Origin of the sequence: Gordonia sp. LUNF6 (assembly GCF_047041125.1) — a bacterium.
Classification (GTDB): domain Bacteria; phylum Actinomycetota; class Actinomycetes; order Mycobacteriales; family Mycobacteriaceae; genus Gordonia; species Gordonia sihwensis.
The window spans coordinates 1,480,700-1,596,042 of sequence record NZ_CP178181.1 but is presented as its reverse complement, the minus strand read 5'-3'; the positions used below and the strand labels follow the sequence as shown (position 1 = coordinate 1,596,042).

100 protein-coding genes, 4 tRNA genes and 5 pseudogenes (1 of these 109 cut by a window edge) are annotated in these 115,343 nt (G+C 68.4%); 44 read left to right on the top strand and 65 right to left on the bottom strand.

The window, feature by feature from the left end; all coding sequences use genetic code 11:
* Positions 1–19 precede the first annotated feature (19 nt).
* The 7 genes from ACK8HH_RS07440 to ACK8HH_RS07410 form a co-directional block, all read right to left on the bottom strand.
* Complete coding sequence (locus ACK8HH_RS07440; RefSeq protein WP_346075244.1) at positions 20–1,537, bottom strand: class I adenylate-forming enzyme family protein; 1,518 nt, start codon at positions 1,535–1,537, stop codon at positions 20–22.
* Positions 1,538–1,623: 86 nt separating this feature from the next.
* Positions 1,624–3,246: an acyl-CoA dehydrogenase family protein gene (locus tag ACK8HH_RS07435; protein WP_412475659.1), complete on the bottom strand. Its 1,623-nt coding sequence runs from the start codon at positions 3,244–3,246 to the stop codon at positions 1,624–1,626.
* A gap of 46 nt (positions 3,247–3,292) precedes the next feature.
* On the bottom strand, positions 3,293–3,919 hold the full coding sequence (locus ACK8HH_RS07430; protein ID WP_412475658.1) for a TetR/AcrR family transcriptional regulator: 627 nt from the start codon (positions 3,917–3,919) through the stop codon (positions 3,293–3,295).
* A gap of 242 nt (positions 3,920–4,161) precedes the next feature.
* Positions 4,162–5,559, bottom strand: a complete 1,398-nt coding sequence (ftsY, locus tag ACK8HH_RS07425) for a signal recognition particle-docking protein FtsY (protein ID WP_045539695.1) — start codon at positions 5,557–5,559, stop codon at positions 4,162–4,164.
* A 16-nt stretch (positions 5,560–5,575) separates the two neighbouring features.
* On the bottom strand, positions 5,576–9,214 hold the full coding sequence (smc, locus tag ACK8HH_RS07420; RefSeq protein ID WP_412475657.1) for a chromosome segregation protein SMC: 3,639 nt from the start codon (positions 9,212–9,214) through the stop codon (positions 5,576–5,578).
* 20 nt (positions 9,215–9,234) lie between these two features.
* A complete protein-coding gene (locus ACK8HH_RS07415) occupies positions 9,235–9,504 on the bottom strand; it encodes an acylphosphatase (protein WP_006896669.1) in 270 nt (89 codons plus the stop codon).
* Entirely contained in the window at positions 9,504–9,911 is a 408-nt protein-coding gene (locus ACK8HH_RS07410) for an OsmC family protein (RefSeq protein WP_045540633.1), read from the bottom strand. Before ACK8HH_RS07410 ends, ACK8HH_RS07415 begins: the two co-directional genes overlap by 1 nt.
* A 281-nt stretch (positions 9,912–10,192) precedes the next feature.
* On the opposite strand from ACK8HH_RS07410, the gene ACK8HH_RS07405 reads away from it, so the two are divergent.
* The 3 genes from ACK8HH_RS07405 to ACK8HH_RS07395 all read left to right on the top strand — a co-directional run bounded on the left by ACK8HH_RS07405 (position 10,193) and on the right by ACK8HH_RS07395 (position 13,474).
* Entirely contained in the window at positions 10,193–11,800 is a 1,608-nt protein-coding gene (locus ACK8HH_RS07405; protein WP_412475656.1) for a DUF222 domain-containing protein, read from the top strand.
* A gap of 145 nt (positions 11,801–11,945) precedes the next feature.
* The gene (locus ACK8HH_RS07400; RefSeq protein WP_412475723.1) at positions 11,946–12,509 is read left to right on the top strand and encodes a transposase; all 564 of its coding nucleotides are present in this window, start codon (positions 11,946–11,948) and stop codon (positions 12,507–12,509) included.
* Entirely contained in the window at positions 12,431–13,474 is a 1,044-nt protein-coding gene (locus ACK8HH_RS07395; protein ID WP_412475655.1) for an IS30 family transposase, read from the top strand. Before ACK8HH_RS07400 ends, ACK8HH_RS07395 begins: the two co-directional genes overlap by 79 nt.
* Positions 13,475–13,590: 116 nt before the next feature.
* Here the strand turns inward: ACK8HH_RS07395 and ACK8HH_RS07390 are convergent.
* The 7 genes and pseudogenes from ACK8HH_RS07390 to rsmD all read right to left on the bottom strand — a co-directional run.
* Positions 13,591–14,230: pseudogene (locus ACK8HH_RS07390) on the bottom strand (transposase); the annotation flags it as partial.
* 419 nt (positions 14,231–14,649) lie between these two features.
* A complete protein-coding gene (gene mutM, locus ACK8HH_RS07385; protein ID WP_412475654.1) occupies positions 14,650–15,525 on the bottom strand; it encodes a bifunctional DNA-formamidopyrimidine glycosylase/DNA-(apurinic or apyrimidinic site) lyase in 876 nt (291 codons plus the stop codon).
* A 12-nt stretch (positions 15,526–15,537) separates the two neighbouring features.
* Positions 15,538–16,242 (bottom strand): ribonuclease III, encoded by a 705-nt coding sequence (gene rnc, locus ACK8HH_RS07380; protein ID WP_006896661.1) that lies wholly within the window; start codon positions 16,240–16,242, stop codon positions 15,538–15,540.
* Positions 16,239–16,787, bottom strand: coding sequence for a YceD family protein (locus tag ACK8HH_RS07375; protein WP_006896660.1), 549 nt, complete (start codon positions 16,785–16,787; stop codon positions 16,239–16,241). Before ACK8HH_RS07375 ends, rnc begins: the two co-directional genes overlap by 4 nt.
* 88 nt (positions 16,788–16,875) lie before the next feature.
* Positions 16,876–17,664, bottom strand: coding sequence for a DivIVA domain-containing protein (locus ACK8HH_RS07370; protein ID WP_006896659.1), 789 nt, complete (start codon positions 17,662–17,664; stop codon positions 16,876–16,878).
* 146 nt (positions 17,665–17,810) lie between these two features.
* Positions 17,811–18,299 (bottom strand): pantetheine-phosphate adenylyltransferase, encoded by a 489-nt coding sequence (gene coaD, locus ACK8HH_RS07365; protein ID WP_006896658.1) that lies wholly within the window; start codon positions 18,297–18,299, stop codon positions 17,811–17,813.
* A 51-nt stretch (positions 18,300–18,350) separates the two neighbouring features.
* On the bottom strand, positions 18,351–18,896 hold the full coding sequence (gene rsmD / locus ACK8HH_RS07360; RefSeq protein WP_039867503.1) for a 16S rRNA (guanine(966)-N(2))-methyltransferase RsmD: 546 nt from the start codon (positions 18,894–18,896) through the stop codon (positions 18,351–18,353).
* 61 nt (positions 18,897–18,957) lie between these two features.
* On the opposite strand from rsmD, the gene ACK8HH_RS07355 reads away from it, so the two are divergent.
* From ACK8HH_RS07355 to ACK8HH_RS07340, 4 genes are all read left to right on the top strand, one after another.
* Positions 18,958–19,860: a Sir2 family NAD-dependent protein deacetylase gene (locus ACK8HH_RS07355; RefSeq protein ID WP_062367616.1), complete on the top strand. Its 903-nt coding sequence runs from the start codon at positions 18,958–18,960 to the stop codon at positions 19,858–19,860.
* A 106-nt stretch (positions 19,861–19,966) separates the two neighbouring features.
* Complete coding sequence (gene ectA, locus ACK8HH_RS07350; protein WP_006896655.1) at positions 19,967–20,491, top strand: diaminobutyrate acetyltransferase; 525 nt, start codon at positions 19,967–19,969, stop codon at positions 20,489–20,491.
* 37 nt (positions 20,492–20,528) lie between these two features.
* Entirely contained in the window at positions 20,529–21,827 is a 1,299-nt protein-coding gene (gene ectB, locus ACK8HH_RS07345; RefSeq protein WP_045539522.1) for a diaminobutyrate--2-oxoglutarate transaminase, read from the top strand.
* Complete coding sequence (locus ACK8HH_RS07340; protein ID WP_006896653.1) at positions 21,824–22,246, top strand: ectoine synthase; 423 nt, start codon at positions 21,824–21,826, stop codon at positions 22,244–22,246. The genes ectB and ACK8HH_RS07340 overlap by 4 nt, the downstream gene beginning before the upstream one ends.
* A 313-nt stretch (positions 22,247–22,559) precedes the next feature.
* Here the strand turns inward: ACK8HH_RS07340 and proB are convergent, their stop codons facing one another.
* From proB to ACK8HH_RS07285, 11 genes are all read right to left on the bottom strand, one after another.
* Positions 22,560–23,678, bottom strand: coding sequence for a glutamate 5-kinase (gene proB / locus ACK8HH_RS07335; RefSeq protein WP_045539523.1), 1,119 nt, complete (start codon positions 23,676–23,678; stop codon positions 22,560–22,562).
* Complete coding sequence (gene obgE / locus ACK8HH_RS07330) at positions 23,668–25,173, bottom strand: GTPase ObgE (RefSeq protein WP_045539525.1); 1,506 nt, start codon at positions 25,171–25,173, stop codon at positions 23,668–23,670. Before obgE ends, proB begins: the two co-directional genes overlap by 11 nt.
* Before the next feature lie 105 nt (positions 25,174–25,278).
* A complete protein-coding gene (rpmA, locus tag ACK8HH_RS07325; protein ID WP_006896650.1) occupies positions 25,279–25,542 on the bottom strand; it encodes a 50S ribosomal protein L27 in 264 nt (87 codons plus the stop codon).
* A gap of 34 nt (positions 25,543–25,576) precedes the next feature.
* Positions 25,577–25,888, bottom strand: a complete 312-nt coding sequence (gene rplU / locus ACK8HH_RS07320) for a 50S ribosomal protein L21 (RefSeq protein WP_006896649.1) — start codon at positions 25,886–25,888, stop codon at positions 25,577–25,579.
* A 224-nt stretch (positions 25,889–26,112) separates the two neighbouring features.
* The gene (locus tag ACK8HH_RS07315; RefSeq protein WP_412475653.1) at positions 26,113–29,274 is read right to left on the bottom strand and encodes a translation initiation factor IF-2 N-terminal domain-containing protein; all 3,162 of its coding nucleotides are present in this window, start codon (positions 29,272–29,274) and stop codon (positions 26,113–26,115) included.
* A gap of 323 nt (positions 29,275–29,597) precedes the next feature.
* Positions 29,598–30,014 (bottom strand): nucleoside-diphosphate kinase, encoded by a 417-nt coding sequence (gene ndk / locus ACK8HH_RS07310; RefSeq protein ID WP_039867500.1) that lies wholly within the window; start codon positions 30,012–30,014, stop codon positions 29,598–29,600.
* An 86-nt stretch (positions 30,015–30,100) separates the two neighbouring features.
* A complete protein-coding gene (locus tag ACK8HH_RS07305) occupies positions 30,101–30,517 on the bottom strand; it encodes a hypothetical protein (protein ID WP_157225324.1) in 417 nt (138 codons plus the stop codon).
* Positions 30,518–30,649: 132 nt separating this feature from the next.
* Complete coding sequence (locus ACK8HH_RS07300) at positions 30,650–31,063, bottom strand: DUF4233 domain-containing protein (RefSeq protein ID WP_006896645.1); 414 nt, start codon at positions 31,061–31,063, stop codon at positions 30,650–30,652.
* Entirely contained in the window at positions 31,060–32,466 is a 1,407-nt protein-coding gene (gene folC / locus ACK8HH_RS07295) for a bifunctional tetrahydrofolate synthase/dihydrofolate synthase (protein ID WP_375002141.1), read from the bottom strand. Before folC ends, ACK8HH_RS07300 begins: the two co-directional genes overlap by 4 nt.
* A complete protein-coding gene (locus tag ACK8HH_RS07290; protein ID WP_045537006.1) occupies positions 32,463–35,138 on the bottom strand; it encodes a valine--tRNA ligase in 2,676 nt (891 codons plus the stop codon). Before ACK8HH_RS07290 ends, folC begins: the two co-directional genes overlap by 4 nt.
* Before the next feature lie 89 nt (positions 35,139–35,227).
* Positions 35,228–35,704: a MarR family winged helix-turn-helix transcriptional regulator gene (locus ACK8HH_RS07285; protein ID WP_006896642.1), complete on the bottom strand. Its 477-nt coding sequence runs from the start codon at positions 35,702–35,704 to the stop codon at positions 35,228–35,230.
* 103 nt (positions 35,705–35,807) lie between these two features.
* On the opposite strand from ACK8HH_RS07285, the gene ACK8HH_RS07280 reads away from it, so the two are divergent.
* On the top strand, positions 35,808–36,197 hold the full coding sequence (locus tag ACK8HH_RS07280; protein ID WP_412475652.1) for a YidH family protein: 390 nt from the start codon (positions 35,808–35,810) through the stop codon (positions 36,195–36,197).
* The gene (locus tag ACK8HH_RS07275; protein WP_006896640.1) at positions 36,194–36,505 is read left to right on the top strand and encodes a DUF202 domain-containing protein; all 312 of its coding nucleotides are present in this window, start codon (positions 36,194–36,196) and stop codon (positions 36,503–36,505) included. Before ACK8HH_RS07280 ends, ACK8HH_RS07275 begins: the two co-directional genes overlap by 4 nt.
* 7 nt (positions 36,506–36,512) lie before the next feature.
* Here the strand turns inward: ACK8HH_RS07275 and ACK8HH_RS07270 are convergent, their stop codons facing one another.
* The 6 genes from ACK8HH_RS07270 to ACK8HH_RS07245 form a co-directional block, all read right to left on the bottom strand.
* The gene (locus tag ACK8HH_RS07270) at positions 36,513–37,124 is read right to left on the bottom strand and encodes a molybdenum cofactor guanylyltransferase (protein WP_006896639.1); all 612 of its coding nucleotides are present in this window, start codon (positions 37,122–37,124) and stop codon (positions 36,513–36,515) included.
* A gap of 149 nt (positions 37,125–37,273) precedes the next feature.
* Positions 37,274–38,563 (bottom strand): ATP-dependent Clp protease ATP-binding subunit ClpX, encoded by a 1,290-nt coding sequence (gene clpX, locus ACK8HH_RS07265; RefSeq protein ID WP_006896638.1) that lies wholly within the window; start codon positions 38,561–38,563, stop codon positions 37,274–37,276.
* 102 nt (positions 38,564–38,665) lie between these two features.
* A complete protein-coding gene (locus tag ACK8HH_RS07260; protein WP_006896637.1) occupies positions 38,666–39,346 on the bottom strand; it encodes an ATP-dependent Clp protease proteolytic subunit in 681 nt (226 codons plus the stop codon).
* Between the two features lie 48 nt (positions 39,347–39,394).
* On the bottom strand, positions 39,395–39,970 hold the full coding sequence (locus ACK8HH_RS07255) for an ATP-dependent Clp protease proteolytic subunit (protein WP_039867541.1): 576 nt from the start codon (positions 39,968–39,970) through the stop codon (positions 39,395–39,397).
* A gap of 289 nt (positions 39,971–40,259) precedes the next feature.
* On the bottom strand, positions 40,260–41,630 hold the full coding sequence (tig, locus tag ACK8HH_RS07250; protein ID WP_006896635.1) for a trigger factor: 1,371 nt from the start codon (positions 41,628–41,630) through the stop codon (positions 40,260–40,262).
* 87 nt (positions 41,631–41,717) lie between these two features.
* Positions 41,718–41,791: transfer RNA gene (locus tag ACK8HH_RS07245), tRNA-Pro, on the bottom strand.
* Positions 41,792–41,947: 156 nt separating this feature from the next.
* On the opposite strand from ACK8HH_RS07245, the gene ACK8HH_RS07240 reads away from it, so the two are divergent.
* Positions 41,948–42,021, top strand: a tRNA-Gly gene (locus ACK8HH_RS07240).
* Between the two features lie 40 nt (positions 42,022–42,061).
* Here the strand turns inward: ACK8HH_RS07240 and ACK8HH_RS07235 are convergent.
* The 3 genes from ACK8HH_RS07235 to ACK8HH_RS07225 form a co-directional block, all read right to left on the bottom strand.
* Entirely contained in the window at positions 42,062–43,234 is a 1,173-nt protein-coding gene (locus ACK8HH_RS07235; RefSeq protein WP_412475722.1) for an IS481 family transposase, read from the bottom strand.
* Between the two features lie 285 nt (positions 43,235–43,519).
* Positions 43,520–44,224, bottom strand: coding sequence for an adenosylcobinamide amidohydrolase (locus ACK8HH_RS07230; RefSeq protein ID WP_045537002.1), 705 nt, complete (start codon positions 44,222–44,224; stop codon positions 43,520–43,522).
* 35 nt (positions 44,225–44,259) lie between these two features.
* Positions 44,260–45,462 (bottom strand): benzoate/H(+) symporter BenE family transporter, encoded by a 1,203-nt coding sequence (locus tag ACK8HH_RS07225; RefSeq protein WP_062367610.1) that lies wholly within the window; start codon positions 45,460–45,462, stop codon positions 44,260–44,262.
* A gap of 77 nt (positions 45,463–45,539) precedes the next feature.
* On the opposite strand from ACK8HH_RS07225, the gene ACK8HH_RS07220 reads away from it, so the two are divergent.
* Together ACK8HH_RS07220 and ACK8HH_RS07215 are read left to right on the top strand one after the other, a co-directional pair.
* Positions 45,540–46,070 (top strand): helix-turn-helix domain-containing protein, encoded by a 531-nt coding sequence (locus ACK8HH_RS07220; RefSeq protein ID WP_045536998.1) that lies wholly within the window; start codon positions 45,540–45,542, stop codon positions 46,068–46,070.
* A 148-nt stretch (positions 46,071–46,218) separates the two neighbouring features.
* The gene (locus ACK8HH_RS07215; RefSeq protein WP_006896631.1) at positions 46,219–46,914 is read left to right on the top strand and encodes a L,D-transpeptidase; all 696 of its coding nucleotides are present in this window, start codon (positions 46,219–46,221) and stop codon (positions 46,912–46,914) included.
* Positions 46,915–47,001: 87 nt separating this feature from the next.
* On the opposite strand, the gene ACK8HH_RS07210 is transcribed toward ACK8HH_RS07215, so the two are convergent.
* From ACK8HH_RS07210 to ACK8HH_RS07200, 3 genes are all read right to left on the bottom strand, one after another.
* Positions 47,002–47,892 (bottom strand): PE-PPE domain-containing protein, encoded by an 891-nt coding sequence (locus tag ACK8HH_RS07210; protein WP_006896630.1) that lies wholly within the window; start codon positions 47,890–47,892, stop codon positions 47,002–47,004.
* 80 nt (positions 47,893–47,972) lie between these two features.
* Positions 47,973–48,791 (bottom strand): Fpg/Nei family DNA glycosylase, encoded by an 819-nt coding sequence (locus ACK8HH_RS07205; RefSeq protein WP_045536996.1) that lies wholly within the window; start codon positions 48,789–48,791, stop codon positions 47,973–47,975.
* 6 nt (positions 48,792–48,797) lie between these two features.
* Positions 48,798–49,271 (bottom strand): ribose-5-phosphate isomerase, encoded by a 474-nt coding sequence (locus ACK8HH_RS07200; RefSeq protein ID WP_006896628.1) that lies wholly within the window; start codon positions 49,269–49,271, stop codon positions 48,798–48,800.
* Between the two features lie 53 nt (positions 49,272–49,324).
* Here ACK8HH_RS07200 and ACK8HH_RS07195 point away from each other — a divergent pair, with 53 nt between their 5' ends.
* A complete protein-coding gene (locus tag ACK8HH_RS07195) occupies positions 49,325–50,347 on the top strand; it encodes a M48 family metallopeptidase (protein ID WP_006896627.1) in 1,023 nt (340 codons plus the stop codon).
* A 14-nt stretch (positions 50,348–50,361) separates the two neighbouring features.
* Here the strand turns inward: ACK8HH_RS07195 and ACK8HH_RS07190 are convergent, their stop codons facing one another.
* Positions 50,362–50,982 carry a DsbA family protein gene (locus ACK8HH_RS07190; RefSeq protein ID WP_045536994.1) on the bottom strand — a complete coding sequence of 207 codons (621 nt, stop codon included), beginning with the start codon at positions 50,980–50,982 and terminating at the stop codon, positions 50,362–50,364.
* Positions 50,983–51,052: 70 nt separating this feature from the next.
* Between ACK8HH_RS07190 and pepN the strand changes: the two genes are divergently transcribed.
* Positions 51,053–53,635: an aminopeptidase N gene (gene pepN, locus ACK8HH_RS07185; protein ID WP_375002154.1), complete on the top strand. Its 2,583-nt coding sequence runs from the start codon at positions 51,053–51,055 to the stop codon at positions 53,633–53,635.
* 75 nt (positions 53,636–53,710) lie between these two features.
* Here pepN and ACK8HH_RS07180 read toward each other — a convergent pair whose 3' ends face one another.
* Both ACK8HH_RS07180 and ACK8HH_RS07175 read right to left on the bottom strand, forming a co-directional pair.
* Entirely contained in the window at positions 53,711–54,193 is a 483-nt protein-coding gene (locus ACK8HH_RS07180) for a DUF5130 domain-containing protein (protein WP_372452526.1), read from the bottom strand.
* A complete protein-coding gene (locus ACK8HH_RS07175) occupies positions 54,180–54,401 on the bottom strand; it encodes a hypothetical protein (RefSeq protein WP_045536990.1) in 222 nt (73 codons plus the stop codon). The genes ACK8HH_RS07180 and ACK8HH_RS07175 overlap by 14 nt, the downstream gene beginning before the upstream one ends.
* 172 nt (positions 54,402–54,573) lie before the next feature.
* On the opposite strand from ACK8HH_RS07175, the gene ACK8HH_RS07170 reads away from it, so the two are divergent.
* Positions 54,574–54,966, top strand: a complete 393-nt coding sequence (locus tag ACK8HH_RS07170) for a globin (protein WP_006896622.1) — start codon at positions 54,574–54,576, stop codon at positions 54,964–54,966.
* Positions 54,967–55,035: 69 nt separating this feature from the next.
* Positions 55,036–56,655: a glycoside hydrolase family 13 protein gene (locus ACK8HH_RS07165; RefSeq protein ID WP_045537011.1), complete on the top strand. Its 1,620-nt coding sequence runs from the start codon at positions 55,036–55,038 to the stop codon at positions 56,653–56,655.
* A gap of 21 nt (positions 56,656–56,676) precedes the next feature.
* On the opposite strand, the gene ACK8HH_RS07160 is transcribed toward ACK8HH_RS07165, so the two are convergent.
* The 5 genes and pseudogenes from ACK8HH_RS07160 to ACK8HH_RS07140 all read right to left on the bottom strand — a co-directional run bounded on the left by ACK8HH_RS07160 (position 56,677) and on the right by ACK8HH_RS07140 (position 60,974).
* Entirely contained in the window at positions 56,677–58,023 is a 1,347-nt protein-coding gene (locus tag ACK8HH_RS07160) for an AMP-binding enzyme (RefSeq protein WP_045536988.1), read from the bottom strand.
* Positions 58,024–58,055: 32 nt separating this feature from the next.
* Positions 58,056–58,370, bottom strand: a complete 315-nt coding sequence (locus tag ACK8HH_RS07155; RefSeq protein ID WP_412475651.1) for a nuclear transport factor 2 family protein — start codon at positions 58,368–58,370, stop codon at positions 58,056–58,058.
* Between the two features lie 30 nt (positions 58,371–58,400).
* On the bottom strand, positions 58,401–59,045 hold the full coding sequence (locus ACK8HH_RS07150) for a hypothetical protein (protein ID WP_412475721.1): 645 nt from the start codon (positions 59,043–59,045) through the stop codon (positions 58,401–58,403).
* 60 nt (positions 59,046–59,105) lie between these two features.
* Positions 59,106–60,145 (bottom strand): annotated as a pseudogene (locus tag ACK8HH_RS07145) (FAD-dependent oxidoreductase); the annotation flags it as partial.
* Positions 60,146–60,162: 17 nt separating this feature from the next.
* A pseudogene (locus ACK8HH_RS07140) lies at positions 60,163–60,974 on the bottom strand (fumarylacetoacetate hydrolase family protein).
* A 129-nt stretch (positions 60,975–61,103) separates the two neighbouring features.
* Here ACK8HH_RS07140 and ACK8HH_RS07135 point away from each other — a divergent pair.
* Positions 61,104–61,820 carry a GntR family transcriptional regulator gene (locus ACK8HH_RS07135; RefSeq protein ID WP_062367605.1) on the top strand — a complete coding sequence of 239 codons (717 nt, stop codon included), beginning with the start codon at positions 61,104–61,106 and terminating at the stop codon, positions 61,818–61,820.
* Here ACK8HH_RS07135 and ACK8HH_RS07130 read toward each other — a convergent pair.
* From ACK8HH_RS07130 to ettA, 4 genes are all read right to left on the bottom strand, one after another.
* Positions 61,817–62,518, bottom strand: a complete 702-nt coding sequence (locus ACK8HH_RS07130; RefSeq protein ID WP_062367604.1) for a hypothetical protein — start codon at positions 62,516–62,518, stop codon at positions 61,817–61,819. The two genes, ACK8HH_RS07135 and ACK8HH_RS07130, sit on opposite strands and share 4 nt — an antisense overlap.
* Positions 62,515–63,021 carry an acyl-CoA thioesterase gene (locus ACK8HH_RS07125; protein ID WP_006896613.1) on the bottom strand — a complete coding sequence of 169 codons (507 nt, stop codon included), beginning with the start codon at positions 63,019–63,021 and terminating at the stop codon, positions 62,515–62,517. Before ACK8HH_RS07125 ends, ACK8HH_RS07130 begins: the two co-directional genes overlap by 4 nt.
* Before the next feature lie 14 nt (positions 63,022–63,035).
* A complete protein-coding gene (locus ACK8HH_RS07120) occupies positions 63,036–67,634 on the bottom strand; it encodes an NAD-glutamate dehydrogenase (RefSeq protein ID WP_412475650.1) in 4,599 nt (1,532 codons plus the stop codon).
* A gap of 205 nt (positions 67,635–67,839) precedes the next feature.
* Positions 67,840–69,516, bottom strand: coding sequence for an energy-dependent translational throttle protein EttA (gene ettA, locus ACK8HH_RS07115; RefSeq protein ID WP_006896611.1), 1,677 nt, complete (start codon positions 69,514–69,516; stop codon positions 67,840–67,842).
* A 321-nt stretch (positions 69,517–69,837) separates the two neighbouring features.
* Here ettA and ACK8HH_RS07110 point away from each other — a divergent pair, with 321 nt between their 5' ends.
* Complete coding sequence (locus tag ACK8HH_RS07110) at positions 69,838–70,239, top strand: TIGR02611 family protein (RefSeq protein ID WP_006896610.1); 402 nt, start codon at positions 69,838–69,840, stop codon at positions 70,237–70,239.
* A 30-nt stretch (positions 70,240–70,269) separates the two neighbouring features.
* On the opposite strand, the gene ACK8HH_RS07105 is transcribed toward ACK8HH_RS07110, so the two are convergent.
* Complete coding sequence (locus ACK8HH_RS07105) at positions 70,270–72,363, bottom strand: cytochrome c oxidase assembly protein (RefSeq protein WP_412475649.1); 2,094 nt, start codon at positions 72,361–72,363, stop codon at positions 70,270–70,272.
* 60 nt (positions 72,364–72,423) lie between these two features.
* Between ACK8HH_RS07105 and ACK8HH_RS07100 the strand changes: the two genes are divergently transcribed.
* A tRNA-Arg gene (locus ACK8HH_RS07100) sits at positions 72,424–72,497 on the top strand.
* A gap of 109 nt (positions 72,498–72,606) precedes the next feature.
* On the opposite strand, the gene ACK8HH_RS07095 is transcribed toward ACK8HH_RS07100, so the two are convergent.
* Positions 72,607–74,106 carry an HNH endonuclease signature motif containing protein gene (locus ACK8HH_RS07095; protein WP_052692365.1) on the bottom strand — a complete coding sequence of 500 codons (1,500 nt, stop codon included), beginning with the start codon at positions 74,104–74,106 and terminating at the stop codon, positions 72,607–72,609.
* A gap of 290 nt (positions 74,107–74,396) precedes the next feature.
* Between ACK8HH_RS07095 and ACK8HH_RS07090 the strand changes: the two genes are divergently transcribed.
* Positions 74,397–74,912, top strand: coding sequence for a hypothetical protein (locus ACK8HH_RS07090; protein ID WP_412475648.1), 516 nt, complete (start codon positions 74,397–74,399; stop codon positions 74,910–74,912).
* A 24-nt stretch (positions 74,913–74,936) separates the two neighbouring features.
* On the opposite strand, the gene ACK8HH_RS07085 is transcribed toward ACK8HH_RS07090, so the two are convergent.
* The 3 genes from ACK8HH_RS07085 to ACK8HH_RS07075 are packed head-to-tail and all read right to left on the bottom strand — an operon-like array spanning position 74,937 to position 78,036.
* On the bottom strand, positions 74,937–76,097 hold the full coding sequence (locus ACK8HH_RS07085; protein WP_412475647.1) for an FAD-dependent monooxygenase: 1,161 nt from the start codon (positions 76,095–76,097) through the stop codon (positions 74,937–74,939).
* 5 nt (positions 76,098–76,102) lie between these two features.
* On the bottom strand, positions 76,103–76,906 hold the full coding sequence (locus tag ACK8HH_RS07080; RefSeq protein WP_045536980.1) for a crotonase/enoyl-CoA hydratase family protein: 804 nt from the start codon (positions 76,904–76,906) through the stop codon (positions 76,103–76,105).
* On the bottom strand, positions 76,903–78,036 hold the full coding sequence (locus tag ACK8HH_RS07075; protein ID WP_045537008.1) for a thiolase family protein: 1,134 nt from the start codon (positions 78,034–78,036) through the stop codon (positions 76,903–76,905). The genes ACK8HH_RS07080 and ACK8HH_RS07075 overlap by 4 nt, the downstream gene beginning before the upstream one ends.
* A gap of 114 nt (positions 78,037–78,150) precedes the next feature.
* Here ACK8HH_RS07075 and ACK8HH_RS07070 point away from each other — a divergent pair, with 114 nt between their 5' ends.
* The 4 genes from ACK8HH_RS07070 (at position 78,151) to ACK8HH_RS07055 (ending at position 86,097) form a co-directional block, all read left to right on the top strand.
* Positions 78,151–82,218: a bifunctional nitrate reductase/sulfite reductase flavoprotein subunit alpha gene (locus tag ACK8HH_RS07070; protein WP_062367601.1), complete on the top strand. Its 4,068-nt coding sequence runs from the start codon at positions 78,151–78,153 to the stop codon at positions 82,216–82,218.
* Positions 82,219–82,383: 165 nt separating this feature from the next.
* Positions 82,384–84,903 (top strand): nitrite reductase large subunit NirB, encoded by a 2,520-nt coding sequence (nirB, locus tag ACK8HH_RS07065; RefSeq protein WP_006896601.1) that lies wholly within the window; start codon positions 82,384–82,386, stop codon positions 84,901–84,903.
* Positions 84,904–84,949: 46 nt separating this feature from the next.
* Positions 84,950–85,381 carry a nitrite reductase small subunit NirD gene (nirD, locus tag ACK8HH_RS07060; RefSeq protein ID WP_006896600.1) on the top strand — a complete coding sequence of 144 codons (432 nt, stop codon included), beginning with the start codon at positions 84,950–84,952 and terminating at the stop codon, positions 85,379–85,381.
* Entirely contained in the window at positions 85,378–86,097 is a 720-nt protein-coding gene (locus tag ACK8HH_RS07055; RefSeq protein WP_006896599.1) for a sirohydrochlorin chelatase, read from the top strand. Before nirD ends, ACK8HH_RS07055 begins: the two co-directional genes overlap by 4 nt.
* Here ACK8HH_RS07055 and ACK8HH_RS07050 read toward each other — a convergent pair.
* Both ACK8HH_RS07050 and ACK8HH_RS07045 read right to left on the bottom strand, forming a co-directional pair.
* Positions 86,060–87,202 carry a uroporphyrinogen-III synthase gene (locus ACK8HH_RS07050; protein WP_045540120.1) on the bottom strand — a complete coding sequence of 381 codons (1,143 nt, stop codon included), beginning with the start codon at positions 87,200–87,202 and terminating at the stop codon, positions 86,060–86,062. The two genes, ACK8HH_RS07055 and ACK8HH_RS07050, sit on opposite strands and share 38 nt — an antisense overlap.
* Positions 87,199–88,599, bottom strand: a complete 1,401-nt coding sequence (locus tag ACK8HH_RS07045) for an MFS transporter (protein WP_045540122.1) — start codon at positions 88,597–88,599, stop codon at positions 87,199–87,201. The genes ACK8HH_RS07050 and ACK8HH_RS07045 overlap by 4 nt, the downstream gene beginning before the upstream one ends.
* A gap of 310 nt (positions 88,600–88,909) precedes the next feature.
* Here ACK8HH_RS07045 and ACK8HH_RS07040 point away from each other — a divergent pair, with 310 nt between their 5' ends.
* Positions 88,910–89,047 (top strand): hypothetical protein, encoded by a 138-nt coding sequence (locus ACK8HH_RS07040; protein ID WP_156150514.1) that lies wholly within the window; start codon positions 88,910–88,912, stop codon positions 89,045–89,047.
* A gap of 129 nt (positions 89,048–89,176) precedes the next feature.
* On the top strand, positions 89,177–91,111 hold the full coding sequence (locus ACK8HH_RS07035; RefSeq protein WP_045540124.1) for an ABC transporter ATP-binding protein: 1,935 nt from the start codon (positions 89,177–89,179) through the stop codon (positions 91,109–91,111).
* A 9-nt stretch (positions 91,112–91,120) separates the two neighbouring features.
* Here the strand turns inward: ACK8HH_RS07035 and ACK8HH_RS07030 are convergent.
* Positions 91,121–91,765: pseudogene (locus ACK8HH_RS07030) on the bottom strand (SMP-30/gluconolactonase/LRE family protein); the annotation flags it as partial.
* 115 nt (positions 91,766–91,880) lie between these two features.
* Between ACK8HH_RS07030 and ACK8HH_RS07025 the strand changes: the two are divergent.
* From ACK8HH_RS07025 to ACK8HH_RS06995, 7 genes are all read left to right on the top strand, one after another.
* Positions 91,881–92,453, top strand: coding sequence for a PadR family transcriptional regulator (locus ACK8HH_RS07025; RefSeq protein WP_006896595.1), 573 nt, complete (start codon positions 91,881–91,883; stop codon positions 92,451–92,453).
* Positions 92,454–92,507: 54 nt separating this feature from the next.
* Entirely contained in the window at positions 92,508–94,568 is a 2,061-nt protein-coding gene (locus ACK8HH_RS07020) for an FAD-dependent oxidoreductase (RefSeq protein ID WP_412475646.1), read from the top strand.
* Positions 94,569–94,641: 73 nt separating this feature from the next.
* The gene (locus ACK8HH_RS07015; RefSeq protein ID WP_006896593.1) at positions 94,642–94,995 is read left to right on the top strand and encodes a putative quinol monooxygenase; all 354 of its coding nucleotides are present in this window, start codon (positions 94,642–94,644) and stop codon (positions 94,993–94,995) included.
* A 47-nt stretch (positions 94,996–95,042) separates the two neighbouring features.
* Positions 95,043–95,849: a mycolate reductase gene (cmrA, locus tag ACK8HH_RS07010; RefSeq protein ID WP_006896592.1), complete on the top strand. Its 807-nt coding sequence runs from the start codon at positions 95,043–95,045 to the stop codon at positions 95,847–95,849.
* Between the two features lie 56 nt (positions 95,850–95,905).
* Complete coding sequence (orn, locus tag ACK8HH_RS07005; protein WP_006896591.1) at positions 95,906–96,505, top strand: oligoribonuclease; 600 nt, start codon at positions 95,906–95,908, stop codon at positions 96,503–96,505.
* Positions 96,506–96,607: 102 nt separating this feature from the next.
* Positions 96,608–96,680, top strand: a tRNA-His gene (locus ACK8HH_RS07000).
* A gap of 159 nt (positions 96,681–96,839) precedes the next feature.
* Complete coding sequence (locus tag ACK8HH_RS06995; protein WP_278125867.1) at positions 96,840–98,006, top strand: IS1249 family transposase; 1,167 nt, start codon at positions 96,840–96,842, stop codon at positions 98,004–98,006.
* 143 nt (positions 98,007–98,149) lie between these two features.
* Here the strand turns inward: ACK8HH_RS06995 and ACK8HH_RS06990 are convergent, their stop codons facing one another.
* Positions 98,150–98,353: a cold-shock protein gene (locus ACK8HH_RS06990; protein ID WP_006896590.1), complete on the bottom strand. Its 204-nt coding sequence runs from the start codon at positions 98,351–98,353 to the stop codon at positions 98,150–98,152.
* Between the two features lie 131 nt (positions 98,354–98,484).
* Complete coding sequence (locus ACK8HH_RS06985) at positions 98,485–98,628, bottom strand: hypothetical protein (protein ID WP_156150521.1); 144 nt, start codon at positions 98,626–98,628, stop codon at positions 98,485–98,487.
* 254 nt (positions 98,629–98,882) lie between these two features.
* Between ACK8HH_RS06985 and ACK8HH_RS06980 the strand changes: the two genes are divergently transcribed.
* Entirely contained in the window at positions 98,883–99,266 is a 384-nt protein-coding gene (locus ACK8HH_RS06980; RefSeq protein ID WP_412475645.1) for a hypothetical protein, read from the top strand.
* A gap of 74 nt (positions 99,267–99,340) precedes the next feature.
* Here ACK8HH_RS06980 and ACK8HH_RS06975 read toward each other — a convergent pair whose 3' ends face one another.
* The 6 genes from ACK8HH_RS06975 to ACK8HH_RS06950 all read right to left on the bottom strand — a co-directional run bounded on the left by ACK8HH_RS06975 (position 99,341) and on the right by ACK8HH_RS06950 (position 104,716).
* Positions 99,341–101,575, bottom strand: coding sequence for an NADP-dependent isocitrate dehydrogenase (locus ACK8HH_RS06975; RefSeq protein ID WP_006896588.1), 2,235 nt, complete (start codon positions 101,573–101,575; stop codon positions 99,341–99,343).
* A gap of 192 nt (positions 101,576–101,767) precedes the next feature.
* Positions 101,768–102,388, bottom strand: a complete 621-nt coding sequence (locus ACK8HH_RS06970) for a DNA-3-methyladenine glycosylase I (RefSeq protein ID WP_006896587.1) — start codon at positions 102,386–102,388, stop codon at positions 101,768–101,770.
* Positions 102,389–102,438: 50 nt separating this feature from the next.
* Positions 102,439–103,116: an alpha-ketoglutarate-dependent dioxygenase AlkB family protein gene (locus tag ACK8HH_RS06965; RefSeq protein ID WP_372452528.1), complete on the bottom strand. Its 678-nt coding sequence runs from the start codon at positions 103,114–103,116 to the stop codon at positions 102,439–102,441.
* Entirely contained in the window at positions 103,113–103,697 is a 585-nt protein-coding gene (locus tag ACK8HH_RS06960; RefSeq protein WP_006896585.1) for a methylated-DNA--[protein]-cysteine S-methyltransferase, read from the bottom strand. The genes ACK8HH_RS06965 and ACK8HH_RS06960 overlap by 4 nt, the downstream gene beginning before the upstream one ends.
* Entirely contained in the window at positions 103,694–104,197 is a 504-nt protein-coding gene (locus ACK8HH_RS06955) for an RNA polymerase sigma factor (protein ID WP_006896584.1), read from the bottom strand. The genes ACK8HH_RS06960 and ACK8HH_RS06955 overlap by 4 nt, the downstream gene beginning before the upstream one ends.
* A 9-nt stretch (positions 104,198–104,206) precedes the next feature.
* Positions 104,207–104,716 carry a methylated-DNA--[protein]-cysteine S-methyltransferase gene (locus ACK8HH_RS06950; protein WP_039867493.1) on the bottom strand — a complete coding sequence of 170 codons (510 nt, stop codon included), beginning with the start codon at positions 104,714–104,716 and terminating at the stop codon, positions 104,207–104,209.
* A gap of 107 nt (positions 104,717–104,823) precedes the next feature.
* Here ACK8HH_RS06950 and ACK8HH_RS06945 point away from each other — a divergent pair, with 107 nt between their 5' ends.
* The 10 genes and pseudogenes from ACK8HH_RS06945 to nuoI all read left to right on the top strand — a co-directional run.
* On the top strand, positions 104,824–105,678 hold the full coding sequence (locus tag ACK8HH_RS06945) for a bifunctional hydroxymethylpyrimidine kinase/phosphomethylpyrimidine kinase (RefSeq protein WP_062367593.1): 855 nt from the start codon (positions 104,824–104,826) through the stop codon (positions 105,676–105,678).
* A gap of 60 nt (positions 105,679–105,738) precedes the next feature.
* Positions 105,739–106,149, top strand: coding sequence for a hypothetical protein (locus ACK8HH_RS06940; protein WP_006896581.1), 411 nt, complete (start codon positions 105,739–105,741; stop codon positions 106,147–106,149).
* Positions 106,150–106,286: 137 nt separating this feature from the next.
* Positions 106,287–106,649, top strand: a complete 363-nt coding sequence (locus ACK8HH_RS06935) for an NADH-quinone oxidoreductase subunit A (RefSeq protein WP_006896580.1) — start codon at positions 106,287–106,289, stop codon at positions 106,647–106,649.
* Between the two features lie 37 nt (positions 106,650–106,686).
* Positions 106,687–107,241: a NuoB/complex I 20 kDa subunit family protein gene (locus ACK8HH_RS06930; RefSeq protein ID WP_006896579.1), complete on the top strand. Its 555-nt coding sequence runs from the start codon at positions 106,687–106,689 to the stop codon at positions 107,239–107,241.
* Positions 107,238–107,930 carry an NADH-quinone oxidoreductase subunit C gene (locus tag ACK8HH_RS06925; protein WP_045539934.1) on the top strand — a complete coding sequence of 231 codons (693 nt, stop codon included), beginning with the start codon at positions 107,238–107,240 and terminating at the stop codon, positions 107,928–107,930. The genes ACK8HH_RS06930 and ACK8HH_RS06925 overlap by 4 nt, the downstream gene beginning before the upstream one ends.
* Entirely contained in the window at positions 107,930–109,237 is a 1,308-nt protein-coding gene (nuoD, locus tag ACK8HH_RS06920; RefSeq protein ID WP_045539936.1) for an NADH dehydrogenase (quinone) subunit D, read from the top strand. Before ACK8HH_RS06925 ends, nuoD begins: the two co-directional genes overlap by 1 nt.
* A pseudogene (gene nuoF / locus ACK8HH_RS06915) lies at positions 109,234–111,278 on the top strand (NADH-quinone oxidoreductase subunit NuoF). The gene nuoD and the pseudogene nuoF overlap by 4 nt, the downstream one beginning before the upstream one ends.
* Positions 111,275–113,674 (top strand): NADH-quinone oxidoreductase subunit G, encoded by a 2,400-nt coding sequence (locus ACK8HH_RS06910; RefSeq protein ID WP_006896574.1) that lies wholly within the window; start codon positions 111,275–111,277, stop codon positions 113,672–113,674. Before nuoF ends, ACK8HH_RS06910 begins: the two are co-directional and overlap by 4 nt.
* Positions 113,667–114,944, top strand: a complete 1,278-nt coding sequence (gene nuoH, locus ACK8HH_RS06905) for an NADH-quinone oxidoreductase subunit NuoH (RefSeq protein ID WP_006896573.1) — start codon at positions 113,667–113,669, stop codon at positions 114,942–114,944. The genes ACK8HH_RS06910 and nuoH overlap by 8 nt, the downstream gene beginning before the upstream one ends.
* On the top strand, positions 114,937–115,343 hold the 5' portion of the coding sequence (nuoI, locus tag ACK8HH_RS06900) for an NADH-quinone oxidoreductase subunit NuoI (protein WP_006896572.1). Its footprint extends 112 nt past the window's final position; 407 of the gene's 519 nt are visible here — the first part of the coding sequence; its start codon is at positions 114,937–114,939; the stop codon falls past the right edge of the window. Before nuoH ends, nuoI begins: the two co-directional genes overlap by 8 nt.

The window sequence follows — 115,343 nt, the reverse complement described above, 5'->3', positions numbered from 1 at the left end:
GTGTTGCGCGGCGGCCGGGTCACACTTGTCCGCGCAGTACGTGCTTGAGGATCTTTCCGCTGGGATTGCGCGGCAGTGTCTCGACCGTCACCACCTCGCGCGGCAGTTTGTAGCGAGCGAGCTTGTCGGCGAGGAACTCGCGCACCTCGTCGAGCGTCAGTTCGGTCCCGTCGACGGTGACGCACATCGCGACGACCGTCTCGCCCCATTCGGGGTGCGGACGGCCGATCACCGCGACGTCCGCCAGGCGGGGATGCGCGCGCAGCACCTCCTCCACCTCCTGCGAGTGGACGTTCTCGCCCCCGACGATGATCACGTCCTTCAGTCTGTCGACGATGTAGAGGTAGCCGTCCCGGTCCATCCGTGCGACGTCGCCGGTGCGGAACCAGTCGCCGACGAAGCAGTCGGCTGTGGCGGTCTCGTTGTTCAGGTAGCCGATCATCCGGGTGTCGCCGCGCAGCCAGATCTCGCCCGTGTCGCCGGGACCGACGTCGCGTCCGTCGGCGTCGACCAAGCGCAGGTCGACGCCGACCATCGGACCTCGGCCGATCGAGCCGGCCTTCGCCAGTTGCTCGTGGGGATACAGGGCCGTGCCCGCCGGCCCCATCTCGCTCATGCCGTACACCTGGAAGAAGCGGTCGCTGCGGTAGGCCGCCACCAGCCTGCGGGCCGTGGCCTCGCCGAGCGACGCGCCGCCGTACAGCCACTTCGACACGGTCGACAGGTCGTGGTCGGCGAAGTCGAGCGCGCCGGCGTCGGCCAGTTGCACCGGCAGGAGGTATGCGATCGGCGAGCCGAAGAAGGCGGTGATCCGGTAGCGCTCGACGGCGGGCAGCAGTTCGGCCGGATGGAACTCACGCATCAGAACAGTCGTCGCACCGAGGGCGATCATCGTCAGCAGCCAGTCGTTGAGCGGCGCGGCGTGCCAGATGGGCATCGCGAGCAGGAACCGCTCGTCCTGCGTGAACCCCAGGGTGGCCGCGAGCGCCGGCGCCAGGCCGGACAGGGTGCGATGCGTGTGCAGGCAGCCTTTGGGCGAACTGGTGGTCCCCGACGTGTAGAGCACCTGCGCCACCGAGTCGAGGTCCGAGTCGACGGCGCCCGGGACAGGAGCGGCGGCGCGGACCGACTCGTCGAAGTCGGGCAGGCCGTCGTGAGCGCTCTCGGTGGTGAACCACCGGAACCCCGGCGCGCCGGCCACCGCGGTCTCGGCGAGGGATCCGGAGACGACGCCGACGACCGCGCCGCTGTGCTCGAGCGCGTAGGCCACCTCCGGCGCGGCGAACTTGTGGTTGACCGGAACCAGCGCGGCACCCGCGAACCAGGCGCCGAACGCCGCCACGACGAACCCCGGCGTGTTGTACGTCATGACCGCCACCCGGTCGCCCGGCCCGACACCGGCGCCGATGAGCACCGACGCCGCACGTCGCGCCCGGTCGAGGAGCTCGCTGTACGTGATCTCCTCCTCGCCGTGGACGACGGCGGCTTTGGTCGGATTCAGGCGCGCGCTGCGCTCCAGAGTGGCGGTCAGATGCATCGAGACGCTCTTTCGAAAGACGACGGCCTCGGGAGGCCGGGGATGGAGGGTGCGGTGGTGTGGACCGTGGGCCGGTCGCGCCGGATTCAGGCGCGGGCGACGATTTCCGCGAGGTCGAGTGCCGAGTCGAGGACGCCGTACATGTGACCCGGATCGGCGATCCGTCCGGCGACGAATGCGTCGGTCACCGACTCGGGCGCCTGCCGGATGAGGATCGAGCCCTGCAGCGCGATCGCCATCGATTCGGTGAGCCGGCGGGCCACTGCGGGAGCGCCCGCGGGGTCGGCGGACGCCTGCGCGATGAGTTTGCGGGTCTTCTCGACGTGGAGGTCGTACTCGCGGTACACCCCGAGTGCGCGCTCGAACTCGTTGTCGACCGCCTCCACGGACATCGGGTCACGCATCATGGCACGCAGGACGTCGAGTGCGATGACATTGCCCGACCCCTCCCAGACCGCCATGACCGGCTGTTCCCGGTACCGGCGCGAGAGCGGGAAACCGTTCTCGCAGTAGCCGTTGCCGCCGAGACATTCGAGCGCCTCGTAGGCGTGGTTGGGGCCGCGCTTGCAGACCCAGTACTTGCCGACGGCGGTCGCGAGCCTGCGGAAGGCCGCGGACTCGTCGGCGTCGTCGTCATAGGCGGCAGCCAGTCGCATCGCGGTCCAGATCGCGGCCTCGGCCTCCACCTGCAGGTCGGCGACGACGGCCGTCATCGCCGGCTGGTCGACGAGCCTCGCGCCGAAGGCCGAGCGGTGGCGCACATGCCACGCCGCCTCGGCCACCGACTGGCGCATGCCCGCGGCGCTGCCGATCACGCAGTCGAGCCGGGTCTGGTTCACCATCTCGATGATGGTCCGTACGCCCGAGCCCTCGTCGCCGAGGCGCCAGCCGACGGTGCCGTCGAACTCCACCTCGCTCGAGGCGTTCGACTTGTTGCCGAGCTTGTTCTTGAGCCGCTGGACGTTGAAGACGTTGCGGGTGCCGTCGGGCAGCACGCGCGGCACCACGAAGCAGGTGACGCCCGGAGCGGTCTGGGCGAGCACCAGGAAGGCGTCCGACTGCGGTGCCGAGCAGAACCACTTGTGGCCGGTGATCGAGTACATGCCGTCCGACAGCTCCACCGCGCGGGTGGTGTTGGCGCGGACGTCGGAGCCGCCCTGCTTCTCGGTCATCGCCATACCGAAGATCGCCGAGGTCTTCTGTCCGGAACCGAGGTCGTGCCGGTACTCGCGCGAGAAGACACGCGGAAGCCACTGCTCGGCGAGCTTCTCGTCCACTCGCAGCGACGGGACGACGGCATGCGTCATGCTCACCGGGCAGGCGTGGCCCGGCTCGATCTGCCCGAACTGCATGAACATCGCGGCCCGCGCCACGTGGGCACCCGCGCGCGGCTCCGACCAGCAGCTGGTGTGGGCGCCGTGGGCGATCGCGTCGCCGATGATGCGGTGATAGGCCGGGTGGAACTCGATGTCGTCGATCCGGTTGCCCCAGCGATCGTGGGTGTGCAGTTCGGGGGTGATCGTGTTGGCGAGTTCGGCGTCGCGCTGGAAATCGGCCCGGCCCACCAGGGCGCCTGCCTCGGTGAGCGCATCGGCGGCCCATCCGGCGCCGTAGACGTTCACCGCCTCCACCAGCGCGGTGTGACTGGTGAACTCGTTGACGTCGACGCGGGCGGGCGCCTGATTGAAGACCTCGTGTGTGGCGGGCATGGCGGCGGGCTCCTTCGGTTGATCGATCGGGGTCTGTCGGTTCGGTTCAGACCGGCGCGGTGGCACCCAGCGCCAGAAAGCAGAATCGGCGGATGGTCGCCACCAGCTCGGCCGGGTCGGAGTGCGGAAGCGGTGCCGTGTCCGGGTCGAGCGCTCCGACGAGCGCTTCGGAGATCGCTCCCATCACGGCCGACGCCACGACCGGCGCGTCCTGGTCGACGAACACTCCGGCGGCGACGCCGTCGGCGATGATCCGCTCGCCGAGCTCGCGGTACGACTGCCGGAGATGCAGACGTTCGGCCTCCACCGTCGGTATCACCGGCTCGAAGAGCAGCGACCACGCCAGGCGGCGGCCGCGAAGAGCGCGGTCGGCGAAGACGTCGATGAGCGTGCCCAGCTCCCGGCCGGGATCGCCGCCGACCGCCTCGACCGCGCGACGCACCTGGTCGAACTCGTAGCCGGCGGCGTCCCGGAAGACCTCGGCCAGGAGCGCCTCTCGGTTGGCGAAGTACGAGTACACCGATCCGACGCTGACTCCGCTCCCCTCGGCGATCGCCGCGACGGTAGCGCCGGAGAAACCGGAGTCGGCCACGATCCGGCGCGCCGTCGCGAGAATCGAGGCACGTTTGGCCTCCGCACTCCGTCGGGTGGCCGCGGTCGGTCGGTACGCCATCGTCACCTCTCAGCCCGGGGGCAAACTTTGAATCGCGATTCAACGGTTAGAAGAATTGAATCACGATTCAACCGAAGTCACAAGGGGGTCGGAAAACAAGATCGTCCCTGTGACGGACCGGCGAGGGCGATATGTCCTCGACCGTCCGTCACAGGGACGATCCTGGCGACTCAGTTCGGTACAGACGCCGGTTCGGTACAGACGCCGGTTCGGTACAGACGTCGGTTCGAAAAAGCAGCGCGCTACAGCAGCGCGTCGACGAATGCCTCCGGCTCGAACGGAGCGAGGTCGTCGGCGCCTTCGCCGAGCCCGACCAGCTTCACGGGGACGCCGAGCTCCTCCTGGATGCGGAACACGATGCCGCCCTTGGCGGTGCCGTCGAGTTTGGTGAGCACCACGCCGGTCAGCGAGACCACTTCGGCGAACACCTTGGCCTGCATCAGACCGTTCTGGCCGACCGTGGCGTCCAGGACCAGCAGCACCTCGTCCACCACGGCCTTCTTCTCGACCACTCGCTTGACCTTGCCGAGCTCGTCCATCAGGCCCGCCTTGGTGTGCAGACGGCCCGCGGTGTCGATCAGCACCACGTCCACGCCTTCGGTGATTCCGGTGCTGACGGCGTCGAAGGCGACCGAGGCCGGGTCGGCACCCTCCTTGCCGCGGACGATTCCTGCGCCGACGCGCTCACCCCAGGTCTGCAGTTGGTCGGCCGCGGCGGCACGGAAGGTGTCGGCGGCGCCCAGCAGCACGCGGCGGCCGTCGGCCACCAGCACGCGCGCGAGCTTGCCGGTGGTGGTGGTCTTGCCGACGCCGTTGACCCCGGCCACCAGCACGACCGCCGGTCGGTCCGCATGGGGAAGGGCCCGAACGGAGCGATCGAGTTCGGGATGCAACTGCTCCACGAGGACCCGCTTGAGGGCGGCGCGCGCGTCCTCGGCCGAGCGGACCTTGCCCGTCGCCAGTTCCTCACGGAGCCGTTCGGTGACCGTCGACGTGGCGGCGGTGCCGAGATCGGCCATCACCAGCGTGTCCTCGATCTCCTCCCAGCTGTCCTCGTCCAGATCGCCCGCGCCGAGCAGCCCGAGCACGCTCGCGCCGATCGCACCCTGCGACCGCGACAGGCGCCCGCGCAGGCGGGAAAGCCGTCCCGCGGTCGGCGCGATCTCGTCGAGCGCTGGAGCGGTGTCGACGGGTGCCGGTTCGGCGACAGGTGCGGGTTCGGCCACGGGCTCGGGTTCTGCGACCGGCTCGGGCTCGACGACCTGCTCGGGCTCGACGACCGGTTCCGGTTCGGCCGCCGGCGGTTGTACGACGGTGGTTTCGTCGGTCTCCGGCTCGACCTGAGCGGCAGGCTCGGGCTCGGCGACGGGCTCCGGTGTGGGCGGCGTCGGCGGCTCCGGACGGTCGAGGGTCGCCGATCCCGCCCCGCCCTGGCTGAAGGAGAATCCGGAACCGGCCTTGTAGCCCCCGGAACGATCGACTTGCCGTTGCGATCCGTCGGTGACCTGATCGGTCCCGGCGGCGGGCTCGTCCCGGAGCGAGATCCGGCGGCGGCGATTCAACGCGTAGCCGGCGCCGGCGACCAGGGCGAGGATGACGACGATCGCGATGACGATGCCGACGATGAGTTGGGTGTCCACTGGAGAAGTTGTCCCTTCAGCTCGTGGGAGCGGAGTCGGTTGGTGAAGTCGAAGGATCGGGTGCGGCGGCGGCCGGGGTCACGTCCACCCCGCGCAGTCGTTGGGAGATCACCTGGGTGATCCCGTCGCCCCGCATGCTCACGCCGTAGAGCGCGTCCGCGATCTCCATGGTCGGTTTCTGGTGGGTGATGACGATCAGCTGGGACTTCTCCCGCAGCTGTTCGAACAGGGAGATGAGCCTGCGCAGATTCGCGTCGTCGAGGGCGGCCTCCACCTCGTCCATCACGTAGAAGGGCGAGGGCCGCGCCCGGAAGATCGCGACGAGCATGGCGACGGCGGTCAACGACTTCTCGCCGCCGGAGAGCAACGACAGTCGCTTCACCTTCTTGCCCGGCGGCCGCGCCTCCACGTCCACCCCGGTGGTGAGCATGTCGTCCGGATCGGTCAGGACCAGCCGGCCCTCGCCCCCGGGGAACAGCGTCGCGAAGACCTGGACGAACTCTCGCTCCACGTCGGCGTACGCATCGGTGAAGACTTGGAGGATCCGGGCGTCGACGTCGTCGATGACGTCCATCAGGTCTTTGCGCGCAGCCTTCACGTCCTCCAGCTGCGCCGACAGGAAGTTGTAGCGTTCCTCGAGGGCCGCGAACTCCTCCAGGGCGAGCGGGTTCACGCGGCCGAGTGTCTTGAGGTCCTTCTCCGCCTTGCGCGCACGCATCTCCTGGGTGGCGCGGTCGAAGGGCATCGGCGCGGGGGCCACCACTTGTTCGCCGCGAGCCTTGGCGTCCTCGTACTCGCGCATCTCCAGATCCGACGGCGGCATCGGGACATCCGGTCCGTACTCGGCCACCAGGTCGTCCGGCGCGATCGCGAACTGTTCGAGCACCTGTTCCTCGAGCTGTTCGATGCGCAAGGCGGCCTGCGCTCTGGCGAGTTCGTCGCGGTGGACGGCGTCGCGCAGTTTGTTCATCACCGTGCTGAGCTGGTCCACCTGCGCCCGCAGGGCGTCCACCTCGGCCGTGCGCTGGGAACGGATGGCTTCGAGTTCGTCGCGAGCCTGCGCCGCGTCGGTCACGGCCGCGGCCACCGCGTCCGCGAGTCGTTCTCCGGTGTCGGCCACCGCACTCGCCACGCCGGCCGCGTACTTGCGGAGAGCGTCCTGGCGCCGCTGGCGCTCCCGATTGGCCCGCTCGTTGGCCGCCGCGCGACGCAGACTCTCGGCCTTGCCGCGCACCGACGCCAGGCGTTCCTCGGCGGTCCGCAGTGTCAGACGCGTCTCGACCTCGGCGGACCGAGCGGACGCGACTTCCGCCGCGGCGGCATCGCGCATCGCTCTGTCGCCGTCGGCGACCGGCTCTTCGGCTGCACCGTCGACGGCGCGGGCCAGGCGCTCCTCCACCTCGGTGAGCTTCTCGAGATTCTCCGCGCGGCCCTGTTCGACGAAGTTGCGTTGCCGCACGAGCCGGTCGGCCTCATCCCGTGCAGCACGGATGTCCGAACCGAGACGCCCGAGCGACTCGTAGGCCGCCCCGAGGTTCGCGTCGGACTCGTGGAGGGCAGCGAGCGCCCCCTCGGCGTCCTCACGCGCCCGTTCCTGTTCGGCGATGGCCGCGGCCAGCTCCGATTCCAGACGCAGTGCCGTCTCCTCGGCGGCCGCGAGGTCGTGTGTCGCGGTATCGATCGCGGACTGCACCTCGATGGTCGACGGCCGTCGTGCGGATCCGCCCTCCACGCTGGCCGAGGAGATGCGGTCGCCGTCGCGCGTGACGCCGACCACTCCGAGCTCACGGGCCAGGTCCAGCCCGGTCTCGGGATCGTCGACGACGATCGTCTCGGCGAGCAGCACGTCGAGCGCGCCCGCCACCTCGTCGGGTGCGGTGACCAGGTCACGGGCCCACACCGCACCGTCGGGCAGCGACGGCCGACGGTCGGGGTCGACGCCGGGCAGTCCCCCGACGATGAGGGCCGCTCGCCCGCCGTCGCCGCTGCGCAGTTCGCGCAGGGCCCGCACCGCGGCGAGCGCGTCGACCGTCGTGATCGCATCGGCGGCCGGCCCCAGCGCTCCCGCCATGGCGGCTTCGTAGCCCGGCTTCACCGTCAGCAGCTCCGACAGCGGCACGAGGACGCCCTCGGTTCCGCGTTCGATCAGCCAGGCCCCGCCGTCACCGCGTTCCAGACCGACCGAGAGCGCTTCGATCCGCGCGCTGAGCGACGCGATCGATCTGGCGGTCTCGCGCTCACTCTGGCGGAGCCGTTCGACGGTCGCAGTGGCCTCGGCCAGCGCCGCCGCACATCGTTCGTGGTGCTCATCGAGGCCGCGTTCGGCGTCCTCGAGGATCCTGACCCGCGCCACCTCCTGATCGAGGGCCGCCTGCGCGGTGTCGGCCCGCTCGGCGGCCGCCTCGATCGACGCCGTCAGCCGGGCGGTCTCGGCGTCCACCGACTCCACCCTGGTTCGCAGGTTCGCGGCCTCGCCCTCCAACCGCGCCAGACCCTCGCGGCGGTCGGCGACGGCCTGCACCGCGGCCAGGTGCGCGCGCTCGGCCTCGTTGGCCACCTGCTCGGCGGCCTGCAGCGCGGCGGTCGCGTACTCCAGCCGCTCGGCGGCCTCCTCGACCGCCTCGGTGTGCTCGGCCTCGGTCATCGCAGCGCGTTCGGCCTGCCGTTCCAGTTCCTCGGGATCGGGACCGGAGTTGGCGACGCTCGGCGAGGCCAGGTTCGCCGCGCGTTCACCGGCGAGCCGCAACGTGCCGCCGACCCGCTCCGACAGTGCGCCGAGTTGGTAGAAGACGCGTCCGGCCTCACTCGCCGCGGGCGCCACCTGCGCCAGATGCTCCTGTGCTGCCGACAGCGCCTCCGTGGCGGCGTCCAGCGCGGCCGCCACCTCGTCCTGCTGTCGCCGGACGTCGGCCTCCACGGCGCTGTGCTGCGCCATCTCCTCGCGTCGCTTCACGAGGTCGTCGGCGGCCAGCCGCAAGCGGGCGTCGCGCAGGTCGGCCTGGACGGTCGCCGCGCGCCGCGCCACCTCGGCCTGCCGGCCGAGCGGCTTGAGCTGGCGGCGGAGTTCCGTCGTCAGATCGGTGAGACGGTCCAGGTTGGCGGCCATCGCGTCGAGTTTGCGGACCGCCTTCTCCTTGCGGCGACGATGCTTGAGGACCCCGGCGGCCTCCTCGATGAACGCGCGCCGTTCCTCCGGCCGGGCCTCCAGGATCGCCGCCAGCCGGCCCTGCCCCAGGATGACGTGCATCTCGCGGCCGATGCCCGAATCGGACAGCAGTTCCTGAACGTCCATCAGGCGGCACGAATTGCCGTTGATCTCGTACTCGCCCGCGCCGTCGCGGAACATGCGCCGCGTCACCGACACCTCGGAGTACTCGATCGGCAGCGCGCCGTCCGAGTTGTCGATGGTCAGGGTCACTTCCGCGCGGCCCAGCGGGGCGCGACCGGAGGTCCCGGCGAAAATGACGTCGGCCATCTTTCCGCCGCGCAGGGCCTTGGCCCCCTGCTCCCCCATCACCCAGGTCAGGGCGTCGACGACATTCGACTTGCCCGACCCGTTGGGCCCCACCACACACGTGATGCCGGGCTCGAACCGCAGCGTCGTCGACGACGCGAACGATTTGAACCCTTTCAGGGTGAGGCTCTTCAAGTGCACGACCTGACAGCCTACCCGGATCAGCGCTCGACGAAGCCCGTCAAACCACCGCGTGCCGCCTCGAAGGACTCCACCACCAGATCGACTCGGCCGGGGGTGTCGGACGAGCGCAGCGCGGCCAGCAGTGCCGTCAGCGATTCATGCGGACCTTCGGCGACCACGAGCACCCGACCGTCGGGCTGGTTCGAGGCGTATCCCACCAGACCGAGTTCCAGCGCTCGCGACCGGGTCCACCAGCGGAATCCGACGCCTTGGACTCGCCCGTGCACCCACGCGGTGAGGCGCTGCATCACTCGGTCTCCATGGTGAGCGAGACCTGAGTTCCCGCCTTCAGGGTGCGGCCGACCGTGCAGACCTTGTCGATGGCGCGCTCGACGACCACGAGCAGGCGCTCGGCGGCCTCCGGGTCGAGTTCGGAGAGGTCCACTTCCAGGACCTCGTCCAGCTGCGGGTACCGCTCGTTCTCCCGGTCGGCGTCGCCCGAGACCCGCACGGTGGCGTCGTAGTCGTCGCCCAGTCGGCGCGAGAGCGGCCGGTCCGACGACATCCCCGTGCACGCGGCGAGTGCGATCTTCATGAGTTCACCCGGGGTGAAGACGCCCTCGACGTCCTCCGAGCCGATGAGGACCTGCGCCCCGCGCGAGCTCTGCCCGGTGTACCTCCGGGTTCCGGTCCGCTGGACCCACAGTTCAGTCATGTCGTCGTGCCTTTCATCTGCCGTTCGTGGAGGTGTTCACGTCTCGGTGTTCACGCCTCCCCCGGTCGAACGCCGCCGGCCTCGCAGACCTTCCCGGCCGTCGGCGTTCCAAGACTGTTCAACCTACCGGGTGGCCGGCTCGCCCTGCGGATCGGCTTGAGGACGTCGACGAGAGCGCGTCGCCGAGAACGGTGCGCTGAATCCGCCTCGTTCCGTTCGAGTGATTTGTCAGACCCTGCCGATATCATCGAATGTAAGTTCGAGGCACTCGAAGGGGAGGCGTGAACATGCAGGTGAGGGAGCATTCCGGCTCGTCGGTGGTGGTCGACGACGGGTCGATCGTGATCCGGATCGGATGTCCGGCAGGTTCGACCGACGGGTCCGGTTCGGATGCGGCTGCGGTGTCGCGGGCTGATCGTGCCGCGTTGTTGACCTTCGCAGCGCGGGCTGACTGCTATCAGGGGTTGGTGATGTGGCATCGCTATCAGGCGGTGTACTCGCTGTATCGGGCGAAGCAAGCGGAATTAGAGGCCGACGCGTCGGTCGATGCGTACACGCGGTTGTTTGATCCGCAGTGCCAGATGGCGGCCTCGTATGCGACAGCGGCCGGGGTCCGGCAGTACGCGGGTGAGTTGTTCGTCGATCGGGCGATCGCGTGTTTCGAGCGGATTCCGTCGATCGGCCGACTGATGCGCTACGGGGTTCTCACTCCGGGGTGGTTCGTTCGAGCCGTGGAGCAGACCGCGTTGGTCGACGACGGCGACCTGCTCGCCTTCATTGATGCGGAGATCGCACATCGTCTGGCCGGAATGGGTGGACTGTCGGCGAACCGGGTGGAGTCGACCGTCGCCGCGATCGTGGCCGAGCACGACCCGGACGCCGCGACCCTGACTCGTGAGCAGGTCGCGTCGAGCAAGAAGGTGTCGGTGACGCCGGTCGCCGACGGCGTGTCGGAGATGGTGATCGTCGGCTCCACCGAGGACGCGGCGATCTCCCTCGGGGCGATCAACGCGCTCGCCGACGGCGTGTGCCCGTTCGACCCGCGAACCAAGCAGGCCCGCCGGTCCGACGCCGCTACCGCACTGCTGCAGCAGAGCCAGTTCACCTGCCTGTGCGAGCGGGACGACTGCGTCTCGGAGTTGGCGCCCGCGCAGATCGACGCGCGGCGCGCCCATGTGATGGTTCACGTCGTGGTGCGCAAGGAGGCGCTCGACGGCGTGTCGCAGCTACCGGCGTACGAGGATGGCGTCGGTCCGATCTCCGCCCACCACGCCCGGGAGTTGGTGCGTCGTCCCGACGCGGTGATTCGCGAGTTGGATCTGGACACGGTGATCGCCGACTGCATGCGACACGCCGGTCGGTACCGCCCCTCGGCGGCGGTCGACACAGCCGTCCGCGCCCTGTTCGGCACCTGCACCGTCGCCGGCTGCGACCGCCCGGCGTGGAAGTCCGACCTCGATCACGTCGTCGAATTCGACCACCGCGATCCGGGCAACGGCGGGCCGACGTGCGTGTGCAATCTGAATCCGAAGTGCCGTTTCCATCATGGCGTGAAAACCCACGCCGAAGGGTGGGTCGATGATCAGATCGTCGACGCCAACGGCGTCATCTGGACCGAAGTCACCACGCCGGACGGGATGACCGTCCGCCGACAGGCGATGAACCTGTGGCTGCTGCCCGAGCTCGGGCACATTCAGTGCCGGCACGGCGTGTCGTTCGGCATGTCGGACTCGCCCGCGACGCGCCCGGAGAACCGACACGCCGAGAATGAACCGGAACGGCGACTGACCCGCACTCAGGCCAAGCACCGCTACCGCACCCAGAGGCGCGCCGCCAACCGCCGACAGCGGGAAATCGCGACGGTCACCGACGGCGAGCCGCCGTTCTGAGTCCAGCGGCATCGGCGGAGCCGGTCGATCGCCACAGACTCAACCAGCCGTGACCGGCCGCGGGAGCCGTGTCCAGATGCAGACGCAGCACCTCGGTCAGCAACAGTTGCATGAGGTCAGTGACGATTGAATCGTCCCGGGTTTGATGGAGACAGGTTTGACCGGAAGGGACACTTGTTTCGTGCCTCGCCCACCGAAGTACTCACCCGAGTTGCGGGATCGTGCCACACGGATGGCCATCGATGCTCGGAAGGACCCCGAGACCGCGCCCGGAGCTCTGGCGCGGATCGCCAAGCAACTCGACGTCAACCCCGAGACCCTGCGGACCTGGGTCCGCCGCGTCGAAGACGGCCAAGCCGAAGCGCCTGGGGTCGAGACAGTTTCAGATATCGAGCGGATCCGCTTGTTGGAGAAGGAAGTTCGAGAGCTGCGTCGGGCGAACGAGAGGGCGGATTCAAGCGGTCAGTGCAACGAGTCCTGTGAGATGAGGCAGTCACTGATCACAGGAGGATCCGGATGCAGGGCAAGCACGGTCATCTCAGTCGGGAGCAGAAGCGGCTGGCACTCAGGCTGCATGCGAGGGGTTGGCGGCTGGTCGACATCGCCAAGGAGATCGGCTGCAGCGCGCCGATGGTCGGGATCATGGCCCGCACCGGCAGGCACGCCGACGCCAAGCCGTTCGGCTGGGAGCCACGCCAGGGCTGCCTGACGATTGACGAGCGCGAGCAGATCCTGGTGGGGATCAATCGTGGCGACACCTTCACCGCGATCGCCGAGCACCTGGGGCGCGCGGTGTCGACCATCAGCCGCGAGGTGAAGCGCGGCGGTGGTCGCTGCGGCTACTCGGCATGGCATGCGCACGAACGCGCTCGCGATCAAGCTCGTCGGCCGAAGTCTTTCAAGCTCGCGTCAGGCCGGTTGCTCGAGGAGGTCTCCAGCCGGCTGGAGCAGTTGTGGTCCCCCGAGGAGATCGCGGCGCGCCTACGGTTGGATCACGCCGATGATCCGGAGATGCGCGTGAGCCACGAGACGATCTACCAGTCCCTGTTTGTCCAGGGCCGAGGCGAGTTGCGCCGCGAGTTGGCGCGGTGTCTACGGTCCGGAAGAGCGGCCCGAAAGCCCCGCGGCACCACTGACGGCCGCGGCCGGATCCCCGGCATGGTGATGCTCAGCGAACGCCCCGCAGAAGCCGACGACCGCGCCGTGCCCGGACACTGGGAAGGCGACCTCATCCTTGGCGAGGGCAGCCGCAGCGCGGTCGGGACGCTCGTCGAGCGATCGACGCGGATGACGCTGCTGTTGCACCTCCCAGATGGCAAGACAGCCGAGCAGGTCGAGGCAGCGATGCGCGCCGCGATCAGCAAACTACCGTCCTCGTTGGCCAGAACGATCACCTGGGACCAGGGCGCGGAGATGTCGCAGCACGCGGCGTTCACCACTGCCACGGGTATCCCGATCTACTTCTGCGATCCCCACTCGCCCTGGCAGCGCGGGAGCAACGAGAACACCAACGGCCTGTTGCGTCAGTACCTGCCCAAGGGCACCGACCTGAGCGCCGTCACCCGCGAGGAGTTGGACGCGATCCAGGACAGCCTCAACAGCCGACCGCGCAAGACTCTGGGCTATCTGACACCATCAGAGAAGCTCGCAGAGCTTCTTGCGCCCACCGCTTGAATCCGCCGATCTTGAAGACCGCGTCGGCTTTCTTCGCGGCCGAGCTCGACCGGCCACACCGCTGATCGGTCAAGTCCCGGGTAGTGGTGTAACTGGTTGTGGTCCTTCGTAGGTGGTCAGGCGGGTAGTTGGATCAGTGGGTCGGTGTTCACCTCCGGCGTGTGGTCGGTGACGGTCAGGCGGCAACGGCTGAGCACCTCGAGGCCGAGGTAGCGGCGGCCTTCGGCCCATTCATCTGTCTGCTCGGCGAGCACTGCTCCGATGAGCCGGATGATGGCGTCGCGGTTGGGGAAGATGCCGACGACGTCGGTGCGGCGGCGGATCTCGCGGTTGAGCCGTTCGGTGGGGTTGTTGGACCAGATCTGGCGCCACACATCTTCCGGAAACGCGGTGAACGCCAGCAAGTCTTCACGGGCGTCGCCGAGGTGTTCGGCGACGTCGGGCAGCCGGTCTTCGGTGTATTCGAGCAGCCGGTCGAACTGGGCGTTCACCGCCTCTGGTGTGGGTTGGTCGTAGACGCTGTGCAGCATCGCTTTCACAGCCGGCCACATCGATTTCGGGCACACCGCCATCAGATTTGCGGCGTAGTGGGTGCGGCAGCGCTCCCAAGCGGCGCCGGGCAGGGTCGCGGCGATCGCCTCGACCAATCCCGGCATGGGCGTCAGAGGTCACCAGGCGGACTCCGCCGAGGCCGCGGGCGACCAGGTCGGCGAGGAAGGTGTTCCACGAGGCTTTGGTTTCGCTGGTGGCGACCTGCTGGAGTCGTTCATGCCGACGAGGCAGATGACGCTCGTATCTACCCTGACCTCACCGCTGTCTGTCGATTCGCAGCCAAGAAATTGCCATCGCCGGCTGCAGGCTCGAGGAAAGTCCTGTCGACAAAGTCAGTGCCGGTCTCCAGGTCCTCGCGCACCAGGTCAAGCATCCGCTCAACCATGTGGCGCGGCGTGAAGACCTCACCGTGGGCCTTCACACGGTGCCTGGACTTCATCAGTTACTCCCTCCTGTCGGCCCGCGACTGCTGGCCTCTACTCGATGGCTACACCCTATCGGCCGGTACCGACATCGAGTGACGCACACGAGAGCGGCAGGTTCCAAGGAAGGATTCTGAACGGACCGCCCGATAGAAGGCGACGTACACCGACAGCAGGCACCAATACATTGCGAGTAGTCGGTCAGGCAACCCTCCGGCGCCGCGGCACCCGCTGACACGTCGGGCAGAAGAACGAGCTCCGGTTCATGAATGCTTCGCGCACCATCGGCGTCTCGCAGCGACGGCACGGAAGTCCTTCGCACCCATAGGCGTTCAACGATCGTTCGAAATAACCCGACTGCCCGTTCACGTTCACGTACAGGTCGTCGAACGACGTGCCGCCGACCTTGACCGCCTCCCGCATCACCTGGGTTGCGTGATCGACGAGTTCTCCCAGCCGGGCGCGCGGAATGCCGCGCGTGCGTCGCCGGCCGTGCAGGCCGGCGCGCCAGAGCGACTCGTCGGCGTAGATGTTTCCGACACCGGAGATCACGGTCTGGTCGAGGATCGCGCGCTTGATCTCCGTGTCCCGACGCCGCAGCGCGGTGACCACGCCGTCGCGGTCGAAAGCCGGCTCGAAGGGATCCGGTGCGATGTGCGCCACCGACTCGGGTACGCGGCGCGGCCCGGCGTCGACGAGTTCGTCCAGATGCCAGCCGCCGAAGGTCCGCTGGTCGACGAAACGCAGTTCGTTCCCGTCGTCGAGGGGCACGCGGATGCGCAGGTGCACCGGATCGGCGGCACCCTGCTCGGCGAGGAGCATCTGCCCGCTCATGCCGAGATGGACCACTACGGCCACCTCGTCCGCGCGGTCCGCGGCGAGCAGCCACATGTACTTACCGCGCCGCTCGACGGCCTCGAAGGTCTTGCCGCGCAATCGATTCGAGAGATCGACGGGTCCGCCGACGTGGCGTCTGGCCGCGCGCGGATGCAGCACCTCGACCTCGCGCGCCGTCCGACCGGAGAGATGGGACGACAGGCCGAGACGGATGGTCTCGACCTCGGGAAGTTCAGGCACCGGACGGTCCGATCAACGCGGCTGTTCCTCGAGTGCCTTCCACGCCAGCTCGGCCGCGTTCTGTTCGGCTTCCTTCTTGGTCCTGCCGGTACCGGTGCCCAGTTGAGTGCCGCCGACCACTGCGATCGCGGTGAACTCCTTGTTGTGGTCCGGTCCGGTCGACGTGACCTGGTACTGCGGCTGGCCGAGGCTCCGCTCGGCCGAGAGCTCCTGCAGCGAGGTCTTCCAGTCCAGTCCGGCACCGAGCCGGCCCGATCGTTCGATGATCGGCTCGAACAGCTTCATGATGACCGTTTTCGCGACCTCGATGCCGTGGTCGAGGAAGATCGCCCCGAACAGCGATTCCAGGCCGTCGGCGAGGATCGACGCCTTGTCGCGGCCGCCGGTCAGTTCCTCACCGCGGCCGAGATGCAGATGTGCGCCGAGTCCGCCGTCGCCCAAGCCGCGGGCGACGTCCGCGAGGGCGTGCATGTTGACCACGCTCGCCCGGATCTTCGCCAGCTCGCCCTCGGGACGGTCCGGGAAGCCGACGTACAGCCGTTCGGTGACGACCACGCCGAGCACGGCGTCGCCGAGGAACTCGAGGCGCTCATTGGTCGGCAGCCCGCCGTTCTCGTACGCGTACGAGCGGTGGGTCAGCGCCAGGTTCAGCAGATCGTTCCTGATCGTGACGCCGAGCACATCGGTGAGCAGCGACGGGTCGGGCCGTTTGCTCACCGGTCACCGTCCTCGCCGGCGTCCCCGTCCGTCTCGGTCAGCCGGTCGGCCAGCTTCGCCCATCGGGGGTCGATGATGTCGTGGCCGTGGCCCTCCTCGGCGTCGGCCAGCTTCACTCCGCAGATCGGGCACAGTCCCGGACAGTCCTGCGTGCACAGCGGCGACAGCGGCAGCTCCGTCGCGATCGCGTCGATCACCACCTGCTCGAGATCGATCCGCTCGTCGACGATGCGCTCGAGTTCTTCCTCGTCCTCCGCTGTGCGGTCGGTCTCACTGTCGGGGTACGCGAACAGTTCCGTCAGGTACACGGAGACGTCCTGGGTCAGCGGGTCCAGGCAGCGGCCGCACTGGCCCTCGGCGACGGCCGTGACCGTACCGGTCACGAGGACACCCTCGGTCACCGACTCGAGACGCAGGTCGAAAGCCACCTCGCCGCCGGCGGGAATGCCGATCATCTCCGCACCGATGCGGTCGGGGGTTTCGAGGGTCCACGCCTTCTCGATCATCGAACCGGCCCGGCGGGGCACCGACCGGACATCGATCACGAATCCAGAATCAGTCACCCGAACGATGTTACTCAGTAGTCCCTGCTCGAACGAAGTTCAGTGGCCGCGTCCCGGATCGAGCGCGACCTCAGCCCGCCATCTGCGCCGGACCCGGCTGCGGTCCCTCGTCCATGCCGTGCGGATACTCGACGTAATCGTGCATGCCCGCGCCCGTCCGCAACTGCTGGCGTCCGCGGTTCACCGACCGCAGCGTGCCGGTGAGGATCTCCTCGAAGTCGGCGAGTTTGTCGTCGACGTAGATGTCGCAGTCACCGCGCAGCCGGTCCGATTCGGCGTGCGCCGCATCGATGATCCGCTCGGCCTCCTGCTTGGCGGCCGAGACCACCTCGGACTCGGACACCAGCCGCTGCTGCTCGGCGATGCCGTCGGCGACGGACTTGTTGTAGCTGGCGTTGCCCGCCTCTACGACGCGTCCGGCCTCGGCGCGGGCTCGGCCGGTCACGGCCTCGTACTCGCGTGCGGCGCTGTGCTCGAGCCGCTGGGCCTCGTCGTTCGCGTCGGCGATGACGGCCTGCGCGTTGCCGTTCGCCTCGTCGAGCATCCGGTCGGCTCGAGCCTTCGCCTCGGCGAGGATCCGATCGGCTTCGGCCCGCGCATGAGCGAGCATCGCCTCGGAGTCGCGTTCGGCACCGGTGATGAGGCGATCGGACTGCTCACGCGCGTTCGACACGAGGGTGTCGCGTTCGTCGAGCACGTCCTGCGCGTCGTCGAGCTCGCCGGGCAGCGCATCGCGCAGATCGTCGAGAAGTTCCAGCACATCGCCCCGGGGAACCACACACCCCGCGGTCATCGGCACGGTGCGCGCCTCTTCGACGATCGCGACCAGCTCGTCAAGCGCTTCAAATACGCGGTACACGATTCAATCTCCGATCCGGCACAGCCGTAGGTTCGGCGGCCTTTGATATCACTGAGGCCATTGTGCCGAATGTTGCGACTGTGACGCCGGAGGGCCGCATCGGGCGTGTCGCCCCGTCAGGCCCGGACTGTCAGTGGGCGTATCCGTCAGACACTGCGCGTCTGCGACAAACGGTCGGCCAGCGCCTGGTGAATGTGCTCGGAGAGATAGGGCGTCACGTCGCCGCCGAGCTTGGCGACCTCTTTCACCAGCGAACTGGAGACGTGCGCGTACCGCGGATCCGTGAGCATGAAGTACGTCTCACACCCGGTCAGCTCCCGGTTCATCTGCGCCATGGGGATCTCGTAGGCGAAGTCGCTCTCCGAACGCAGCCCCTTGACCATCGTGTCGGCGCCCTCTGCCACCAGCAGATCCACCACCAGACCGGTCCAGCTGCGCACCTCGACGTTCTCCAGGTCGGCACAGTCCCGCTCGATGAGCGCGATGCGCTCTTCGACGGTGAACATCCCCTGCTTGTTCGGGTTCACCACGACGGCCACGACCACCCGATCGAACCGGGCAGCCGTGCGTTCGACGACGAAGCGGTGGCCGAGAGTGAACGGATCGTACGACCCGGGACAGACTGCAGCACTCATGTCTGCTGAATCTACGCGACGCCGTCTCCGGCGCCGCGGCGACGGCCGCGGTCAGCGACCACCCAGCACGACCACCGTGTCGCCGTACTGCTTCGACGTCACTTCCTCCAGTCCGTCGGGCCAGGTGACGGCGGCGCTGCGACGGCCGCGCTCCACCACCACCCAGCCGTCGGACGCCAGAACCGGTTCGCATGCCGAGATCATTCGGTCGACCTCTTCGGAAGGCACCTCGTAAGGCGGATCGAGGAGGATCAGATCGAACGTTCCGGACGGCGCCGCCAGAAACGACTCCACCGGGCGGTTGACGATCCGGACCCGCGACGCTGCGCCGCAGACGGCGACGTTGTCCCGCAGCACCCCGGCAGCCCGGCGGTCGGACTCGACGAGCACCGCCGACGCCGCTCCCCGGGACACCGCCTCGAGTCCGAGCGCGCCCGTGCCGGCATAGAGGTCGAGCACGCGGACTCCGGACAGGTCCATCCGGGAGCCGAGCATGGAGAAGAGTGCCTCGCGAACGCGGTCGGAGGTCGGCCGGGTGGTGTCGGCCGGAACGGCGAGCCGACGGCCGCGGAAGTCACCGGCGATGATTCTGGTCATATCGAGACCCATGGTAGTGGATAGTCGCGCCCGCGAACCCGCCCGCAGTAGCGTTGTCGGCATGCGCATCCGCACGACGGCCTGGACCCCGGCAGCGCCCACGGTGGCCGATCCGGATCCGGACGGCCGTGCCGAGCAACTCGCCGAACTCATGGACGGCCGCCGCGCGGTGGCGCTGACGGGCGCCGGACTGTCGACGCCCTCCGGAATCCCCGACTACCGGAGCCCCGACTCCCCCGTGCGGCGTCCCATGACGATCGAGGCCTTCCTCTCCTCCCCAGAGAGCCGGCGCCGGTATTGGGCCCGCAACCATCTGGGATGGCGGCATATGGACGCCGCCGCGCCGAACGCCGCCCATCGGGCACTGCGCACCCTGCAGGACGCGGGAGTCCTCTCCGGGGTGATCACACAGAACGTCGACATGCTCCACATGAAGGCCGGGTCGCGCCCGGTGGTCGATCTGCACGGCTCCTACGGTCGCGTCCGCTGCCTGGGCTGCGGCGAACAGCTCTCCCGCCACCGGCTCGCCGAGGCTCTGGAGTCGGCGAACCCCGGCTACGCCGATCGGGTGGCCTCCCGAGGCGCGATCGAGGTGGCCCCCGACGCCGACGCCGCGCTCGAGGACATCGGCGACTTCGTGATGCTCGACTGCGCGAGGTGCGGCGGAGTGTTGAAGCCCGACATCGTCTACTTCGGGGAGACGGTGGGCCCGGATGTGGTGGCTCAGGCGTTCTCCCTGGTCGACGACGCCGACCTGCTGCTCGTGGCCGGGTCGTCGCTGACCGTGATGTCCGGACTGAGATTCGTCCGCAGAGCGGTGGCCGCGGGCAAGCCGGTAGCGATCGTGAACCGCGGCCGAACGCGCGGCGACGACCTGGCGACCCTGAAGATCGACCACCGGTGCGAGGTCATTCTTCCCGCGGTCGCAGACCGCATCGCTGCCGCACGTTCAACGTTACTGTGACGTACACCACATTGTTTGCTTGAACTGCACAAAGGCGGGGTTCCGCGCAGGCAATATTCGATCTGCGGTGACTTTCCTATGAACGGCCGATAGCCTCGGTCACGTCATGAACCCGAATGATCCTTCACCGGAGACAGACAACGGAAACACGGTCACCTTCCGGCGACCGCGGGCCCGTGACGGAAAGAGAATATGGGAGATCGCTCGCGATTCGCGCGTGCTGGACGTTAATTCGCCCTATGCCTACGTTCTCTGGTCACAGGATTTTTCCGAGACGTCGATCGTGGCTGAATTCGACGGAGACGTCGTCGGCTTCGCTACCGGATACCGTCGACCAGCGGCACCCGACACCCTCATGGTGTGGCAGGTGGCCGTCGACGAGACGCAACGCGGGAAGCAGATCGCCAAGCGGATGGTCTGCGAGTTGTTCCGGCACTGCGCTCAAGCCGGTGTCGTCGCCATCAACACCACGATAAGCCCCGACAATCAGGCGTCCCAGCGACTGTTCGCAGGCGCTGCCCGAGCCCTCGGTTTGCAATTGACACGCGAACCGTTCTTCAGCGCGGAACTGTTCATCGACTCCCATGAGCCCGAGGACCTGTATCTGCTGACGCCGGGCTCCGCTCAATAGCGGAACCGGCAGAACTCAAACGAGGAAACTCTCGAAAATGACAATCGAAACTGCACTGGACGACCGAACTTTCACCAAGCACGAATCCGAAGTCCGCTCCTACTGCCGTGATTGGCCCGCCGTCTTCGACACTGCTCAGGGCAGTTGGCTGACAGACGTCGACGGGAATCGCTATCTTGACTTCTTCGCAGGCGCAGGCGCTCTCAATTACGGCCACAACAATCCTGTTCTGAAGGATGCGCTCGTCGACTACATCGTCCGTGACGGAATCACTCACGGACTCGACATGTCGACCCGCGCGAAGGGCGAATTCCTCGAGACCTTCGCCGCCAAGATCCTGGAGCCCCGCGGGCTGGACTACAAGGTCCAGTTCCCCGGCCCCACCGGGACCAACGCGGTCGAGGCAGCGCTCAAGCTGGCCCGCAAGGTGACCGGCCGCGAAGCGGTCATCAACTTCACCAACGCCTTCCACGGCATGACGCTCGGCTCGCTGGCGGTGACCGGCAACGCCATGAAGCGCAACGGCGCCGGCGTACCGCTGGTGCACACCACGCCGATGCCCTTCGACAACTACTTCGACGGCAGCGTCGCAGACTTCGCCTGGTTCGAGCGTGTTCTCGAGGACTCCGGCTCGGGCTTCAACCGGCCCGCCGGCGTCATCGTCGAGACCGTTCAGGGCGAGGGCGGCGTCAACGTGGCGCGTCCCGAGTGGCTGCGCGGCCTGGCCGACCTCTGCAAGCGCAAGGACATCCTGCTGATCGTCGACGACGTGCAGATGGGCTGCGGCCGCACCGGCGAGTTCTTCTCGTTCGAGGAGGCCGGCATCGTGCCGGACATCGTCACGCTGTCGAAGTCGATCGGCGGCTACGGACTGCCGCTCGCACTGACCCTGCTCCGTCCGGAGCTGGACGTCTGGGAGCCCGGCGAGCACAACGGCACGTTCCGCGGCAACAACCCCGCGTTCGTGACCGCGACCGCCGCCATCAACAAGTACTGGTCCGACGATGCGCTCTCGGTCCAGGTGAAGGCGAAGGGCATGGAGATCGCGCAGTCCTTCGAGGACCTGTGCCAGCGCCACGACGGATTGTCGCACCGGGGCCGCGGCATGGTCCAGGGCCTCGCCTTCGACAAGCCCGAGCTGGCCGGCCGGACGTGCGAGATCGCGTTCTCCAAGGGCCTGCTCGCCGAGACGTCGGGTCCTGACTCCGAGGTCGTCAAACTCCTTCCCCCGCTCACCATGAGCAGCGAGGATCTCGCCCACGGTCTGCAGATCCTGAGCGAATCGGTCGACGAGGCCTTCGCTGCCGACACCGCCCCCGAGGAGGCCGAAGCATGATCGTCCGCACCACCGAAGAGATCACCGGAACCGACCGCGAGGTGGCCGACCCGAAGGGCAACTGGGTCTCCAAGCGGATCGTGCTCGGTGGCGACGGGGTCGGATTCTCGTTCCACGAGACCACGATCGCGGCCGGCTCGATCAACGAGTTCCACTACGCGAACCACGTCGAGGCCGTCTGGCTGGTCGAGGGCAAGGGCACCCTGCTCGACCGGGAGACCGGGAAGATCTACCCGCTCCGCGCGGGCAGCATGTACCTGCTGGACGGCCACGAGCGTCACACCGTGACCGTCGACGAGCAGATGCGGATGCTGTGCGTCTTCAACCCGCCGGTGGTCGGCACCGAGGTCCACGACGAGAACGGCGTCTACCCGCTCGTCACGGTCCCCGCCGGCGAGGGCAAGCACCGAGCCGACTGACTGTTTCCGCAGCGAAAGCGCCCACCCGACCGCTGGTCGGGTGGGCGCTTTCGGTTCCGTGTCCGCCCGGTCTCGATACGCCCCTCCGCTGCGCTCCGGGCCTACTCGACAACCCTGCCGGGCCGTCCCCCCCAGGCCAGTCGACAAGCCGCGCCCCCAGGCCAGTCGAGTCGCACGCGAACGAAGTGAGCGAGCGTATCGAGACACCCCTGCCGGTCCGTCACCCCCAGGCCAGTCGAGTCGCACGCGAACGAAGTGAGCGAGCGTATCGAGACACCACCGCCTCGACACTCCCCTCCGACGAAACCCGGAGTCAGGCCGGGACCAGGTCGTCGGCGTGGATGATCGGACGGCGCAGATCGGCGGGCAGCTCGGACGTCGAACGGCCGATCATCTGCGCGACGTCGTCGGCGTCATACGATGTGACGCCTCGGGCGCGAACTGTTCCGGCCGCGTCAACCAGCTCCACCACGTCGCCGTCGGAGTAGTCGCCGACCGTCGCGGTGACACCCGCGGCCAACAGCGACCGTCGCCGACCGCAGACCGCGGCGACAGCACCGTCGTCGAGCGTCAACGTGCCGCGCGCCTCGGCTGCGTGGCGCACCCAGAACCGTCTGGCCGACATCCGGGTCGGCCGGGCTTTGAAGACGGTGCCGACCGAAGCGTTCGACAGCGCCTCACCGGCGGCCGAGGCCGCGGCCAACAGCACCGGGACACCCGAGTCGGCCGCCAGCCGCGCCGCCGCCAGCTTCGATGCCATGCCGCCCGTTCCCAGCGCACCGCCGTTGCCTGCGATCACTCCGTCCAGGTCGTCGGGTCCGTCGACCTGTTCGATCAGCCGCGCCGGTTGGCCGTCAGGGCCGGGTCTGCGGGGATCGCCGTTGTACAGCCCGTCGACGTCCGACAGCAGCACGAGCGCGTCCGCGTGCACCAGGTGTGCGACGAGGGCGGCCAGCCGGTCGTTGTCGCCGAAGCGGATCTCGTTGGTGGCGACCGTGTCGTTCTCGTTGACGACGGCCACCGCATGCAGCGCGCGAAGCCGGTCGAGAGTTCGCTGCGCATTCGCGTGGTGGGACCTGTTCGACACGTCGTCGGCGGTCAGCAGCACCTGGCCGACGGTACGGTCGTAACGAGCGAACGACGTCCCCCAGGCGTGCGCCAGGCGGAGTTGGCCGACGCTCGCCGCCGCCTGCTTGGTCGCGAGGTCGCGGGGCCGCTTCTTGAGGCCCAGCGGCGCGATTCCCGCGCCGACGGCCCCCGACGACACGACGATGACGTCCGATCCGGCGCGCATCCGTGCTTCGAGTGCGTCGACCAGCGCATCGAGCCTGGCGTGGTCGATGCCGGTCACCATGTCGGTGACGGCGGACGAACCGATCTTCACGACGATGCTGCGGGCCGTCGCGAGGAACTGCCGAACATCACTCGTCATCGACGTCCGACTCCTCCTGTCCGAGATCCCCTGCGCCCCAACCCAGCTCGTTCTCATCGGAGGCCTGGCGGCGCATCTTGCGCGCGAGCTTGCGCTCTGCGGCACCCACTCGGTCGTTGCGCTCCAGACGGATGTCGGTGCCGCGGCCGGTGATCGGCACGGCCACGCCCATCGGAGTCGTGGGCTCCCAGTCGAAGGTCATCTCGCCGATCGTCACCGGCGCGCCCGGCTTGGCACCCCGCTTCACCAGCGCGTCCTCGACGCCGAGGCGGTTCAGCCGATCCGCGAGATAGCCGACGGCCTCATCGTTGTCGAACTGCGTCTGACGCACCCACCGCTCCGGACGGGCCCCGCGCACGATGAACCCGCCCTCGACATCGGGATCGGCGACCACGGTGAACTCCGACTCATCGACTGCCTTGGGCCGGATGACGGCGCGGCGGGCCACGGGCTCGGCGTGCTCGGCCCGGTACCGCGCCACCATCTCCGCGAGCGCGAAGGTCAGCTCCGACAGTCCCTGGTGGGCCACAGCGGAGATGCGGAACACCGGCCAGCCTCGCTCGGCGATGTCGGCTTCCACCAGATCCGCCAGCTCAGCCGCCTCGGGAATGTCGATCTTGTTCAGGATGACCACGCGCGGCCTCGTGGCGAGGTCGCCCAGCGAGTGGTCGGCGTCCAGCGCCGGCTGGTACGCCGCGAGTTCGGCCTCGAGCGCGTCGATGTCCGACACCGGGTCGCGTCCCGGTTCGAGGGTCGCGCAGTCCACGACGTGCGCCAGGACGGCGCAGCGCTCCAGGTGCCGGAGGAAGTCCAGTCCCAGTCCGCGCCCCTGCGACGCTCCGGGGATCAGGCCGGGCACGTCGGCGACGGTGAATACCTCGGCACCGGCGGTCACGACGCCCAGGTTGGGAGCCAACGTGGTGAACGGGTAGTCGGCGATCTTCGGCTTCGCCGCGGAGAGCACCGACACCAACGACGACTTGCCCGCCGACGGGAAGCCGACGAGCCCGACGTCGGCGACCGACTTGAGCTCGAGGGTCAGTTCCCGCTCGTCTCCGGGCTCGCCGAGCAGCGCGAATCCCGGCGCCCGACGCGCCCGCGAGGCCAGCGCCGCGTTGCCCAGACCACCCCGGCCGCCCTGCGCGGCGATGAACTCGGTACCGGCACCGACCAGGTCGGCGACGATCTCGCCGTCCTCGTCGATCACCACCGTCCCGTCGGGCACCTTGAGGATCAGGTCCTCACCGGCGCCGCCGTTCCGGTTGCCGCCCATGCCGGGCTTTCCGTTGGTCGCCCGCGCATGCGGCCGGAAGTGGAAGTCGAGGAGGGTGTGCACCTGCGGGTCGACGACCAGCCGGACGTCGCCGCCCCGGCCGCCGTTGCCCCCGTCGGGGCCGCCCAGCGGCTTGAACTTCTCGCGATGCACGGACGTGCAGCCGTGGCCGCCGTTGCCCGCCACGACCTCGATCTTCACGCGGTCGACGAAGCGTGACATGTTCCAGCCTTCCTCGAATGGGTCCAGATAAGCCGACAGGGCGGGTCAGGGTGTCTAGAGACCCTGCCCGCCCTGTCGAAAAGAGCTATGAGTTCGGATGCCAGGTCAGACTGCGACCGGCTCCGGGACGATGTTCACCGTCTTGCGACCGCGCTTCACATCGAACTTGACCGCACCGGCCGCGAGAGCGAACAGCGTGTCGTCCTTACCGCGGCCGACGCCCACACCCGGGTGGAACTTGGTGCCGCGCTGACGGACCAGGATCTCGCCGGCGCTGACGACCTGGCCGCCGAAACGCTTCACACCGAGTCGCTGAGCATTCGAATCGCGACCGTTGCGCGAGCTCGATGCACCCTTCTTATGTGCCATCTGACTGTCCTCCTGAAATGCTGAAGAGCGAGTTCTACTTGATACCGGTGACCTTGAGGACCGTCAGCTGCTGACGGTGGCCCTGGCGCTTGTGGTAGCCGGTCTTGTTCTTGAACTTGTGGATCCGGATCTTCGGGCCCTTGGTGTGCTCGACGACCTCACCGGTGACCGAGACAGCGGCGAGCTTGTCGGCGTCGGTGGTCAGATTCGCACCATCGACGACCAGCGCAACCGGCAGCTGCACAGTGCTGCCAGGCTCTCCGTCGATCTTCTCGACCTTCACAATGTCGCCCTCGGCGACCTTGTACTGCTTACCGCCGGTCTTGACGATCGCGTACGTTGCCATTCCCGCTGTCCTCTTAACTCGTCTCATCGGGCCGGAGTGCGCAGGCCGATCCTGCGTGTCCGACATAATCTGGTGTGTGCGGTCCGCGGCCTCAAGGCCCTCGAACCTCTCCCGCCGATGCGCGCAACTGTCTACGCGCCTGCGGGAGGCGACCTGTCAAGGCTACGGTACCGGGCCTGTCCAGGTCAAACTCTCGGCGCGCGGGCCGCGCGCCGAGAGGAAGGTCACTGCTGCGCGGGCGGCGGCCCCGCGGCGCGGCGACCACTGCGCCGCCGGGGCGAGCGCGTGACCGCGACCACCGGCTCGGCGGACTGTTCGGCCACCGTCGTCACCGGCTCATGCTCCACGACCTCGTCCACCGACTCGACGGCCGTCGTCGGTGCGGCCGCACGGCGTACTGCGCGACGACGTCGACGCGTCACCACCGCCACCGGCGGCTCCGGTGTCTGCGTCATCGTCTCGACGACGACCTCCGCCGCGACTTCGCTCACTGCACCGTCTGTGGCAGCGACCTCGGCCACGGCCACCTCAGCGATCTCGACCTCGGCATTCTCGACCTCGGGCGCCTTCACCTCGGGCACCGAGGTATCGGCGGCCGGCTCGGCCGCCGCGTCGTGCTCGTCGTGGTCGTCCGGATGCGCCATGGCGCGGAACAGCGGATGCTCGGCGGCCGGCTTGTGCGGTGCGGGCTTGGCCGGCGCAGCCGCCTCCTGCTGCGGCTGCTGGTCTCCCCCGCGCCGACGCGAGCGGCGCGACTTGCGCGAACCCCCGTCGCCGCCGTTGCGGCTTCCGTCGTCAGCCGGGCGTACCTCAACCGGATTGGCGTGCACGATCACCCCGCGACCGGAGCACGCGGTACAGGTGGTCGAGAACGCCTCGAGGAGGCCGGTGCCGAGCCGCTTGCGGGTCATCTGCACCAGTCCCAGCGAGGTCACCTCGGAGACCTGGTGCCGCGTGCGGTCCCTGGCCAGCGCCTCGGTGAGCCGTCGCAGAACGAGGTCGCGGTTCGATTCGAGAACCATGTCGATGAAGTCGACGATGATCATGCCGCCGATGTCACGCAAGCGCATCTGCCGCACGATCTCCTCGGCGGCTTCGAGATTGTTGCGCGTGACGGTCTCCTCGAGGTTGCCGCCCGAGCCGGTGAACTTGCCGGTGTTCACGTCGACCACCGTCATCGCCTCGGTGTGCTCGATGATCAGCGTGCCGCCGGACGGCAGCCACACCTTGCGGTCGAGCGCCTTGGCCAGCTGCTCGTCGATGCGGTGCACGGTGAACGAGTCGGGCGCGTCGGCATGCGCCTTGGTGAAGCGTTCGAGCCGCTCGGCGAGGTCGGGAGCGACGTCGTTGACGTACCCCGATACCTGCGTCCACGCGCGTTCGCCCTCGACGACCAGCTTGCGGAAGTCCTCGTTGAACAGGTCACGGACCACTCGAACCAGCAGATCCGGCTCTTCGTACAGCGCCTTCGGAGTGCCCGGTGCCTTCGACCGGTGCTCGTCGGCCGCCGCCTCGATGCTCTTCCACTGTGCTTCGAGGCGCTCGATGTCCGCGCCGAGTTCCTCGGCGCTGACGCCCTCGGACGCGGTCCGGATGATGACGCCGGCCTCGTCCGGGACGAGCTTGGCCAGGATCTGCTTGAGACGCTTGCGCTCGGTGTCGGGGAGCTTGCGGCTGATACCCGTCGACGTCCCTCCCGGCACGTACACCAGGTACCGGCCGGCGAGGGAGATCTGCGTCGTCAGCCGTGCGCCCTTGTGCCCGATCGGGTCCTTGCTGACCTGGACCAGAACGTGGTCGCCCGGCTTGAGAGCCTGTTCGATCTTGCGCGAACCGCCGTCGAGGCCGGCGGCCTCCCAGTTGACCTCGCCGGCGTAGAGGACGCCGTTGCGTCCGCGGCCGATGTCGACGAAGGCGGCTTCCATGCCCGGAAGCACGTTCTGCACGCGCCCCAGGTAGATGTTGCCGACCATCGACTGCGAGGTCTCGGTGGTGACGAAGTGCTCCACCAGCACGCCGTCCTCCAGGACGGCGATCTGCGTGTAGTCCTCCACCGGCGCCGCATGCTGATCGTGGCCGTCGCCCGCACCGGAGGCGGCGCGCTCACGCACCACCATCACGCGCTCCACCGATTCCCGGCGCGCCAGGAACTCCGACTCGGTCAGGATCGGCGGACGACGCCGCCCGGCGTCACGACCGTCTCGCCTGCGCTGCCGCTTCGCCTCCAGCCGCGTGGAACCCGAGATGCCCTGCACCTCGTCACGCACCTTCTTGGCGCGCGGCTCACGCTCGTGGACCACGGTGTTGGGCGGATCGTCCGCCGAGACCGTCTCATCCGAGTCGGACCCGCCACGGCGGCGGCGCCGGCGGCGACGCCGCTTGCTCGACGGGACCGCTGCCTCGGAGTCCGCCTCGGTCTCTTCGTCCGACTCCGATCCGGTCGCATCGGCCTGTGTCTGGTCCGCATCGGCCGTGTCGTCGTCCGGCCCGTTCTTCTCGGGACCGCTCGTCTCGGCGGTGTTCTGGTCCGACTCCACGCCGTCCTGAGCGTCGTCCGACTCACTGTCGGATCCCTCGGGGCCCTGATCGCCGCGTCCGCGACCGCGCCCGCGACGCCCGCGCCTGCGCCTGCGGGACCGGCTCTCGCTCTCGCCGGACGTCTGTTCGTCATCCTCCCCGCCGGCTGCCGGAACCTCCGACTCGGGCTCGACGGGCGCTGTGGCGGTCTCCGGAGCGGCCGGCGTCTCGTCACCGGTGCCTGCCTCGTCGACCTCGGACTTCTTGGGCTTCTTCGCCGACGCCTTCTTCTTGCCCGGCTTCTTGTCGGCCTGCTTCTCGGACCCATCCGATTCCGGGATGTCCGTGGTCTCGGCCTTCTTGCTCTCGGCCTTCTTGCCCTCGGCCTTCTTACCGTCAGCTTTCTTGCCGTCTGACTTCTTGCTGTCGGCTTTCTTGCCGTCCGACTTCTTGCCGCCGGCCTTCTTGGCTTCGGTGTTCTTGGCTTCGGCCGTCTTCTCACCGGCCGGAGCGGTCTCATCGGCGTCCGCCGCCAGGAACAGCGGCGCGGTCGCCTCGGCCTTCGCCGTCGACACCGGCTGCGGCGTCTCGACCGCCGAGAACAGCGACGGCGCCCCCGGCTCTCCGGCCTCATCTGCCGCATCCTCGACGGCACCACTGATACGGAGCTCGACGGCTTCGGCGTCGGCTCGAGAGATCGACGACTGCGCGGTGCGCGCCGTCACCCCCATCTCCTGCAGGTGCGCGAGCACCTGCTTGCTGGTCAGTCCGAGCGTGCGGGCGAGCGCATGCACGCGGAGTCGAAGGGGGAATTTTTCCGCTGGCTGATCTGCCGAAGTGGCATCAGCCGACGACCCGTTATCTGTCACGTGGTCTCCTCAAGACCCCCGGGCGCGTCGCACAGATGAACTCGACAACGCGGCCACGCGAGGGCCTTTCCAATGTGTGCCGGCCTCTACGGCCGGGTGTTATGTGGTCTTCGCGTCGTCAAGACGCCTTGCGTGACGCAGGCCTGGGACCGAAGCCGGACCCCAGGCTGGGGTCGGACGGAACCGGGTACTCAAAACGGCTGTGCGTCGATCGTCGGTGCCAAAGCGTGACTCCGACGACTAGGCAAGTATCCCACATCACGGGCCGTAACCCGCACACGAGTGACGAAAAGGCTCCCGCGCGCCGTGTCGGCGTCGTCGAATCAGGAGTTCAGAGAGGGGAACCAGAGAGCGATCTCACGCGCCGCGGATTCGGGCGAATCCGATCCGTGCACGATGTTGAACTGCGTTTCCAGCGCGAAGTCACCCCGGATGGTGCCCGGCGTGGCCTTCTCGACGGGATCGGTGCCGCCGGCGAGCTGGCGGAATGCGGAGATGGCCCGCGGACCTTCGACGACGGCCGCGACGACCGGACCCGAGGTGATGAACTCGAGCAGCGAGCCGTAGAACGGCCGCTCGGCGTGCTCGGCGTAGTGCTCGCTCGCGACCTCGACGGTCACGTCACGCAGTTCCAGGGCAGCCAGGCGCAGTCCCTTGCGCTCGATGCGGGCGATCACTTCGCCGACCAGTCCGCGCTGGACGCCGTCGGGCTTGATGAGGACGAGAGTCTGTTCAGTCACGCAGGACACTGTAGCGATGCACGACACCGCCCGCACCGTCCCACCCCCGCGGGCGGGTTCACCGTGCCTGACTCACCGCGCCCGAGTCACTTCGGGCAGTACTGCTTCTCGACGGCGAAGAACCCGTAGTTGAACACCCCGCCCGCCTGGCCGGGACCGTCGACGATGATCTGCAGGCACGCGCCCGGCGTGTCGACGGCCGCATCGAGCTCCTGCTTGAGCGTCTTGGCCATCTGCCGGTTGGCGCTGGAGTACGCGGGCGGCGCGGGCAGGTTGGCGATCACCTGGTCGACGCCGCGGTCGGCGAGCCACAGGGTCGAGGACCGCGTCGCGAGATAGCCGAGCGCCCCCTCGCGCACCGGCATCGGAATGCTCGCTTCCGGTGTCTGCGACGGCTGCGACGGCTGCGACGAAGGCTCCGCGCTCGCGATCGGCGCCGCCAGCACCGTCGCCGCAGCGACGGCCCCGACTACGATCCCCACCCGGCCTGCGCGACTCGTCACCCTGTAGGTCCTCCCCATCCACTGCCTCCATCGATTCGATTGCTGCCGTGTCGTACGACACAGTGGTGAGTGAGTGTAACCGACGGTCGCAGAAATCGACGATTCCGCGGGAGCCGAGCGCGTCCGGGCCGATCAGATCGGGTGCTGGCCCGGCAGCCGCCCCTGCTCGATCCGCTTCTCGACGTCGCGCTTGATGTACGCGATGTAGATCCACACGATCAGGAAGATGACGCCGACGATCGCGATGGACCAGTGGAAGAATCCTCCCGCGATCACGAACACCTGCATCACCAGGTTGACCTCCAGCGCGCGGGGCCTGCCCTGACGGCCGGACAACAGCAGCAGGATCAGCGTCACGATGCCGAGGTAGAGTCCGGACGCCCAGGTGACGCCGCCGGCCAGCTTCGCCACCACCGGGAACGCGAGCGCGACCACGATCACCTCGAGGATCAACGTCCCCGCCATGACCCCTCGGAAGCCCTTCCACGGGTCGGCGGCGGGCGGGGTGAACTGCGCGGCGTTCTCCGGAATCGATTTCTCGGTCATGACGGCTCCTTGCCGAAGAGTGTACGGCCCGCGCCCGCGGTGACGACGGATCCGGTGATGATCACACCGGCTCCGGAGACCGCTCCCCCCTCGCCCTCCTCGGCGAGCGAGACGGCGGCCTCGACCGCGTCCGGAAGGAACGGTTCCACCACCACGCGTTCGGCTCCGAACACGTCGTTCGCGATGTCGGCGAGCGCGTCGGTGTCGAGCGCTCGGGGCGAGCCGTTGTTGGTCAGGACGACGACGTCGAGCACCGGCTCGAGTTCGGTGAGCACACCGCGCGCGTCCTTGTCGCCGAGGACGCCGATCACCCCGACGAGCCTGCGGAAGTCGAACTCCGAGACCAGCGCTTGGGCGAGCGCGCGGGCGCCGTGCGGATTGTGCGCGGCGTCGACGAAGACGCTCGGGGCGCTGCGCACCCGCTCGAGACGGCCGGGACTGGCGACATCGGCGAAACCGGCTCGCACCGAGTCGACGTCGAGCCTGCGGTCGGCGCCCGCACCGAAGAAGGCCTCGACCGCGGCGAGTGCGAGTGCCGCGTTCTGCGCCTGATGCGCACCGTGCAGGGGCAGGAAGATCTCGTCGTAGACGCCGCCGAGACCGCGGATCGTGAGCAGTTGTCCGCCGACGGCGGTGGTGGCCTCGAGGACGGTGAACTCCGAGTCCTGCCGGGCGACGATGGTGCCTGCCTCCACCGAGGCCCGCAGCAGCACATCGGTCACCTCGGGCTGCTGAGGTGCGATCACCGTGACCGGATCCATCGGGATCACCGCGTCCGACGGCCCCGGCTTGATGATCCCGGCCTTCTCGCCCGCGATGGCGGCCAGGGTATCGCCCAGATAGTCGGCGTGGTCCATTGCGATCGGGGTGATCACCGCGACCTGCGAGTCGATCACATTGGTGGCGTCCCAGCGCCCGCCCATACCGGTCTCGACGACGGCCACCTCGATCGGGGCCTCCGCGAAGGCCGCGTACGCGATGGCGGTCAGCACCTCGAACTTGCTCATCCGAGGTCCGCCGCCGGCCGTCGACGAGTCGTCGACCATCGTCACGTACGGCTCGATGTCGCGATAGGTGTCGATGTAGGTGCGCGCCGGTATCGGCGCGCCGTCGATGGCGATCCGTTCGGTCACCGACTGCAGATGCGGGCTGGTGATCCGGCCCGTACGCCGATGGAAGGCGCGGAGCAGCGAATCGATCATCCGGGTCACCGAGGTCTTGCCGTTGGTTCCCGCCACGTGGATCGAGGGGTACGCGTGCTGCGGGTTGCCCAGCAGTTCCATCAGCGCGTTGATCCGGGTCAGAGACGGCTCGATCCGGGTCTCGGGCCAACGCGTGTCGAGTTCGGCTTCGAGCGCGTGGAGTTCGGCGAGATCGTCGGCGGAATCGCGTGAGCGCGTCACCGGCCGGCCAGCCCCTCGAGTTTGGCCTTCAGCCGCGCCACCTCGGCCTCGGCGAGATCCCGGCGCGTCTTGATCTTCTCGACGACCGCGTCGGGCGCCTTCGACAGGAACTGCTCGTTGCCGAGTTTGGCGGACGTGCCCGCGAGCTCCTTCTCCGCGGCGGCCAGATCCTTGGCGGCGCGCTTGCGCTCGGCTTCGACGTCGACCGTCCCGGAGGTGTCGATCGCGACGGTCGCGGTGCCGGTGGAGAGGCGGACCTCCACGGTCGCGGTGGCCGCGAAGCCGTCGCCCGCGCCCTCGAGCCGGGCCAGCGAATCGAGTTGCGGGCGCAGTTCGGCCAGCCCCGCGGCGTCGAGTCCGTCGACGGTCGCGGCGACCCGCTGCCCCGGCTTGAGACCCTGGTCGCTGCGGAACCGACGGACCTCCGTGATCAGCTTCTGCAGGTCCTCCACGCGGCGGGCGGCGTCGACGTCGGCGGGCGCGCCCGACGGCGTCGGCCACTGCGCCACGACCACCGACTCCGACCCGGTGAGCGTCTTCCACAGCACCTCGGTCACGAACGGCATCACCGGATGCAGCGCCCGCAGCAACTTGTCGAGAACGGTGCCCAGGACCAGCGCGGTCCGCTCGGCCCGCTCACCGCCCTCGGCCACCTGGACCTTCGACAGCTCGAGGTACCAGTCGCAGACCTCGTCCCACGCGAAGTGGTAGAGCGCCTCGCACGCCTTCGAGAACTCGTAGCTCTCGAAGCCCTCGTCGACCTCCGCGAGCACCTCGTCGAGCCGGGACAGGATCCAGCGGTCGGCGACCGTCAGCTGTTCGCCGGCGGGGAGTTCGCCCACGCGCGCACCGTTCATCAGGGCGAACTTGGTGGCGTTGAACAGTTTGGTGGCGAAGTTGCGCGAGCTCTGCGCGTGGGACTCGCCCACCGAGATGTCGCTGCCCGGATTGGCGCCGCGTGCGAGCGTGAAGCGCAGTGCGTCGGCGCCGAATCGGTCGACCCAGTCGAGCGGGTCGATGCCGTTGCCCTTCGACTTGCTCATCTTGCGCCCGTGCTCGTCACGGACCAGACCGTGCAGGAAGACGTCGTGGAACGGCACCCGTGCGTCTCGGCCGGAGAACCCGCTCGCGTCGAGCTTGCCGACGTAGGTGCCGAACATCATCATCCGGGCCACCCAGAAGAACAGGATGTCGTAACCGGTCACCAGCACCGAGGTGGGATAGAACTTGTCCAGCTCGGCGGTCTTGTCCGGCCATCCCATGGTGGAGAAGGGCCACAGTCCCGACGAGAACCAGGTGTCGAGGACGTCCGGGTCCTGCTCCCAGCCCTCGGGCACGGTGTCGTCCGGACCGAAGCACTCCACCTCGCCGTTCGGGCCGTACCAGATCGGGATCCGATGCCCCCACCACAGCTGCCGGGAGATGGTCCAGTCGTGCATGTCGTCGACCCATGCGAACCAGCGCGGTTCCTGGCTCGCCGGATGGATCACCGTCTCCGAATCGCGGACGGCGTCGCCCGCGGCCTTGGCGAGGGCTTCGACGCTGACCCACCACTGCATCGACAGCCGCGGCTCGATCGGCTCGCCCGCGCGCTCGGAGTGCCCGACGCTGTGCAGGTACGGCCGCACCTCCTTGACGATGCGCCCCTGTTCGGCCAGGGCCTCGCGAACCGCGACCCTGGCCTCGAAGCGGTCGAGTCCGTCGAACCGCGTCCCGGTCCCCTCGATCCTGGCGGTCTCGTCCATGATCGTGATCATCGGGAGATGGTGCCGCTGCCCGATGGCGAAGTCGTTCGGGTCGTGGGCCGGCGTGATCTTGACCGCGCCGGATCCGAACTCCGGGTCGACGTAGTCGTCGGCGATGACCGGGATCTTCCGATCCAGGAACGGGTGATCGAGCTCGACGCCGATCAGATCGCGGTAGCGCTCGTCGTCGGGATGGACCGCGATGGCGGTGTCGCCGAGCATCGTCTCCATGCGGGTGGTCGCGACGACGATGTGCGGCTCGGCGTCGTCGAGCGATCCGTACCGGAACGAGACGAGCTCTCCCTCGACGTCCTCGTACTTGACCTCGATGTCGGAGATGGCGGTCTGCTGGGCGGGCGACCAGTTCACGAGGCGCTCGGCCCGGTAGATCAGCCCGTCGTCGTACATCCGCTTGAAGATCGTCTGGACCGCGCGGGAGAGCCCCTCGTCCATGGTGAAGCGGTCGCGGCTCCAGTCGACGCCGTCGCCGAGCCTGCGCATCTGGCCGGCGATGGTGCCGCCGGACTCGGCCTTCCACTGCCACACGCGCTCGATGAAGGCTTCACGGCCGAGTTCCTCGCGGCTGGTGCCCTCCGCCGCGAGCTGCTTCTCGACGATCGTCTGCGTCGCGATTCCCGCGTGATCCATGCCCGGCAGCCACAGCACCTCGTAGCCCTGCATGCGCTTGCGGCGCGTCAGCGTGTCCATCAGGGTGTGATCGAGAGCGTGGCCCATGTGGAGCGAGCCGGTCACGTTCGGCGGCGGCAGGACGATCGAGTAGCCCGGCTTGGCACTCGAGGCGTCGGCCGTGAAGTACCCGGCGTCCACCCAGCCCTGGTAGAGGTCTGCCTCTACCGCACTCGGGTCCCAGCTCTTCGGCAGGGCTTCGGCGGTGGTCTCTGGGTCACGGGATTGCGCACTGGTCACCTGGGTGATTCTAGAGAACACCGCGCACCGCCGTCGCCGCCATGTCGCCGTAAGCGGCCTGGCTCACTCCCCGAGCCCCGGTCCCGGTGTCAGCCGAGGTCGTCGAGTCGCGCCGCGAGCGCTGCGAGCGCGGGCACCGCGACCCTGATCGCCGCGCGCTGGTCGCCGTCCAGCCCGGCCAGCGCCTCCGAGATCCGCCGCTCGTTCGCCCGCGTCCACTCGTCCAGCCGGGTGCGCCCGACCTCGGTGAGCCGTACCTGGACAGCGCGGCGGTCGTCAGGGACCGGTTCTCGGACGATCAGCCCGTTCTTCACCATCTGATTCACCAGAGTGCTGACCGTGTTGGTCGCCATCCGGTGTTTGCGGGCCAGCTCGCCGATCCGCAGTCCCGGCTCCCGCGCGAGGCGCTGCAGGAACTCGACCTGCGCCATCGGCAGCGACTCCCACGCGAAGTCCTCGCGCACGCTCGACCGCAGCGACCGGCGCAGCTGCGTGATCACAGCGGTCAACTCCCACGCGCCGTCGTCTTCTGTGACCCGGTCCACACCGGGCTCGGTTTCAGTCATGTTAATCTACTTCTGTCTGCTACAGAACTATTTACGTCGACGCTGTTCATGTCGACACGCCTCCGCGCCGGTACCCCGGCACCGGCCACGACGATTGAGATCAATGAGCAATACCCTCCCGCAACGCCGACCCGCCGCCGTCTACTCCGTCGGTGAGGAGCCGGACGTCCGCTTCTCCCTCGCGAACGAACGCACGGCACTGGCCTGGGTCCGCACCGCTCTCGCCCTGATCGCCGGCGGTATCACGCTGACGACCGTCGCCGGCCTGACCTCGTCTCCGATGGTCGTCCACCTGCTGTCTCTGGTGGCATGCGTCGCCGGCGGCGCGCTCGCTATCGTCGCACTGCTCTCGTGGCGGCGCAACGAGTGGGCCCTGCGACTCGGCCTGCCCTTGCCGCCTCCGCTGCCGCTGCCCTGGCTCGTCATGGGCATCGCGGTCGTCGCCGCTGGGCTCGTCGGCTTCGGCGTCGTGTCGATTCTGCGTCTCTCGTGAGCATCGACCCGGGCCTCCAACCGCAGCGCACCGCATTGGCCTGGCAGCGGACCGGCCTCTCCGTCCTGCTCGCCTGCGCGGCCGCCGGCTTCGCCGCCCTGCGTCACGGATTCCCGGCGGCGGCCCTCTGCACGTTCGTCGCCGGTGTCGTCCTGTGCCACGTCGCCGTCCGGCACTTTCCGAAGGGGCCTGACCGTGTCGCCGGGACCGGTTCGGTCTGGCCGACGATGGTCGCGACCGTTGGCGTGGTGGTCGTCATCGCGCTAGCGGGTACCGCACTCGCCATAGCCGATATGGTCTTCGGCTGACCGGCCCTCACGATGCGCGCGAACTGCGCAATCGATGCAGGTCCTCGGGTGCGTCGACGTTGGTGAGCCAGTCCGGGTCCGAGACCCCGATGCGGCGTGTGACGAGCGCATCGAGGGCCGCACCCATCCGGAGCTCGCCCTTCTCCACGAGGTCGGCGAGTTGCTGCGCAGAGCGAGTGCGGTAGACGCCGGCCATCGGGTGATCGCGCCCGCCCTCGTGCGCGACGACGACGTCGGTCGATTCGGTCAGCCCGTCCAGGAGCTCGTCGATCAGCCCGGTGTCCACGAGCGGCATGTCGGTGGCGCAGACGAAGGCCGCCTCGGCACCGGCGTCCGCCGCCGCCTGCAACGCCGCCACCAGTCCACCGAGGGGGCCGCTGCCCGCCTTCTCCGTGGTGACCCAGTCGAGGTCCGTCTCGTCGCTCAGCTCGAGGTACGCCTGCGATGTCCGCGGCGCCGCGACCAGCACCGGTTCGCACCGGGCGCTGATCGCCCATGCGATCCGGCTGAGCATCGGCGCGCCGTCCCACTCCATCGCCGCCTTGTCCTGCCCCATGCGGCGGGAACGCCCGCCCGCGAGGATGATTCCGGCCAGTCTGTCTTCGCCCGTGCGCGTCATCTGCCCAGTGTCCCAAAGACTCCGCGGAACCGGGTCCGTCTTGGTTCAAACGGTCGGCCGCGGGCTGCATCGCACGGGAGCCGGGCCGCGCACGACGACGGCCGGCGTCCCCGTCTCGACGGGAACACCGGCCGTGTCGTGATTCTCGGTCAGGCCGACTTCTCGCGCGGCCCCTCGTCTTCGCTGCGCGGCACGATGGTCGGCAGCACGTTGTCGCGCACCGTCTCCCCCGTGACGACCACCTTGGCCACATCGTCGCGGCTCGGAATGTCGTACATCACCGGCAGCAGTACCTCTTCCATGATGGCCCGCAGACCACGCGCTCCGGTTCCCCGGTGGATCGCCTGGTCGGCCACTGCTTCGAGCGCGTCCTGACTGAACTCGAGTTCGACGTTGTCCATCTCGAACAGGCGCACGTACTGCTTGACGAGCGCGTTCTTGGGCTCCGACAGAATCGAGACCAGCGCCTCCTTGTCGAGGTTCGCGACCGATGCGACCACCGGCAGGCGCCCGATGAACTCGGGGATCAGACCGAACTTGATCAGATCCTCGGGCATCACCTCGGCGAAGTGGTCGGTCGTGTCGACCTTGTCCTTACTCGGGACGTCGTTGCCGAAGCCGATGCTGCGCTTGCCGATCCGCTCGTCGACCACCTTCTCGAGGCCGGCGAACGCACCCGCGACGATGAAGAGCACATTGGTCGTGTCGATCTGGATGAACTCCTGATGGGGATGCTTGCGGCCGCCCTGCGGCGGCACGCTGGCCTGCGTTCCCTCCAGGATCTTCAGCAGCGCCTGCTGCACGCCCTCGCCCGACACGTCGCGGGTGATCGACGGGTTCTCGCTCTTGCGGGCGATCTTGTCGACCTCGTCGATGTAGATGATGCCGGTCTCGGCCCGCTTGACGTCGTAGTCGGCGGCCTGGATCAGCTTCAGGAGGATGTTCTCGACGTCCTCGCCCACGTAGCCGGCCTCGGTCAGTGCGGTGGCGTCCGCGATCGCGAACGGGACGTTGAGCATCTTCGCGAGGGTCTGCGCCAGGTACGTCTTGCCGCAGCCCGTGGGGCCGAGCATGAGGATGTTCGACTTCGCCAGTTCCACGGGCTCCACCGCGGACGAGCGCTTGTCGCCGGACTTCTTCTCACCCGCCTGGATGCGCTTGTAGTGGTTGTAGACGGCCACCGCGAGGGTGCGCTTGGCCGAATCCTGGCCCACCACATAGTTGTCCAGGAAGTCCCGGATCTCCGCGGGCTTGGGCAACTCGTCGAGCTTCACATCGCTGGTCTCGGCGAGTTCCTCCTCGATGATCTCGTTGCAGAGGTCGATGCACTCGTCACAGATGTACACCCCCGGACCTGCGATAAGCTTCTTGACCTGTTTCTGGCTCTTGCCGCAGAAAGAGCACTTCAGGAGGTCACCACCGTCTCCCATTCGCGCCACTACGCCCCACCTACTTCCCTATCTGCGGACAACCTCGACGGTACCCGCGCACGATGCCTTCGACGAGCCGAAATGCGGCAGTCGCTGAGATTCGACGTTCGCTCAGCTCCGCGCCGACTTCTTGCGGTAGTCGAACACCTCGTCGACGATTCCGTACTCCTTGGCCTGGTCGGCCGTGAGGATGTTGTCGCGGTCGGTGTCCTTGCGGATCTTCTCCGGGTCCTGGCCGGTGTGCGAGGCGAGGATCTCGTCCAGCCGCCTGCGGATGCGCTCGATCTCCGCCGCCTGGATCTCCAGATCCGACACCTGGCCCTGGTAGGCACCGCCGGTGCGCGGCTGATGGATCAGCACCGTCGCGTTCGGCAGCGCCGCACGCTTGCCCGGCGTGCCGCCGGCCAGCAGGATCGCCGCGGCCGAGGCCGCCTCGCCGAGGCAGACGGTCATCACGTCGCAGTGCACGTACTGCATGGTGTCGTAGATGGCGAGCATGTCGGGCACGCTGCCGCCGGGCGAGTTGATGTACATGGTGATGTCGCGGTCGGGGTCCTGGCTCTCCAGGACCAGCAGCTGGGCCATCACGTCGTTGGCGACCGTCTGATCGATGGGCGTTCCCACGAAGACGATCCGCTCTTCGAACAGCTTGGCGTACGGGTCGTACTGGCGCTGGCCGTTGGGGGTGTTCTCGATGAACGACGGCAGGATGTACCGAGCCTCGATGCTCTTGAGCGCCAGGGCCGCATCCGGGATGCCCGCGCGGACGTCGGCGGGAAGCAGGTTAGTCATGTTCTCTCCGTAACCGGTGAAGTGAGGTGAACGTGGGTGGCGACGGGATCAGGCGACCGCGCCCGCGCTGGTCACGACGTGGTCGACGAAGCCGTAGGCCTTGGCCTCCTCGGCGGTGAACCAGTTGTCGCGGTCGGCGTCCGCCTCGATCTTCTCCAGCGGCTGGCCGGTGAACTCGGCGTTGAGCCGGTTCATCTCACGCTTGGTGGCGGCGAACTGCTCGGCCTGGATGGCGATGTCCGCGGCCGTGCCACCGATGCCCGCCGACGGCTGGTGCATCATGATCCGCGCGTGCGGCAGCGCGTGACGCTTGCCCTTGGCGCCGGCGGCCAGGAGGAACTGTCCCATCGAGGCGGCCATGCCCATCGCGTACGTGGCGACATCGCACGACGCGAGCTGCATCGTGTCGAAGATGGCCATCCCCGCGGTCACGCTGCCGCCCGGCGAGTTGATGTAGAGGTTGATGTCCTTGGTCGGATCCTCGGCCGCGAGCAGCAGGATCTGCGCGCAGAGGCGGTTCGCGATGTCGTCGTCGACCTGGGTGCCCAGGAAGATGATGCGCTCGCGAAGCAGACGCTCGAAGACCGAGTCGGTCAGGTTCAGGCCGACTGCGCCCGAGCTCATCGAGGGCGTGTACAGATTGCTCACTGAGATGTCCCATCTGTCTAACGGTGCGGATCTCCCCGGAAGGTCTCGTCGACCGAGTCCATCGGACGCATCGCGCCCGTCCTTCGGAGAAGCTGTCACCGAGATTAATCAATTCCACCCCCGGGGTTGTTCCTCCGACACCCCTTATTCGCTTACAGCGGAACGGTTCGGCGGATGTTCGATCCCCGGTCGAAGGCCCTCTGACAGCGCGACAGCCGGGACGATCACTCGTCCCGGCTGTCGCCGTGGTGTCGGAGGCCGGCGGTCAGGCGTCCTCGGCCTCGTCGGTCTCGGCCTCATCGCTCTCAGTGTCGTCCGCCGATCCGAAGAAGGCCTTGGTGTCGATGGTCTCGCCGTTGGTGTCGGTGACCTTGACCTCGCCGATGACCTCGGCGAGCGCCTTGTTGCGGCGCACGTCGGCGTACAGCGCGCCGATCTGGTTGGCGTTCTGCAGCTGCTGGATGAACTCCTGCGGCGCGATGCCGTAGCGCTGCGACTGCATCAGGATCTGCTGGGTCAGCTCGTCCTGAGCGACCTCCACCTCCGTCGCGTCGGCGATGGCGTCGAGCAGCAGCTGAGTGCGCACCGACTTCTCCGCGTCGGCCTTGCTCTCGGCGTCCCACTCCTCGCGGGTCTTGCCCTGCGCTTCGAGGAAGCGGTCGACCTGTGCGTCGTCGTGTCCGAGGGCGTGGACCAGCTGGTGCTGAACGGCCTCGACCTCGTCGGCGACGACGGACTCGGGCAGCGGGAAGTCGACGGTGTCGAGCAGCTGCTCCAGGACGGCGTCACGGATGGCGCCCGCCTGCTCGTACTTCTTCGAGTCGGCGACCCGATCGCGAACGCTGTCGCGCAGTTCGTCGACGGTGTCGAACTCCGAGGCCATCTGAGCGAACTCATCGTCCAGCTCCGGCAGTTCACGGACCTTCACCGAGTTCACCTTGGCCGTGATCTCGGCGTCCTCGCCGGCATGGTCACCGGCGACCAGCTTGGAGGTGAAGGTGGCCGAGTCGCCGGCCTTGACGCCCTCGAGCGCCTCGTCCAGGCCCTCGATCAGGGTGTCGCTGCCGACCTCGTGCGAGAGCCCCTCGGTGGAGGCGTCTTCGACGGTCTCACCGCCGACGGTCGCCGACAGGTCCAGTGACACGAAGTCGCCGCCGGTGACGCCGCGGTCGACTCCGACGAGGGTGCCGAACCGGCCCCGCAGGTTGTCGAGCTCCTCTTCCACGTCGGCGTCGGCGATCTCGATCGGGTCGACCTCGACGGCGATGGACGAGAACTCCGGCAGTTCGATCTCCGGGCGGACGTCGACCTCGGCGGTGAACTTCACCGGCTCGCCGTAGACGAGCTCGGCCAGATCGATCTCGGGCTGACTGATGGCCTTGATCTCGGCCTCGGTGACGGCCTGCGAGTACTTCGCCGGAACGGCGTCGTTCACGACCTGCTCCAGGATCGCCTGCCGGCCGACACGCGCCTCGATCAGCTTGGCCGGAGCCTTGCCCGGGCGGAAGCCGGGGATGCGGATCTGCTGGGCGAGCGACTTGTACGCGCGGTCGAAGTCACCGGAGAGTTCCTCGAACGGAACCTCGACATTCAGCTTGACTCGGGTCGGGCTCAGCTGCTCGACGGTGCTCTTCACGGTGTTGGTACTCCTTGTCGGTTCGTGCTGGCAGTTCGTACTGTCGGACCGTTCTCCGGCGGTGCCGTCGGGCCTGCGACATCTTCGTCGGGATGACAGGATTTGAACCTGCGACCCTCCGCTCCCAAAGCGGATGCGCTACCAAGCTGCGCCACATCCCGTCGGGCCACGCCGAACACCGGCGGGACCAAAGGAACATAGTACGGGCCGAAGCGCCGCCACGACGAACCCGCCTCCCGTTTTGTGAATCGGCGCGAGGCTCGGTAGAGTTCTGCAAGCGCGCAGCGCGGCCGGGACTCCCGGCACGTCAGCCGCACGCGGGTGTAGCTCAATGGTAGAGCCCTAGTCTTCCAAACTAGCTACGCGGGTTCGATTCCCGTCACCCGCTCCATGTGATGAGTCGCGACATCGTTTACACACGATGTCGCGACTCATTGCTTTTCCGGGGGTTCGCGGGTTGTCGGTGTGTTCTTGTCTGGCGGCTGGTAGTCGCGGGTGTCGTCGATGTGGTGGGTGGCGATGATTGTGCCGGTCTCTGCGTGGGTGGTGATGACGTCGTGGTCGTGGATCAGCATGAGTACTGGCTGGCCGATGTTGGCTCGGCCCATTCCGAGGTGTCGTAGGCGGCCGGCGTAGCGGAGGCTGACTTTGCCGTGGTTGTCGATCCGGTCGGTCCGGGTACGCCACTCTGGTTCAGTGGTGGTCTGCGGATGTGCCTTCGCCAGCGCGGTGTAGGCCTGGCAGGGTGTGCGGCGGCCTAGCGAACGGTGCGGACGGTCGGTGTTGTACCAGGTGCGGAAGTCGTTGAGATGTGCTTGTAGGTCCTCGATGGTGGTGGGTCGGGGGCGGGCGCGGAGCCACCGTTTGAGGGTTTGGTGGAAGCGTTCGATCTTGCCTTGTGTCTGCGGGTGTCCGGGTGAGCCGTTCTTCTGGGTGATGTGGTGGGCTTCGAGGAGTTTCTCGAAGCCGTTACGGCCGGCGTTGCGTGCGGTGAGTCGGGTGGTGAACACCATCCCGTTGTCGGTCAGGGTCGATGACGGTGCCCCGTACTGGTTGATCAGTGCGTTCATGACGGTGACGACATCTGTTCCGGTGTATGCGTTCTGCGTGCTGATGTGGAGCAGGAATCGAGAGTGATCATCGAGAAAGTCGAGGATCTCTACCCGGTCTCCGTGGGCGAGGTACCAGTGAGTGATGTCGGCTTGCCAGCATTCGTTGGGCAGGTCGGCTTCGAAGCGGATGTAGGAACTGCGGGGCCGTTTGCGGGGTTCTGGGGTGATCAGGCCCGCGGCGTGCAGGATGCGGCGGATCGTCGAGGCCGCAGGCACCTGCAGTCCTTCCCTGTGCAGGTGCCATCCGATGGTCTCTGGTCCGGCGTCTTTGCCTTCGGCGGTCAGTTGTCGGCGCAGTGCGATGATTCGGTCGGTGATCACTGCCGGGGTCGTTCCGGGGCGATGACGGGGAGCTCGTGAGCGCGGCACCAGACCTGCGGGTCCTTCGCGGTCGTATCGCTTGAGGAGTTCGTACACCCACTGCCGGGACACTCGGTAACGCGCGGCAGCCTGTGTCGGTGTGAGGTGTTGGTCGCGGACCGCGCGGACGATACCAGTCGTTTGTCTTCGGTTGTCATGCCCGATCGTGGCATCGGCTCACCGTCGAGGTCACTGTCAACGATGTCGCGCTGCAGGTGTCAACGATGTCCGCGGCCAAAACGTCAACGATGTCGCGCCGCAGGTGTCAACGATGTGCGCGGAAAACCCCCGATGAGACGTGTCAACGATGTCGCAGTCTCACACACCGTCACCCGCTCCAGACGACGCTTCAGGGCCGGTCTCCGACACAGGAGGCCGGCCCTGAATCGTCGTGAGTGTCTCGTCCCGTCCGAACGGTCAGAGCCCGCCGTCGCGGAGACGCCGGGAGTAGTCCTGAGCGCCGTGGCGCACCGCGGCGTGGACGGCCCGCGCGAGCGCCCCGCCCCAGTGCGACCGCGGCCCCGCGAAGGGCTCGGGTTCTCCGCCGTGATCGCAGACCACCACGACGGCGTCCGATGCGGTTCCGGTCGCCGGGTACCCGGCCTCGAGCAACGCCTGGGTCTTGGCTTCCGTCACGGTGATGACGGCGTTCACCAATGCCGCGTCGGTGAGGGCCACCGGAACGTCGACGGTGATGTTGACGGTCCCCGGCACAACGGTCCCGGGCACCGGCCGGTCGGACCGAAGCAACGGCGCCAGTTCCGGATCCGCGGCATCGACGGGCGCCGCCGCCCAGGTCGGCACCCTCAGCCCGACGGTCGCCGACGCGGTGACAGCGCCGTCGGCGCATGTCACGGTCCGATCCACCGCCGCCGCGGTCAGCATGCCCACTCCGCGTCCGCGCAGTCCGCTGCCCGCGGCGACCTCCCGGAGATGCGCCACCGGGTCCATCCGCCGATAGTCGCCGGGGACCTGCACGTTGAGCACCCACTCCACCGCTCCGATACCGCCGCCGAGCATGGCCGACGAGACACCGCGACGTCCCGGCCCGACGCGCCAGAGACTGGTGACGAGCGGAGCCTCGTCGCCGAACGCCCGAAGGAACTGCAGGTCGATGCTCATATCGCCGTTCACGCTAGCCGAGAACGACGGGCCGCTCACGGCCTGCCGACACCCAGCCCGCGGAGCACGATCCCGGCGAGCAACGCCCAGAAGGCCGAACCGACCCCGACCACCGCGATCCCCGATGCAGCGACCACGAACGTGACCGCGGCCGGCAGCCGATCGTCGACCTGCGACATCGCTGCCGCGCAGGCACTCGCGAAGGCTCCGAGGAGTGCGACGCCGGCGACCGCCTGAACGACCCCGTCGGGCGCCGCGAGCACCACCGCCACGAGCCCGGTCGACGTGAGTCCGAGGACGAGGTACGTGACGCCGGCGCTCAGTCCGGCGACCCACCGTCGTTCCCGATCGGGATCGGCGTCGGGCGCCGCGGCGAGGGCCGCGCTGATCGCGGCGAGGTTGATCGCGTGTCCACCGAACGGCGCGGCCAGCATCGATCCCACGCCGGTGACCGTCATCGCCGGACGCCAGGGCACGTCGTAGCCGAAGCCGGCCATCACCGCGACGCCCGGTATGTTCTGCGCGGCCATTGTCACCAGATACAGCGGCACCGCCGCCCCGATCGACGCGCCGACGGTCCACGACGGCGAGGTCACACTCAACTGCGGAACGAAGTCCGCCAGTCCCGGACCGCCGCCGTCACGCGCGAGTGCTATTCCGATCACCACGAGCGCGGCCCCGAACGCCCCGGGCACCGCCCACCGCGGTCGCACCTTCAGCAGCACCAGCCACACCGCCAGCACGGGTCCGACCGCCGCCGGGTTCGTCGCCAGCCCGCGGAGGGGTTCCACGCACAGCGGCAGCAGCACGCCCGCCAGCATCGCCTGCGCGATCGACACCGGAATCCGCCGCACCAGCTTCGCGAGTCCGGGCCACCAGCCGGTGACGACGAGAAGCACACCGCACGACAGAAATGCCCCGACGGCTGCCGACCACCCGCCGGCGACCGCCCCGGTGGTCGCCAGCAGCGCCGCCCCCGGCGTCGACCACGCCGAGGTGACCGGTATCCGGAACCGCCACGACAGCAGGACCGTCGCGGCACCCATCGCCACCGACACCGCGAACAGACCGGACGCGGCCTGCGCGGCATCGGCCCCGACGGCCCGCAACCCGGCCAGGACCACCGCGAAAGACGAGGTAAAGCCGACGAGCGCGCAGACCACCCCTGCTCCGACGGGTACCGCGATCGATACCCGCTCGCGCCCGCGCACCTCGGCGTTCCGAGTGGTCTCAGTCATGGGACTACCGTTCCATAAACCGAACGTTCTGTAAACCGAACGGTCCTGAGGGTGTTCCCGCCGTACCATCGGCAGACGTGAACGACCTCGGAATCGCCGACCGGCTGCGCGAGCTTCGGCTCGCGCGCGGGTTCAGCCTGTCGGAGCTGGCGCGCCGTGCGGACATCGGCAAGGCCACGCTGTCGGAGATCGAGAGCGGCCGCCGCAATCCCAACATCGAAACCCTCTACGCCCTGTGCGAGCCGCTCGACGTCCCCCTCACCGGCATGCTGGGCGAGACTCCCGGCGCACACGGCACCGCGGCCGGCGGCATGGTGACGGTGCTGTTGTCGACGCGACATCTCGACGGCGCGACCATCGAGGTGTTCCGCCTCGAGTTCCCCGCAGGGGCGCGCCATGTGTCGCCGTCGCACGGCGAAGGGGTGCGCGAACAGCTGTCGGTGGTCTCGGGGACGCTGATCGTCGGCGTCGCCGACCGTCCCGCGACGGTGCACGCAGGAGAATGTCACGCGTGGACCAGCGACCGGGAACACGTATTCGCCGCGCCGGACGGTTCGGCCGAGGCGGTCGTCGTGATCACCACCCACTCCACCACCTGTGACCGATGACACCCCACTGAGCTGCCGATTCGCCCGATTCACAGGTGAAGTTCACCCGGAATGTGTTGGCGCGGGTACAACGGTTGTGTAACGATACTCTTCGAGCGCCCACGGGGGTGGCGCTAGTTCACGACCACGAAATGAAGGTAGAGACCACGTGTTTTCCACCAAGTCTTCGAGCCGCCGGGTGAGCCGGACCGCTCGAGTCGTTGCTGTGGCAGCCGGTGCGGCTGCGCTGGCGATGGGGGCGCCCGCAGTGGCCGAGGCAGCGCCGGTCACCGTCGTTCCCGGCCTTCCGCCGGTCCAGGTCCCCGATCTGCCGACCGTGCCCGGGCTGCCGCAGGCGCCCGCGCCGAAGCCGAAGCCCAAGCCTCAGCCGCAGACCACGACGCCGGAGAAGCCGGCCGTGCCTGCCGAGCCGAACGTCAAGAGCCCGACCGGCTGGGTCGCGCTCGCAGTCGACGGCGACCACCAGATCTACTGGTGGAAGAACCACGAGTTCGTCAAGCAGATGCCGATCTCGATGGGCACCGACAAGCACCCGACTCCCAATGGCGTGTACCACACCAAGGAGAAGTACCGGGACATGTACATGGACAGCTCCACGTATGGCGTGCCGGTCGACTCGCCCGAGGGCTACCGCACCTACGTCGAGTACGCCACGCGCATGTCGTGGGACGGTATCTTCATCCACGCCGCTCCCTGGTCGGTCGCTCAGCAGGGCGTCTCGAACGCCAGCCACGGCTGCATCAACGTGAGCACCGAGAACGGCAAGTGGGTGTACGACAACATCGGTCAGGGCACCCCGATCGTCGTCCGCGGCACCGTCGGCGGTCAGTACACCGGCGACTAGTCGGCGTGCACTGACGAATACTGTCAGAGACACATCAGAAGCCGGGCCTCCCCGATCAGATCGGGGAGGCCCGGCTTCGTGTGCGCGTCACCCGGCGCGGCTCAGCTCTCCCATGGTCGCCTGCAACTGCAGCCAGTGGGCCAGCGTCTCGCATCCGGTGGTGTCGGGCGCCGTCATCGGGGCGCGACGGTACGGTTCGCTCGCGTACGAGACGTGACGTCCCCCCAGCGGATTGCGCACCCGCCAGCGGCCGAGTTCGACGGTCGGCGGCAGGTATCCGCGGATCTCGCGGGCCGCGGTGCGCAGCCGCACCACATCCCGGCGCCACTGAGCCGGCGAGAAGCGGGTGGCATCCGCGTTCTGCATGCGCCGGCTCATCACCCGAGCCGTCGCGTCGACCACCCACTGTCGCAGCGCGGTCAGCGACAACGAGTCGGTGAGGTCGGCGATGTCCCGGATCAACGAATCGTCACTGGCATTGCAGATCATGTCCGACGGCGCTCCCACCCAGTACGCGGGGAGATCGTCGGGCAGATCCGCGCCGGGGCCGGCGACACCCCAGCCGTTGCAGCCGTCGATCACGCCGGGCGGCTGATTCGGATCCGCGACGAAACCGACCGCCGCGATCGCGCCCGCGAAGCGCAGACTCGCCGGGTGGGCGAGCAACGTCCTGATCACCGCGGCTCCCTGCGAGTAGCCGATCAGCATCACGGGCCGCTCCGCCGCGGCGATGGCCCGCGCCAGGTTGGTCACGCCGGCCGACACGCTCTCGACGTAGCTGACGCCGTCGTGCGCGGGTGCCGGACCATAGCTGGCCGGGTAGCCCACCCAGCGGGATTCGAAGCGGGCGTCGAGGCGGTCGGTGACCGCCCGCAGGAGTCCGGTGACCTCGGTCCGCGTGTCGCCGTCGAACGACTCCCCCGTGCCACCCACGACCAGAACCGTGAATTTCAGTGTCGCACCCATGTCTTCGAGCATGCGCCATGAGTCTTTGAGTCGCATCCGGTGGAGGATGAGGAAACGCTGAGGACTTCGACCGGCTCACCCGAGGTGGGTACTCACCGCTGACAGTTCGGGCACCAGAAGAGGTTCCGGCCCTCCATCTGCTCGGATGCGACGGTGGTACCGCACAACCGGCACGGCTCCCCCGCCCTGCGGTACACGTAGGTCCGCGGGCGGTCGGGCGCATACGCGGGGGCGCCGTGATCGTCGGACGGCCGTACCACGTGGATGTGGCCGCGCCGCACCCCGATCGGCATCAGATGGAGGAGATCGGCCCACATCTCGTCGAACTCGTCGCGGCTCACCGCGACACCTGGGCGATGCGGGTCGACACCGGCGCGGAACAGGACCTCGGCGCGGTAGATGTTGCCGATGCCCGCGACCACCCGTTGGTCCATGAGCAGCGAACCGATGGCCCGGCGCGACCGGGATACGGCGCGCCACGCGATCTCCGGATCGGCGTCCGGGCGCAGCGGGTCCGGTCCCAGCCGGGCGACGAGAGCGTCGAGATCGTCAGGCATGTACAGCTCACACGCATTGGGCCCGCGCAAGTCGATTCCGAGGACGTCGCCGATCAGCCGCATCCGGACCTGTCCCGTCGGCTCCGGCATCGGCAGCGCTTCTTCGCGGAAGGTGCCGTAGATGCCGAGGTGGATATGGACGATCCGCCGGGTGGCTGCGGTGCCGCGGCGACCGTCGTCGTAGCGGTGGATCAGATGTTTGCCCCACGCCTCGGCGCGGCGGAAGACCATGCCGTCCAGAAGGGCCGCTTCGTGAGCGAAGCGGCCCTGGGGACTGGAGACGGATAGTCGCTGCCCGCCGAGGAGACGTTGCTGCCGCCGGGCCAGCCGGTGCAGCGCATGCCCTTCGGGCACCGCCTGCTACTCGCCGGGAAGCGCGGGTGCCTCGCCGGTGCGCTCGTACTCGGCGAGGATGTCGATACGACGCTGGTGACGCGGTTCCTCCGACCACGCGGTGGAGATGAACGCATCGACGATCGCCAGCGCCTCCTCCTTGGAGTGCATGCGTCCGCCGATGCCGATGAGCTGCGCGTTGTTGTGCTGGCGCGCCAACTGCGCGGTCTCGACGCTCCACGCGAGCGCACAGCGCGCGCCGGGAACCTTGTTCGCGGCGATCTGCTCACCGTTCCCGCTGCCGCCCAAGACGATTCCGAGGCTGCCGGGATCGGCGACCGTGCGCTGCGCGGCCGCGATGCAGAACGCCGGGTAGTCGTCGAGGGCGTCGTACTCGTGCGCACCGCAGTCGACGACATCGTGGCCGCCCGCGGTGAGATGTTCGGAGATCTGGTTCTTGAGTTCGAAGCCCGCGTGGTCGGCACCGAGATAAATCCGCATGGCGTCAGTCTAGGGCCTGCGCGACGGCGGACCGGCACGGGGAGGCCAGTAGATTGGTGGTCGTGGATACCCACGGGCCCATTCCCTCAGTCCCCGGCGTCGACGATCCGCTGATCGTCGAACCGCCCGTCGATCTGCCCGGCCCCGGTGCCGTGTGGCGACCGCCCGCCGCCTACGCGGGCGCGCCGCGGCGTCACCCGTGGGAGATCCCGGTGCTGGTGGTGGGCGTGCTCATGGCGGTAGCGGCGTACGCGGTGGTGGTCGTGCTGGTCGCCGTGGGCGCGGTCTCCGAATGGCTGCTGCTCGCGCTCGCGCTTCCGCTGCTCGTGTTCCTCGGACGCGGTCTGAATTACGCGAATATGCGGGTCAACGCGGTGCAGCTGAGCCCGACGCAGTTCCCCGACGGCTATCGCATGCTGGTGGAGGCAGCCGCCCGCTACGGAATGGAGTACGTGCCCGACGGATACGTCGTCAACGGCAACGGCGCCATCAACGCCTTCGCCTCGGGGCACGGGTTCCGCCGCTACGTGGTGGTGTACTCGGACCTGTTCGAAGTCGGCGGCCGGGCACGCAGTCCCGAGGCCCTCGAGTTCGTGATCGGCCACGAGGTGGGACACATCGCCGCCGGTCACGTCTCCTACTGGCGACAGCTCTTCAGCAGTCTCATCATGGGGCTCCCCCTACTGGGATCGCTTCTCTCACGTTCGCAGGAGTACACGGCGGACAACTACGGCTACTACACCCGTCCCGACGGCGCGCACGCGGCGATCGGCCTCCTGGCGGGCGGCAAGTACCTGCTCAGTGCCGTCGACTTCGATCAGTTCGCCGACCGCGCGGTCCACGAGAAGGGCTTCTTCGTCACGCTCGCGAACGCGGTGGCGTCGCATCCGGTCCTCACCTGGCGTGCGGCGGCACTGCGCGACCGGACACGCGCCGGTGCGATTCTGCTGCGGCCCAGGCAGTTCGTGCGCGGTTCGGGCAGCGGCAACGTGGTGCCCGTGCCGCCGCCGGCGCCACCGGCCTCGACCGCTCCCGGCAGCCTGCCCAACCAGCTCGAACAGACCCGCACCTACTGAGGCGCGCGAACCGATCAGCCGAACTCGGGATCCTCGGTGCGGGTGCGCTTGAGCTCGAAGAAGTGCGGGTACGAGGCCAACGCCACCGTGCCGTCCCAGACGCGGCCGGCGTCCTCGCCGCGCGGAATCCGCGACAGCACCGGGCCGAAGAAGGCGACGCCGTTGACATGAATGGTGGGAGTCCCGACGTCGTCGCCGACCTTGTCCATGCCCGCGTGGTGACTGACCCGGATCGCGCCGTCGAACTCGGTGGAATCGGCGGCACCGGCGAGGTCGGCCTCCAGACCCGCGGCCTGCAGCGCAGCCGGGATCACGGTGTCGTAATCCTTGACGCCCTCATTGTGGAACCGGGTGCCCATCTCGGTGTACAGGCGCGGCAGCACCTGCTCCCCGTGGCGCGCGGCGGCCGCGGCGAGCACCCGAACCGGCGTCCATGCCGTATCGAGCATTGCGCGGTAGCTCTCGGGCACGTCCCGGTTCTCGTTGAGAACCGCCAGGCTCATGATGTGGAAGTTCACGTCGATCGGGCGGACCTTCTCGGCTTCGAGGATCCAGCGGGAGGTGATCCAGCACCACGGGCAGAGCGGATCGAACCAGAAGTCGACGCGGTCGGTGGAGGAAGCGTTCTCAGCCATGCACCCATTCAACCACCGTCGAGGCGGCGGCCGGCGGCGTCGGAGGCCACCCGCCACTACTGTTGACACCGTGAGCGCACCAAATCTGACACGTGACCAGGCGCGGCAGCGCGCCGCCATCCTCTCGGTCCAGAACTACCGGATCGAACTCGACCTCACCGACGGCGCCGGCGCCCCCGGCACCGAGCGATTCGGCTCCACCACGACCGTGACCTTCAGCGCGACTGCAGGCGCCACCACCTTCATCGACCTCGTGGCGCCCAAGCTGGTGTCCGCGACGCTCAACGGCGAAGAACTGGACGTGAGTGCCTTCGACGAGTCCACCGGCCTCGAGCTCCCCGGGCTGGCCGCGGAGAACACTCTCGAGGTGGTCGCCGAATGCGCGTACTCGAACACCGGCGAGGGGCTGCACCGTTTCGTCGACCCGGCCGACGGCAACGTCTACCTCTACTCGCAGTTCGAGACCGCCGACGCCAAGCGGATGTTCGCATGCTTCGACCAGCCCGACCTCAAGGCCTCCTACTCGGTGACGGTCACCGCACCGGGGAACTGGCAGGTGATCTCCAACGGCGCCCCCACCGGTGAGCCCGGCACCGCGGCCGACGGCGCGCTGGTACACCGGTTCGCGACTACGGAACGGTTCAGCACCTACCTCGTCGCCCTCATCGCCGGACCGTACTCGGTCTGGAACGACGAGTACTCCGACGAGCACGGGACGATCCCCCTGGGCCTCTACTGCCGAGCATCACTCGCCGAGCACATGGACGCCGAGCGCCTCTTCGCCGAGACCAAGCAGGGATTCGGCTTCTACCACCGGGTCTTCGGGGTTCCGTACGCCTTCGGCAAGTACGACCAACTGTTCGTCCCCGAGTTCAACGCCGGCGCCATGGAGAACGCCGGCGCCGTCACCTTCCTCGAGGACTACGTGTTCCGGTCGCGGGTGACCCGTTACCTGTACGAGCGGCGCGCCGAGACGGTGCTCCACGAGATGGCCCACATGTGGTTCGGCGACCTGGTCACGATGCAGTGGTGGGACGACCTCTGGCTCAACGAGTCGTTCGCGACCTTCGCCTCGGTCCTCTCCCAGGTCGAGGCCACCGAGTACACCAACGCGTGGACCACCTTCGCCAACGTCGAGAAATCGTGGGCATACCGGCAGGACCAACTGCCGTCCACCCATCCGATCGCCGCCGACATCCCCGACATCGCCGCAGTGGAGGTCAACTTCGACGGCATCACCTACGCCAAGGGCGCGTCGGTGCTCAAGCAGCTCGTCGCCTACGTGGGGCTTGAACCCTTCCTCACCGGCCTGCGGGAGTACTTCGCCGAGCACCGCTTCGCGAACGCCACTTTCGCCGACCTGCTCGGCTCGCTCGAACGGGCGTCGGGCCGTGACCTGTCGGGCTGGGGTGCACAGTGGCTCAAGACCACGGGCATCAACGTCATGCGCCCCGAATTCGAGACCGACGCGAACGGTCGCTTCACCTCCTTCACGGTGCTGCAGGAGGGCGCGGCGCCGGGTGCCGGCGAGACGCGCGTGCACCGCATGCGGATCGGCGTGTACGCCGACGAGGGCGGCAAGCTCGTCCGCAGCCGCGTCGTCGAACTCGACGTGGAGGGTCCGCGCACCGACGTTCCCGACCTGATCGGCGTCGAGCGGGGCCGACTGGTACTGCTCAACGACGACGACCTCACCTATGCGTCGGTACGGCTCGACGCCGACTCGCTGGCCACCGCGACGGCTCGGATCGCCGACATCGCCGACCCGATGCCCCGGACGCTCATCTGGTCGGCCGCGTGGGAGATGACCAGGCAGGCCGAGATGAGCGCACGCGACTTCCTGACGCTCGTCGGCGAAGGCATCGGAGCCGAATCCGAAGTCGGCGTGGTCCAGCGGGTCCTACTGCAGGCGGTCACCGCACTGGAGTCGTACGCCGACCCCGCCTGGGCCGCGCAGACCGGATGGCCCACGTTCGCCGGGCGCCTGCTGACTCTGGCACAGAACGCCGAGAGCGGCTCCGACCATCAGCTCGCCTTCGTCAACGCGCTGCTGGGCGGCGTCACCCGCGACGACCAGCAGCCGCTGCTGCGCGCGCTCCTCGACGGCGACGAGCCGGCCGATCACGGACTGCCGGGCCTCGTCGTCGACGACGAACTCCGCTGGAAGCTGGTGAAAGCCCTCGCGACCCACGGCATCGTGGGCGACGACGTGATCGACGCGGAGGCCCGCAGGGACAACACCGCGGCCGGTGCACGGCACGCCGAGGCGGCGCGCGCGGCGCGACCCGACGCCGAGGCCAAGGCGACCGCGTGGACGCGTGCCTTCGACGACGACGGCATCGCCAACGTCACCGTGCGGTCGATCGTCGAGGGTCTGGTGCGTCCCGGCCAGTCGGCATTGCTGTCCGACTACACGCAGCGCTACTTCGACGATGTCGCGGCGCTGTGGGACCGGCGCACGAGCGAGGTGGCGCAGACGGTCGTGATCGGTCTCTACCCGTCCTGGGACATCACCGACGCGGCGCTGCAGAAGGCCGACGCCTTCCTGGCCGGTGACCATCCGCCCGCCCTGGCGCGTCTGATCGCCGAAGGCCGGGACTCCACCGCCCGCGCACTGCGCGCCCGGGACCGCGACCGCCGCTCGTCCGAGTAGCGCGCCCGCGGGCATCAGCCCAGCGAAACGAGACAGGCCCCGCCGTTCGGCGGGGCCTGTGTCGGTGAGTCGGATTCAGGGACGGTCGACAGCCGTGGCCATCACGCGCAGCGCGGAGACCAGTCCGTCGATCAGGTCGCCCCGCTTGAACGACGACAGCGCGGCCGAGACGCCGAGCTCCGCGACGCGGTCGTTGACCCGGCCCGCGACCAGCGCACCGGACACGACGGCGACGTCCTTCGAGTTCGGCGACACCGCAATGAGCGCGCCGTGGGCGGGCTCGGGCGCCTGAGCGAGGATCTCGCGGGCGCCGGCGACCGGGTCGGATCCCAACTCGCCGATGTAGACCGAGAAGCGCACGAGGGCGACCTCGCTGGCCTGGCTGAGAGCGTCGTCGAGCATGATCAACTCGTCGCGGGTGAAGGGCGGGGTGCCGAAGCCGTCGCCCGGGAACAGCGCGGCCGAGATGCGGCCGCTGCTGGTGACGACGGTGCCGAGCGGAAGACCGTTCGACGGCGCGACCGCCGTGCTCTGCTGAGTCACATCACCACTTGCCACTTGCCGAACCTCCCTCGACATCACCCGGCTCGAAGTGCCGGCTCAGGGCCATCGGCTCGATGTCGGTCGCGCTGAACAGAGTGGGACCGTTCTCCCACGGCTGATCGAGCGTGTACTCGGTGACCTTCGGCCGCTTCATTCCAAAAGAGAACACCATCGAGACCACACACAGCGCCACTGCGATCACACACAGCACCACGACGGTCATTCCGACGGGGACAAGAAGTTGATCCACACCCCACCCTTTCGACTAGCGCTCGGAGCTAAGCGCGGAGACCTGCCGTGTGCAGATCGTCTGGTTCAATTTATCGCACCGCGTGCGGCGCTGTCGCCGGAGGGCCTACACAGTGTCGTAGATGCCACGGGGGCGATAGTGGACAATGGTGAGCGTGAGCACGTTCTACGAGGAAGCCGGCGGTCACGAGACGTTCCGCCGGATCACCGCACGCTTCTATGAGGAGGTCGCGGCCGATGAGATCCTCCGGCCGATGTACCCGGAGGAGGACCTCGGCCCGGCCGAGCGACGTCTGCGAATGTTCTTGGAGCAGTACTGGGGCGGGCCGCACACCTACAGCGAGGAGCGCGGCCACCCGCGATTGCGAATGCGTCACGTCCCCTACAAGATCGGCCCCATCGAACGGGACGCGTGGTTACGGTGCATGAACATCGCCATCGAGTCGATCGAATCGGACGTTCTGGACGATGAGCATCGCCGGGCTCTGACCGACTACGTCACCATGGCGGCCGACACGCTCGTCAACAGCCCGTTCTGACCCACCGCGCGGGTATGAACGATTCAGTGAAGGCAGGAGAGGGAACAGAAGACGGTGAGTGAGCAGAGCATGGCGAACGTCCCCGCGACCGACGACGCCCAATGGTGGCGGTCGGCCGTCGTCTACCAGGTGTATCCCCGATCGTTCTCGGATCTCAGCGGCGACGGCGTCGGCGACCTCGCCGGGCTGATCGACAAGCTGGGATATCTCGAACTGCTCGGCGTGGACGCGATCTGGCTCTCGCCGATCATGCGCTCACCGATGGCCGACCACGGATACGACGTCTCCGATCCCCGCGCGATCGATCCCCTCTTCGGCGACCTGGACACCTTCGACGAGCTCATTCGCCAGGCCCACGACCGCGACATCCGGGTGACGATGGATCTCGTCCCCAACCACACCAGCGACCAGCATCCGTGGTTCTCCGGCGCGCTGGGAGCGGCCCCGGGCGGCCCCGAGCGCGAGCGCTACATCTTCGCCGACGGACGCGGCGATGACGGCGAGCTGCCGCCGAACAACTGGACCAGCGTCTTCGGAGGTCCGGCGTGGACGCGGATCGTGGAGCCCGACGGCCGCCCCGGCCAGTGGTATCTGCACCTGTTCGCTCCCGAGCAGCCCGATCTGAACTGGAACAACCCGGAGGTCCTCGCCGACCTGCAGACGACCATGCGCTTCTGGCTCGACCGCGGCATCGACGGCTTCCGCATCGACGTCGCGCACGGCATGGCCAAGCCCGACGGCCTGCCCGACCTGGAGCACCCGGCCGAGGTGCTGCTGCACTCCGACGACGATCCGCGGTTCAACAACGAGGCCGTCCACGACATCCACCGCGCGATCCGGTCGGTGATGGACGAATACCCCGGAACCTTCAACGTCGGCGAGGTGTGGGTCCGCTCCAACGAAGCCTTCTCACGGTACGTCCGGCCGGACGAACTGCATCTGGGCTTCAACTTCCGGCTGGCCACCGCCGGATTCGACGCCGATGAGATCAAGGAGGCGATCACCGAGTCGCTGGCCGCCACCGCCTCGGTCGGCGCGGTGCCGACGTGGACCCTCTCGAACCATGATGTGCCGCGCGAGGTGACGCGCTACCAGCCCACCGGTGAGGCGGCCGACGGGCGCACGCCCGACGACCTCCTCGCCATCGGCACCATCCGAGCGCGGGCGATGATCATGGTGGAGCTGGCGCTGCCGGGCACCGTCTTCATCTACAACGGTGCCGAACTCGGTCTGCCCAACGTCGATCTGCCCGACGACGCACTCGTCGACCCGGTCTGGGAGAACTCCGGTCACACCGACCGCGGCCGCGACGGCTGTCGGGTTCCGCTGCCGTGGGAGGGCACCGAGCCGCCCTTCGGATTCAGCAGCCGGTCGGACACCTGGCTGCCGATCCCCGCCGACTGGGCGGCACTGACCGTGGAGTCTCAGCTCGAGGACATCTACTCGATGCTGTCTCTGTACCGGCAGGCGATCGAACTGCGCTACGCACGTCCGGAGTTCTCCGGCGACACCGTGCAGTGGTACGGCGCCCCCGAGGGCTGCCTCGCCTTCCGCCGGCCCGGCGGCCTCATCTGTGCGCTCAACGCCTCCGATCGCCCGGTACCGCTTCCGCCCGGACAGATCCTCCTGGTCAGTACCCCGCTGGAGGGCGGTCTGCTGCTCCCCGGCGCCGCCGCCTGGCTGGTGTGAGATCCGGGCCGGGGATCACGGTCAACCGTTCGCTCCGGTTCGGAGGTTCCGCAGGGCCCGTTTGACGACCTTTCCGTTGGCGTTCTTGGGAAGCTCGTCGAGAAATGTGACGGACTTGGGCTTCTTGAAGGACGCCAAGTGCGCACGGGTGTGAGCGATGAGCTGCGGTTCGGTGACGTCGGCGCCCGGGCCGGTCACGACGAACGCGCATACGTTCTCGCCCCATTCGGGGTCGGGGACGCCGACGACTGCGGCCTCGTGGACAGCCGGATGAGCGAGCAGGACCTCTTCCACTTCGCGGGGATAGATGTTGGAGCCACCGCTGATGATGACGTCTTTGGACCGGTCGGTGAGGTAGAGGAACCCGTTCTCGTCGAAGTGTCCGACATCTCCGGTGCGCAGCCACCCGTTGCTGATGGCGGCCGCGGTCGCGTTCGGATCTGACCAGTACCCCGCCATGACGACATCGCCGCGGACTTGGATCTCTCCGGTTGTACCTGCAGGCGAGTCGGCACCGTCGTCGTTCACCACCCGCACCTCGACGCCGGTGAACGGCTGGCCGCAGGATCTGCGCCGAGGATCGGCGCTGTCGTGGGGAACCTCGTCCGGTTTCATCACGGCTATCGTCATGGGGCACTCGCCCTGTCCGTACATCTGGGTGATGATGGGACCGAACGTATCGAGCGCGTCCTGCAGATCTTCTTGATACAGCGCGGCTCCGCCGATGACCAGGCTGCGCAGGTGCGGAACCGCCGGTGCCGAACCCCCTCGGACCTCGTCGGTGAGACGACGCAGCATGGTGGGCGCGAGGAACGCTCCGTGGGTGACCCGGTCGGACTGGGCGAGGGCGAGATAGTCGGCTGGATCGAAGCTGCCGGCCGACGAGTACTCCACCGACGACCCCGGCGGGACGGCGTCGTTGACCAGCGGACCGGCGGCGTCACGCCACATCTCGTATGCGATCTCCTTGGTGATCTCACCGTCTCGGAGTTCGAAACAGTGCACCAGCCGCAGGCTGATCCGAGTGCCGATGGGGAACGGCAGATTGGGCATCTCGTCACCGATCACGGTCACGTCGGCAATCGCGTCATCGAACACGAACTGCTCCGTGCCGAAGCGTCGCAACGTGGTGAGCGAATGGAATTGCAGCGTGCGAAAGATCTTCATGTAGGCGCTGCGCACCTCGGCGGCATCGGTGTAAACGAGGCCGCGGTTCGGGGCTTCCCAGGAGATATCGGACGCGTAGAGGGCGATCGCCTTGTCGACGTCGTCGGGGTTCTCATTGTGGAAGTGCTCTTGGACCACCGCGAGGTTACGGGCGATGATCTCGTCGCGGGACAGTTCTGCGTCCGGGCGCATGGTCGTCATGAGTGAGGGTCCTTACAGTAGATCGGGAGCGGTTATCTGGTGAGCCACGGGTAGCGGGCGGAGTCGGCGTCGGCGTGGCTGGTGCCTTCGACGACGACCCTGTCGCCGTCGACGATGTAGTTGAAGTAGGCGGAGTGGTGTTCGATCGACGAGATGATTCCGCCGAGTTCGCCGAGGAACTCCTCGATCTTCTCGACGCCTCGAACCATGCCGTACTTGGGGAAGCAGAACAGAGCGTCGTCGGCGAAGAGTTCGATGACGTCGCCACCGGTCTCGACGCGTTTGAGGAACTCCAGAGCGACTGACTTACGCTGTTCGTCGGTCATGGTGCCGGTCGTGATGGTCATTGGAAGCCTCCTTCATCAGATGGAGCGGAGTCAGACTCGGGACAGGACGGCGTCGATCGCTTCACGCAGCGCGCTGAGCGGGTCGTCTGCCATGCCGTGGCTCCGCCAGGCGATGTGACGGTCGGGCCGGACCAGCAGGCAGCCGCCGTCGGAGATCTCGCGGGCTCGCGCCCAGTCGCCGTATACGTCGTCGAAGGCGAGACGGTAACCGATGGGGGCACTCGCGATCTCGACGCCCACCTCCGCACCGATCTTCTCGGCAGCCGCGACCCACGCCTCGCCGCCGATTCCGGTGATCACTGTGAATCTGCCGTGACCGACGGCATCGAGTGTCGAGATCTGTTCGCCGTTCCGCTCGATCCAGACATGCGGCAGATATGCGCCTGGATGAGTGGTCGGTTGATAGTAGAGCTCGGGATCGCGAGTGTGAGCCGGGAACGGGGTCCCGTCGCCGACCACCGCCGTCGAGGTGTACCGATGGCCGAGTTCGACACCGTGCGCGTGGAAATGGTAGGCGTTTTCGTCGATGCAGTCTTCAAGCGCCTTGCGCCGCTTGCGTCCGTCATCGGTGTCGGCGAAGAATTCGTCGATCGCCGCCCACCCTTCCTCGTCGGTCTGGCCCGGCCGGATGCCGAGGATCGACGGGACCCGCCCGACGATGTCTGCACTCTTCAAGGCGCGGTCCACCACCTGCCTGCCTACCGGATGACGCTCCTGGTGGTAGCTCTCGAGCAGAGATGGTCCGGCCTGCCCCTTGACGACCGCGGCGAGCTTCCAAGCGAGGTTGTACGCGTCTTGGATGGAGGTGTTGGACCCCAACCCGTTCGCCGGTGGGTGGCGGTGTGCGGCGTCGCCGGCCAGAAACACCCGCCCCGCTGGTACTCGGAGGCGAGTACGTGATTGACCTGCCAGGTCGAGACGTTCTTGATCGTGACCGGAATGCTGTCGTCACCGATGGCCTTGTAGATGCGAGGCAGCATGGCTTCCTCGCTGGTGTCGATCTCTTCGGTGTCCGGGTCGTACATGAACACCAGCACCCACTCGTTCCACGGCCGCACGGTGATGAAGACTCCGGAGCCGAGCCAGAAGTCCTTGCCGGGCTGTGGGGTCCAGAACAGCACGCCCGGCCGGTGAGCGCGGTACTTGGACAGATCGGCTTCGAGCCAGATGTTGACCGCGTAGCCGAGCCCTGTTTCTCCCTCGAGTGAGAATCCCAACTGCTCGGCGACCGTCGAGCGACCGCCGTCGGCGCCGATCGCGTACTTCGCCCGCACCTGATAGGTCTCACCGGTGTGGCTGTATCGAACGGTCGCGGTGACCCCGTCGGCGTCCTGCGAGATCTCGGTCAGTTCCGTGGAGAACCGGATGTCGGCCCCGCGGTCGAGCGCACCCTGCAAGATCAAGGGCTCGAACAGGTGCTGGGGCATGTTGCATATGGCCGACGGGCTTCCCGCCTCGTAATCCGCTTTACGGTCGACCTTCGTCCCCCAGGTCTTCACCCGGGCGATCTCCTTGCCCGCCATGCTGGTGGCCCACACGTTGTCGGCCATCAACTCGTTGGGGACGGAGACGCTGCGCACCTGATCCTCGATCCCGAGGTCGCGCATGACCTCCATGGTGCGCTAGTTCGTGATGTGTGCCCTCGGCGTGTTGGCGGTACGCGGGTACTTGGTGACCGTGACGGCATCGACGCCGTGCATCGCCAGGAACGCCGCAGCTGTCAGTCCGGAGGGCCCGGCACCCACGACGAGCACATCGGTCTCGACGACTCTCATGGCTTATCTCCTTCTCGTCAGTCGCGGGGTGCGACGAGGCGATTGCTCATCTGACCCAGCCCCTCGATGCTGGTAGTCAGCACCTCGCCGGCGGCGAGGTAGCGTTGCGGATCCGCGGCGAGGCCGGCTCCGGCCGGGGTCCCGGTGAAGATCAGGTCGCCCGGGTAGAGCGTGACGACCTCGGAGAGCTGTGCGATCAGTTCGGGTACGGAGAAGATCAGGTCGGAGGTCGAGCTCTTCTGGACCTCTTCTCCGGATTCTCCAGTTCGTCCGGAGTGACCACCCAGGGCCCGATCGGGCCGAAGCCGGGATGCGATTTGGCGAGACTGAACTGCGGTGCGGGTCCGGCGAGCTGACGGGATCGCTCCGAGATGTCCTGGCCGTTGGTCAGTCCCACGACGTGGTCCCACGCGTTCTCCACATGCACTCCGCGTGCTTCCCGACCGATCACCACCACCAGCTCCGCTTCCCAGTCGACGTTCCCGTCGACGAGGGCGATGTCCCCGAAGGGTCCGGTCAGAGATGAGGCGAATTTGGTGAACACCGACGCCCTGGCCGGGATTTCGAATCCTGACTCGGCGGCGTGTTCCCGATAGTTGAGCGCAATGGCGAAGATCTGCCGCGGCCTCGACACCGGCGGTCCGAGCAACGTCTCGTCGAAACTCTGCGGCGTCAATGCAGCTGCCCGCGCCCACTCGCGGAACTCATCCCAGCGTGCGAGCACAGACTCCGGATCCGGCCCGAAACGCCCTTCGCTGTCGCGGGCGATGTCGGCCGCCCCGTCTTCGGTCACCAGTACCGCTCGTCCTGCAAGATTCGCCAGCTTCATCGTCATCCTCCTCTTCCAGAGTGACGGGCGCCACTCTGCGGTGTGCGTTTCAGCATGCGCCACAACTTTCCATCCGTCAAGAGAAAGTAGAAAGTTATACGGAAGTTCCTTTCCTGCTAGGGTCGAAGCATGGCGCGATCCACGTATGGGACCCGCGCGGACGACACGTTCGCGACGATGAGAGCCGACATTCTGGCCGGCAGGTTGACACCCGGCGAGAAACTGAAGTTCCCGGAACTGAGCACCAGATACGGCGTCGGCGTAGGGGTGCTTCGCGAAGCTCTGACCCGCTTGGTCGAACAGGACCTCGTCCGGTCTCAACCGCACCAGGGGTTTCAGGTGACCCCGCTGTCCGCAGAGGACCTGATCGAACTCACAACGGCGCGCGTGGCGATCGAGTGCCTGGTGTTCCGCATGTCACTGGCTGAAGGCGACACTCCGTGGGAGTCGGATCTGGTCGCGAAGCACCACACACTCGAGAGGACTCCGCAGTACGACCGGGACGATCCAGAACGCGTGGGCGACGCGTGGTCGCGGGCGCACGCCGATTTCCATCATGCGCTGTTGGCCGGCTGCCGAAACTCCAGACTGCTGGGGATCGCGACATCGTTGCGTGATTCCGCAGAGCTCTACCGCTCGTGGTCCCAGCAGCACTTCAGGCACCCGGACCGTGACGTGATCGCAGAACACCGTGAACTCATGGAACTCGCACTCGCGCGAGATGCCGATGCCGCGGTCGAGGCGTTGGCGCGGCATATCAGCCACACCACCGACATTCTTCTCGGCACCGACCACCGGCAGGAATCGATGTCGGCCGGAAACGTGGGCAGCGGCGTGTCCGCCTAGCTGCGCACGGCCAGATTCAGCACCGAGCGCCGTTGGTAGACCGAGCCGAAGCGCGCGTCCACCCGCACCCAGCTGGACGAGAGACGGACCCGCACCGGCTCGTCCGGCGCGATCGCGTCGATCGGTGAGTCGGCAGTGATCTCGCGGCCGGCGGCGTCGCGGACGAAGCCCATCGCGGTGAGGGCGAAGACCGCACGCATCGACACCTTCGCCCGAGCGCCCGACCCGCTCGGCCCGCTCACCTCGATCACCGTCTGATCCAGCAACGACGACGCCGGGCCGAGCGCGCCGGATTCCGTGCGGGCCACGTCGGCGCCCCTGCGGGCGAGTGACACCAGCTCGCGCGCCGGGACGTCGTCGAGGTGGTCGAAGCCGTCCGACGGGGGCAGCGCGCCCTGCCAGGCTCCGGGCAGTGCGAAGCCGAGCGGGAGCGGACCGTCGCCGCCCACCGCCGCCGACATCGCGCCGACGTCGGCGACCACGTCGGCCGGAGTCACCGAACCGAACACCGAGCGGGTCGCGAGGATGTCGAAGCCGGTGCGCACCCACAACCCGACGCGCCCGTCCGGCCGCTGCTGAACCCGCAGCACGCCGGAGTCGTCCACCCGGCGAGCCCGTTCCAGGAATGCCGCCAGATCGGTTCGGTCGGCCGGCCCGTGCGGGACCAGCACCCGCTCCCCCGCCGCCGCGTCGGTCACCTGTTCACCGGCTCGCGGAGGAAGCTCTGCAGATACGCCTTCTCGTCGGCGGTCATGCGCCGGGGCCGCTGCGTGTCGATGTCGAAGGAGACCAGCTGAGTGGTGGCGACCACCGACGGACGGGACTCGGGATCGGCTCCGTACGGCCGGACCTCGTAGCCCACCGTGAAGTCGACCGCACGCAGTCGCTCCACGAACATGGTGACGCGGATCGGCGACTCGTCGTGGCGGATCTGTCCCTGGTACTTGACGTGCAGGTCGGCGACGAGACAGCCCTTGCGCATCAGCGCGGTGGGCTTGTCATCGTAGAAGAGCCAGGGGATCCGCGCCTCCTCGAGCAGGGTCACCATGCGCGCGTGGTTGATGTGCGCGAATACGTCCATATCCGACCACCGCACCGGGACCGACACCTCGTACCCCCGGTCGGTCCGACAACCGTTATCCGCGAAAAGCCTTCGCTTGTCGACGTTCTCGTCTACGGCGAGGGATTCTTGATCTGCCATGCGCTGTGTGCCTCCTAGCCGACCACACTACGCAACGAGCGCACCGCCACCGACAGGGTGGCGAGGTCCCACCGGCCGGTGGCGGCCAGATCGGCGAGTGTCGACTCGGTCCGCGCGATCATCGCCGACCTCGCCTGCGACCAGTCCGAGATCTTCTGGGCGGCCGGCTCCTCGGGCTCGGACATCGTCAGGATCGCACGCGTCAGCGAGCGCAGCACCGCGAACACCTCGTCGCGCAACGACAACCGTGCCAGCTGGGTCCACCGGTCGGCGTGCCCGAGTTCGGCGATCTGGGAGACCAGCTCGTCGATCCCGAACCGCTCGACCACCGCGAACAGCAGCTCGCCCACCTCGTCGGGCGAGCGGTCGGAGATCTCGGCGATGTCGAGCACGTCGAGCAGTTGCAGCCGGTAGGGACTGATCGCCACCGCCTGCGCCAGTGCGGGCCGGACGCCGCTGTCGGCGAGGGCCGCGGCCCGTTCCCGCACCGAGCGCTCGGCCGTACCGGTGAGCCATTCGTCCAGGCGTCCTCCCAGATCCGCGACCTGCGCGTACCGGGTGGTCTCGGCGGCGATCGCGAGCGGTTGCGGACGGTGCGCGAGAAACCAGCGCGACCCCGCCGCGAGCAGGTTGCGGATCCGGCGGGTCGCGTCGTCGACCGTCGTGGCGGAGACCTGCTCGGTCCTCAGTTCCTCCAGCAGCGCGGCGGCACCGAACACCCGCATCGCCACCACCGTCGCACGCGTCGCATCCTCGACTTCGGTTCCGGAGGTCTCCCCCAGCGCGTACAGGTGTGTCATGCCTCCGTCGGCGACGATCCTGTTGACCAGCACCGTGGTGACGATCTCCCGCCGGAGACGGTGAGTCCGGATTCCCGCGGCGAACCTGGCGCGCAGGGGTTCGGGGAAGTAGCCCGACGCCAGCGCGTCGAACATGTCGTTGTCCGGCAGACCCGACTCCAGCAGCCTGCTCTTGGCGTCGAGCTTCACATGGGCCATCATCGTCGCCAGCTCGGGGCTGGTGAGTCCGCGCTGGAGATCGCCCGCGCGGCGTCTGCGCAGTTGCTCCGGAGTCGGGAGGGCCTCGAGTTCCAGATCGACGCCGGTCGACGCGAGGTGGGCGAGCATCCGCGCGTGCAGTTCCACGTCCTCTCCCGCGGTGTCGCGCGCGAGACCGAGTTCGGCGTTCTGGTCGATGTTGTCCGCGAGGACCAGTTCGGCGACGTCGTCGGTCATCGACAACAGCAGGTCGTTGCGGTCGTCGGCGTCCAGCACGCCCGCCGAGATCTGCGAGCCCAACAGCACCTTGATGTTGACCTCGCGGTCGGAGCAGTCGACACCCGCCGAGTTGTCCAGGGCGTCGCTGTTGATGCGCACTCCCGCCAGATCGGCCTCGATCCGGCCGCGCTGGGTGACGCCGAGATTGCCTCCCTCGCCGACCACCCGGACCCGGAGCTGCCCGCCGGTGACCCGGATCGGGTCGTTGGCCTTGTCTCCCACTTCCGCGTCGGCCTCGTCCGACGCCTTCACGTACGTCCCGATGCCGCCGTTGAACAGCAGGTCGACCGGCGCGAGGAGCACTGCGCGGATCAGGTCGGGCGGCGACATCCTCTCCACGGCGTCGTCGAGCCCGAGGGCGTCCCGCATCTGCGGTGTGACGTCGATCGACTTCTGTTCGCGTGACCACACGCCGCCGCCTGCGGAGATCAGGCTGCGGTCGTAGTCGTCCCAGGTCGACCGCGGCAGTGCGAAGAGTCTGGCCCGCTCGGCGTAGGAGGTCGCGGCCACGGGATCCGGGTCGATGAAGATGTGCCGGTGGTCGAAGGCAGCCACCAGCCGGATGTGCCGCGAGAGCAGCATGCCGTTGCCGAAGACGTCACCGCTCATGTCGCCGATGCCGACCACGGTGAAGTCCTGGGTCTGCGTGTCGACTCCCATTTCGCGGAAGTGTCTCTTGACCGACTCCCACGCTCCACGGGCCGTGATGCCCATGGCCTTGTGGTCGTAGCCGACCGAGCCGCCCGATGCGAACGCGTCGGCGAGCCAGAAACCGTAGTGGTCGGCGACCTCGTTCGCGATGTCGGAGAAGCTGGCCGTGCCCTTGTCTGCGGCGACCACCAGGTACGGATCGTCGCCGTCGCGCCGGAGGACGCGCGCCGGCGGCCGCACCCGGCCGGTGGCCGGATCGAGGTTGTCGGTGATCTGCAGCAGGGCCGCGATGAACGCCCGGTAGCACGCGATTCCCTCCTCCCGCAGTGCCGATTGATCGACGGCCGCGTCGCCGGTCGCCACCGGGGGGTGACGGAGGACGAAACCGCCCTTGGCGCCGACCGGCACGATCACCGCGTTCTTGACCGCCTGCGCCTTCACCAGCCCCAGGATCTCGGTGCGGAAGTCCTCACGACGGTCCGACCAGCGGAGTCCCCCGCGCGCCACATCGCCGAACCGCAGATGCACCCCCTCCACCCTGGGTGAGTACACGTAGATCTCGAACTTCGGCCTCGGCTGCGGGGCCCGCGGGATCGCGCCGGTGTCGAGCTTCATCGCGATCGTCGGTCCGATGCCGGCCGCCGGGTCGCCGGAGTCTGCGTAGAAGTTGGTCCGCAGGGTGGCCTCGACCGCCGATGCGAGCGCGCTCACCACTCGGTCCGCGTCCAAGCTGAGGATCTCCGCGATGCGCGCGCGCAGATCCTCGAGCGCACGGTCGCGCCGTCCGGGTTCCGCGCCGTCCGGATCGAAACTGGCCTCGAACAACTCCACGAGCCCGTTGGTGACACCGCGATGGTTGCCGAGGACCGCGGCCACGTGGGTCATCGCGAATCCGACGCCGCACTGATTGAGGTAGCGGGCATACGCGCGGATCATCGCCACCGTCCGGGACGTCAGCCCGGCGCGCAGCACCAACTCGCCGAGCGCATCCACCTCCGTGACGCCGAGCCACATGTCGGAGAACGCCTCGGCGATCCGCGCGTCCACGTCGCCGGCCTCGGCGACGTCGACGTGCGGCGCGGGCCGGACCGTGAAGTCGTAGACGGCCACCTGCACCCCGTCCGGGCGGTCCACCACGTGCGGATGCTCGTCGAGGACGGTCAGGCCCAGGCTCTGGAGCATCGGGAGGATCTGCGTCAACGCGGCACGCTGGTCGGCGAGGTAGAGGACGAACCGCCAGGCCTCCGGATCGGTCCGGTCGAGTCTGACGTGCAGTCCGCCGGGGGCCAGGCCCGCCGCGATCGGCAGGTCGACGGCCGCATCCTGCGGATCCCGCTCGTCCCGGTAGCGTTCGCTGACGGTGCCGAGCAGCCGGGCGACCTCCGGGTCGGCCTCCCGCACCGCGCGCACCCGGTCCGGCCACGAGCGGACCGCCTCGTTCAACCGGTCCAGCAGGCGGTCGTCGACCCGGTGCCGCGCCTCGGGATCGGTGCGCATCAGCACCTGCAGCTGGGCCAGCGGCGAGTGCGAGAGGCGGGTCAGGAACTCAGTACGGCTGCCGCCGAGTTCCTCCTCGAGCAACGTGACAACCCTCGACCGCACCGCGGTCGAGTAGGTCTCGCGGGGAATGAAGATGAGCACACTCGCGAAACCGCGAGCGGGACCGGTCCTGGCGTAGAACCGCGGATTGCGCGAGGTCTGGGCCTCGAGGAGTTCGCCGATCCGGCGGGTGAGCTCGGCACTGTCGCCGGCCATCAGGTCCGCGAGCGGATACGTCTGCAGCAGTTCCAGCGCCGCCAGTCCGCTGTAGGAGTCCTCGCTCAGACCCAGTCCACGCAGGACATCGGCCACCCGGCCGCGGACTCCGGGCACCGACCGCACCGACTGGTACAGGCCGATCGAGGTGATGGTGCCGACCACCTGGTGCTCGACGCCGTCCAGTCGGACGCGCACCATGATCGGAAAGCGGCTGCGGAGCAGACCGGTCGGCAGATACACCTGGTCGACGCCGACCGGCTCCTCGCCCGCCACCGGCTCCGGCCGGTCGGTGTCCGGATCGCGCCACACCCCGAGGCCGTTCTCCGCGTGCCCGCCGGCGGTGCGGGCGCCCACGGGCAGGAAGTTGTCGCGGGTGGCGAACCAGCTCAGCAGGTCCGCGTCCTCGTCGTCCGCGCTCAACGCGTCCGCGAAGCTCAGCAGCCGTCGATGGATCTGGGCGGCGTCGGCGTGCACCGCCTGTGCCCGGGTGAGTGCCGCGCCGACATCGGCGCACAGTTCGTCACCGTCGACGCCGGACGCGGGGGCGGTGGTGACGCTGATCCACGACTCGGCTCCCGCCTCGTCACCGCCGACCACGACCACATCGTCGAGGCCGACGATCCGCCCCTGGTCATCGCGGCGGACGGCGAGCACCGGATGGTCGTTCGCGACGATCGTCAGACCACGACTGTCCAGCACCGCCAGCGTCGATTCGACGAGCAGCGGGGCGTCGTCGGCGACGATCTGAATCTGGATCGATCCGTCCGGCAGATCGGTGGTCGCGACCGCGGTCTCCCCCGGCTCACGGACCTCGCCGAGGCGCAGATGACGCTCGAGGCGGTCCCAGGCCGACGACGCAACGGCGGCGCCGTCGGAGAAATCGGGAAAATAGTAGGCCGCGAACTCCGTAGCGAATGGGACGGTCACTCTGATCTGCCTCCCTAGTGGACCAAGGCAGAGCGCAACACGAGCCGACCGGCGGCCGGGGATCCACCTTGCTAGCGTCGTACGGCTCGTACGTTACCGCGCCGTGGCGCCCCGTGTTCGGATCCCGCGCGAGAGCGACAGAGCCGATCCGGACGTTCCGGATCGGCTCTGTTCGGGTTCGGTGCCGCGGTTCGGCGGCGGACCGTCAGTCGCGAGTGAGGCGACGGTGCGTCACGCGATGCGGGCGGGCCGCGTCGGCGCCGAGACGCTCCACCTTGTTGGCCTCGTAGGCTTCGAAGTTGCCCTCGAACCAGAACCACTGCCCCTCGGAGACGTTGCCCTCCCACGCCAGGATGTGGGTACAGGTCCGGTCCAGGAACCAGCGGTCGTGGGAGATCACGACGGCGCAGCCGGGGAACTCCTGAAGCGCGTTCTCCAGCGAGCTGAGCGTCTCGACGTCGAGGTCGTTGGTCGGCTCGTCCAGCAGGATCAGGTTGCCGCCCTCTTTCAGGGTCAGCGCCAGATTCAGCCGGTTGCGCTCACCGCCCGAGAGGACCTCGGACGGCTTCTGCTGGTCGGCGCCCTTGAAGCCGAAGGCGCTGACGTAGGCGCGCGAAGGCATCTCGTTCTGGCCCACCTCGATGTAGTCGAGACCGTCGGAGACCACCTCCCACACCGTCTTCTTCGGATCGATGTTCGAGCGACCCTGATCGACGTAGCTGAGCTTGACGGTCTCGCCGACCTTCACCTCGCCCGAGTCCGGCTGCTCCAGCCCGACGATCGTCTTGAACAGGGTCGTCTTGCCGACGCCGTTGGGGCCGATCACGCCGACGATGCCGTTGCGGGGCAGAGTGAACGAGAGGTCCTTGATCAGCACGCGACCGTCGAAGCCCTTGTCCAGGTGACTCACCTCGACCACCACGTTGCCCAGCCGCGGCGGGGTCGGGATCTGGATCTCCTCGAAGTCGAGCTTGCGGTGCTTCTCGGCTTCGGCCGCCATCTCCTCGTAGCGGGCCAGGCGGGCCTTGTTCTTGGTCTGGCGGGCCTTGGCGCCCGAGCGGACCCACGCGAGCTCCTCTTTGAGGCGCTTCTGCAGCTTCTGGTCCTTCTTGCCCTGGACCTCGAGGCGCTCGGCCTTCTTCTCCAGGTAGGCCGAGTAGTTGCCCTCGTAGCCGTGCAGCTTGCCGCGGTCCACCTCGCAGATCCACTGAGCGACGTGGTCGAGGAAGTAGCGGTCGTGCGTCACGGCGAGCACGGCGCCCGGGTAGTTCGCCAGGAACTGCTCCAGCCACAGCACGCTCTCTGCGTCGAGGTGGTTGGTCGGCTCGTCGAGGAGCAGCAGGTCGGGCTTCTGGAGCAGGAGCTTGCAGAGCGCCACCCGTCGGCGTTCACCGCCCGAGAGGTTCGTGACCGGAGAGTCCGGCGGCGGGCACCGCAGGGCGTCCATCGCCTGCTCCAGCTGCGAGTCGAGGTCCCAGGCGTCGGCGTTGTCGAGCTCCTCCTGGAGCTTGCCCATCTCCTCCATCAGCTCGTCGGAGTAATCGGTGGCCAGGAGCTCGGCGATCTCGTTGAAGCGGTCGAGCTTCACCTTGATCTCGCCCATGCCCTCCTCGACGTTCTCCTTGACCGTCTTCTCCTCGTTGAGAGGCGGCTCCTGCAGGAGGATGCCGACGGTGGCCTCCGGATCGAGGAAGGCCTCGCCGTTGCTGGGCTGGTCGAGCCCGGCCATGATCTTCAGGATCGACGACTTGCCCGCGCCGTTGGGACCGACGACACCGATCTTGGCTCCGGGGTAGAAGCTCATGGTGACGTCGTCGAGGATCACCTTGTCGCCGTGCGCCTTGCGCACCTTCTTCATCGTGTAAATGAACTCACCGGCCACCGGTTACAGCTCCTGCCTGCAGCCTTCGCTGCGACGAAATGATTGCTCTGAAAATGACTGCTCTTCGGACATGCTGGCCGAACGCCTCTGCGCCGGCGCATGGTTCTGTGGTCCATCCTATCGGTCCCGGCGCGGGCCGATTCCGGACGGCCGCGGTACCCGGCCGCCGCGGCGATGCGTGCCCCGGGCCGTGGGTCGAATACGTGACACACGGCTGCGCACCTGACGATCCACAGTGTGGTGTGTCACACTGGGAACCGCCCTGCGGGGCCACCCGTTACCTGTGGGTAACCGCTACGACGACGAGGGGATCTGTCCACGATGCGACTCCGGTTGAAGATCTGGCACCGGCGACGACGCTATGCGATCCGTCAGCAACCGGTCCTCAACCGCTTCTACCGCATCGGCGTCGGCTTCGTCGGCACACTTCTGGTGCTCGCCGGCCTGGTGATGATCCCCTTGCCGATCCCGGGCCCCGGCTGGGTGACCTTCTTCCTCGGCCTCGGCGTCCTGTCCACCGAGTTCGAATGGGCGCACCGCGTGACCTCGTTCATGCGCAGACTGCTCCACAAGGCGGGCGAGATGACCGCCGACGTGGCACACGCCGCGCGCACGTGGACCGCCGGACACCTCGACTACCACTCGGGCCTGGTGTATTTCCGCAGCTGGATCGAGCATCAGCGTGCGCTTCAGCTCGGCCAACTCCAACTCGCGATCGCATAGCCGCCCGCCGGGCGGGCCCGGCCGCGGCGGTTATCTCTCGCCGTCGCCCTGCGCTGCGAGATCCTCGGCTCCCGTCTCGGCCTCGGCGGACACGGGTGCCGGGGCGTTCATCCGCCGCAGCATCTGGTTGTAGCTCTCCAACTCGGCGTCGTCGTCCCGCTCCTCCTTGCGGTCGAACCTGCGGGCCGCGCGATCGTCCTGCCGGTGCCACTGGATCAGCAGTGCCAGCATCACCACCACCAGCGGGAACTCACCGGTCGCCCATGCGATGCCACCGCCCATCCGCTGATCGGCCGCCATGTCGAAATTCCACGGGTGCTGCAGCGAGCGGTAGTAGGTTTCAGCGATGATCGAGCCGGTCATCATCAGCGCGACGCCGAAGAAGGCGTGGAACGGCAGCGATCCCCACACGACGCCGAGCTTGGCCACCGGACTGATCTGCCGCGGTGCGGGATCGATCCCGATCACGAGCCAGTAGAACAGATACCCGCTGACCAGGAAGTGCAGATTCATCAGCAGGTGCGCGGAGTGGTTCTCGACCACCGCGTCGAACAGTCCGCCCAGATACAGCACGTAGAAGCTGCCGACGAAGAGTGTGACCACGATGAACGGATTGGTGATGAAGCGCGAGTACGGGCTGTGGATCGCGGTGAGGATCCATTCACGCGGCCCGGGCGGGTTGCCGCGTCCGGCGGGCGGGATCGCGCGCAGCGCCAACGTCACCGGGCCGCCGAGGACCAGCAGTACGGGGACCAGCATCGACAGCATCATGTGGCTCATCATGTGGATGCTGAACATCGCCGGCGCGTACCGGCCGAAACCCGATGAGGTCGCGATCAACAGCGCCGCGCAGCCGAGCAGCCACGACACCGTCCGGCCCACCGGCCACTTGTCTCCGCGTTTGTGCAGCCGGTACACGCCCCGCAGGTAGACGATGGCCGCGACGATCGCGAAGGTGCCGAAGATGAGGTCGAAGCGCCAGTCGACGAACAGTTTCGTGAAGGTCGGCGGACCGTCGAGGTCGTATCCGATCTTCAACTCCATCGGCGAGACGTTCGCCGTCCCCAACACCGGCGGCGGCGTGCGCGACAGCCCGGCGCCGAGGCCGAAGGCGACCGCGAACACCACCAGTTCGACGACGGCGAACCGCACGAACAGCGACTTGCGCGGCTCGTCGGTGGCTGCGAGTTCGTCGATCGTGACCTTGCGGTGCAGGCCGCCGAGTAGTCCGGCGAGGACCACCGCGACGAACTTTCCGACGGCCACCAGACCGTAGGTGGTCGTGAGCAGATCCCCCAGGGACATGCGGACCAGCGCGTTGATGATGCCGCTGAGCGCCACCACCAGCAGACACCAGAACGCCACCCGCGAGTAACGGGCCACGGCGAGCGTCCGCCACCGGCCGTCACCGAACGCATACGCCAGGACGGCCATCAGCCCACCCATCCATAGGGCGGCCGCCACGATGTGCAGGATCAAGCTGTTGGTCGCGAGATCGTGCGCACCGCCGGCCGACGAATGCCCCAGCAGCGCCGACGGCATGAGCGACAGCAGCGCCAGCGCCATCGCGAGGAACGTCCATCCCCAGCGCATCGCCACCCGCGCCACCACCGCCGCAAGCACGGCGAAGATCGCGGTCCACAGCCAGTAGCGGCCGTCGGCGACCACCCCGTAGGCGGTCATCAGGTTCTTCGGGACGAGGGTCTCGGAGAGCGGTGAGCCACTGACGTCGGAGATCGACAGCGGGATCATCGCCAAGGCGCACACCGCCCAGACAGTCATCGACGTGGCCGCCCAGCGCATGGCGCGGAAGCCGCCGACGTCGAGCGCCCCGTTGTCCTGCGAGGGCACGAAGAAGGCGGCGAACACCACGCAGCCGAGACCGATGGCGGCGCTGAGCTGGCCGATCACCGTCATCACCGGCATCCCGTAGGTGGTGAGCCACCCCGGATCGGGCACACCGGTCAGTTGCAACGCCGCCGACGCCGACGCCGCGGTCACGATGACCGCGGCGATCGATCCGACGACTGCCAGCAGCGCGATGAGGACCGACCGCACCCCCGACGGGTCGGTCAGCCGATCGCGCACTGGTTGCTCCGCCGGCCCGGCGGACGTCACTGTCATGGTGTCCACTGTAGGACGGGATATAGTAGTCCTTCGCCGGCACCTGTCGAGGGCCGGCAAGCCTCCATAGCTCAGATGGATAGAGCAAGAGCCTTCTAATCTCTAGGTCGCAGGTTCGAGTCCTGCTGGGGGCGCTTTGACCTGCAGAGACGCTGGTTCGCCGCACGACGAGGTGGAGCCTCGTCCCGACGAGAGGGACGTGGCCGGAATCTCACCGGTGGCGACGGTGAGTCCGGGACCGACTCAGAAGGGCGGTTCGCCCGGACTGTCGAGGACCGGACTCTCACCGCAGCGGCGCTGCGACCGGAGCCGCATTCGGTACGCGTGTTTGGCCTGAGTACGGGTCCGTGACCGTCCCGGCTGCGTCGTCGTGTCGACGAATCCGGGCGCGACGGGTGCGCCGTGCAGGCACGGCACCGAACCGAGGTCGGGCAGGAGCCAGTGGTTCCTGGCGCGGGCCCGGACGGTGTAGCCCGACGGCGTGGTGGTCTCGGTCCAGATCACGCCATTCGCATCGACGACTTGATCATCCAGCCAGCCGTCGGCGTAGGTCTTGATCAGATGATGGAAACGACACTTCGGATTCAAGTTGCACGGGCAGGTCTGCCCGCCAGCTGCCGGCTGGGCATGGTTGTACTCGCAGACATGATCGAGATCGCACGCCCACGCTGACCGGTTGCAGCCGGGCACCGAGCAGGTGCCGTGCACGGCGCGGACGGCGGCGTCGCAGGCAGCGGTCGGGCGGTACGGGTTGCCTGCCTGCGCGGTCTGCTCGGCCAAGCCTGCGATGTCGAGCGGCCGCACCGTCGCATCCGCGCGAGCGGCGATCTCCCTCGCGTGATGTGCGTCGATCACGCCGAAACCGTCGAGATAGGCGGCCTTGTCCCCGCCGCCGGACAATGTGGACGCGTCGACGACGACGTGCACGACGATCTTGGCGAACTGCGCCCGGACCTCTTCCTCGGCCGCACGTGCCGGGCAGTCATCGCGGCCGCAGTCGCAGCCGAACCGGGTGCCGAGTACGGCGGCGACGACCACATCGGCGCGCCGCTGGCCGACGGTGCGGGAGTCCGCCTCGCACACCCGGGCGGCGCGCGCCCTGGTGGCCTTGTCCATCAGAGTCACGTCCTCCGCGCGGGTGGCGACGGTGAGGGCGGACTGGTCGACGTCGTGGGCGATGGTGACGCCGGGCGTGTTGGCGCGGCGTTTGTCGCGCACCCCGTCGGCGTCGTACTCGGCGACGAACCGGCGCGCGGTCTGCTCGGCCACACTCATCGACACAGCGCCGTGCCCGCGGAGGTCCTGAGCGATCTCGGCGTCGATGGCTGCCATCAGCGCGGCGTCGGTGACCGCGCCGCACTGCAGGACGATGGCGCCGAATGCACGTGCGCTGATGACTCCGTCGCGGAGCAGGCGTGCGGTCTGCGGCAGACGTTCGGAGGCTTCGACGGCGAGGGTGACCTGTCGGATACCGGTGTCCTTCGAGACCGCCTGCACGATAGCGGCCTCAGCGCCCACGATGGCGGTGGCATCGGCCAGCAGTCGTGCGGACTCGACGTCACCGGCCGAGCCCGCGGCACGACGCCGCTGCATCGCATACAGGTGCCCGAGCCGCAACCACGCGAGGTGGGACTCCTGACGGGCGATCTCCGCGACCGCGGTGATGTCGGCGAGATCCTGTGCGGCAGCGTCAGACGTGTCGACGCCACCCACCCCCGCAGCGTCGATGCTCGGGTTCGTCATGTCCGCCTCCCCTGCAACACATATCGAACGTATGTACTCATATTATGTGATTGAATCTCATATGGCAATAGTGTAATTCGATATTCTTAGACTCTCGTCGACGCTCGCCCCTCCGCTCGAGAACAGTCACTCACACCCGAGATTCACGCGCATTTCCGACGAATCCGGTGCCACCGCGAAATTCGGTGACTTCCTTTCGTTTGCGACAGCATTCAGCTGTTCTCACAACGACGACTTCGGCGTAGCGTCGTATTCGTCGTCAGATGCATGCAGTCAAAGGAGATACCGACATGAACAATCGAATCGTTCGGACGGCGACGGTGGCCGGAATCGGCGCCCTCTCCCTGCTCGGCGCCGCCGCGGCGCCCGGCATGGCCGCTGTCGCACCGCACATGACCGATCCGGCGAAACTCGCGATCGACGGCGACTTGATGATCGCCCCCGGCGTCCACCTGCTGAACATCGAGGCGCAAGGTGCACGCGACATGGACGGCAAGACCCACGGGACCTACGTCGCGACGATCATGGACGGTATGCACAAGACTCCGTTCCAGGTGAAGGGCCCGGTGACGTGCATCTGGACACACGGCGACACCGCCTCGCTCGTCTACCCGATCACCGAGACCTCCCCCAACATCGTCCCCGCCCAGCTCAGCGGCGCGTACGCGGTGAAGATCTCCGTCCGCAAGGGCAGCGGGATGATGAACGAAGTCGGGGTGATGGGTCCGATGGCGACCTCGTCGTTCCACGGTTGCGCGCCGGGCGCGACTCCGAACATGTTCCACGGCGACGTCATGATCGGGTGAGGCGGAGTTCAGGCGGCCGTCGAGTCATCGAGCAGAACGCACTGGCGCCAATTGCCTCGTGAATGCGTCACGGCCCGCGATATCGCACAAATGGCGCAGGAGGATGCGATCCGGAAGAATTCGACTTACCCGAATGACGCGGCCCCAGAACAGGGTTTGCGGCGCATTCACAATGCGGCCGATCATCTGTGATTCACGGACCACCCGCCGCACTCGGCGACGCCTCACGTCATGGAAGAGCTGCAGTGCATCCTCCGGACCCGCACTCGTGCGGAGAGCGGCCGCCAGTACGACGGAGTCTTCGATCGCCTGACATCCGCCCTGCCCCAGATGCGGACGCATCGGGTGAGCGGCGTCGCCGATGATCACCGCACGACCGTCGTGCCACCGGCGTGCGACGGGCCGGTCGTACAGGTCGTGTCGCATCAGCGCCGAAGACGGCGTCGCTGCGATCACCGCGTCGACCGGCTCCGGCCAGCCTCTGCCGACGCGAGCGACCTCGGCGCGCTCGTCGTCGAAGACCGCGGCCTCCGGGGCCTGTGCCGTGGCGAACCAGTACGTCGGCCCGGCCGGAAGCGGCACCGCGCCGAACTGCGACCGCGGGCCGATCATCTCGCCTGCGAGATCGGGGTCGATCGAGATGTCGGCCACGCCACGCCACGCGGTGTACCCGGCGTACCTGCTCGACAGACGGTCGTTGAAACCGCGGGCGATACGGGAATGCGTTCCGTCCGCGCCGACGACGAGATCGGCTCGCATCTGAGCACCGCCGGCCAGGGTCACGACTGCCTCGCGGCCCACGGTGCGCACGGTCTGCACGGCGACACCGGTGCGCACCGAGTCGGTGGGCAGCGCACTGGCGAGCACCTCGTGCAGCGTTCCCCGCAGAATGACGGCGAGTTCCTCGCCGGCCGCCGCGGCGAGCGCGCCCGGCGGAGGCTTCCGGATCCACGTTCCGTCTCGCCACCTCAGTGCTCCGCCGCCCACGCGTGCCGACTGCGACCGGACCGCGTCGCCGAGGCCGATCCAGTCCAGTGCTGCCAGCGCGTTCGGCCAGAGACTGATGCCCGCGCCGCCGGTCGACTGCCGTCGAGATTCGAGAACGACCACGTCATGGCCGTCGCGGACCAGGGCCGCGGCAGCGGTCAACCCGGCGATGCCCGCACCCACGACGACCACCCGCACGGCGACTACGCCCCGGTGAACCGTCCGGGCCGCTTCTCGAGGAACGCGGCGACGGCCTCCCGATGGTCCTCGGTGTGGTGCGCCACCGCCTGCATGGTCGCCGAGAGCTCGAGCAGCTGGTCGAGGGTCTGCTGCGAGGACTCCCGCAGGAGCTTCTTGGTCATGCGCACCGCCACCGGTGGGTTCGCGGCGATCCGCGACGCGATCTCACGAGCGGTCGGCAACAGATCGGCCGGTTCGACGACGCGCGAGACGATGCCCCACTTGAGCGCCGTCGCGGCGTCGACGCGATCGCCGGTCAGTGCCATTTCTGCGGCCCGCGCCGGCCCGATCGCCCGGGGCAGCAGCCACGCGCCGCCGTCGCCGGGGATCAGCCCGAGCTTCACGAAGCTCTCGGCGAAGAAGGCCGTGTTCGAGGCGATCCGGATGTCGCACATCAGCGCCAGATCGCACCCGGCGCCCACCGCGGGGCCGTTGACGGCCGCGATCACCGGCACCTCGAGCGCGTACATCGCGCGCGGTATCCGCTGGATGCCCTCGCGATAACCGACGCGCTGCTGGTGCGGAGCCCCGCCGAACAGACCCGCCGCGGCCGCCATGTCTTTGACGTTGCCGCCGGCCGAGAAGGCCGAACCGGCGCCGGTGAGGATCACCGCCCGGACCGACTGGTCCCGGTTCACCGCCGTCGCGGCGTCGACGAGTGCGTCGATGGCATCGTCCTCGGAGATGGCATTGCGAGTCTCGGGTCGATTGACGGTCCAGGTCACGACGTCGCCGTCGCGCTCGACCAGCAGCACGTCGCCGCTCACAGAAGTTCCAGAATCGTTGCGTTCGCCATACCTCCAGCTTCGCACATGGTCTGCAGACCGTACTGGATCCCGTTGTCGCGCATGTGGTGGACGAGCCGGGTCATCAGGATCGCGCCCGACCCGCCGAGCGGGTGGCCCACCGAGATGGCACCGCCGACCGGATTGAGGACGTCGTCGGAGGCACCGATCTCGGCCTGCCAGGCCATCGGGACCGGCGCGAAGGCCTCGTTCACCTCATAGGCGCCGATGTCGGACACCGCCAGTCCCGAGCGGTCCAGCGCCTTGGCGGTGGCGGCGATCGGTCCGGTGAGCATGATGACCGGGTCGTCGCCGGCGAGGGTCGCGGTGTGCACCCGCGCCATCGGTCGCCAGCCGTTGGCCGCGGCGATCTCGCTGGTCGTCACCAGCAGGGCGCCGGCACCGTCGGAGATCTGCGAGGCGTTGCCCGCGGTGATGACGCCTTCGGGGTCGAACGGGGTCTTGAGCCCGCCGAGCTTCTCCGCCGTGGTGCCGCGGCGCAACCCCTCGTCGACGGCGAGGCCGCCCGGGATCGGAGCGATCTGCGCATCGAAGGCGCCTGCGTCCTGCGCGGCGGCGGTGCGCTCGTGCGAGCGGGCCGAGTACTCGTCGAGCTGCTGCCTGCTGAAGTTCCAGCGCTTGGCCATCATCTCGGCGCCGAGGCCCTGGTTGAAGCCGTCCACGCCGTATCGGTCGAGCACGGACGCCGGATAGGGAGCACCGTCACCGCGTGCGGCACCCATCGGTACGCGCGACATGGACTCCACGCCACCGGCGACGGCGATGTCGTACTGTCCGGCGATCACGCCGGCGGCGGCGAAATGCACCGACTGCTGACTCGAGCCGCACCGACGGTCGACGACGGTCGCCGGAACGGACTCGGGCCAGCCCGCGGCCAGCACGCCGACCCGACCGATGCTGCCCGCCTGGTCGCCGACCTGGCTGACGCACCCCCAGATCACGTCGTCCACGCCGGCGGGATCGAAACCCACGCGGTCGGCCAGCGCCGACAGCACGTGCGCGCTCAGGTCGCCGGGATGGATCTCGGACAGGCCGCCGTTCCGCTTACCGATCGGAGTACGGACGGCATCGACAATCACTGCATCTCGCATGCCGTCCTTCATACCCTAACAAGCGCTCGGTTGGGAAGGAGGTGTCCCGATAGTTGACCTGGCTGTAACGCCGCTCTGCACGCGCCGAAACAGTTCCACGGAACCGTGACTGGCATGTCCCTGGAACCGCTGGCTCCCACTGCCGTCGACACCGTGTGCGGTTACTGCGGCGTGGGATGCGGACTGACCCTCGACGTCGCGGACGGGGCCGTCACGGGGGCGCGGGGCACCAAGAGCCATCCGGCCAATCGGGGCAGGCTGTGCACCAAGGGCGCCACCACCGTCGACATGCTGCGCGCCCCCGGACGACTCACCACCGCTCTGATCCGGGAGCGGCGCGACGGTGACGCCCGACCCGCCGACGTGGACGACGCGATCGCCGAGACCGCCCGCCGACTGACACGGATCCGTGACCGCCACGGCCCCGAATCCATCGCGGTGTACGTCTCCGGCCAGATGTCACTCGAAGCACAGTATCTGGCGAACAAGCTGGTCAAAGGCTTCCTCGGCACCAACCAGATCGAATCGAACTCCCGGCTGTGCATGGCGAGTGCGGGGACCGGCTACAAGCAGTCGCTCGGTGCCGACGGACCGCCCGGCAGCTACGACGACATCGACCACGCCGACGCCTTCCTGGTGATCGGTTCCAATATGGCCGACTGCCACCCGATCCTGTTCCTGCGCCTCCTCGACCGGGTGGCCGCGGGCGCCCGGCTGATCGTGGTCGATCCGCGGCGGACCGCCACAGCCACCAAAGCGCACATCCATCTCCCGGTCCGGCCGGGCACCGATCTCGCACTGCTCAACGGCCTGCTGCGGCTCATCGTCGACGAAGGCGGGCTGGACGAGGAGTTCGTGGCCGCGCACACGCGGGGGTGGGACGCGCTCGCCGCGATGCTCGACGACTACCCGCCCGAACGAGTCGCCGAACTCACCGGCGTCGACGAGGACGCCCTGCGGGAGACGGCCCGCATCCTCGCCGGCGCCGAGAACTGGATGACCCTGTGGACGATGGGGCTCAATCAGTCGACGCACGGGACGTGGAACACCAATGCCGTCTGCAACCTCCATCTCGCCACCGGAACCATCTGCCGGACGGGATCCGGCCCGTTCTCGCTGACCGGGCAGCCCAATGCGATGGGCGGTCGCGAGATGGGCTACATGGGTCCGGGCCTGCCCGGGCAGCGCAGCGCGCTCGATGCCGGCGACCGCGCCGACGTGGAGGCAGCCTGGGGTCTCGAACCGGGGACGCTGAGCACCGATCCGGGCGGCGGCACCGTCGACATGTTCGAGGCGATGGCCGATGGCCGCATCCGCGCCGCGTGGATCATCTGCACCAATCCGGTGGCCTCGGTGGCGAACCGCTCGACCGTCGTGCAGGCCCTCCGGCGCGCGGACTTCGTCGTGGTCCAGGAGGCCTTCACCGGAACCGAGACCTGCGAATACGCCGACATCGTGCTGCCCGCCGCACTGTGGACCGAAGCGCAGGGGACGATGGTGAACTCCGAACGCAGCATCAGTCTCACCTCCCCCGCCGTAGCGCCGCCGGGCCAGGCGCGGGCCGACTGGGAGCTGATCTCCCAGATCGCCCGCGGCATGGGCTTCCGCGACGGGTTCTCGCACGCCGACGCGGCGGCCGTGTTCGACGAGATCCGCGGCTTCCACAATCCGCGGACCGGCTGGGACCTCCGCGGCGTCGACTACGCGAGGCTGCGCGAAGGACCCGTTCAGTGGCCGGCGGCGCCGGGCGGACCGGCGCGCAATCCGATCCGCTACCTCAGCGACGACCCGGCCGAGCCCGGTCCCCTCTTCCCCACCCCGGACCGGCGCGCGCGGTTCCTCGCCCGCCCGCACATGCCGCCCGCCGAACTCCCCGACGACGACTATCCGATGGTCCTGACCACCGGTCGGCTGGCGCACCAGTGGCACACCATGACGAAGACCGGCCGGGTCGCGAAACTCTGCCGGCTCGACCCCGGCTCCTTCGTGCAGATCCATCCCGACGACGCACGCCCGGCGGGTATCGGCGACGGAGACATGGTGGAGGTGCGATCCCGCCGCGGCGCGGTACGGGTACCCGCGCGCGTCGACGACGCGGTGAGCGCCGGCGTCTGCTTCGTCCCCATGCACTGGTCCGACGCCTTCGGCGAGATGCTCGCGGTGAACGCCGTGACCACCGATGCCGTCGACCCCGATTCGCTGCAACCGGAGTTCAAGGCGTGCGCCGTGGCGCTCACCCGGCTCTCCGGACCGGTGCCCGATAACCAGGAGCCGCCCATGACCACCGCCGATCCGACCGCCGCCGATCCGACCGCGACCGAATCGTCGTCGCTGGCCGTCGCCCTGCGCGTCGACGCCGGCGAGCCCGTGCTGACCGAGACCGAGCGCGGCTATCTGGCGGGTCTGCTGCGCGGCCTGACCGCCAATCCGCCCCGCGACGCGGTTCCGACGGTCCCGTCACAGGCGCCGCTCTCGGAGCCGGCCCGGATCTGGGTCGACGGAGTGCTGGCCGGATACTTCTCCCGGGTTCCGATGACGGGACCCGGATCCGCGTCCGTCGTCGATTCACCGGCGCGCAGAATCCGGCTCGTATGGGCGTCGCAGACCGGCACCGCGGAGGAGTACGCGGCGCAATGCGCCGGCGCATTGCGCGACGCCGGCTTCGACGTGATCGATGCGAGCGCCGAACGCACCGGACTCGGCGACCTGGTCGGCGACGTCCTGTTCATCGTCTCGACCACCGGTGACGGCGACGCACCGGATGCCGCCGTCGGACTGTGGGACGCGCTCGCCGGCGCGTGCGCGCAAGACGTGGACGGACTGCGCTTCTCAGTTCTCGGGTTCGGCGACTCGTCGTATGCGGATTTCTGCGGTTTCGCCCGCAAACTGGACGCACGGCTGGCGACGCTGGACGCGCAGCGGATCGCGCCCGCCGGATACTGCGAGCCCGACTACGACACCGCGGCCGCCGCATGGCTCGCCGGGGTGGTCGCCGTGCTGGACTCACCGGCCTCGCCGGACGACCCCGACACCGCTGCCGACTCCCGGACCTGCGCCGAATCCCCTCCGGCTCCGGGCTATTCACGGAAGAACCCGTTCACCGCGCGCGTGCTGGAGAACGCAGTCTTGACGACGGGTACAGCGAAGGAGGTGCGCCGCATCGCGTTTCATCTGCCGCCGGGCTCCCTCGAGTACACCGCCGGAGACGCCCTCGGCGTGTGGCCGCGCAACAGCGAGACGCTGGTCGACGAATGGCTCGCGCGCACGGGGCTCGACGGCGCGGAGGCGGTGACCGTCGACGGCGCCCCCGTCCCGCTCCGGCAGGCGCTCACCGAGGACTACGAGATCGCCGACTGCTCCCGCGATCTGGTCGCCTTCGTCGCCGAGCGGACGGGCGACTCCGAACTGCGCGCCCTCCTCGACGATCCGGCCGGCTTCGCCGACTGGGCGTGGAACCGCCAGTCGGTGGACCTACTGGCCACTCATCCGGTCTCGGCCACCGCGGCGCAGTGGCTCTCGGTGTGCCGACGGCTGCGCCCCCGCCTCTACTCCATCTCCTCCAGTCCGTCCGCGCACCCGGAACGGGTGGAGGCCACCGTCTCGGTGGTGCGGTTCGGCGACGAGTCCGCGCCGCGCCGGGGCGTGTGCTCGGGATTCCTGGCCGATCGCGGCCCCGCCGACCTCGCGCGCATCTTCATCACGCCCAACAAGAAGTTCGGCCCGCCCGTCGACCCGGAGGCTCCGGCGATCATGATCGGTCCCGGAACCGGAATCGCTCCGTTCCGGGCCTTCCTGCACGAGCGGGCCGCGTCCGGGGCCGCCGGCGACAACTGGATCTTCTTCGGTGAACGCCACCGCGCCACCGAGTTCTACTACGAAGACGAGCTCGCCGGGTTCCGGGAGGCCGGGGTCCTCACGCGACTGGACACCGCCTTCTCGCGCGACCAGCCGGAGAAGGTGTACGTCCAGCATCTGATGCGCGAGCGCGCCCCGGAGATCTGGGAGTGGCTGCGGCGCGGCGCGCACGTCTACGTCTGCGGCGACGCCAAGCACATGGCGCGCGACGTCGACGACACCCTCAAGCAGATCGTGGCCGAACACGGGCGTCTCGCGCCGTCCGGCGCCGAGAACTATCTGCGGGCGCTCTCCGCCGAAGGCCGGTACGTCCGCGACGTGTACTGAAGCCGCACCCCCGTCGCCCCCCGACTCGAAACATGCTCGAAACCCGGTGCGGGACTCGTCATCTGACCGCAACGCGACCCGAGCGGCATCGCAACACCCCGTTCGTAACGTCGCTTCCGAGCCGAACGGATCGGCTGCGAACTCGAGTGGAAGGACCTGGAGTCGATGAGCGAAACCGTGGTGGTCATCGGACACGGAATGGTCGGGCACCGCTTCGTCGAGGCACTTCGCGCCCGGGACGTCGACGGCGGATGGCGAGTGGTGGTGCTCGGCGAGGAGACCGACCCCGCGTACGACCGCGTGGGGCTCTCGGGATACGTCGGCTCCTGGGAGCGGGCCGAGCTGGCGCTGGCGGGCAACCGCTACGACGGCGACGACGCCGTGGAGTTGCGGGTCGGGGACGCCGTCGTCGCGATCGACCGCGACCGTCGCGTGGTGCGAACCGCTTCGGGCGCCGAGATCGCCTACGACGCGCTGGTGATGGCGACCGGATCGCGAGCCTTCGTGCCGCCGGTCCCGGGACACGAGACGCCGGGCTGCCACGTCTACCGGACCCTCGACGATCTGGACGCCATCCGCGCCGACGCGGAGCGGGCCCTCGCGCGCGATGCCCGCACCGCGCCGGTCGGCATGGTGGTCGGCGGCGGGCTCCTCGGACTCGAAGCCGCCAACGCTCTTCGATTGATGGGTCTGGCGCCTCACGTGGTGGAGATCAACCCGAGGCTGATGCCTCAGCAGGTGGACGCCGGGGGCGGCGAGCACCTGGCCCGGATGATCGGCGAACTCGGGATCGAGGTGTCCCTCTCGTCGGGCACCGAGTCCATCGAGCCCGGCGACGCCGGCGTGCGTGTCACACTCGCCGACGGCACGGTGGTCGACGCCGCACTCCTGGTGTTCGCCGCCGGGGTCCGTCCCCGCGACGAACTCGCCCGCGACTGCGGTCTCGCGGTTGCCGAACGGGGCGGGATCCTCACCGACGAGCGCTGTGCCACCAGCGACCCGTCGATCTACGCGATCGGCGAGGTCGCGGCGATCGACGGTCGTTGCTACGGCCTCGTGGCCCCCGGCTACGCCACCGCCGAGGTGGTCGCCGACCGGCTGCTGGGCGGCTCTGCGGTGTTCCCCGGCGCCGACATGTCCACCAAGCTCAAACTGCTCGGCGTCGACGTCGCCAGCTTCGGCGACGCGCTGAGCGCCACTCCCGGAGCGCTCGACGTGGTGGTCTCGGACCCGATCGGCGGCGTCTACGCCAAGCTCGTGCTGTCCGACGACGCGTCCACCCTGCTCGGCGGCGTGCTCGTCGGCGACGCGAGCGCATACGGCCTCCTGCGCCCGCTGGTGGGATCGAGCCTGCCGGGAGACCCGGTGAGTCTGATCAGCCCGGCCGGCGACGCACCGGCCCTCGGGGTGGGCGCGCTCGGCGACGACGCGCAGATCTGTTCGTGCAACGACGTCAGCAAGGGCACGCTGTGCGCCGCGATCGCCGACGGCGCATGCGATGTGGCGGCCCTCAAGGGCTGCACCGGCGCGGGCACGTCGTGCGGCTCGTGCGTTCCGCTGCTGTCGCAGATCCTGGCCGAGGAGGGAGTCGAGCAGTCGACCGCCCTGTGCGAGCACTTCGCGCAGTCGCGCGCCGAGCTGTTCGAGACGATCAGGGCCTGCGACATCCGGACCTTCTCCGGCATCGTCGAACGGTTCGGCACCGGCACCGGCTGCGACATCTGCAAGCCGACGGTCGCGTCCATTCTGGCGTCGATCGGCTCGGGCCACATCCTCGACGGCGAGCAGGCCTCGCTGCAGGATTCGAACGATCACTTCCTGGCGAACATCCAGCGCAACGGCACCTATTCGGTGGTCCCGCGGATGCCGGGCGGCGACGTCACGCCCGAACAGCTGATTCTGATCGGCGAGATCGCCCGCGACTTCGGTCTGTACACCAAGATCACCGGCGGTCAGCGCATCGACATGTTCGGTGCCACCGTCGACCAGCTGCCGCTGATCTGGCGGCGCCTGGTGGACGCCGGGATGGAGTCGGGCCACGCCTACGGAAAGTCGCTGCGGACCGTGAAGAGCTGCGTCGGCTCCGACTGGTGCCGGTACGGTCAGCAGGACTCCGTTCGGATGGCGATCGATCTGGAACTGCGGTACCGCGGGCTGCGGTCGCCGCACAAGATCAAGATGGGCGTCTCGGGCTGTGCCCGCGAGTGCGCCGAGGCCCGCGGGAAGGACGTCGGCGTCATCGCCACCGAGAAGGGCTGGAATCTGTACGTCGGCGGCAACGGAGGCATGACTCCCAGGCACGCGCAGCTCCTGGCCGGCGACCTGGACGATGCCACCCTCGTCGCCTACATCGACCGTTTCCTCATGTACTACATCCGCACGGCCGAACGACTTCAGCGCACCGCCGCCTGGCTCGACGGACTCGACGGCGGCATCGATCGGCTCAAGGCCGTCGTGGTCGACGACGTGCTGGGTCTGGCCGACGACTTCGAAGCCGACATGGCCCGCCACGTCGACGCCTACGAATGCGAATGGAAGGGCGTCCTCGACGACCCGGACAAGCTCCGGCGGTTCGTCTCCTTCGTCAACGCGCCCGGCGTTCCCGACCCGACGGTCGCCTTCGGCGAGAGCCACGGGCGCCGAGTTCCGGTCCTGCTCGGTTCGCCCGCGCTGCCGCAGTCGTGAACCGGCCCGTTCCGCCCGCCCCCCGAACACACCTGAAAGGTCTGTCATGACCCTCGCCTTCGACCTCCACCGTTGGACCCGCGACTGGACCGCCGCGTGCCACATCGACCGGCTCGACCGCCTGCGCGGCGTGGCCGTGCTGCTGCCGGACGGCGCGCAGGTGGCGCTGTTCCGGCTCGCCGACGACACGCTCCGCGCGGTGGGCAACATCGATCCGATCGCGCGTGCCGCGGTGATGTCGCGCGGCATCGTCGGCGACCGGAACGGTTTCCCGGTGGTCGCCTCGCCCTTGAAGAAGGAGGCGTTCAGCCTCATCGACGGACGCTGCCTCGATTCCCCCGGAGTGCGGATCCCGGTGTACGGCACGCGCATCGGGCTCGACGGGACCGTATTCGTGGCGAACTCCCCCGACATCCGGTTCGGCTTCCGGCCCGAGGGCTTCAGGGCCGCCACGAGTTCGCCGGCGAGCCCGCGATGACCGTCCTGCTCGTCGCGCACGGCACCCGCGACCCACGGGGCGTGGAACTGATCTATCGGCTCGCCGACGAGATCGGACGCCGCCGGGACGAGCCGGTGGCGGTGAGCTTCGTCGACGTCGTCGGGCCCTCGCCGAGCGACCTGCTCCCCGATCTGCCCGACGGCCCGGTCACGGTGCTGCCCGCGTTCCTGGCGCGCGGACACCACGTGCGGGTCGACATCGCCGCGCACCTGGCCGCGGCCCGCCGGCCGGTGCGGCTGGCCCCGGCACTGGGACCGTCTCAGCTGTTGACCCGGGCGCTCACGATCCGCCTGGCCGAGGCCGGGGCGACGAGCGATGACGCCGTCGTCCTGGCCGCGGCCGGCTCCGCGGACCCGGTGGCGCAGCGGGACATCGAGACCACCGCGCACCTGCTGTCCGCGCGGCTGGCCACACCGGTCCGCATCGCATTCGCGAGCACCCGCGCGGACTCGCCTCACGCATCGGTCCCGGACACCGTTGCCGCCCTCCGTGCGGACACACCCGGACGCCGGATCGCGGTGGCGTCGTACCTGCTCGCCGACGGGCTGTTTCAGCAGCGCCTGGACGACTCGGGGGCCGACGTCGTCGCCCGCCCCCTCGGCCTCGCGGCACCGGTCGTCGACGCGGCCTGCGGCCGGATCGACTCGGCCGGCGAGTTCACTGCTCGTCCAGTGCCAGCCGGTAGCCGCGTTTGACGACCGTCGCGATCATTTCGCGGCATCCCAGCGCGGTCCGGAGCCTGCCGATCGCCACCTCCACCGCATGTTCGTCACCCGCGCCGATCACCGCGAGTAGATCGGTGCGCGACACCACCGTGCCCGGCCGCTGAGCGAGGGCCTTGAGCAGACGCAGCGCCGACGCGCGCACATCACGGACCTCTCCGTCGACCACTACCGCCGAGGCATGCACGCCGAGGCGGTGCCCGGCCACCGCGAGTTCGGACTCCCGGACCGGCAGATCCTCGGCCACGAGCCGCGCCAGCGCGCCGAGCCGCATCCGCTCCGGCCAGCGCGAGGCGACCCCCGCCAGCTCGAGCGGCGCGGCGGTCACCGGGCCCACGCAGTAGACGGCGACCGCCTCCCGGAGTGCGGAGACGAACGGCTCGCGCACGCCCAGCTGAGTCGATCGCGTCAGCATCGACACGGCGGCCGGACCGGAGGTGAAGGTCACCGCGTCCAGCCGGCGGGCGGCGACGTCGTGGATCAGCGCATCGAAGTCGCCGAGATCGGCGGGCCGGCGCCAGCTGTAGACCGGCACGGAGACGACATCGGCTCCCATCGCGATGAGACCGTCGACGAAGTCGCGGTTCGGGTCCCAACCGTCGATCGCACCGTGCAGCTGAACCGCCACTCGCCGACCGGCGACGTCGTCGGGGCTCAGGTGCGCCAGCACTTCGGCCGACGACTCCGATTCGGGCGACCATTCCTCGCGCAATCCCGCCGCACGCAACGCCCCGGTCACCTTCGGCCCGCGCGAAAGGATGCGCGCGCCGGCGAAGGCGCCCATCAGCTCGTCGGCCAGCCCCCATTCGTCCGCGGCCTCGATCCACCCGCGGAAGCCGATTCCGGTCGTCGGGATCAGCAGATCCGGCGGCTCCGCGATCACCGCATCGGTGCCCGCGCGCAACGCCGGGTCGTCGGCCAACGGCACCATCTCGATCGCCGGTGCGGCGACCACTCGTGCGCCTCGTCGCATGAGCAGCGCGCCGAGCTCCTCAGCTCGGCGCGCTGCGGTGACGGCGACGGTGAACCCCGCCAGCGAGGGCGGGGCCGACCGGTCGCCAGTGGTGGCAGAACTCATGAAGACAGCTTCGCAGACTGCGGTGCGCCGGGCGCATCGGCCGCCGCGCGCGGCACTCCGACGTACGCCCGCCAGGTGACGGCCGCGGCGACGAGATAGAAGGCGGCGAAGACCACCACCGCGACGGTCGCCGACCCGGAGCTCAGATACGACTGTCGCAGCACCATGTTGATCCCGACGCCGCCGAGTCCGCCGACCGCGCCCGCGATCCCGATCACCGCTCCAGACATGGCTCGCGAGTACGCCGCCCGCCCGTCCTCGTCGAGCGGCAGCGCGCGGGATTTCGCGTCGAACACCGACGGGATGATCTTGTACACCGAGCCGTTCCCCATCCCGGAGAGCACGAAGAGCGCCACGAAGCCCACCACCTGAACCTCGAGGGACGAGCCCACCAGGAGGACGGCCGCGGCGCCGACCATGCCGGCGAACACCCCGAGCGTCACTCGGCTGCCGCCGATCCGGTCGGCGAGCCTGCCGCCGTACACCCGTGCCACCGACCCGAGGAGCGGGCCGATGAAGGCGATCTGCGCGGCGTGCAGTGAGGCCTGCGCCGCGGTGTCGCCGCGATCGAGGAAGTTCAGCGCCAGTACCTGCGAGAAGGCGAAAGAGAACCCGATGAACGAGCCGAAAGTCCCGATGTAGAGCAGCGAGATCAGCCACGTGTCGCGGTCGGTGATCGCCGACCGCATCGCGGACAGGTCCACGCCCGGCCCCTCGAGGTTGTCCATGAAGAGCGCGGCGCCGAGCCCGGCCACCGCGAGCAGCACGAGGTAGATCGCGCACACCCAGTACGGTTCGCCGACCCCGGCCCACGCGATCACCAGCAGTCCCACCAACTGCACCGCGGGCACCCCGAGATTGCCGCCGCCCGCGTTCAGACCGAGGGCCCAGCCCTTGAGGCGCTGCGGATAGAAAGCGTTGATGTTCGTCATCGACGACGCGAAGTTGCCGCCTCCGAGCCCGGCGAGTGCGGCGCACAGCAGGTACACCCAGAGCGGCTGACCCGGATTCGCGAGAAGGACGATCGTCGCCGTCACCGGCACGGTCAGCACGACGGCCGAGAAGACCGTCCAGTTGCGGCCGCCGAATCGCGATGTCGCCAGGGTGTACGGGAAACGCAGCAGAGACCCGGTGAGGGTGGCCACGGCTCCGATGAGGAACTTGTCCCCCGCCGAGATGCCGTAGACGTCCGACGGCATGAACAGCACCATCACCGACCACAGCGTCCAGACGGAGAATCCGACGTGCTCGGCGACCACCGACCAGATCAGGTTGCGCCGCGCGATCGCCGATCCGCCCGCCTCCCATGCCACGGTGTCCTCCGGATCCCAGTCGGTGATCGTCCTCGACGCGAATACTGCTCGTCGTTCTCGGGGTCGGGTGTGAGCTGGTCCCATCCGCACGCGGTGCCTCCTTCGTCCGCCCGGGCATTCGACCGGGTCGCGATCGACGCTAGGCAGGCGGTGTTGCGGGCGGTCGCCGCGGCGATCACGGGCGCGTAATGAAGCCCTCACCGACATGCGGGGAGCCGTGTGAGCAGCCTGAAACACGGCGGAATGCCGCAGTTCCGACGGTTCCGAGATGTTCCCAGAATGCTGCCAGTCGCGCGCCAGATCCTCCACAGACGGGGTCCATAAATTCATCTGTGTCGGACGCGAGATACGCGAGCGGAAATAGCCGCCGAGCCGACCGGATAAGGAGAATGACATGGCATTCGACAACAACCGCCGCCCCGAGCAGAACAACCGTCAGAACTTCGGATTCGCGCACCCCGCTCCGCGTCGGCGTCGTGAGCGTCGCTGGGATGCCCGCAATCACCGCTGGTACTGGATCTGGGTCCGCTGACCAGGTGTGAACTGATCGGGTTCCACACCCTCGGATGCGCCGGTCCCGGAAATGTATTCCGGGACCGGCGCATCGGCATTTCTTTTGAAGAGAATCGGTCCGTTTCATTGATTACAGGAGATCACCCAAATGACATTTCTCACCGCGATGCGCCGATTCTCCCATTTCACCTCCGGACATCGCGTCGCACTGAGCGGTGCCGCATTCTTTCTACTGGTCGCAGCCGCATGCGACGCCGTCGGCGTGTTCTTCCTATCCGATGTCGTCGACGGTGCCCTCGGTTCCTCCGACTGGCAGTCGTTCGCGCGTCTCGCCGCACTGTGGCTCGCCGTGACCGCGGTCAGCGTCGGTGCCGACTACGTCGGCACCCTCCTGTCGACGGTGGCCTCCGAAGGTGTGGTGCTCCGGCTGCGCACCGCTCTGTTCGCGCACGTCCAGCGGTTGGCACCGATCACGCATCGGCGCCGCGGGCTCGGCGACCTCGTCGTGCGGCATTCGAGCGACCTGGAAGCCGTCGAGCACTTGATCGGCACCGGGATGATGTCCCTGGCGGTGGCGGCCGCCAACGCGTTGGGTCTGATCGTTGCCGCGTTCGTCATGAGCCCGGTCGTCGCGGGGGTCGCACTGGCCGCATGCCCGGCCCTGTGGGCGGTCTCGTCGTTCTTCGGGAGGCGCCAGAGCCGGACGACGCACGCCGAGCGCGCCGCGAACAGTGACATCGCCGACGCCGTCTACTCCGCGCTGGCCGGCCACGAGACCACCGTCGCGTACAACCGCGAGCGCGACGAGGCCGACGAGCTGGAGCGTCACGGCCGCCGATGGGCGCGCACCCGGGTGTCGCAGACGCGCATCGAAGCCGGCTTCGGCGGAGTGCTCGGCTTCGCGCAGGTGTGTCTGTCGCTCACCGTCACCCTCGTCGGCGTCTGGCAGGTGCGTGAGGGCGCACTCAGCGTCGGCCAGCTGCTGGCACTGTCGGGCTACCTGGCGATGCTGTATCCCAAGCTCCAGCAGATCGCCGACGTGCGGCTCGCGGTGGCCGAGGCATGCGTGAGCGCCGAGCGGATCGCGGAGATCCTCGACGAACCGGTGCACCGTGCCGAACTCGGCGACGCGCGGCCGCTGCCACCGGTCCCGAGTGGCGCCCCCGTGCCGGTGCGGCTCGACGGCGTCTGCTTCGCGTACGAGGGCAGGCAGATCCTCCGAGGCGTCGACCTGGAGTTGCGGCCGGGTGTCATCACGGCTCTCATCGGCCCCAGCGGCACCGGCAAGTCGACGCTCGCATCGCTGATCTGCGCGCTGGAGGATGCGGAGTCCGGCACCGTCACCGTCGGCGGCCACGACGTGTCCGAGGTGACCGGCGCGTCGGTCCGCGAACAGGTCACGCTGCTGCCGCAGACGGCCCACATCCGGCCGGGGACGGTGGCCGACAACATCGCGTTCGGCCGTCCGACGGCAGGCCGGGAGGAGATCATCGAGGCGGCGCGCGACGCCGGCGCCCATCGGTTCATCGCCGCGCTGCCGGACGGATACGACACCGTGCTCGCCGGCGACGGCTTGGAACTGTCCGGCGGACAGCGCCGACGGATCACCATCGCGCGGGCGATGCTCCGGAACACGCCCGTCCTGATCCTCGACGAGCCGACGGCCGCGCTCGACGACGAGTCGGTCGCCGGAGTGATCGGGCCGCTGCGCCGACTGGCCCGCGGACGCACCACCCTGCTCATCACCCACGATTCGCGGCTGACCGCGATCGCCGACGAGGTGGTGCGACTCGAGGACGGGCGAATCCGCCGGGTGTCAGCTGCGCAGGTCGAGCACGCCGAGCGCGTTGCCGAGGATGGTGCCGAGATACAGGACCCCGTCGCGCTCCGCGACGGCGGTGACGAAACCGAAATCGAGGTCGTCGATCCGCACCTCGCGGGCCATCGTGCCGTCGAAGTCGAAGGCCTGTACCCAGACCACCTCCTCCGGCGTCGGTCCGACACCCTGCGGGGCCCGCGCGAGCACCTTCCGGGCCCGCAGCGGAAGCCGGAAGATGCCCTCCAGCACAGCATTCCGCGGTGAGGCGAGCGCCACCCACAGTCGCCCGTCGCTGCCGATCGACATGTTGTCCGGATAACCGCCCAGACCGTCGAGGAAGACCTCGGAGGTGCCCGCCGCCGGTCCGGTGAGCCAGTACCGCGAGATCCGGGAGGCCCCCGTCTCCGCGACCAGCACGTAGTCCTCACCGGGGCCCAGGACCACGCCGTTCGCGAACTGCAGATCGTCGCGCAGCACCTGGACCTCACCGCTCGGCGACAGTCGCATGAGCCTGCCGGTCCCGGAGTGCTCGATGATGTCCGCCCGCCAGCGGTCGAACATGAAGTTCTGAGACGACGACGAGAAGTACAGCGTTCCGTCGGAGGCGTGGGCGACGTTGCTGGCGAACCGCAGCGGCCTGCCGTCCACCGTGTCGACGAGCACTCGTGCGCGCGAGCGATCCGGATCCAGGACGAGCAGCCCGCGATCGTGGTCGCAGATGTAGATCGAACCGTCGGCACCGTAGTCGAGGCCGAGGAGCCGTCCGGCGGTGTCGGCCAGCACGCTGATCTCCCCCGTCGACGGCTCCACCGACAGCAGACGACCGTCGTCGAGTCCGGTCACGACCCGCCCGTCGGGCAGGCAGATCACGTCCTCGGGTGCGGTTCCGGGAAGGGCGATGCGGCGAAACGAGGTCACGGCCAAGTCTTAGCAGCAAATCGGCGGCGGTGTGTCCGACCCGCCGCTTTATATGCATCGGAGTTCATATGAACAATATTGCATAGAACTAAGGTGCATTGCTACGGTGTCACGCATGGCACTCGAGCACGCGATCCTCGTCTCGCTCTCCGAGCGGCCCGGGACCGGGTACGAGATCGGGCAGCAGTTCTCGCGGTCGATCGGATACTTCTGGTCGGCTACGCACCAGCAGATCTATCGGACGCTCAAGAAGCTGCACTCCGACGGGCTGGTGAGCTTCGAGTCCGTGGCACAGGACGGCCGCCCGGACAAGAAGGTGTACACGCTCTCGCAGGCGGGACGCGACATGCTCGCCGAGTGGGTGAACAGCCCGACGCCGCTCCCGCCGCTGCGCAGCGATCTCGGAGTCAAGCTGCGCGCCGCCGATCTCGGCGACCTGCCGACGGTGATGGCCGAACTCCGCGCCCACCGCGACGAGGCCGCCGCGATGCTCGAGGTGTATCGGGGATGGGTGGAGCAGTACTACCCCGATCCCGATGCCCTCTCCGGACGCAAGCTGAACCAGTACCTGGTGCTCCGCGGCGGAGTCCGGATGAGCGAGCAGACCGTCGACTGGTGCGACGAGGTGCTCGACCGCTTCCAACGCGAACTCGAGCGCTCTGCCGCCGTCGCCGCCCCGCAGCACTGAATTCCACAGAAACCACTGCATCCCACCGAGACCCACAACGAGAAAGGTCGCCCAATGACAGCCCAGACGGCGCCCAACGCCCACTTCCCCAGACTGTTCGAACCGCTTCGGATCGGCGGGATCACGCTCGACAACCGCGTCGTCATGGGATCGATGCACACCGGCCTGGAGGACCGGTTGTGGGACACGCCCAGACTCGCCGCCTACTACGCCGAACGCGCCCGCGGCGGCGTCGGGCTCATCATCACGGGCGGTTTCGCACCGTCGCGCACCGGACAGCTGCTGCCCTTCGCGGGCAAGATGACGAACCGCGCCGATGTGCTCCGGCACCGCGAGTTCACCAAGGCCGTCCATGCCGAGGGCGGAAAGATCGCCCTGCAGATCATTCACGCGGGGCGCTACGGGTATACGCCCTTCAAGGTTGCCGCCGGCAGCGAGCCGAGCCCGATTCACCCCTTCAAACACCTCAAGATGACCGAGCAGATCATCTGGCATGTGATCCGCTCATTCGGCACCGCGGCGCAGCTCGCGCACCGAGCCGGCTACGACGCGATCGAGCTGATGGGCGGCGAGGGATACCTGATCAACCAGTTCCTCTGCCCGCACACCAACGACCGCACCGACAAGTGGGGCGGCAGCACCGAGAACCGTCAGCGCTTCCTCGTCGAGATCATCAAGGACGTGCGCAGGAAGGTGCCGCGCGAATTCCCGGTCATCCTGCGCCAGAGCGTCGCCGACTTCGTGAAGAACGGACAGACCTTCGACGAGATCGCACTGCTCGCCAAGCGGGCCGAGGAACACGGCGTCGACGCCATCAACACCGACATCGGCTGGCACGAGGCCCAGGTACCGACGATCGTGACGTCGGTACCGCGGGGCGCCTTCGTCAAGTTCACCGAGCGGCTGCGCGATGTGGTGGACATCCCGCTGATCGCGTCCAACCGCATCAACACCCCGGACTTCGCCGAGGAGATCCTCGAGCGCGGCAAGGTGGACGCGGTGTCGATGGCCCGCCCGCTGCTGGCCGACCCGGAGTTCGTCGACAAGGCGCGCACCGGCCGCGCCGACGAGATCAACACGTGCATCGGCTGCAATCAGGCGTGCCTGGATCACGCCTTCGTCGGTCAGAAGGTCTCGTGCCTGCTGAACCCGCGCGCCGGCCGCGAGACGGTCCTCACCCTGGGTGCCACCCGCACGGCCAAGCGGGTGGCCGTCGTCGGAGCCGGGCCCGCCGGGCTGTCGGCGGCCGTCTCCGCCGCGCAGCGCGGCCACCGCGTCGACCTTTACGAGGCCGGGCCGGCCATCGGCGGGCAGTTCTCCATCGCCGCCCGCATCCCCGGCAAGGAGGAGTTCAACGAGACCATCCGGTACTTCACCCGCCAGCTCGAGATCAACCACGTCGCCGTTCACCTCGACACCCGGGTGGGCGCACAGGAGCTCATCGACGGCGGGTACGACCAGGTGATCGTCGCAACCGGCGTGGTCCCGCGCGTGCCTGCGATCGACGGCATCGACCACCCGATGGTCATGTCGTACGCCGACGCGGTCCTCGGCCACCGCGAGGTCGGCAAGCGCGTGGCCGTCATCGGTGCGGGCGGCATCGGATTCGACGTCACCGAATTCCTCACCACCGATGAGTCGCCGACACTGAACCTCAAGGAATGGGAGCAGGAGTGGGGCGTCACCGACGACCTCGACACTCCCGGCTTCCTGACCGAGCCGAGGCCGATGCCCGCCGTGCGCGAGGTGTACATGGTGCAGCGCAAGCCGGGCAAGCAGGGCAGGTCGCTCGGCAAGACCACCGGCTGGGTGCATCGTGCCGCGGTCAAGATGAAGGGCGTCGAACAGATCTCCGGCGCCACCTACGACAGGATCGACGACGCCGGCCTGCACATCACGCTGCACGACAAGGAGGGCAACGAGGTCGGCAAGCGCCTGCTCGAGGTGGACAACGTCGTCGTCTGCGCCGGTCAGGAATCGGTGCGCGACTTGGTCGACCCGCTGACCGCGGCCGGTGTGATCACCCACGTCATCGGCGGTGCCGACCTCGCGTCCGAACTCGACGCCAAGCGCGCCATCCGGCAGGGCACGGAGGTCGCCGCGGGCTTGCCGTGAGGTGCTGCTCTCTACGATGACTCGGTACCCGCATCGGAACGACGGCGCCCGCGACCAGAAGAGAAGAGCCCGAATGAACGAGAACGAGATCGTCATGATCGCCACCTTCCCGAACATCCCGGAGGAGAACGTCGCCGCGTTCACGGCGGCCGTCGCCGAGTCCCTCGACGCGGTGCGGACGGAGAAGGGCAACCTGCAGTACGACTGGTTCATGGACGACGACCGCAGCCGATGCGTGGTGCTGGAGCGCTACCGAGACGCGGCGGCGGTGGTCGAACACGTCGGCAATGTGGCCGAGGTCCTTCCGCGGCTGGCTCAGCTCGGGGGCGGGGTGGAGATCGACGTACTCGGCACGCTCCCCGCGGACCTGCACGCCGCACTCGAATCCCGCGTGCGAGCAATCCACGGTCTCGTCGCGGGCAAGTAGCCGACACCTTTCGGCCGATGTCCGAGGCCGTCGATACGATGTGGCCCATGTTGATGCCGCCTCGTTCGTCTGCCCGCGCCGTGGTCACCGGAGCGTCCTCCGGCATCGGAATGGCGTTGGCGCGGACGCTCGCCGCTCGCGGCCACTCGGTGATCCTGGTGGCGCGGCGGGAGAACGTACTTCATGAGCTCGCCATCGAACTGCGGTCGCGATTCCAGGTGGACGCGGACGTGCGGGCGGCGGACCTCTCCGATCTCGACGCGGTCGACGCACTGTGCGACGAACTGTCGAGTCGCGAGATCTCCATCCTCTGCAATAACGCGGGGATCGCGACCTTCGGGCCGCTCGCCGGCCTCGACTCCGCATACGAGCGCGCCCAGGTCCGGCTCAACGCGAACGCCGTGCACGATCTCACTCTCGCGGTTCTTCCGCAGATGGTCGAACGCGGCTCCGGCGGCATCCTGATGGTCGGCTCCGCCGCAGGCAATATGCCGATTCCCAACAATGCGACGTATGCGGCGACGAAGGCCTTCGTCAACACCTTCAGCGAGTCGCTGCGCGGGGAACTCAAAGACACCGGGGTGCACGTCACACTGCTGGCTCCGGGACCGGTCCGCACGCACACCCCCACCGCCGAGGAGGCGTCGATCGTCGACAAGCTGGTCCCGGGCTTCCTCTGGCACGATTCCCAGAAGGTAGCGGAGATGAGCCTGGATGCGTTGAGCCGCAACAAGATGCGCGTGGTTCCGGGGACACTGAGCAAGGCGATGTCCGTGGCCGGCGGCTATTCGCCGCGTGCCGTGGTCGCGCCGATCGTCGGCAAGTTCTACAGCAAGCTCGGCGAAGGCGAGTAGCTCGTACCGCGCACGCGGACAGACGGCGGCACGCCGTCCCGATTACAGTTGATCGAGTGCAAGACAAACTCGTGTGGATCGACTGTGAGATGACCGGACTGGATATCGGCTCGGACAAGCTCATCGAAATCGCCGCTCTCGTCACCGACAGCGACTTGAACATCATCGGCGAGGGGGTCGACCTCGTCATCCACGCCGACGACGAGGCCCTCGCGGGCATGCCCGAGGTGGTCGCCAAGATGCATGCCGACTCCGGGCTCACCGAAGAGGTGCGCGCCTCCACCGTCACGCTCGCCGAAGCGGAGAAGGCGGTTCTGGACTACCTGCGCGAGCACATCACCACGGCCGGCGCGGCCCCGCTCGCGGGCAACTCCATCGGCACCGATCGCGGCTTCATCGCCCGGGACATGCCCGAGCTGAACGCCTACCTGCACTATCGGATGGTGGACGTCAGCTCGATCAAGGAGCTGTGCCGTCGCTGGTACCCGCCGATCTACTTCGGTCAGCCGCAGAAGGGGCTCGCCCATCGCGCACTCGCCGACATCCGCGAATCGATCCGGGAACTGCGCTACTACCGCGAGACCGCCTTCGTTCCCGCCCCCGGCCCCGACGCGAAGACCCTCGAAGAGGTCGTCGAACGGCTTGGCCCCGCGTAAACACGCTGGTCAGGAACCGATTGGAGTTTCTGGGTGAAAACCGGCTAGAGTATGAGCCTGGCTCGGCAAACAACGTGTGAACGCTGTGCAGCTGCGCCGATGGTGAGTGTAGTTCAGTTGGTAGAGCACCAGGTTGTGATCCTGGCTGTCGCGGGTTCGAGTCCCGTCACTCACCCCGAAGAACGACGAGGGCCCGGACGGCGAGAACGCCGACCGGGCCCTCGTCGCATATCGCACGGACGGGTTAATGGCCAAAATGTGTGTACAGATACGCTGGTTTCCGGTGTCTGACCTCGACTGACAGTGCGCCGGACATGCTTTGAAAGCATGTTCGGTGTCAGGTTCTCGGAATTCCCCCTCATGTGGTGTATGCGGCCGCAAGCTCGTCAAGAACGGAACCACCAGCGCCGGCCGCACCCGCTGGCGCTGCAAAGACTGCGGCGCCTCCAGCACCCAGAAACGCCCCGACATCACCCGCAAAGCCGAACTCACCGCGTTCCTCACCTGGCTCCTGCACGGCCGACAACCCGACCACATCAGCGCCCGCACGTTCCGCCGATCACGCTCCTGGTGCTGGAACATCGAAGTCCCACCACCTGCACCCCCGACTGAGCCGGCCCAGGTATTGATGCTCGATGGCACCTACTTCCAATCCTGGTGCCTGCTGATCGCCTTCGACGGCACCCACGTCGTCGACTGGCAATGGTGCGACCGCGAGAAGAAGATCGCCTGGCAGCAAATCCTGCAACGCCAACCCGCCCCGCACGTCGCGGTCATCGACGGTGGCCGCGGCCTGCTCGCCGCGATCGCTGACGATTGGCCCACCACTCGAGTCCAGCGCTGCTACTTCCACATCTTCCAGACCGTGCGCCGCCACCACACCTTCAAACCCCGACTCGATGCTGCCCGTGAAATTGTCACTCTGACAACCGCTTTGATGAATATCCGCAATTCCGAGCAGGCCGTGCTCTGGCTTCAGGCCTACAACGACTGGGAAATCAAGCACGACCGATTCCTCCGGCACCGGACCTACGCCCGCCCGCACGCTGTGCGCCCGAAGGGCGTCGCCGAGACCAGCACCTGGTGGTACACCCACCGCGACCTACGCAAGACCCGAGGACTGTTCCGGCGGCTGATCTCAGAAGAGCACCTGTTCACCTGGATCGACCCCCGCCTGACCGATGAAGAGCACCCCCTGCCGCGGACCACCTCACCGCTCGAAGGCGGCCCCAACAAAGGTCTCAAAGACCTGTTCCGCGCTCACCGAGGACTTCTGACCGAGCACGCCCGCCGAGCCGCCGAATGGAAGCTCAACAGCCTCACCGCCCACCCACACGATCCGTGGAGCCTGGTCCGCGAAGAGCACCACAACCCACCACCGCAGCGACCGAAGGAAACGCCCGTCGAGGACGAGCAGATCGGGCCCGCCGCCTACGACACAGGCTTCAACTGGGAAGACGGCAACGGCATCCAACACGGATGGGGAGGCCGAAACCGGTAAACCACCCGACGCCACGCCCGAACCGTACACACATTCTGGCCTTTAACCCGCACGGACTCCTCACCCCACGGGCAAGAACATCCCGGCATGCAGAACGCCCCGGATCTCGCGAGAGATCCGGGGCGTTCCGTGTGTCTAAGTCTTTAGACTGCTGTCACGTTCGTCGCCTGGGGGCCCTTGGCGCCCTGCTCCAGGTCGAACTCGACCCGCTGTGCTTCCTCCAGGTTGCGGAATCCTCCGCCGGAGATAGCCGAGTAGTGGACGAAGACGTCTTCACTACCGCTGTCGGGAGCGATGAAGCCGAAGCCCTTTTCGCCATTGAACCACTTGACGGTTCCTTGTGCCATGCTGTGTTACTGCTTTCTTCAGATTGCAGGGGGCAAAATCTGCCCACACGCTTCATAGAGCATCTCACAGATCTGCGAACTTCGCAGTGCCGTGGCTCACCGCGCCCGTATCGAGCACAGATGCCCAGCGGTCAGGTGATCGATACCCGCTGCAGGTCCTGGCCGATCACCACCTCGCCGCCGTAGCCATTCGAGGCCCAGTTCTTCCAGCGCTCTCGGTCGATCGGCGTCTGCGAGACGCGGTGGGTTACCGCACCGCGGAGACGTGCGCGCACGTCGACCTCGCCGACGGCACCGTGGAGCGCGCCGAGGTGGTGATCGCGGGACCGTCCCCGCCGAGACCCCGCGCGCCGCGGGCGTCGATCTGTCGGAAGTGGGCGTCTACGTAGGGCCTCGGGGCCACTTCGTGCACTACGGCCTGCGTGGCGGAGCGATGCTCAACCAGGTGTACGTCTTCGAGTCGCCGAAGGCCCTCGCCGGCGAAGGTCGCCGAAGGCCCTCGCCGGCGAAGAGGACTGGGGCACCCCCGATGAGCTGGACGCGGCCTTCGAGCACACCGTCGACTTCGTCCGCGACGGAGTGGCCCACATGTGGCGCGACAAGTGGTGGCGCATGTTCGACCGGGAACCGCTCGACGACTGGGTGCACGGCCGTATCGCACTGCACCCGGCACCGGCGCGCCGACGGCGGCGTCGACTGGGACGCCGCGCTCGCCGGGTACAACGCGGTCCGTCCGGAGCACTGCCGCCGGGTACTGACCACATCCCGGGCCTGGGGTGAGCTCTGGCACCTGGACGGCGAGTCACGCACCACGGCCCTGGATCCCGAGGACGAGCCCGCGATGTTCACTCCGGTTCCGCTGTCGACCGCGGACGCCCTCATCCCGCGCGAGGGTTCCGGCGCGCCGTCATGACCGGCAGACGACGGACGGCCGATGGTCGATGACCATCGGCCGTCCGTCGGTCGTCACCGGGGTGGGCGCGTACCTCAGCCGCGCGCCTGCTCCAGTGCCGTGTTGAGCGTCTCGCTCGGGCACATCACCTTCTCCAGCTTCGCGGAGTCGGCGAGGTAGTAGCCGCCGAGATCCACCGAGTGGCCCTGGACCGCGGCGATCTCGTCGACGATCCGCTGCTCGTCGGCGGCCAGCTTCTCGGCCAGCGGAGCGAAGTGCGCGGCCAGTTCCGCGTCCTGCGTCTGCGCCGCCAGCTCCTGTGCCCAGTACATCGCCAGGTAGAACTGGCTGCCGCGGTTGTCGAGCTCGCCGGTCTTGCGCGACGGCGACTTCCGGTTGTCGAGCAGCTTGCTGGTCGCCGCGTCGAGCGTGGTGGCGAGGACCGCGGCCTTCTCGTTGTCGTACTTGCGGCCCATGTCCTCCAGGCTCGCGGCCAGCGCCAGGAACTCGCCCAGCGAATCCCAGCGGAGGTGATTCTCCTCGACCAACTGCTTGACGTGCTTGGGCGCGGAGCCGCCCGCACCGGTCTCGTAGAGTCCGCCGCCGGCCATCAGCGGCACGATCGAGAGCATCTTGGCGCTGGTGCCCAGCTCCAGGATCGGGAACAGGTCGGTCAGGTAGTCGCGCAGGATGTTGCCGGTCACCGAGATGGTGTCGAGACCGCGCCAGGCGCGCTCGAGGGTGTAGCGCATGGCGCGCACCTGGGACATGATCTGGATGTCCAGGCCCTCGGTATCGTGGTCCTTCAGGTACTTCTTGACCAGCGTGATCAGGTTGTTCTCGTGCGGACGGTACGGGTCGAGCCAGAACACCGCGGGCATCCCCGAGGCGCGCGAACGCGTGACGGCCAGCTTGACCCAGTCCTGGATCGGCGCGTCCTTGACGATGCACATGCGCCAGATGTCCCCGGCCTCGACGTTCTGCGACAGAAGCACCTCGCCGGTGCCCGCGTCGACGATGTTGGCGACGCCGTCCTGCGGGATCTCGAAGGTCTTGTCGTGCGAGCCGTACTCCTCGGCCTTCTGCGCCATCAGTCCGACGTTCGGCACCGTGCCCATGGTGGTGGGGTCGAACGCGCCGTTGGTCTTGCAGAAGTTGATGATCTCCTGGTAGATCCGCGCGAAGGTCGACTCCGGCATCACCGCCTTGGTGTCCTTCTTACGGCCGTCGGCGCCGTACATCTTGCCGCCGATGCGGATCATGGCAGGCATCGACGCGTCGACGATCACATCGCTGGGCGAGTGGAAGTTCGAGATGCCGCGCGCCGAGTCGACCATCGCCAACTCCGGGCGATGCTCGTGGCAGCGGTGCAGATCCTCGATGATCTCCTCGCGCTTGGACGCGGGCAGTGTGTCGATCTTCTCGTAGAGGTCCACGAGGCCGTTGTTGACGTTGACGCCGAGTTCGTCGAAGAGAGCGCCGTGCTTGGCGAACGCGTCCTTGTAGAACACCTTGACGCAGTGGCCGAAGACGATCGGGTGCGAGACCTTCATCATGGTGGCCTTGACGTGGAGCGAGAACATGACGCCGGTCTCCTTGGCGTCGTTGAGCTGCTCCTCGTAGAACTCGAGCAGCGCCTTCTTGCTCATGAACATGCTGTCGATGACGTCGCCCTCGTCCAGCGGCACCGTCTTCATCACGTGCGTCTCGCCGTCGGCGGTCACCACCTCCATGCGCGCCTCGCACGCGTGGTCCATGATCATCGACTTCTCACCCGCGTAGAAGTCGCCGTGCGTCATGTGCGCCACGTGCGACTGCGAGGCCATCGACCACTTGCCCATGCTGTGCGGGTTCTTGCGCGCGTACTCCTTGACGGCCTTCGGCGCGCGCCGGTCGGAGTTACCTTCGCGGAGAACGGGATTGACCGCACTGCCCAGACATGCCGAGTAGCGGTTGCGGATCTCCTCCTCCTCCGGGGTCTTCGGATCCTGGGGGTAGTCCGGGACCGCGTAACCCTTGGCCTGCAGCTCGTGGATGGCCGCGTTCAGCTGCGGAACCGATGCGCTGATGTTGGGGAGCTTGATGATGTTGGTGTCGGGCTTCTGCGTCAGCCGACCGAGCTCGGCGAGATTGTCGGGCACCTTCTGCTCGTCGGTCAGATAGTCCGGGAACGCGGCGAGGATGCGCGCTGCGACCGAGATGTCACTGGTCTGGACGTCGATGCCGGCGGGTTCTGCGAACGTGCGGATGATCGGCAGGAACGCGGAGGTCGCGAGTCGCGGTGCCTCGTCGGTGAGGGTGTAGATGATCGTCTGGTCCGTGGAGGCCATAGGTGGAAACCTCTTATCTGATCGTCGTTCTTGTGGAACTCTCTGATATTTAGTCGCGTCCATTGTCCCGCTGCCGGTGATTCAAAACGACTCGACTCGCGAATGCGAGACGTTGCACACACTTCTGATTCCGCTGACCTGCGTCGCTAGCTGTAGTAAGCGGCACAAACCCTCGCCCACACGGCGCCGGCGTCAGTCCGGCCATACCCCCGACGTCCCCCGGCGATGAGAGCCCAGCAGATGGGTGTCGACGATTCCGACCGCCTCCATCAGCGCGTACATCGTGGTCGGTCCGACGAAGGAGAAGCCTTCGCGTCTCAGCGCTTTCGCCAGCGCCTTCGACTCGGGCGACTGGGTGGGCACGTCCGCGTGCGTGCGCGGACGCGGCGTCTCGTCGGGCCGGAAGCTCCAGATGAACTCGGCCAGACCGCCCTTCTCGCGCAGCGACAGGGTGGCCCCGGCGTTGGTGATCGCGGCGAGGATCTTCGCTCGGTTGCGCACGATCCCGGCGTCGTTCATCAGTCGGGCGACGTCGGCCTCGCCGTAGCGGGCCACGCGTTCCGGATCGAAGCCGTCGAAGGCCCGGCGGAACGCGGGGCGTTTGCGCAGAATCGTCGCCCACGACAGCCCCGACTGGAAGGCCTCGAGACTGAGTCGTTCGTAGAGGCCCTGCTCATCACGCACGGGCACACCCCACTCGGTGTCGTAGTACTCGCGAAGGAGCGGATCGGTGCTCGCCCACACCGGGCGCGCGAGGCCGTCGTCGCCGACCACCAGGCCGGAGCCGGTGACGTCCTCGGGTTCTGCAGTCATGGTGTCCTTCCTGAAATCCTCACTCGCCCGTCACCGGCTTCGGCTCGCCATCACTCCGACAGCCCGGTGACCCGCATGGTGATGTTGATCCGGCCCGCCGCGAGACCGCAGTCGTCCGGCGCGGTGCCCGGATGGATGCGCTGCACGCCGTGATACGCCAGCCGCAACGGTCCGCCGAAGACGAACAGGTCCCCCGACTCCAGGTCGAAGTCCCGGTACGGTCGACTCCGGTTCTCGGTGTTGCCGAACCGGAAACGCGCCGTATCGCCGATCGACAGCGAGACCACCGGCTCGCGCGACACCTCGTCCCGGTCCTGATGCATCCCCATCCTCGCGCCGGCGTCGTAGTAGTTCACAAGCGCCGTGTCGGGCGTGTACCGCTCGGCGCTCGGATCGCCGGCCGCCGTCAGCGCCTGGCGCCCCAGCCGCACCATCCAGTCCGGGAAGCCGAGCACCCGGCGCCCGTTGACGTCGACGGCGTCGCGCGAGTACCGGTACGGACGCCAATGCCAGCCGAGGCAGACGGTCCGCACGCTCATCCGATGCTCCCCGATGCGCGCCGAATGCGGCGGCACCGGTCCGGCCGCCCACCGGCGGTACTGCGCGACCAACCACCGCTGCTGGTGCGGCGTGAGCCACCCGCGGACCAGCGCCGCGCCGTCCGGGAGCTCGGGCGGCGGCCGCCCCGGATCGTCGTCGCCGAAGAGCGAGTTCGGGCTCCCGTTCACGCGACACGCTCCAGCGTCAGCAGTGCCGTCTTCGCTTCGACGCCCCCCAGATAGCCGCCGAGGCTCCCGTCGGCGCGCAGCACCCGATGGCATGGGACGACGACGGGCAACGGGTTGGTGGCGCATGCGGTGCCGACCGCGCGCACGGCCCCCGGGTTACCCACCGACTCGGCGACCTCCCGGTACGACTGCGTGTGCCCGTACCCGATGTGCGGCAGATACCGCTGCACCGTCTGCCGGAAGCCGGACGACAGCCGGAAGTCCAGCGCCACGTCGAATTGCCGGCGCCGGCCGCGGAAGTACTCGTCCAACTGTGCTGCGACGACGTCGAGCCGACGCGGCGCGCGAAGTATCCGGGAACTCACCTTCGCGGCCAGAACGTCCAGCACCGCGTCGAAGTCCTCGCTCTCGAACGCGATGCGGACCAATCCGGCCTCGGTGGCGGCCAGGAGCAGCGGCCCGATCGGGGTCTCGACCGTCCGATACGCCACGTCCAGCAGCGCGTTCTCGTCAGCGGCTGTCGTGAGCCGGGCGTGCAGCCGGCCGAGGTCGTCCGGTGCGACCGGGAACAGGTCCGTCATCGCGGGCCTCCCTTCTCCGAGCAGGTGCCGGTGGTGCCGTAGGTCTTGCGCAGGGATCTGATGCCGTCGGCGGCGGCGCGCCGGACCGCCGCGGGCGTTCCGCCGATGATCTCGGCCGTCTCGACGTGACTGAGCCGAGCGAGGTAGTGGTAGCCGACCGCCAGACGCTGCCGGGGCGGGAGGTCGGCGACCGCGTCCCACACGTCCGCGTCCCCGGTTCCCGGCAGCCCGTATTGCGACTCCCGTTCGGGCACCTCGTCGATCGGCACCGCGTTCCGCGCACGCGCCCGGATGACGTCGATCGCCTTCCGTTGCGCCACCCGGACCAGCCAGGCTTCGACGTCGGTGCCCTCCTCCAGATCCGGCCACGCTCGCAGCGCCGCCAGAAAGGTCTCCGACCACGCGTCGTCCGCATCCGGGCCGGCACCGAGCACACCGCGGCACACGCGCAGCACAACGGCTCCGTGCTGCGCGACGATCCGGTCGAAGGGCTCCCTCATCGTGGATCGTCAGAACAGGCGGGCATCGGACACCTCCGGCGGTTCTTCGATCTCCAGCAGCCGACGTTTGCGATCCAGCCCGCCGGCGTACCCGGTGAGCGAGCCGTCCGCGCCGATCACGCGGTGGCACGGAATGATCACGCTGATCGGGTTGCGGCCCACGCACTGACCGACGCGCTGTGCCAGGCGCGGGTTGCCGAGCCTGCGCGCGAGCTCACCGTACGTCGTCGTCTCCCCGTACGGGATCTCTCTCAGCATCGCCCACACCCGTTCGGAGAAATCGTCTCCGGAGGTCGCGATCTCGACGTCGAACTCACGCCGGTCGCCGGCGACGTACTCGTCGAGTTCCCGGGCCGCCTGGACGAACACCGGGTCGTCGGCGGCGGTCGGCTCCCCGTACTCCGTTTCGGGCGGCAGATGCCAGTGGTGGGGGAAGTAGACGGCTGTCAGTGCCGAGCCGTCGGCGACCATGGTCAACCGGCCCAGTTCGGTGTCCACCACCGCGTGTCGTCTCGTCATCGCACTCACCTCGCTTTCCATTCATAGAGCAGACGTTCTGGCGACGCCGAGTGTGAGGTCCCAGTGGCGTCGATCATGTGTGTCGTACCGGTAAGGTGTCGAGCGCCATGTACACCACCGACGACGCCCGCGACTTCGAACTCGATCCGCGCCCGGCACGAGTGGTCGCCTTCGGGTCGCAACTGGTCTTCGGCTCCGTCGGTCTCAACGCGGCCATGCCCGTCTACGAAGAGGCCGGTGTCCGTTGTGCGGCCGTTCCCACACTCGTCCTGAGCAATCTCCCCCATTACCCGTCGGTGCAGACCGTCGAGGTCACGCCGGAATGGATCGACGCCGCCCTGCGCGACCTCGGCGCCACGGGCGCCCTGCGCGCGGTGGAGGCGATAGCCGTCGGCTATCTGGCGTCGCCGGGACAGGCGCACGCCATCGCCGCGTGGTACCGCTCACTCGACGAGCGCGAGCGTCCGCCGCTGATCCTCGATCCGACCTTCGGCGACTCGGACGTCGGCTTCTACACCGACCCCGCCGTCGCCCCGGCACTCCGCGACGCGCTGGTGCCGCTGGCGGCGGTACTCACGCCGAACCGATTCGAACTCGAGCACCTCGTCGGCCCCGAACACCCCGCCGGCCCCGAACACCCCGCTGGCGAAGCCTCGGATGAGGCCGACTCCGGCATCACCGGCCTGGCACGCAGACTCCTCCTCCCCGCCGGCCGCGCGCCCTCCGATCACTGCACCGTGATCGTGACGGGCGTGCACACCGACGCGGGCGTGATCGACAACCTCATCGTGACCGCCGACGAGCAGCGGACCGTGTCGGGCCCGGAGATCGCGACCTGGGCGAAGGGACTCGGCGACACCTTCACCGCCGCACTGGTGACCCGCCTCCTCACCGGCGACGACGTTCACGCCGCGGTCGCCGCCGCGGCGGCTCGCGTCCGGTACGCGATCGAACACCGGTGACCGAGCACCCGCTCGGCGAAAGCACCCAGACGGCGACCGCGTCGCACTAGGGTCGACACCGTGAGCCGCTCGAACAGTTCTCCGGCCGACGATCGCGTCACTGCGCGGGTCCTCGTCTACTCCGACGACTCCGGCACCCGCCGCCAGGTCCTCAGCGCACTCGGCGAACGCCTCCACCCCGACCTTCCCGATCTGGAGTACATCGAGGTGGCCACCGCGCCGATGGTGCTCGCTCACCTCGACGAGGGGACGGTCGATCTCGCGGTGCTCGACGGCGAGTCCGCGCCCACCGGCGGGCTCGGTCTGGCCAAGCAGATCCGCGACGAATACGACCCGTGCCCCCCGCTGCTCGTGCTCATCGCTCGCCGGGCCGACCGCTGGCTCGCCGACTGGTCGCGGGCCGACGCCACCGCCGATCTCCCGGTGGATCCGCTGGAGCTGCCGCGGACCGTCGTCGCGCTGTTGCGGTAGCCCTCGCCGACTCGCGACTTCACCGAGAAGTCCCACAGCACACGCAATTACGTGAGTAGGGTGTGGGTTGAGTCACAGATCATCTGGCACGTGATGGCCGTCTCGACCAGCACTGCGGAAGTGGAGGCTACGCCGGCATGAACGCTTACGGACCGATCCTCGTACTGGGTGCCATCGCGCTGGCGTTCGCACTCGTCTCCGTGGTCATCGCCTCCGTGATCGGCCCTCGCCGCCGCAACCGCGCCAAACTCGAGGCCTACGAATGCGGTATCGAACCGCTGCCCCCGACCGCCGGCGTCGTCCAGCGATTCCCGGTGAAGTACTACCTCACCGCGATGCTGTTCATCATCTTCGACATCGAGATCGTCTTCCTCTACCCCTGGGCGGTGGCCTCCGAGAGTCTCGGGTGGTTCGGGCTCATCGCCGTCGCCCTCTTCCTCGTCAACGTCTCAGTCGCCTACGCCTACGAATGGCGTCGCGGAGGACTCCGCTGGGACTGAGAGCACTGCGAACGAGCACGACCGAAGGAGGCGGGCAATGGGACTCGAAGAGCAACTCCCCGGCGGGTTCCTGCTGAGCACAGTCGAGAAGCTGGCGGGCTACATGCGCAAGGGGTCCCTGTGGCCCGCGACCTTCGGGCTGGCCTGCTGCGCGATCGAGATGATGGCCACCACAGCCGGCCGTTACGACCTCGCTCGCTTCGGCATGGAGGCCTTCCGAGCCTCTCCCCGGCAGGCCGATCTGATGATCGTGGCCGGACGCGTCAGCCAGAAGATGGCACCGGTTCTCCGCCAGATCTACGACCAGATGGCCGAGCCGAAGTGGGTCCTCGCGATGGGCGTCTGCGCGTCCTCCGGCGGGATGTTCAACAACTACGCGATCGTCCAGGGCGTCGACCACGTGGTGCCGGTCGACATCTACCTCCCCGGCTGCCCGCCGCGGCCGGAGATGCTGCTCAACGCGATCCTGATGCTCCACGAGCAGATTCAGCAGATGCCGCTCGGCGTCCACCGGGAGGAGGCGATCCGCGCCGCCGAGGCCGCCGCACTCTCCGCCCCGGCGACCATCGAGATGAAGGGACTGCTGCGATGAACGGCGAGGTGTCGCGGCCGCGGCCCGAGCACGAGGTGATCGGAGCACGACACGGCCTGTTCGGCGTCACCGGGACCGGCGACACATCGGGATACGGTCGCCTCGTCGCACCGATCACGCTGCCGGGCAACACGACCCGCCCCTTCGGCGGCTACTTCGACGAGATCCTCGACGAGTTGGAGACCGCGCTGGACCGCCGCGGCGTCCCGTTCGACGACGCCGTGGAGAAGACCGTCGTCGACCGCGGCGAGATGACGATCTTCGTGACCCGGGAGCACCTGCTGCCGGTCGCGGCCGCGCTGCGCGACGAGCCCGCCCTCCGCTTCGAACTGTGCCTCGGTGTCAGCGGGGTGCACTACCCCGACGAGGCCGGACGCGAACTCCACGCCGTGTACCCGCTGCGGTCGATCACCCACAACCGCCGTGTCCGGCTGGAGGTCGCGATACCCGACGCCGACCCGCACGTGGTCTCCCTGCTGCCGGTGTATCCGACCAACGACTGGCACGAGCGGGAGACGTACGACTTCTTCGGCATCGTCTTCGACGGACACCCGTCGCTGACCCGCATCGAGATGCCGGACGACTGGGAGGGCCACCCGCAACGCAAGGACTATCCGCTCGGCGGCATCCCGGTCGAGTACAAGGGTGCGACGATCGCGCCGCCCGATCAGCGGAGGCGGTACAACTGATGACCGGAGAATCCACGTTCACCGTCTCCGGCCGCGACTGGCAGGAGGTCGTCAGCGCGGTCCGCGAACGCGCGGCCGCCGCCCCCGACGACGAGCGGATCGTCGTCAACATGGGCCCGCAGCACCCGTCGACGCACGGGGTTCTTCGCCTGATCCTGGAGATCGACGGCGAGACCGTCACCGAGGCGCGGTGCGGAGTGGGTTACCTGCACACGGGAATCGAGAAGAACCTCGAGTACCGGACCTGGACGCAGGGGGTCACGTTCGTGACCCGGATGGACTATCTCTCGCCGTTCTTCAACGAGACCGCCTACTGCCTGGCGGTGGAGAAGCTGCTCGGCATCACCGACGACATCCCCGCGCGCGCGAGCGTGATCCGGGTGCTGCTCATGGAGCTCAATCGCATCGCCTCGCATCTGGTGGCTCTCGCGACCGGCGGCATGGAATTGGGCGCCGTGACGCCGATGTTCCTCGGCTTCGGCGCCCGCGAGACGATCCTCGACCTCTTCGAGGACATCACCGGACTGCGGATGAACCACGCGTTCATCCGTCCCGGCGGAGTGTCGCAGGACCTGCCCGACGGCGCCGAGGCGAAGATCGCCGCCGTCCTCGACGCGCTCGGCGCCCAGATCGGCGAGGTGGAGTCACTGCTCACCGACAACTACATCTGGAAGGCCCGGACCCAGGGCGTCGGCTACCTCGACCTCACCGGCGCCATGGCGCTCGGCGTCACCGGCCCGGTCCTCCGCGCCGCCGGACTACCGTACGACCTGCGTAGATCGGATCCGTACTGTGGCTACGAGAACTACGAGTTCGACGTCGTCACCGATACCGGCTGCGACGCCTACGGCCGCTACCTCATCCGCGTGGAGGAGATGAAGCAGTCCGTCCGGATCGCCCGGCAGTGCCTGGACGCCCTAGAGCCGGGACCGGTGATGGTGGCCGACCGCAAGCTGGCCTGGCCCGCCGACCTCGCCGTCGGCCCCGACGGTCTGGGCAACTCTCCCGAGCACATCGCCGAGATCATGGGGATGTCGATGGAAGCGCTGATCCATCACTTCAAGCTCGTGACCGAGGGGATGCGCGTGCCGTCCGGTCAGTGCTACGTCGCGATCGAGTCGCCACGCGGCGAGCTCGGTGTCCACATGGTCTCCGACGGCGGCACCCGGCCCTACCGCGTCCACTTCCGCGATCCGTCGTTCACCAATCTGCAGGCCGTGGCCGCGATGTGCGAGGGCGGCCTGGTGGCCGACGTGATCACCGCGGTCGCCAGCATCGATCCGGTGATGGGAGGCGTCGACCGATGAATGAACCCGTCCGCCTGGAGTTGTCGGCCGGTCCGCCGGTCTACTCGACCGGAGTCCCGCATCCGCCGGTGGAGTTCGCCGGTCCCGAGCACTATTCGGCCGAGGACACCGCGGCACTGGCCGACGACGCGGCCACGATCATCGGCCGCTACCCGCAGTCGCGCTCGGCGCTGCTTCCGCTGCTGCATCTGGTCCAGAGTCACGACGGCTACCTCACCCGAGCCGGGATCGCCTTCTGCGCGGAGCAGCTCGACCTGACCGCGGCGCAGGTGGCGTCGGTGGCGACCTTCTACTCGATGTACCGCCGCGCACCCACCGGCGACTACCTGGTCGGGATCTGCACCAACACGCTGTGCGCGGTGATGGGCGGCGATGCGATCGCCTCCCGGATCACCGATGAGCTCGGCGTCCGCCCCGGCGAGACCACCGCCGACGGGCGGGTCACCGTCGAGCACGTCGAGTGCAATGCGGCCTGCGACCACGCGCCGGTGGTGATGGTCAACTGGGAGTTCTTCGACGACCAGACTCCCGAATCGGTGCAACAGCTCCTCGACGATCTGCGCGCCGGCGTGCCGCGATCGCCGACGCGCGGATCGGACACACTGTGCACGTTCCGCCAGACGGCACGCCTGCTGGCCGGCGTGGAGGAGGCGCCGAAATGATCGCCGTGAGCCTGCCCTCGTCCACCCCGGAACCGGCCCGCGTTCCGATACTCAGCAGACACTGGGACGAGCCGGAGTCGTGGACGCTGCGCAGCTACATGGGCCAGAACGGGTATCAGGGGCTCAAGGCCGCGCTGCGACTGTCGCCCGACGAGGTGATCGAGCAGGTCAAGGCGTCCGGGCTCCGGGGCCGCGGCGGCGCGGGCTTCCCGGTCGGCACCAAATGGTCGTTCATCCCGCAGGGCCCGGCACCCGGCGGCGACGGGACACCGCACTACCTCGTGGTCAACGCCGACGAGTCGGAGCCGGGCACCTGCAAGGACATGCCGCTGCTCCTGGCCTCGCCGCACACGCTGGTGGAGGGGGTGATCATCGCGGCCTACGCGATCCGTGCCCACCATGCCTTCATCTACGTGCGCGGCGAGGTGGCCGGCGTGGTCCGCCGCCTGCGCACCGCCGTCGAGGAGGCCTACGACGCCGGGCTGCTGGGCCGCGACGTCCTCGGGTCGGGCTTCGCGCTCGACCTGGTGGTGCACGCCGGCGCGGGCGCCTACATCTGCGGTGAGGAGACCGCGCTCCTCGACTCACTGGAGGGCCGTCGCGGACAGCCGCGACTGCGGCCGCCGTTCCCCGCCGTCGCCGGGCTGTACGCCAGTCCGACCGTCGTGAACAACGTGGAATCGATCGCCAGCGTGCCGTCGATCATGCGCAACGGACCGGACTGGTTCCGCGAGTTCGGAACCGAGAAGTCGCCGGGCTTCACCATGTACTCCCTCTCCGGCCACGTCGCCCGGCCGGGCCAGTACGAGGCACCGCTCGGGATCACCCTGCGCGAGCTGCTGGCGCGGGCCGGCGGCGTGCGCGCCGGTCACGAGCTGAAGTTCTGGACGCCCGGCGGGTCGTCGACTCCGATGTTCACCGCCGAGCACCTCGACATCCCGCTCGATTACGAAGGAGTGGGGGCCGCGGGCTCCATGCTCGGAACCAAGGCGCTGCAGATCTTCGACGAGACGGTGTGCGTGGTCCGCGCCGTCCTGCGGTGGACGGAGTTCTACGCGCACGAATCCTGCGGGAAGTGCACCCCCTGCCGCGAGGGCACCTACTGGCTGGTGCAGCTGATGCGTCGCCTGGAGGCCGGCGACGCCACCGAAGCCGACCTCACCACGCTCACCGACGTCACCGACAGTGTGGTCGGCAAGTCGTTCTGCGCTCTGGGCGACGCCGCCGGTGCCCCGATCATGAGCTCGCTGACCCACTTCCGCGACGAGTACCTGGCGCACTTCCCGCACGACGGGCATCCGGGCGGCTGCCCGTTCGACCCCGAGAAGTCGACGGTCTTCGCGTCCGTGTCGCCCGAGTCCGAGGGAGGCGCGCGATGACCGCCGCGGCGACCGACCTGATCACCCTGACGATCGACGACGTCGAGGTCTCGGTCCCGAAGGGCACCCTCGTGATCCGCGCCGCGGAACTGATCGGCGTGGCGATTCCGCGCTTCTGCGACCACCCGTTGCTGGCGCCCGCCGGTGCCTGCCGGCAATGCCTCGTCGACGTGGAGGGCCAGCGCAAGCCGATGGCCTCGTGCACCATCGTCGCCACCGAGGGGATGGTGGTCCGCACCCAGCTCACCTCGGCCGACGCCCGCCGCGCCCAGGAGGGCGTGATGGAGCTGCTGCTCATCAACCACCCGCTCGACTGCCCCACGTGCGACAAGGGCGGCGAGTGTCCCCTGCAGAACCAGGCGATGTCGGCCGGACGGCCGCAGTCGCGCTACGGCGGCGTCAAACGGACGTTCACCAAACCGGTTCCGTTGTCGAGCGAGGTGTTGCTCGACCGCGAACGGTGCGTACTGTGCGCCCGGTGCACCCGCTTCTCCAACGAGATCGCGGGCGATCCGCTGATCGAGCTCGCCGAACGCGGCGCGTTGCAGCAGGTCAGCGCGTACGCCGACGAACCCTTCGAATCGTACTTCTCCGGCAACACCGTGCAGATCTGTCCGGTGGGAGCGTTGACGGGCACCGCGTATCGGTTCCGCTCGCGGCCCTTCGACCTGATCTCCTCGCCCAGCGTGTGCGAGCACTGCGCGGCCGGCTGCGCCCAGCGCACCGACCACCGGCGCGGCGAAGTGCTGCGACGGCTGGCCGGCGACGACCCCGAGGTGAACGAGGAGTGGAACTGCGACAAAGGCCGCTGGGCGTTCACCTACACCTCCCGGCCCGATCGCATCACCACACCGCTGGTGCGCGGCGACGACGGTGAGCTGCACCCGGCTCCGTGGTCGTACGCGCTCGCCGCCGCGGCGCGCGGCCTGAGTGCCGCGGGCAGTCGGACCGGAGTGCTCGTCGGCGGCCGCGCCACCGTGGAGGACGCCTACGCCTACGGCAAGTTCGCCCGCGTGGCGCTCGGCACCAACGACGTCGACTTCCGGATCCGCACCCACTCGGCGGAGGAGGATGACTTCCTCTCGGCACATGTGGCGGGCAGCGGGATCGGACTGACCTACGCCGAGCTCGAGCAGGCGTCGACGGTGGTCCTCGCCGGACTCGAACCGGAAGAGGAATGCCCGATCCTCTTCCTCCGCCTGCGCAAAGCGGTCCGGCGTCACGGTCAGGCGGTGCACACCGTCGCACCGTGGACCAGCCCCGGTGCCGCCAAGCTCGGCGGCTCCGTCCTGCAGTGCGTGCCGGGGCGAGAGGCCGCGGTGCTGCGCGGCCCCCGCGTGCACGAACTGCTCTCCGCACCCGGCGCGGCGCTCCTGATCGGGGAGCGCCTCGCCGGGTGTCCCGGTGCGCTGACCGCCGCAGCCGAGGTGGCCGCCGCCACCGGCGCCAGACTGGCCTGGGTGCCGAGAAGGGCGGGCGAACGCGGCGCCCTCGACGTCGGTGCGGCGCCCAACCTGCTTCCGGCCGGCCGGCCGCTCTCCTCCGAACGGGCCCGGCGCGACGTCGCAGCGATCTGGGGTGTTCAACCGCAGGCAGCACCCGGCCGCGACACCGCGCACATCTTGAGTGCGCTCACCACCGGAGACCTGTCGGCCGCGCTCGTCGGCGGCGTGGAACTCGGGGATCTGCCGAGTCCGTCGGCGGGCGATGCGGCACTCGCGGCCGCCGGTTTCGTGGTCAGTCTGGAACTTCGCCGCAGTTCGGTCACCGCACACGCCGACGTGGTGCTCCCGGTGGCCGCCGTGGCCGAGAAGCCGGGCACGTTCGTCGACTGGGAGGGGCGCCCGCGTCCCTTCGACGTGGCCCTGCCGCCGGCGCAGTCGAACGGAGCCGCGCTGCCGCTCTCGGATCACCGCGTGCTCCACGCGCTCGGGCGGGAGATGGGTTTCGACCTGCGGTGCGACGACCCGGGCACCATTCACCGCGAGTTCGCGGAGATCGGCGGCTGGACCGGCGAACGGCATCGGCCGGCGCCCGGACCGGCCGCCGAGCGCGGCGAGCCGCCGGCGCCGGAGGCGGGCCAGGCCGTGCTCGCGTCGTGGCGGATGCTCCTGGACTTCGGCCGCATGCAGGACGGAGAGCCGCATCTGGCGGGCACGGCACGGCCGGCCACCGTGCGGCTCTCGGCCGCCACCGCCGCGGAGATCGGCGCCGCCGACGGCGAGCGCGTCGTCGTCTCGACCGATCACGGGGCGATCGCCCTTCCCCTGACGGTCACGGATCTGCCCGACCGCGTGGTGTGGCTGCCGATGAACTCCCCCGGTTCGCGGGTCTGCCCGATACTCGAGGCGGAGCCGGGCGCGATCGTCACGATCGGGAGGGACGATCATGCCTGACCTGTCGAGCTTCGGACACGACGCCTGGTGGCTGATGCTGGGCAAGTCGGTCCTCATCTTCGTCTTCCTGGTTCTGACCGTGCTCGTCGCCATCCTCGCCGAACGCAAGATCATGGCGCGGATGCAGTATCGGATCGGCCCCAACCGGGTCGGCTGGCACGGGGCGCTGCAATCCCTGGCCGACGGTGTGAAGCTGGCACTCAAGGAAGGCCTCACCCCGTTCGGCGTGGACAAGGTGCTCTACCTCCTGGCGCCGATCATCTCGGTGGTCCCGGCCATCATGGCGTTCGCCGTGATCCCGATGGGACCCGAGGTGTCGGTGTTCGGTCATCACACACCGCTGCAGCTCACCGACCTGCCGGTCGGGGTCCTGTACGTGCTGGCGATGGCGTCGATCGGCGTGTACGGGATCGTCCTCGCCGGCTGGTCGTCGGGATCGACCTATCCGCTGCTGGGGGGACTCCGTTCCACCGCGCAGGTGATCTCCTACGAGATCGCGATGGGCCTGTCGTTCGCGGCGGTCTTCCTGCTCTCGCGCACGATGTCGACCTCGGAGATCGTCGCGGGCCAGGTCCACCACTGGTACGTGCTGCTGGTGCTGCCGTCGTTCGTCATCTACGCGATCTCGATGGTCGGTGAGACCAATCGCGCACCGTTCGACCTCCCCGAAGCGGAGGGCGAGCTCGTCGGCGGATTCCACACCGAGTACTCGTCGCTGAAGTTCGCGATGTTCATGCTCGCCGAGTACATCAACATGGCCACCGTGTCGGCGCTCGCGACAACGCTATTCCTGGGCGGCTGGCAGGCGCCGTGGCCCCTGTCGATCTGGGACGGCGCCAACTCGGGATGGTGGCCGCTGCTCTGGTTCGTGGGCAAGATGTGGGCCTTCCTGTTCGTCTTCTTCTGGCTCCGCACCACGCTTCCCCGACTGCGGTACGACCAGTTCATGGGTCTGGGATGGAAGGTCCTGATCCCGTTCGCCCTGGCCTGGGTGATGGTGGTCGCCGTGATCCGGGAGGCCACCCGTGACTCGTCCGAGTGGACGGCGGGGGTGATCCTGGCGGCCGCCGGTCTGGTCGTCGCGGCGGCGCTGCTGTTCACGATCGCGCGGGTGGTCGGCCGGCGTCCCGGGCCCGCGCCCGACCGTCCGGATCCCGCCGCCCCGTTCGATCCGATGGCGGGCGGGTTCCCCGTCCCGCCGCTGCCGGGCCAGGTGCTGCCCGATCCCATGCTTCCGCGCTCGACGTCCAAGGAGGCCCCTCATGTCTGATTCCAGACTCCCCGACGCTCTCGCCGGCTTCGGCGTCACCTTCTCCGGCATGTTCCGCAAGACGATCACCGAACAGTATCCGGAGCAGAAGGAACCGACCGCCCGGCGCTACCACGGCAGACACCAGCTCAACCGGTACGCCGACGGACTGGAGAAGTGCATCGGCTGTGAACTCTGCGCGTGGGCGTGTCCCGCCGACGCGATCTACGTCGAGGGCGCCGACAACACCGACGACGAGCGTTACTCTCCCGGTGAGCGCTACGGGCGCGTGTACCAGATCAACTACCTGCGCTGCATCGGATGCGGACTGTGCATCGAGGCCTGCCCCACCCGCGCGCTGACCATGACCAACGAGTACGAGATGGCCGCGCCGACGCGCGCCGGAATGATCTACGAGAA

Excerpts from the sequence above, each read along its gene's own strand:
- proB (WP_045539523.1), bottom strand. The coding sequence starts at position 23,678 with ATGACGAGTGATGTTCGGCAGTTCCTCGCGACGGCCCGCAGCATCGTC.
- ACK8HH_RS06970 (WP_006896587.1), bottom strand. The coding sequence starts at position 102,388 with ATGACTGCAGAACCCGAGGACGTCACCGGCTCCGGCCTGGTGGTCGGC.
- ACK8HH_RS07280 (WP_412475652.1), top strand. The coding sequence starts at position 35,808 with ATGAGCAATACCCTCCCGCAACGCCGACCCGCCGCCGTCTACTCCGTC.
- nuoH (WP_006896573.1), top strand. The coding sequence starts at position 113,667 with ATGCCTGACCTGTCGAGCTTCGGACACGACGCCTGGTGGCTGATGCTG.
- ACK8HH_RS07400 (WP_412475723.1), top strand. The coding sequence starts at position 11,946 with ATGGAGACAGGTTTGACCGGAAGGGACACTTGTTTCGTGCCTCGCCCA.
- ACK8HH_RS07050 (WP_045540120.1), bottom strand. The coding sequence starts at position 87,202 with ATGAGTTCTGCCACCACTGGCGACCGGTCGGCCCCGCCCTCGCTGGCG.
- ACK8HH_RS07045 (WP_045540122.1), bottom strand. The coding sequence starts at position 88,599 with ATGGGACCAGCTCACACCCGACCCCGAGAACGACGAGCAGTATTCGCG.
- ACK8HH_RS06945 (WP_062367593.1), top strand. The coding sequence starts at position 104,824 with ATGTACACCACCGACGACGCCCGCGACTTCGAACTCGATCCGCGCCCG.
- ACK8HH_RS07135 (WP_062367605.1), top strand. The coding sequence starts at position 61,104 with ATGGCGCGATCCACGTATGGGACCCGCGCGGACGACACGTTCGCGACG.
- ACK8HH_RS07230 (WP_045537002.1), bottom strand. The coding sequence starts at position 44,224 with ATGAGCATCGACCTGCAGTTCCTTCGGGCGTTCGGCGACGAGGCTCCG.
- ACK8HH_RS06950 (WP_039867493.1), bottom strand. The coding sequence starts at position 104,716 with ATGACGAGACGACACGCGGTGGTGGACACCGAACTGGGCCGGTTGACC.
- ACK8HH_RS07155 (WP_412475651.1), bottom strand. The coding sequence starts at position 58,370 with ATGACCATCACGACCGGCACCATGACCGACGAACAGCGTAAGTCAGTC.
- obgE (WP_045539525.1), bottom strand. The coding sequence starts at position 25,173 with ATGTCACGCTTCGTCGACCGCGTGAAGATCGAGGTCGTGGCGGGCAAC.
- ACK8HH_RS07355 (WP_062367616.1), top strand. The coding sequence starts at position 18,958 with ATGCGCATCCGCACGACGGCCTGGACCCCGGCAGCGCCCACGGTGGCC.
- ACK8HH_RS07270 (WP_006896639.1), bottom strand. The coding sequence starts at position 37,124 with ATGACGCGCACGGGCGAAGACAGACTGGCCGGAATCATCCTCGCGGGC.
- ACK8HH_RS07170 (WP_006896622.1), top strand. The coding sequence starts at position 54,574 with ATGGTGAGCGTGAGCACGTTCTACGAGGAAGCCGGCGGTCACGAGACG.
- ACK8HH_RS07095 (WP_052692365.1), bottom strand. The coding sequence starts at position 74,106 with ATGACGAACCCGAGCATCGACGCTGCGGGGGTGGGTGGCGTCGACACG.
- ACK8HH_RS07025 (WP_006896595.1), top strand. The coding sequence starts at position 91,881 with ATGGCACTCGAGCACGCGATCCTCGTCTCGCTCTCCGAGCGGCCCGGG.
- ACK8HH_RS06955 (WP_006896584.1), bottom strand. The coding sequence starts at position 104,197 with ATGAGGGAGCCCTTCGACCGGATCGTCGCGCAGCACGGAGCCGTTGTG.
- ACK8HH_RS07435 (WP_412475659.1), bottom strand. The coding sequence starts at position 3,246 with ATGCCCGCCACACACGAGGTCTTCAATCAGGCGCCCGCCCGCGTCGAC.
- ACK8HH_RS06980 (WP_412475645.1), top strand. The coding sequence starts at position 98,883 with ATGAGCTGGACGCGGCCTTCGAGCACACCGTCGACTTCGTCCGCGACG.
- ACK8HH_RS07165 (WP_045537011.1), top strand. The coding sequence starts at position 55,036 with ATGGCGAACGTCCCCGCGACCGACGACGCCCAATGGTGGCGGTCGGCC.
- ACK8HH_RS07225 (WP_062367610.1), bottom strand. The coding sequence starts at position 45,462 with ATGACTGAGACCACTCGGAACGCCGAGGTGCGCGGGCGCGAGCGGGTA.
- ACK8HH_RS07255 (WP_039867541.1), bottom strand. The coding sequence starts at position 39,970 with ATGAGCTCGGGCGCAGTCGGCCTGAACCTGACCGACTCGGTCTTCGAG.
- ACK8HH_RS07395 (WP_412475655.1), top strand. The coding sequence starts at position 12,431 with ATGGTCGGGATCATGGCCCGCACCGGCAGGCACGCCGACGCCAAGCCG.
- rpmA (WP_006896650.1), bottom strand. The coding sequence starts at position 25,542 with ATGGCACATAAGAAGGGTGCATCGAGCTCGCGCAACGGTCGCGATTCG.
- ACK8HH_RS07070 (WP_062367601.1), top strand. The coding sequence starts at position 78,151 with ATGTCCCTGGAACCGCTGGCTCCCACTGCCGTCGACACCGTGTGCGGT.
- ACK8HH_RS07040 (WP_156150514.1), top strand. The coding sequence starts at position 88,910 with ATGGCATTCGACAACAACCGCCGCCCCGAGCAGAACAACCGTCAGAAC.
- rsmD (WP_039867503.1), bottom strand. The coding sequence starts at position 18,896 with ATGACCAGAATCATCGCCGGTGACTTCCGCGGCCGTCGGCTCGCCGTT.
- ACK8HH_RS07415 (WP_006896669.1), bottom strand. The coding sequence starts at position 9,504 with ATGCAGCGCCTCACCGCGTGGGTGCACGGGCGAGTCCAAGGCGTCGGA.
- ACK8HH_RS06960 (WP_006896585.1), bottom strand. The coding sequence starts at position 103,697 with ATGACGGACCTGTTCCCGGTCGCACCGGACGACCTCGGCCGGCTGCAC.
- ACK8HH_RS07110 (WP_006896610.1), top strand. The coding sequence starts at position 69,838 with ATGCGACTCCGGTTGAAGATCTGGCACCGGCGACGACGCTATGCGATC.
- ACK8HH_RS06990 (WP_006896590.1), bottom strand. The coding sequence starts at position 98,353 with ATGGCACAAGGAACCGTCAAGTGGTTCAATGGCGAAAAGGGCTTCGGC.
- rplU (WP_006896649.1), bottom strand. The coding sequence starts at position 25,888 with ATGGCAACGTACGCGATCGTCAAGACCGGCGGTAAGCAGTACAAGGTC.
- ACK8HH_RS07410 (WP_045540633.1), bottom strand. The coding sequence starts at position 9,911 with ATGACTGAACTGTGGGTCCAGCGGACCGGAACCCGGAGGTACACCGGG.
- ACK8HH_RS06925 (WP_045539934.1), top strand. The coding sequence starts at position 107,238 with ATGAACGGCGAGGTGTCGCGGCCGCGGCCCGAGCACGAGGTGATCGGA.
- ectB (WP_045539522.1), top strand. The coding sequence starts at position 20,529 with ATGACAATCGAAACTGCACTGGACGACCGAACTTTCACCAAGCACGAA.
- ACK8HH_RS07285 (WP_006896642.1), bottom strand. The coding sequence starts at position 35,704 with ATGACTGAAACCGAGCCCGGTGTGGACCGGGTCACAGAAGACGACGGC.
- ACK8HH_RS07020 (WP_412475646.1), top strand. The coding sequence starts at position 92,508 with ATGACAGCCCAGACGGCGCCCAACGCCCACTTCCCCAGACTGTTCGAA.
- ACK8HH_RS07260 (WP_006896637.1), bottom strand. The coding sequence starts at position 39,346 with ATGACTAACCTGCTTCCCGCCGACGTCCGCGCGGGCATCCCGGATGCG.
- ACK8HH_RS07055 (WP_006896599.1), top strand. The coding sequence starts at position 85,378 with ATGACCGTCCTGCTCGTCGCGCACGGCACCCGCGACCCACGGGGCGTG.
- ACK8HH_RS07440 (WP_346075244.1), bottom strand. The coding sequence starts at position 1,537 with ATGCATCTGACCGCCACTCTGGAGCGCAGCGCGCGCCTGAATCCGACC.
- ACK8HH_RS07190 (WP_045536994.1), bottom strand. The coding sequence starts at position 50,982 with ATGGCTGAGAACGCTTCCTCCACCGACCGCGTCGACTTCTGGTTCGAT.
- ACK8HH_RS07015 (WP_006896593.1), top strand. The coding sequence starts at position 94,642 with ATGAACGAGAACGAGATCGTCATGATCGCCACCTTCCCGAACATCCCG.
- ACK8HH_RS06975 (WP_006896588.1), bottom strand. The coding sequence starts at position 101,575 with ATGGCCTCCACGGACCAGACGATCATCTACACCCTCACCGACGAGGCA.
- ACK8HH_RS07075 (WP_045537008.1), bottom strand. The coding sequence starts at position 78,036 with ATGCGAGATGCAGTGATTGTCGATGCCGTCCGTACTCCGATCGGTAAG.
- ACK8HH_RS06930 (WP_006896579.1), top strand. The coding sequence starts at position 106,687 with ATGGGACTCGAAGAGCAACTCCCCGGCGGGTTCCTGCTGAGCACAGTC.
- ACK8HH_RS07300 (WP_006896645.1), bottom strand. The coding sequence starts at position 31,063 with ATGACCGAGAAATCGATTCCGGAGAACGCCGCGCAGTTCACCCCGCCC.
- ACK8HH_RS07430 (WP_412475658.1), bottom strand. The coding sequence starts at position 3,919 with ATGGCGTACCGACCGACCGCGGCCACCCGACGGAGTGCGGAGGCCAAA.
- ACK8HH_RS07105 (WP_412475649.1), bottom strand. The coding sequence starts at position 72,363 with ATGACAGTGACGTCCGCCGGGCCGGCGGAGCAACCAGTGCGCGATCGG.
- ACK8HH_RS07125 (WP_006896613.1), bottom strand. The coding sequence starts at position 63,021 with ATGGCAGATCAAGAATCCCTCGCCGTAGACGAGAACGTCGACAAGCGA.
- ACK8HH_RS07090 (WP_412475648.1), top strand. The coding sequence starts at position 74,397 with ATGAACAATCGAATCGTTCGGACGGCGACGGTGGCCGGAATCGGCGCC.
- ACK8HH_RS07160 (WP_045536988.1), bottom strand. The coding sequence starts at position 58,023 with ATGACGACCATGCGCCCGGACGCAGAACTGTCCCGCGACGAGATCATC.
- ACK8HH_RS07340 (WP_006896653.1), top strand. The coding sequence starts at position 21,824 with ATGATCGTCCGCACCACCGAAGAGATCACCGGAACCGACCGCGAGGTG.
- nirD (WP_006896600.1), top strand. The coding sequence starts at position 84,950 with ATGACCCTCGCCTTCGACCTCCACCGTTGGACCCGCGACTGGACCGCC.
- cmrA (WP_006896592.1), top strand. The coding sequence starts at position 95,043 with ATGTTGATGCCGCCTCGTTCGTCTGCCCGCGCCGTGGTCACCGGAGCG.
- ACK8HH_RS07175 (WP_045536990.1), bottom strand. The coding sequence starts at position 54,401 with ATGACCGTCGTGGTGCTGTGTGTGATCGCAGTGGCGCTGTGTGTGGTC.
- ACK8HH_RS07035 (WP_045540124.1), top strand. The coding sequence starts at position 89,177 with ATGACATTTCTCACCGCGATGCGCCGATTCTCCCATTTCACCTCCGGA.
- ectA (WP_006896655.1), top strand. The coding sequence starts at position 19,967 with ATGAACCCGAATGATCCTTCACCGGAGACAGACAACGGAAACACGGTC.
- ACK8HH_RS06910 (WP_006896574.1), top strand. The coding sequence starts at position 111,275 with ATGACCGCCGCGGCGACCGACCTGATCACCCTGACGATCGACGACGTC.
- ACK8HH_RS07200 (WP_006896628.1), bottom strand. The coding sequence starts at position 49,271 with ATGCGGATTTATCTCGGTGCCGACCACGCGGGCTTCGAACTCAAGAAC.
- coaD (WP_006896658.1), bottom strand. The coding sequence starts at position 18,299 with ATGAGTGCTGCAGTCTGTCCCGGGTCGTACGATCCGTTCACTCTCGGC.
- nirB (WP_006896601.1), top strand. The coding sequence starts at position 82,384 with ATGAGCGAAACCGTGGTGGTCATCGGACACGGAATGGTCGGGCACCGC.
- nuoD (WP_045539936.1), top strand. The coding sequence starts at position 107,930 with ATGACCGGAGAATCCACGTTCACCGTCTCCGGCCGCGACTGGCAGGAG.
- ACK8HH_RS07210 (WP_006896630.1), bottom strand. The coding sequence starts at position 47,892 with ATGCTCGAAGACATGGGTGCGACACTGAAATTCACGGTTCTGGTCGTG.
- ACK8HH_RS06935 (WP_006896580.1), top strand. The coding sequence starts at position 106,287 with ATGAACGCTTACGGACCGATCCTCGTACTGGGTGCCATCGCGCTGGCG.